The organism is Streptomyces noursei ATCC 11455 (assembly GCF_001704275.1).
In the GTDB taxonomy this organism is placed as follows: domain Bacteria; phylum Actinomycetota; class Actinomycetes; order Streptomycetales; family Streptomycetaceae; genus Streptomyces; species Streptomyces noursei.
This window is the reverse complement of the sequence record NZ_CP011533.1, coordinates 856,812-972,154: the sequence shown is the minus strand read 5'-3', so window position 1 is coordinate 972,154 and position 115,343 is coordinate 856,812. Positions and strand designations below refer to the sequence as shown.

At 72.6% G+C, this 115,343-nt stretch carries 83 protein-coding genes and 1 pseudogene (2 of these 84 cut by a window edge); 40 read left to right on the top strand and 44 right to left on the bottom strand.

What is annotated here, in order from left to right; translation table 11 throughout:
* Nucleotides 1–460 carry the 3' end of a radical SAM protein gene (locus SNOUR_RS03845; RefSeq protein WP_067343873.1) on the top strand. Its footprint begins 653 nt before the window's first position, so 460 of the gene's 1,113 nt are visible here — the last part of the coding sequence; its start codon lies off the left edge, out of view; it ends in the stop codon at nt 458–460.
* A gap of 23 nt (nt 461–483) precedes the next feature.
* Here SNOUR_RS03845 and SNOUR_RS03840 read toward each other — a convergent pair whose 3' ends face one another.
* From SNOUR_RS03840 to SNOUR_RS03830, 3 genes are read right to left on the bottom strand one after another with little or no spacing between them, the layout of a single operon-like run.
* Nucleotides 484–1,536, bottom strand: coding sequence for a mevalonate kinase family protein (locus SNOUR_RS03840; RefSeq protein WP_067343872.1), 1,053 nt, complete (start codon nt 1,534–1,536; stop codon nt 484–486).
* Nucleotides 1,533–2,027, bottom strand: coding sequence for an NUDIX domain-containing protein (locus SNOUR_RS03835; RefSeq protein ID WP_067343870.1), 495 nt, complete (start codon nt 2,025–2,027; stop codon nt 1,533–1,535). Before SNOUR_RS03835 ends, SNOUR_RS03840 begins: the two co-directional genes overlap by 4 nt.
* A gap of 50 nt (nt 2,028–2,077) precedes the next feature.
* Nucleotides 2,078–3,109 carry an NAD-dependent epimerase/dehydratase family protein gene (locus SNOUR_RS03830; RefSeq protein ID WP_067343868.1) on the bottom strand — a complete coding sequence of 344 codons (1,032 nt, stop codon included), beginning with the start codon at nt 3,107–3,109 and terminating at the stop codon, nt 2,078–2,080.
* Nucleotides 3,110–3,429: 320 nt separating this feature from the next.
* Here SNOUR_RS03830 and SNOUR_RS03825 point away from each other — a divergent pair, with 320 nt between their 5' ends.
* Nucleotides 3,430–5,286, top strand: a complete 1,857-nt coding sequence (locus SNOUR_RS03825; protein ID WP_159425789.1) for an NAD-dependent epimerase/dehydratase family protein — start codon at nt 3,430–3,432, stop codon at nt 5,284–5,286.
* Between the two features lie 97 nt (nt 5,287–5,383).
* Here SNOUR_RS03825 and SNOUR_RS03820 read toward each other — a convergent pair whose 3' ends face one another.
* From SNOUR_RS03820 to SNOUR_RS47045, 7 genes are all read right to left on the bottom strand, one after another.
* Entirely contained in the window at nt 5,384–5,980 is a 597-nt protein-coding gene (locus tag SNOUR_RS03820) for a Type-2Aa cytolytic delta-endotoxin (protein WP_067343865.1), read from the bottom strand.
* A 169-nt stretch (nt 5,981–6,149) separates the two neighbouring features.
* On the bottom strand, nt 6,150–7,418 hold the full coding sequence (locus SNOUR_RS03815) for an MFS transporter (RefSeq protein ID WP_312635815.1): 1,269 nt from the start codon (nt 7,416–7,418) through the stop codon (nt 6,150–6,152).
* Nucleotides 7,403–7,858: a MarR family winged helix-turn-helix transcriptional regulator gene (locus SNOUR_RS03810; RefSeq protein ID WP_312631844.1), complete on the bottom strand. Its 456-nt coding sequence runs from the start codon at nt 7,856–7,858 to the stop codon at nt 7,403–7,405. The genes SNOUR_RS03815 and SNOUR_RS03810 overlap by 16 nt, the downstream gene beginning before the upstream one ends.
* Before the next feature lie 162 nt (nt 7,859–8,020).
* The gene (locus tag SNOUR_RS49150; RefSeq protein ID WP_376738497.1) at nt 8,021–8,284 is read right to left on the bottom strand and encodes a hypothetical protein; all 264 of its coding nucleotides are present in this window, start codon (nt 8,282–8,284) and stop codon (nt 8,021–8,023) included.
* 237 nt (nt 8,285–8,521) lie between these two features.
* Nucleotides 8,522–9,271 (bottom strand): HAD-IA family hydrolase, encoded by a 750-nt coding sequence (locus SNOUR_RS03800; protein ID WP_067343860.1) that lies wholly within the window; start codon nt 9,269–9,271, stop codon nt 8,522–8,524.
* Nucleotides 9,272–9,368: 97 nt separating this feature from the next.
* The gene (locus SNOUR_RS03795) at nt 9,369–9,716 is read right to left on the bottom strand and encodes an Ig domain-containing protein (RefSeq protein ID WP_067343858.1); all 348 of its coding nucleotides are present in this window, start codon (nt 9,714–9,716) and stop codon (nt 9,369–9,371) included.
* 138 nt (nt 9,717–9,854) lie between these two features.
* The gene (locus SNOUR_RS47045) at nt 9,855–10,010 is read right to left on the bottom strand and encodes a DUF6131 family protein (protein ID WP_099055647.1); all 156 of its coding nucleotides are present in this window, start codon (nt 10,008–10,010) and stop codon (nt 9,855–9,857) included.
* A 509-nt stretch (nt 10,011–10,519) separates the two neighbouring features.
* Between SNOUR_RS47045 and SNOUR_RS03790 the strand changes: the two genes are divergently transcribed.
* The 3 genes from SNOUR_RS03790 (at nt 10,520) to SNOUR_RS44475 (ending at nt 12,055) form a co-directional block, all read left to right on the top strand.
* Entirely contained in the window at nt 10,520–11,536 is a 1,017-nt protein-coding gene (locus SNOUR_RS03790) for an AI-2E family transporter (RefSeq protein WP_067343856.1), read from the top strand.
* Between the two features lie 80 nt (nt 11,537–11,616).
* Entirely contained in the window at nt 11,617–11,757 is a 141-nt protein-coding gene (locus tag SNOUR_RS47450; RefSeq protein ID WP_174717836.1) for a hypothetical protein, read from the top strand.
* Nucleotides 11,738–12,055 (top strand): hypothetical protein, encoded by a 318-nt coding sequence (locus SNOUR_RS44475; protein ID WP_174717835.1) that lies wholly within the window; start codon nt 11,738–11,740, stop codon nt 12,053–12,055. Before SNOUR_RS47450 ends, SNOUR_RS44475 begins: the two co-directional genes overlap by 20 nt.
* A gap of 202 nt (nt 12,056–12,257) precedes the next feature.
* Here the strand turns inward: SNOUR_RS44475 and SNOUR_RS03780 are convergent, their stop codons facing one another.
* From SNOUR_RS03780 to SNOUR_RS03770, 3 genes are all read right to left on the bottom strand, one after another.
* Nucleotides 12,258–13,436 (bottom strand): DUF2306 domain-containing protein, encoded by a 1,179-nt coding sequence (locus SNOUR_RS03780; RefSeq protein ID WP_067343853.1) that lies wholly within the window; start codon nt 13,434–13,436, stop codon nt 12,258–12,260.
* A 236-nt stretch (nt 13,437–13,672) separates the two neighbouring features.
* Nucleotides 13,673–14,215: a PadR family transcriptional regulator gene (locus SNOUR_RS03775; protein ID WP_067343851.1), complete on the bottom strand. Its 543-nt coding sequence runs from the start codon at nt 14,213–14,215 to the stop codon at nt 13,673–13,675.
* Nucleotides 14,216–14,281: 66 nt separating this feature from the next.
* Nucleotides 14,282–15,097, bottom strand: a complete 816-nt coding sequence (locus SNOUR_RS03770) for a DMT family transporter (protein ID WP_312631838.1) — start codon at nt 15,095–15,097, stop codon at nt 14,282–14,284.
* On the opposite strand from SNOUR_RS03770, the gene SNOUR_RS46950 reads away from it, so the two are divergent.
* A complete protein-coding gene (locus SNOUR_RS46950) occupies nt 15,096–15,401 on the top strand; it encodes a hypothetical protein (protein ID WP_162494984.1) in 306 nt (101 codons plus the stop codon). The genes SNOUR_RS03770 and SNOUR_RS46950 overlap by 2 nt on opposite strands.
* Before the next feature lie 10 nt (nt 15,402–15,411).
* Nucleotides 15,412–16,362 carry a LysR family transcriptional regulator gene (locus SNOUR_RS03765; RefSeq protein ID WP_067343847.1) on the top strand — a complete coding sequence of 317 codons (951 nt, stop codon included), beginning with the start codon at nt 15,412–15,414 and terminating at the stop codon, nt 16,360–16,362.
* 64 nt (nt 16,363–16,426) lie between these two features.
* Here SNOUR_RS03765 and SNOUR_RS03760 read toward each other — a convergent pair whose 3' ends face one another.
* Nucleotides 16,427–17,647: an FAD-dependent monooxygenase gene (locus tag SNOUR_RS03760; protein ID WP_067343846.1), complete on the bottom strand. Its 1,221-nt coding sequence runs from the start codon at nt 17,645–17,647 to the stop codon at nt 16,427–16,429.
* A gap of 162 nt (nt 17,648–17,809) precedes the next feature.
* On the opposite strand from SNOUR_RS03760, the gene SNOUR_RS03755 reads away from it, so the two are divergent.
* Complete coding sequence (locus tag SNOUR_RS03755) at nt 17,810–18,460, top strand: PadR family transcriptional regulator (RefSeq protein ID WP_067343844.1); 651 nt, start codon at nt 17,810–17,812, stop codon at nt 18,458–18,460.
* A 109-nt stretch (nt 18,461–18,569) separates the two neighbouring features.
* Here SNOUR_RS03755 and SNOUR_RS03750 read toward each other — a convergent pair whose 3' ends face one another.
* Complete coding sequence (locus SNOUR_RS03750) at nt 18,570–19,178, bottom strand: N-acetylmuramoyl-L-alanine amidase (RefSeq protein WP_067343842.1); 609 nt, start codon at nt 19,176–19,178, stop codon at nt 18,570–18,572.
* A gap of 326 nt (nt 19,179–19,504) precedes the next feature.
* Here SNOUR_RS03750 and SNOUR_RS03745 point away from each other — a divergent pair, with 326 nt between their 5' ends.
* A complete protein-coding gene (locus SNOUR_RS03745) occupies nt 19,505–19,690 on the top strand; it encodes a hypothetical protein (protein ID WP_067343841.1) in 186 nt (61 codons plus the stop codon).
* 81 nt (nt 19,691–19,771) lie between these two features.
* Here the strand turns inward: SNOUR_RS03745 and SNOUR_RS03740 are convergent, their stop codons facing one another.
* Nucleotides 19,772–20,986 carry a sensor histidine kinase gene (locus SNOUR_RS03740; protein WP_312631830.1) on the bottom strand — a complete coding sequence of 405 codons (1,215 nt, stop codon included), beginning with the start codon at nt 20,984–20,986 and terminating at the stop codon, nt 19,772–19,774.
* A 345-nt stretch (nt 20,987–21,331) separates the two neighbouring features.
* Here SNOUR_RS03740 and SNOUR_RS03735 point away from each other — a divergent pair, with 345 nt between their 5' ends.
* Nucleotides 21,332–22,237, top strand: coding sequence for an SCO4651 family lipoprotein (locus SNOUR_RS03735; RefSeq protein ID WP_067343837.1), 906 nt, complete (start codon nt 21,332–21,334; stop codon nt 22,235–22,237).
* 51 nt (nt 22,238–22,288) lie between these two features.
* Here SNOUR_RS03735 and SNOUR_RS03730 read toward each other — a convergent pair whose 3' ends face one another.
* Complete coding sequence (locus SNOUR_RS03730; protein WP_067343835.1) at nt 22,289–22,828, bottom strand: TetR family transcriptional regulator; 540 nt, start codon at nt 22,826–22,828, stop codon at nt 22,289–22,291.
* A gap of 287 nt (nt 22,829–23,115) precedes the next feature.
* Between SNOUR_RS03730 and SNOUR_RS03725 the strand changes: the two genes are divergently transcribed.
* The 3 genes from SNOUR_RS03725 (at nt 23,116) to SNOUR_RS03715 (ending at nt 25,944) form a co-directional block, all read left to right on the top strand.
* Complete coding sequence (locus SNOUR_RS03725) at nt 23,116–23,514, top strand: PPOX class F420-dependent oxidoreductase (RefSeq protein ID WP_067343833.1); 399 nt, start codon at nt 23,116–23,118, stop codon at nt 23,512–23,514.
* Nucleotides 23,515–23,578: 64 nt separating this feature from the next.
* Nucleotides 23,579–24,403, top strand: a complete 825-nt coding sequence (locus SNOUR_RS03720) for an SDR family NAD(P)-dependent oxidoreductase (RefSeq protein ID WP_067343831.1) — start codon at nt 23,579–23,581, stop codon at nt 24,401–24,403.
* Nucleotides 24,404–24,585: 182 nt separating this feature from the next.
* Nucleotides 24,586–25,944, top strand: a complete 1,359-nt coding sequence (locus tag SNOUR_RS03715; RefSeq protein ID WP_067343830.1) for an alkaline phosphatase — start codon at nt 24,586–24,588, stop codon at nt 25,942–25,944.
* A gap of 129 nt (nt 25,945–26,073) precedes the next feature.
* On the opposite strand, the gene SNOUR_RS03710 is transcribed toward SNOUR_RS03715, so the two are convergent.
* From SNOUR_RS03710 to SNOUR_RS03695, 4 genes are all read right to left on the bottom strand, one after another.
* Entirely contained in the window at nt 26,074–26,931 is an 858-nt protein-coding gene (locus SNOUR_RS03710; protein WP_067343828.1) for a DUF2127 domain-containing protein, read from the bottom strand.
* A gap of 223 nt (nt 26,932–27,154) precedes the next feature.
* Nucleotides 27,155–27,955 (bottom strand): alpha/beta fold hydrolase, encoded by an 801-nt coding sequence (locus tag SNOUR_RS03705; protein WP_067357642.1) that lies wholly within the window; start codon nt 27,953–27,955, stop codon nt 27,155–27,157.
* 195 nt (nt 27,956–28,150) lie between these two features.
* On the bottom strand, nt 28,151–28,810 hold the full coding sequence (locus SNOUR_RS03700) for a hypothetical protein (protein WP_312631825.1): 660 nt from the start codon (nt 28,808–28,810) through the stop codon (nt 28,151–28,153).
* Nucleotides 28,811–29,110: 300 nt separating this feature from the next.
* A complete protein-coding gene (locus SNOUR_RS03695; RefSeq protein ID WP_067343825.1) occupies nt 29,111–29,521 on the bottom strand; it encodes a hypothetical protein in 411 nt (136 codons plus the stop codon).
* Nucleotides 29,522–29,675: 154 nt separating this feature from the next.
* Here SNOUR_RS03695 and SNOUR_RS03690 point away from each other — a divergent pair, with 154 nt between their 5' ends.
* Nucleotides 29,676–30,638, top strand: a complete 963-nt coding sequence (locus SNOUR_RS03690; protein ID WP_067343823.1) for an ALF repeat-containing protein — start codon at nt 29,676–29,678, stop codon at nt 30,636–30,638.
* A 69-nt stretch (nt 30,639–30,707) separates the two neighbouring features.
* Here SNOUR_RS03690 and SNOUR_RS03685 read toward each other — a convergent pair whose 3' ends face one another.
* The 3 genes from SNOUR_RS03685 to SNOUR_RS03675 all read right to left on the bottom strand — a co-directional run bounded on the left by SNOUR_RS03685 (nt 30,708) and on the right by SNOUR_RS03675 (nt 35,649).
* The gene (locus SNOUR_RS03685) at nt 30,708–32,930 is read right to left on the bottom strand and encodes a HelD family protein (RefSeq protein WP_067343821.1); all 2,223 of its coding nucleotides are present in this window, start codon (nt 32,928–32,930) and stop codon (nt 30,708–30,710) included.
* A gap of 239 nt (nt 32,931–33,169) precedes the next feature.
* A complete protein-coding gene (locus SNOUR_RS03680; RefSeq protein WP_067343820.1) occupies nt 33,170–35,161 on the bottom strand; it encodes an elongation factor G in 1,992 nt (663 codons plus the stop codon).
* A gap of 218 nt (nt 35,162–35,379) precedes the next feature.
* Complete coding sequence (locus tag SNOUR_RS03675) at nt 35,380–35,649, bottom strand: GlsB/YeaQ/YmgE family stress response membrane protein (protein WP_067343818.1); 270 nt, start codon at nt 35,647–35,649, stop codon at nt 35,380–35,382.
* A 183-nt stretch (nt 35,650–35,832) separates the two neighbouring features.
* On the opposite strand from SNOUR_RS03675, the gene SNOUR_RS03670 reads away from it, so the two are divergent.
* Nucleotides 35,833–36,270 (top strand): MarR family winged helix-turn-helix transcriptional regulator, encoded by a 438-nt coding sequence (locus SNOUR_RS03670; RefSeq protein ID WP_067343816.1) that lies wholly within the window; start codon nt 35,833–35,835, stop codon nt 36,268–36,270.
* Between the two features lie 34 nt (nt 36,271–36,304).
* Here SNOUR_RS03670 and SNOUR_RS03665 read toward each other — a convergent pair whose 3' ends face one another.
* Complete coding sequence (locus SNOUR_RS03665) at nt 36,305–36,904, bottom strand: TetR/AcrR family transcriptional regulator (protein WP_067343815.1); 600 nt, start codon at nt 36,902–36,904, stop codon at nt 36,305–36,307.
* A gap of 109 nt (nt 36,905–37,013) precedes the next feature.
* Between SNOUR_RS03665 and SNOUR_RS03660 the strand changes: the two genes are divergently transcribed.
* The 3 genes from SNOUR_RS03660 to SNOUR_RS03650 all read left to right on the top strand — a co-directional run bounded on the left by SNOUR_RS03660 (nt 37,014) and on the right by SNOUR_RS03650 (nt 39,310).
* On the top strand, nt 37,014–37,943 hold the full coding sequence (locus tag SNOUR_RS03660; RefSeq protein ID WP_079142158.1) for an NAD(P)-dependent oxidoreductase: 930 nt from the start codon (nt 37,014–37,016) through the stop codon (nt 37,941–37,943).
* 182 nt (nt 37,944–38,125) lie between these two features.
* Entirely contained in the window at nt 38,126–38,830 is a 705-nt protein-coding gene (locus SNOUR_RS03655) for a VC0807 family protein (RefSeq protein WP_312631818.1), read from the top strand.
* A 135-nt stretch (nt 38,831–38,965) separates the two neighbouring features.
* A complete protein-coding gene (locus SNOUR_RS03650) occupies nt 38,966–39,310 on the top strand; it encodes a hypothetical protein (RefSeq protein ID WP_067343812.1) in 345 nt (114 codons plus the stop codon).
* Nucleotides 39,311–39,486: 176 nt separating this feature from the next.
* Here SNOUR_RS03650 and SNOUR_RS03645 read toward each other — a convergent pair whose 3' ends face one another.
* Nucleotides 39,487–40,050 (bottom strand): glycoside hydrolase family 25 protein, encoded by a 564-nt coding sequence (locus SNOUR_RS03645; protein ID WP_067343810.1) that lies wholly within the window; start codon nt 40,048–40,050, stop codon nt 39,487–39,489.
* 606 nt (nt 40,051–40,656) lie between these two features.
* Here SNOUR_RS03645 and SNOUR_RS03640 point away from each other — a divergent pair.
* The 3 genes from SNOUR_RS03640 to SNOUR_RS03630 all read left to right on the top strand — a co-directional run bounded on the left by SNOUR_RS03640 (nt 40,657) and on the right by SNOUR_RS03630 (nt 43,233).
* Nucleotides 40,657–41,559 (top strand): AfsR/SARP family transcriptional regulator, encoded by a 903-nt coding sequence (locus SNOUR_RS03640; protein ID WP_312631815.1) that lies wholly within the window; start codon nt 40,657–40,659, stop codon nt 41,557–41,559.
* A 257-nt stretch (nt 41,560–41,816) separates the two neighbouring features.
* Nucleotides 41,817–42,149, top strand: coding sequence for a hypothetical protein (locus tag SNOUR_RS03635; RefSeq protein WP_039629430.1), 333 nt, complete (start codon nt 41,817–41,819; stop codon nt 42,147–42,149).
* Between the two features lies 1 nt (nt 42,150).
* The gene (locus SNOUR_RS03630; RefSeq protein ID WP_067343809.1) at nt 42,151–43,233 is read left to right on the top strand and encodes a M14 family metallopeptidase; all 1,083 of its coding nucleotides are present in this window, start codon (nt 42,151–42,153) and stop codon (nt 43,231–43,233) included.
* A 53-nt stretch (nt 43,234–43,286) separates the two neighbouring features.
* Here SNOUR_RS03630 and SNOUR_RS03625 read toward each other — a convergent pair whose 3' ends face one another.
* Both SNOUR_RS03625 and SNOUR_RS03620 read right to left on the bottom strand, forming a co-directional pair.
* Nucleotides 43,287–44,123 carry a DUF6424 family protein gene (locus SNOUR_RS03625; protein WP_067343807.1) on the bottom strand — a complete coding sequence of 279 codons (837 nt, stop codon included), beginning with the start codon at nt 44,121–44,123 and terminating at the stop codon, nt 43,287–43,289.
* A 486-nt stretch (nt 44,124–44,609) separates the two neighbouring features.
* The gene (locus SNOUR_RS03620) at nt 44,610–45,188 is read right to left on the bottom strand and encodes a PadR family transcriptional regulator (RefSeq protein WP_067343805.1); all 579 of its coding nucleotides are present in this window, start codon (nt 45,186–45,188) and stop codon (nt 44,610–44,612) included.
* Between the two features lie 212 nt (nt 45,189–45,400).
* Here SNOUR_RS03620 and SNOUR_RS03615 point away from each other — a divergent pair, with 212 nt between their 5' ends.
* The 3 genes from SNOUR_RS03615 to SNOUR_RS03605 all read left to right on the top strand — a co-directional run bounded on the left by SNOUR_RS03615 (nt 45,401) and on the right by SNOUR_RS03605 (nt 48,514).
* Nucleotides 45,401–46,396, top strand: coding sequence for an alpha/beta hydrolase (locus SNOUR_RS03615; protein WP_067343803.1), 996 nt, complete (start codon nt 45,401–45,403; stop codon nt 46,394–46,396).
* 133 nt (nt 46,397–46,529) lie between these two features.
* Entirely contained in the window at nt 46,530–47,819 is a 1,290-nt protein-coding gene (locus SNOUR_RS03610) for an aspartate aminotransferase type Ic (protein WP_312635812.1), read from the top strand.
* 293 nt (nt 47,820–48,112) lie between these two features.
* Nucleotides 48,113–48,514 (top strand): hypothetical protein, encoded by a 402-nt coding sequence (locus SNOUR_RS03605; protein WP_312631808.1) that lies wholly within the window; start codon nt 48,113–48,115, stop codon nt 48,512–48,514.
* A 66-nt stretch (nt 48,515–48,580) separates the two neighbouring features.
* Here the strand turns inward: SNOUR_RS03605 and SNOUR_RS03600 are convergent, their stop codons facing one another.
* The gene (locus SNOUR_RS03600; protein WP_312635810.1) at nt 48,581–49,675 is read right to left on the bottom strand and encodes an ABC transporter substrate-binding protein; all 1,095 of its coding nucleotides are present in this window, start codon (nt 49,673–49,675) and stop codon (nt 48,581–48,583) included.
* Nucleotides 49,676–49,795: 120 nt separating this feature from the next.
* The gene (locus SNOUR_RS47940) at nt 49,796–49,999 is read right to left on the bottom strand and encodes a hypothetical protein (RefSeq protein WP_312631806.1); all 204 of its coding nucleotides are present in this window, start codon (nt 49,997–49,999) and stop codon (nt 49,796–49,798) included.
* A 241-nt stretch (nt 50,000–50,240) separates the two neighbouring features.
* Between SNOUR_RS47940 and SNOUR_RS03595 the strand changes: the two are divergent.
* The 5 genes and pseudogenes from SNOUR_RS03595 to SNOUR_RS03575 all read left to right on the top strand — a co-directional run.
* Nucleotides 50,241–50,795 (top strand): annotated as a pseudogene (locus SNOUR_RS03595) (ABC transporter permease); the annotation flags it as partial.
* 360 nt (nt 50,796–51,155) lie between these two features.
* Nucleotides 51,156–52,085, top strand: coding sequence for a MetQ/NlpA family ABC transporter substrate-binding protein (locus SNOUR_RS03590; protein ID WP_079143339.1), 930 nt, complete (start codon nt 51,156–51,158; stop codon nt 52,083–52,085).
* Nucleotides 52,082–52,942 carry a methionine ABC transporter ATP-binding protein gene (locus SNOUR_RS03585; RefSeq protein ID WP_067343798.1) on the top strand — a complete coding sequence of 287 codons (861 nt, stop codon included), beginning with the start codon at nt 52,082–52,084 and terminating at the stop codon, nt 52,940–52,942. The genes SNOUR_RS03590 and SNOUR_RS03585 overlap by 4 nt, the downstream gene beginning before the upstream one ends.
* On the top strand, nt 52,939–53,604 hold the full coding sequence (locus SNOUR_RS03580) for a methionine ABC transporter permease (RefSeq protein ID WP_067343797.1): 666 nt from the start codon (nt 52,939–52,941) through the stop codon (nt 53,602–53,604). Before SNOUR_RS03585 ends, SNOUR_RS03580 begins: the two co-directional genes overlap by 4 nt.
* 124 nt (nt 53,605–53,728) lie before the next feature.
* Nucleotides 53,729–54,250: a hypothetical protein gene (locus SNOUR_RS03575; RefSeq protein WP_067343795.1), complete on the top strand. Its 522-nt coding sequence runs from the start codon at nt 53,729–53,731 to the stop codon at nt 54,248–54,250.
* A gap of 3 nt (nt 54,251–54,253) precedes the next feature.
* Here SNOUR_RS03575 and SNOUR_RS03570 read toward each other — a convergent pair whose 3' ends face one another.
* The 6 genes from SNOUR_RS03570 to SNOUR_RS03545 form a co-directional block, all read right to left on the bottom strand.
* The gene (locus tag SNOUR_RS03570; protein WP_067343793.1) at nt 54,254–55,009 is read right to left on the bottom strand and encodes a dienelactone hydrolase family protein; all 756 of its coding nucleotides are present in this window, start codon (nt 55,007–55,009) and stop codon (nt 54,254–54,256) included.
* 200 nt (nt 55,010–55,209) lie between these two features.
* The gene (locus tag SNOUR_RS03565; RefSeq protein WP_067343792.1) at nt 55,210–55,989 is read right to left on the bottom strand and encodes an NUDIX hydrolase; all 780 of its coding nucleotides are present in this window, start codon (nt 55,987–55,989) and stop codon (nt 55,210–55,212) included.
* On the bottom strand, nt 55,986–56,204 hold the full coding sequence (locus SNOUR_RS03560) for a hypothetical protein (protein WP_067343790.1): 219 nt from the start codon (nt 56,202–56,204) through the stop codon (nt 55,986–55,988). Before SNOUR_RS03560 ends, SNOUR_RS03565 begins: the two co-directional genes overlap by 4 nt.
* 479 nt (nt 56,205–56,683) lie before the next feature.
* Complete coding sequence (locus tag SNOUR_RS03555; RefSeq protein WP_067343789.1) at nt 56,684–57,373, bottom strand: Rok-like winged helix domain-containing protein; 690 nt, start codon at nt 57,371–57,373, stop codon at nt 56,684–56,686.
* A 470-nt stretch (nt 57,374–57,843) separates the two neighbouring features.
* On the bottom strand, nt 57,844–58,509 hold the full coding sequence (locus SNOUR_RS03550) for a TrmH family RNA methyltransferase (protein ID WP_067343787.1): 666 nt from the start codon (nt 58,507–58,509) through the stop codon (nt 57,844–57,846).
* An 86-nt stretch (nt 58,510–58,595) separates the two neighbouring features.
* Nucleotides 58,596–59,495: a LysR family transcriptional regulator gene (locus tag SNOUR_RS03545; protein WP_067343785.1), complete on the bottom strand. Its 900-nt coding sequence runs from the start codon at nt 59,493–59,495 to the stop codon at nt 58,596–58,598.
* A 94-nt stretch (nt 59,496–59,589) separates the two neighbouring features.
* Here SNOUR_RS03545 and SNOUR_RS03540 point away from each other — a divergent pair, with 94 nt between their 5' ends.
* Nucleotides 59,590–60,363, top strand: a complete 774-nt coding sequence (locus tag SNOUR_RS03540; protein ID WP_079142152.1) for a CTP synthase C-terminal region-related (seleno)protein — start codon at nt 59,590–59,592, stop codon at nt 60,361–60,363.
* Between the two features lie 304 nt (nt 60,364–60,667).
* Here the strand turns inward: SNOUR_RS03540 and SNOUR_RS03535 are convergent, their stop codons facing one another.
* Nucleotides 60,668–61,066: a 5-carboxymethyl-2-hydroxymuconate Delta-isomerase gene (locus tag SNOUR_RS03535; RefSeq protein ID WP_067343784.1), complete on the bottom strand. Its 399-nt coding sequence runs from the start codon at nt 61,064–61,066 to the stop codon at nt 60,668–60,670.
* A gap of 305 nt (nt 61,067–61,371) precedes the next feature.
* Here SNOUR_RS03535 and SNOUR_RS03530 point away from each other — a divergent pair, with 305 nt between their 5' ends.
* Together SNOUR_RS03530 and SNOUR_RS03525 are read left to right on the top strand one after the other, a co-directional pair.
* Nucleotides 61,372–63,258 (top strand): hypothetical protein, encoded by a 1,887-nt coding sequence (locus SNOUR_RS03530; RefSeq protein WP_067343782.1) that lies wholly within the window; start codon nt 61,372–61,374, stop codon nt 63,256–63,258.
* A gap of 50 nt (nt 63,259–63,308) precedes the next feature.
* Complete coding sequence (locus tag SNOUR_RS03525; RefSeq protein ID WP_159425788.1) at nt 63,309–63,587, top strand: hypothetical protein; 279 nt, start codon at nt 63,309–63,311, stop codon at nt 63,585–63,587.
* Nucleotides 63,588–63,678: 91 nt separating this feature from the next.
* Here the strand turns inward: SNOUR_RS03525 and SNOUR_RS03520 are convergent, their stop codons facing one another.
* Nucleotides 63,679–64,257 carry an LppU/SCO3897 family protein gene (locus SNOUR_RS03520; protein WP_067343778.1) on the bottom strand — a complete coding sequence of 193 codons (579 nt, stop codon included), beginning with the start codon at nt 64,255–64,257 and terminating at the stop codon, nt 63,679–63,681.
* A 232-nt stretch (nt 64,258–64,489) separates the two neighbouring features.
* Between SNOUR_RS03520 and SNOUR_RS03515 the strand changes: the two genes are divergently transcribed.
* From SNOUR_RS03515 to SNOUR_RS03505, 3 genes are all read left to right on the top strand, one after another.
* Entirely contained in the window at nt 64,490–64,882 is a 393-nt protein-coding gene (locus SNOUR_RS03515) for a MerR family transcriptional regulator (protein WP_067343776.1), read from the top strand.
* Nucleotides 64,879–65,241, top strand: coding sequence for a thioredoxin family protein (locus tag SNOUR_RS03510; RefSeq protein ID WP_079142150.1), 363 nt, complete (start codon nt 64,879–64,881; stop codon nt 65,239–65,241). Before SNOUR_RS03515 ends, SNOUR_RS03510 begins: the two co-directional genes overlap by 4 nt.
* Before the next feature lie 224 nt (nt 65,242–65,465).
* Nucleotides 65,466–65,846 (top strand): peptidase inhibitor family I36 protein, encoded by a 381-nt coding sequence (locus SNOUR_RS03505; RefSeq protein ID WP_067343771.1) that lies wholly within the window; start codon nt 65,466–65,468, stop codon nt 65,844–65,846.
* Nucleotides 65,847–66,078: 232 nt separating this feature from the next.
* On the opposite strand, the gene SNOUR_RS03500 is transcribed toward SNOUR_RS03505, so the two are convergent.
* Together SNOUR_RS03500 and SNOUR_RS03495 are read right to left on the bottom strand one after the other, a co-directional pair.
* Nucleotides 66,079–68,250 (bottom strand): TerD family protein, encoded by a 2,172-nt coding sequence (locus tag SNOUR_RS03500; protein WP_067343769.1) that lies wholly within the window; start codon nt 68,248–68,250, stop codon nt 66,079–66,081.
* 133 nt (nt 68,251–68,383) lie between these two features.
* Nucleotides 68,384–71,644, bottom strand: coding sequence for a lantibiotic dehydratase (locus tag SNOUR_RS03495; protein WP_079142147.1), 3,261 nt, complete (start codon nt 71,642–71,644; stop codon nt 68,384–68,386).
* A gap of 258 nt (nt 71,645–71,902) precedes the next feature.
* Between SNOUR_RS03495 and lspA the strand changes: the two genes are divergently transcribed.
* Both lspA and SNOUR_RS03485 read left to right on the top strand, forming a co-directional pair.
* On the top strand, nt 71,903–72,511 hold the full coding sequence (lspA, locus tag SNOUR_RS03490; protein ID WP_079143335.1) for a signal peptidase II: 609 nt from the start codon (nt 71,903–71,905) through the stop codon (nt 72,509–72,511).
* A 109-nt stretch (nt 72,512–72,620) separates the two neighbouring features.
* On the top strand, nt 72,621–73,487 hold the full coding sequence (locus tag SNOUR_RS03485; RefSeq protein ID WP_067343764.1) for a dienelactone hydrolase family protein: 867 nt from the start codon (nt 72,621–72,623) through the stop codon (nt 73,485–73,487).
* 409 nt (nt 73,488–73,896) lie between these two features.
* On the opposite strand, the gene SNOUR_RS03480 is transcribed toward SNOUR_RS03485, so the two are convergent.
* From SNOUR_RS03480 to SNOUR_RS03465, 4 genes are all read right to left on the bottom strand, one after another.
* On the bottom strand, nt 73,897–74,163 hold the full coding sequence (locus SNOUR_RS03480) for a DUF6207 family protein (RefSeq protein ID WP_229922323.1): 267 nt from the start codon (nt 74,161–74,163) through the stop codon (nt 73,897–73,899).
* A 51-nt stretch (nt 74,164–74,214) separates the two neighbouring features.
* The gene (locus SNOUR_RS03475; RefSeq protein WP_079142145.1) at nt 74,215–74,952 is read right to left on the bottom strand and encodes a 4'-phosphopantetheinyl transferase family protein; all 738 of its coding nucleotides are present in this window, start codon (nt 74,950–74,952) and stop codon (nt 74,215–74,217) included.
* Between the two features lie 83 nt (nt 74,953–75,035).
* A complete protein-coding gene (locus SNOUR_RS03470) occupies nt 75,036–76,853 on the bottom strand; it encodes an ABC transporter ATP-binding protein (protein WP_067343761.1) in 1,818 nt (605 codons plus the stop codon).
* The gene (locus SNOUR_RS03465) at nt 76,831–78,585 is read right to left on the bottom strand and encodes an ABC transporter ATP-binding protein (protein WP_067343757.1); all 1,755 of its coding nucleotides are present in this window, start codon (nt 78,583–78,585) and stop codon (nt 76,831–76,833) included. Before SNOUR_RS03465 ends, SNOUR_RS03470 begins: the two co-directional genes overlap by 23 nt.
* 297 nt (nt 78,586–78,882) lie before the next feature.
* On the opposite strand from SNOUR_RS03465, the gene SNOUR_RS03460 reads away from it, so the two are divergent.
* The 3 genes from SNOUR_RS03460 to SNOUR_RS03450 all read left to right on the top strand — a co-directional run.
* On the top strand, nt 78,883–79,917 hold the full coding sequence (locus SNOUR_RS03460; protein ID WP_067343755.1) for a GDP-mannose 4,6-dehydratase: 1,035 nt from the start codon (nt 78,883–78,885) through the stop codon (nt 79,915–79,917).
* Between the two features lie 181 nt (nt 79,918–80,098).
* Nucleotides 80,099–108,532 (top strand): type I polyketide synthase, encoded by a 28,434-nt coding sequence (locus tag SNOUR_RS03455; RefSeq protein ID WP_067343753.1) that lies wholly within the window; start codon nt 80,099–80,101, stop codon nt 108,530–108,532.
* Between the two features lie 20 nt (nt 108,533–108,552).
* A protein-coding gene (locus SNOUR_RS03450; RefSeq protein WP_067343751.1) for a type I polyketide synthase crosses the window boundary here: on the top strand, nt 108,553–115,343 show its 5' end (the start). 9,514 nt of this gene lie beyond the right edge of the window; only the first 6,791 of its 16,305 coding nucleotides appear in the window; it begins with the start codon at nt 108,553–108,555; the stop codon falls past the right edge of the window.

Sequence of the window (115,343 nt, the reverse complement as noted above, 5' to 3'; positions counted from 1 at the left end):
GATGTTCGACGACGGACACCACGTCATCCAGGTGCCGGACGAGGTTCTCGCCTCCGTGGAGGAGCAGCTCGCCAAGGCCGCCGTCCTGACCGGCGACGCCTTCGAGATCGTCAACTCCTCGACCCTGACGTCGCTGCGCAACCGGGTCGGGCCCGTCCAGGACAAGGACTACCACCGCTGCCGGGTCGCCGAACTGCGGACCCTGGTGACCCCGTCCGGCGTCTACGTCTGCTCCTACCACCGGGGGAACGCCGGGGCCCGGATCGGGGACGCGGTGACCGAGCGCCTCCCCGAGATCTGGCGGACCTCGGACCGCGGCATCGTCGACCCCAGCCGGGACTGCCGCTTCCACTGCGCCCGCCACCGCTCCAACCTCGAACTCGACCGGATCGGGACCGGAACGGCGGCGGGAACGCTGGCCGCACCGGAACCCGGCACGGACTACGACCCGTTCATCTAGCGGAGGGGCACCGGCAGCCCCGGCTACGGGGCCGGCGCCGCGGCGATCTCCGGCGCGAGGCCCGCCGCGGCGCGGGCCGGGATGACCCGCGCCCGGGGGTGCGCCGGGCCGAGTGCCCTCCGCAGCCGCGCCACCACCTCCGCCTGGTCGGCCGCCGGACAGACGCCGACCAGCGCCCCGCCACCGCCGGCCCCGCTGAGCTTGAGCGGCAGGTCGGCGGCGTGCAGGGCCAGCGACCGCAGCTCCTCCAACAGCGGCGTGGACATGCCCTGGAGGTCCCGCATCGCCCGGTGCGCCCGGCTCATCGCCGCACCGAGGGCGGACAGGTCACGGCCCCGCACGGCCTCCCACACCGCGGCCGAGGCGGCGTCGGTCCGCTCGCGGTACGCGGCGAGCCGGGTGTCCCCGGCGGCGAGCTGCGCGCGGACCGAGTGGATGTGGTCGCTGGTGTCCTTCCGGGTCGCCGAGTCGAGCACGACCACCGCCCACTCGTCGGGGAAGTCGGCCCGGTGCGTGATCTCCGGCAGGCCGGTGGTCCGCCCGTCGAGCAGCAACAGCCCGCCGGCGATGACCGCGAGATGGTCCATACCACCGCCGTTGAAGATCGCGAACTCGAACTCGTACGCCCACTGCGCCAAGGTCCGCGCCGGCACCGACCAGCCCCCGGCGCCCCCGGCCACCGGCACCGCGGCCTCGGTGAACGCCCGGAACAGCGCCACGATCAGCGCCGTCGACGACGACAGACCGCTGGCCGCCGGTGCCTCGCTGCGCGCGGTCACGGCCGGCGGACGGGGGCCGAGGCCGGGCAGCCGCCGACGCAGGAACGTCCACACCTCGCCCGCCCAGGCGCCGGCGCCGCCGTCCGGCGCCGCGCCGGCGGGCGGCCGGGCGCCCGGCGGCCGCACCGTGACCGAGGTCGTCAGGTCCAGCGCCAGGCTGACCGACCGGCCGCCCAGCCAGTCCAGGTCCTCCCCGGACAGGCAGGCCCGACAGGGCACCACGGCGTGTCCCGCCGGGCCGCCGCGCGGCGCCGCCGTCCCGTCCTCCGCTCCGGACGCCCTGGTCGGTGCGTTCATCGGGCCTGGAACCTTCCGGTCGAGCTGAACTCCCGGAACATCTCCAGGACCACAGCGGTGGGTGGGTGCAACGGCCGCGGCGGATCCCCGAGCGCCCGGAAACCGGCCCGGGTCACCTCGTCCGGTCCGGGGGAGAGCTCCCCGGACCAGCGGCGGGCGACGAAACACAGCGCGAAGCAGTGGGTGATGTCGCCGTTGGGATAGGTCAGGGTGTGGACCGCGGGGTCGGACAGCGTGCCGAACGCCTCCAGATCGTCCCGCTCGACATGCAGCCCGGTCTCCTCCGCCAGTTCCCGCCGGGCCGTCCCGACGAAGTCGTCGCCCTCCTCGCACGCCCCGGCCGGCAGTTCCCAGACGCCGGTGTCCGCGCGCTGCTGGAACAGCCCCCGACCGGCCGCGTCCAGCAACAGGACCTGGGCGCCGGGCACGAGCAGCGGCCGGCTGCCGACCTTCTGCCGCAGCTCCCACAGGTACGAGCCGACATAACTCACCTGAGTGTCACCTTTCGTCGCGCTTTATCCGCATATCCGGGGGCAGATTGTCATGCGGCGGCCTCGGCGGCCAGCCACCTCGGCACCGCGTGCGGGGTGGCGGACAGCCAGCGGACATACCGTTCCACGCCCGCCCGGACGTCGATCCGAGGCCGCCAGCGCAGCAGTTCACGGCAGTGCTCGGTGGCCGCGTACCCGCCCAGCGGGTCGCCCTCGGGCAGGGGAGTGGTGACGAAGTGCGCCCGCGGGAAGTGCGGCGCGATCAGTTCGCCGACCTCGCGGACCGAAGTCGGCACGCCCGTACCGACGTTGACGGTCGCCCCGGCCATCCCGTCCTCCACCAGGGCCAGCGCGGTGGCCGCCGCCACGTCCTCGACGTGGACGAGGTCCCGCACCTGCACCCCGCCCCCGTTGAGCCGCATCGGGCGGCCCAGCCGGGCCTGCATGGACAGCCAGGCGACCATCCAGGAGTGGCTGCCGGGCTTGGGAACCTGCGGATCGCCGTAGACGGAGAAGTACCGCAGCACCGCGTACTCGGGGGTGTCCGGACCGCTCAGCAGCAGTCGGGCCTGGTGCTCCGCCCAGAGCTTGGAGTTGGCGTACACCGACACCGGCAGCAGCCGCTGGTCCTCGCGGAAGACCTGCGGCCCCCGTATGGACGGATCGCCGTTCCCGTACACCGCCGCCGACGACACCAGCACCAGTCGCCGCACATCGGACGCCGCGACCTCCTCCAGCACCACCTGGGTGCCCTGGACGTTCGCGCGGAACGCGATATCGGGCCGACGGGTGCAGGCGGCCACATCGGCATAGGCCGCGGCGTGCACCACATAGTCGGCACCGGCCAGCACCCGGCGCACCACTTCGCGGTCGCAGACGTCCCCGACCACCAACTTCGCCCCGAGGCTGTCGACCCCGAACAGTGAGGAGTGCACCGCGTCCGGATAGGCGTCGAGCCGGTCCAGCATCGTCACCTCGGCCTCCGCCCGGCGTAACAGCCGGACCAGCCGACTGCCCACCAGACCGGCACCGCCCGTCACCACCACCCGGGAATCCCGGAGTTTCTCCAGCCGGGTCTCCACCGATTCTCCGTGGACATCGGGCGCCGGACTCCCCGTTCCGGCACCGCCATTACCCCGCGCATTGCCGTTCATCCCGACGTTCCCGTTTCCGTTCACCGTTCCGGGCATGGAACCCCCTCTTCCCACATAACAGCGCACGAGTCGGCCCGGCGTGGGCCAGCGGTCAGCATGTCCGCCGTGGATTCCGATGGCCAGAGCGCCATTTCGGCAGTCTTGCGGCGCGTGCGCGGACCGCCGTACTGTCCGGATTCACGTGCCGGATCCATCCGATGCGATGCAAAAGCCCGACGGGCCGGGAAAACGGAGAACCGGAGGAATTGATGACCCGTTATCGATTGAGCGGGGCCGTGATGACACATCCCCAACGCCAGGCCGCCGCCGAAAGGTTGGCGCGGTCCGTTCCGCCCGGAGCCCTGCGCGTCGTCATGGACCCGGACCCGGCCGGGAAACCGTCCGTATTGCGGACCGCGTTGTGCGCCTGGGAGGCGATCGAGGACGGCGCCACCCACCAGCTCGTCGTCCAGGACGACATGATCCTTTCCGATACGTTTTTCGAACGGGCGCGGATGGCGATTGCCGAGATGCCCGACGCCGCGCTGGCGCTTTTCGCACTCTGGGACTCCCGGAACGGCGCCGCGGTGCGTTTTGGTGCCATGGCCGGCGCCCGGTGGGTGGGCTCCGTCAACGAGTACTTTCCCTGTGTCGCCATCATTCTCCCCAGGGAAGTCGCCTCCGGATTCGCGGCTTTTGGGCGACGCCATCTTGACAGCTGGCCCGACGACATCCTGATGAACCGCTACTTACGCGCGCATGGAATCCCGTCCTACGTTTCGGTGCCCAGCCTCGCCGAACACGAGGACCACGGCAGTATCTCCGGCAATGCGTTCCGCGGACCGCGCCGTTCGGTGTGCTTTCTGCCCCAGGATGTTCCCGGGCGCGAAGGCGCCCGACTGACCGGTCTGCGGGTGCTCCCGTTCTTCAAACAGGGCGTCGCGCAGTGCGCGGTACGCACAGTGCCCGCCGACGCACGCGCCCCGCACGCGCTCCAGGCCCCGGACGCCGGCCGCTGGCTCCACCTCGACTGCGAGCAGTACCTGGAGGGCTCCGGCGTCCGGATCGGAAGGCAGCAACCGGCCATCGTGCGAATGGCCGAAGCCACCACCCCCGAGGCGGCGCGAGGAGCCTGGCTCACCGCCTTCACGATGGGATTCGTCCACCAGAAGGACGGACTCCGCTGCGATCCGACGACGGGCGATCCCGGCGACGCCCCTGGCCCGGATGCCGTACCGGACCCCGCCGTGCTCGCCGAGGCGCTCGCCACCGTGGGCCCCGGCGGAATCAGCTACGCCCAGGCGGAGGAGCGAATCGCGCAGCAGCGCGACGAACTGGCGCGGATCACCCGGGCTGGCCTCGACGCCGGCCGCGACGCCGCCGAACGGACCCGACCGCCCCGCCGGTCCCACTCCACGCCAACCGACGCCCACCGCGTCGACGCCCACCGCGCCGACGTCCACCGCGTCGCGATAGTCGACGGCGCCGGAACCCCCCTCGGCGAACACCTCGTCCGCGGACTCACGGACGCCGGACACCACGTCACCACCCTGACCCGACGACCGACCGGTCACCCCCCGCACGCTCTCCTGGACCTGACCCCCCTGGCCCTCCCGCCGACAACATCCCCCAACCCCAACTCCAACCCCACCCGCACCCTCACCCTCACCCTCGAACTCCCCGCTCCCGCAACGGAGTTCACCCTCCACCTGGGCGACCTCTACGGCCCCGGCTGCCCCCATGACTCGCGCATCGGTCGCCTGGTCTGGGACGCCCTGCGCAGCTACCCCCTGACCCTCGACGACCCCGCCGAGACGCTGCGTCCGCTGCACACCCGGGACCTGGTCACCGCCCTGTCGCTGCTGCTCCGCACACCGCCCCCGGAGCCGGTGATCGGCCTGGCGGACGCCCCGATCACCGCCGCCGAGTTGGCGGAGGCCATCCGCACCGCCGTCCGTCCCGTCCCCCTCGCCCCGCCCGCGGAAGCCGCGCGCGCCACCCCCGAGACCACCGCCTGGCCCCCCTCCCCACCCGGCTGGAAGCCCGTCACGGAGCTCCGCTACGGGCTCCACACCCACGCCCAATGGCTCGCCTACGAGGGCATCCACCTCGTCCTGGAGGTCTGACCCGGGCCCGTCGACCACGGCGAGCTGCCGCGCCCGGACGGGCGTCGGCCCTCGCCGCGGTCGCGGTCGTGGTGGGGAGCGCTCCCCACCACCGTCATCAGGCCGCCGCGCGCACCGGCTGACGCACCGTGATCGCGTTGACCCGGATAGCGCACTGCGCGACGTCGTCCACCGCGAGCGCACCGGCCTTGTCCGCACTCAGACCGATCGTCACGTTCACACAGAACGCGAGGGCGTAGACGAAGCCCTCGGTCTCCTCGTCGTGGAGCGCGAACAGCAGGTTGTAGTAGTAGCCGGTGCTGTCGGGCGCGTCACCGTAGAAGGACAGGTGGGTGCCCTCCTGGCGGTCCAGGCCGACGAAGACCTCGGTGAGCGCGGCCTCGGCCCGCTCCCAGAACGCGGAGTTGCCGAACGGCTGGCCCAGCGCCTGGCGGACGGCCTCCCGGAGCGACATCACCATGACGCCGACGGGCGCGGTCTCCTGGAGCCCCCAGCCGCGGACGATCTTCACGGTGGCACCGTCGGGAACGGCGCTCGCGGCCCGGCTGATCTCGCCGAAGTCGAAGTCGACGGTGGCCGGCGCGATCGCGTACTGGAACTTCTCGGCAAGGGCCCGCGCCTGCTCCAGGACGTCCGGGCGCACCTCGAAGACGGCCTTGAAGGTCGTCTTCCCGGTGGCGGGCTGATCGGACATGACTGCTCCTCACATACGGGAAATCGCGTCGCGCCGACGGGCAGTATGCACCCGCCGCATCCGGGGGGCGGCCACCACCCTCGCCCCGAACCGACCCCGACCGCTCCCGAACCGACCTCGACACCTCCTGAGCTGACGTCGACCGGTCCCGCGGGGGGACCCGGCAGCTTCACGAACCGGCCGCTGTCGCGCGCCGTCCCCCCGTCGCATCCGCGGAGTCCCGGGAGCGCCACCCCAACCCCGGCGTCACGACCCCCACCAACACCACGGCGCCCACGCACAACACCCCACCGCTCACCAACGCCGCCGCACCCGACGTCGCATCCGCCACCAACCCGCCCCGCATGTTGCCGAGGTCCGGGCCGGCCTGGCCCACGATCTGCTCGGCCGCGCCGACCCGCCCGAGCATCTCGTTCGGGGTGTGCGACTGGACGAGCGTGCTCCGGGACACCACGGAGACCGTGTCGGCCGCGCCCGCCAGGACCAGACAGGCCAACCCCAGCCACCTGTTGGGCGCGAGGCCGCAGAGCGCCAGCGCCAATCCCCAGGTCGCCGAGCCGCCGAGCATCACCAGACCGGGTCGCGCACTCCGGGTGAACGTCCCGGAGAAGAGCGACGCACCGACCCCGCCGACCGCGATCGCGGACAGGAACAGGCCGAGCGTGCGCGGACTGTCCCCGAACCGCTCGGCATTGATCAGCGGAAACAGGCTGATCGGCATGGACAGCACGGTGGCCGCCAGATCCGTCAGCAACGCCCCGCGGACGACCCGCGTGCGGACGAGGAAGGCCAGCCCGTCCCGAACGCCCCGCAGCCCCGAACGGGCACTCGCCTCCCCCTCCGCGACCCGCTTCGGCAACCCCAGCGCCCCGTACAACGCCGCGACAAAACTCACCGCGTCGATCGTGTAGCAGGCACCGGCGCCCAACGTGCCCAGCACCAGTCCGGCCACCGCCGGCCCGACCAACATCGCACCCTGGAAGGAGATCCGCCGCAACGCCAGACCGGCCGCCAACTGCTCCCGCGGCAACAGGGCCGGAACGAACGTCTTCGACGCCGGCCCGCCCCCGGCCACACAACAGGACTGCACGGCCACCAGCAGCACCACCGCCCCGACCGGCACGCCGCCGACGTACGCCTGCACCGCCAGCACCACCGAACAGGCGGTTTGCCCCGCCGTCATCGCCACGTAGAACCTCCGCCGGTCCACGCGGTCGACGAGCGTCCCGGCGAAGAGCCCGAGTGCGATGAGCGGTACGGCCTGAGCCAGCGCGACCGCACCCGTCCACGTCGTACTGTGCGTCAGCTGCCACACCTGGAACATCACGGCGACGACCGTCATCTGGCCGCCGAAGCCGGACAGCGTCTGCCCGACCCATAGCCGCCGGAAGGCCGGCGACGCGCGCAGCGGCGTGACGTCGATCAGCGCGTGCCGCATTCCCACGCGGGATCCTCCGCCAGCTTCTCCGCGATCCGGTCGTGGAAGCTCTTGCGCTCCAGCGCCCGCTCGATGTCGGTGACGACCCGGCTGAGCGGATACGGAACCTCGGCCTCGATCTCGGCGACCGCGGCCTCGGTGGCCCGCCACTCCGCCGCCAGCCGCCCGATGACCCCCCGGGCCTGCTCCGTCAGCGTCACTTCCTTGCTCCGCGCATCGGCACCGGCAACGGTCTCGACCCAACCGGCCGCCCGCATCGCGGCCACCTTCTGACTGAGCGCCGAATGCGTCCGGCCGACCGACTCCGCCAACGCGCCGATCGTCATCGGCCCACAGGCGTGCAGCCGCAGCAGTTCCATCACGAAACTCGGCTTCAGTCCCTCGATCCGCCGCTCCGCGTAGATGCGCGCGATCTCCGCATCCATCGCCTCCTGCAGCACCCGCAACGGCCGCCACAGACTCTCCCGACTGGGATCACCCACGCCGGCGCCGGGATCTTCTTTCCGCGTCTCGCCCGTCTCTGCCATCCCGCCACAGTAACAGCACTTATGTAAGTGCCGTTATGTCCTCAAGGTCGTGAGGTACCCACGGCTTGGAGACACCTACGACGTGAGGGGGGAGTCGTGGCCGTCCGGCGCGATCCCGGACGGCCGGCGGCCCACCGCGTGCTGCGCGGCGGCGGCCGCCAGCACCGCGTCGGCGAGCTCCTGGGGCGTCCGGCCGTCCCCGGCGTCGAGGTGATCGAGGCCGAGGCGGTGGACCACGGACAGCATCAGCGTCTGATAGCGCTCGGTCCGGGCCAGGAACTTGTCCATGAGGTGCCGTTCCGCGGCCGTTGCCGCCGCGTAGCGGCCGGCGGTGCGCACACGGGCGCGGACGACGGACGGGCGCCGTCCGCATGGGCCGTGACCAGTTCCTCGATGCGGGGCCACAGCCGCGCGTAGTGGTCGAGCACGGAGGTGATCAAATCGTCGACCGGCAGGCGAACCCCAGCCGTTCGGCGACCACTTGGGCCACCGTCGACTTGCCGACATTCGACGTCCCGCCGATGAGCACCACTCGTACGCCGCGCACGAGCTCGGTCCTAGGGTCTGTCCCCCGGGTCAGGACGCGAGTCGCGCGAGGCGCAGTACGGCCGCCAGCCCACGGTGCGAGCCGGGCACGGCGCCCGCCGGCAGGACGTAGGAACGCAGCCCCGCACCGGCGGCGCCGCCGTCCTTCGCCGGGTGGTCGCCCACCATCAGCGCGGCGGCCGGCTCGACGCCGAGTTCCTCGCACGCACGGTGGAACAGCAGCGGATCCGGCTTCTCGGTGCCGTGTTCGTAGGAGTGCACCCAGGAGGAGAAGAAGTGGTCCAGCCGGTGGTGGGCGAAGGTGGGGCGCAGCTCCCATCCGATATCGCTGACCACGCCCAACGCCAGCCCGCCGTCCGTGAGTTGCCGCACCGTGGAAGCGGTGTCGGCGTACGGCTGCCAGTACTCGGGGGTCCTGAGCTGCCGGTACAGCGCCTCGGCGACCGGCGCCAGCTCGGGCACCGAGGAGTACCAGGTGGTGAAGGCGTGCCGGTGGGCCTCCGCCGAGACGTCGCGGGCGCGCTGCGCCTCCCGCACGCCGGGGTCCGCGAGGCCCGCCTCAAGTCCGTTGAGGATGTGGTCCATTGCCGCGTCGTCCACCGGTGGTGGCAGCACCGCACGAATTCTTTCCGCGTACGAGCGGATCTGGAACAAGGTCCCGGAGAAGTCGAACAGGACGGCCCGGAGCGGGGGTTCGGAGCCGGCGTGCGGCGCCGGGGGAGCGGTGGTCGCGGTGACGCGCAGGGGGCCCTCGGGGCCACAGACGGGGAGGCGAGGCATGCGGACTTTCTACCGCATGCCCCTGTCGGCGCTGGGGGTGCTGCCGGTGGTCGGGCGCCACGCCGCTCGGGGGCGGAGGGGCGCCGTCGGACGTCGGTCAGTGGTCGACCATGATCTCCACATGGGCCGGCGGGGCGCCCGCCGCCGTGATGGTGAAGGTCGCGGTGCCGGCGGCGTCGCCGGCCGTGAGCCGCGGGCTCTCCGCGTAACCCTGAGGGTCGGTGAGGACGGTCACGGAGATCTCGCCGCCTTCGAACAGCGCCTGCTGGCTCATCGAATCCCAGACGAAGGTCACCGGCAGCTCGGCCACCGGTGCCTGGTCCTGGATGTCCACGACCCGGGCCTTCAGCGTGTGGGGGAAGGTCTGGTGGTGGGCGGCGTGCTGGCCGATTCCGCCGGCCGGCTGGATGGCGTACGTCCGGCCGTAGCCCGCTTCCGTGCTCATAGCGTCTCCTACTGGCTACTGGCGCTACTGGCTTCCTGGACGACTGGCGACTGACCGTTCCTCTAGGCCCGTGAGCCGCTGCGGCCCCGGGCCGTGTTCCCGCCGTGCCCCGTTCCCTCGGCCGCCGTCCGTGGGCCGCTACCAGTAGTGACGCCGTCCGCCGACCGCGTGCCCCATCACACCGAGCAGCCACAGGACCGCCCCGATGAGGAGCAGGATGCCGCCGATCGTCACCAGAATGGAAAGGCCGGCGACCAGGCCGATGACGAGCAAGATGATGCCGAGAACGACCACGATGTGCTCCGATCTCGTGAGAGCGTCCTCTTTCACTGTGTGCCCCGGTTGTGGTAACGGCAACTTCTGCTGACCGAGGGGTGCGGCAGGCATAAAGGACCAGGTCAGGGCCCGAATCAGGGCCGGCGGTCGCGGTCGGCGACCGCCGGCCGTGATCGTCGCCCGTGGCCGTCGTCCGGCGACCGCCCACCGGCGCCCCGGGTGGCCCGGCCGGGTGCCTTCGGGGGAATACCGGCCGGTCGTGTTCGATCCCCTCCCGGCGGTGATACCGCTCTCTTCGGGGCCCCGTGGCAGGAGGGTCCCCGTGAAGGCCCGCGGGCGGGAGGAGGTGGCGGCGCAACGTGCCGAACCGACCCCGCAGGGCCGGTCCCACCCGCAGACCGCGGGATGCCGCGTCCGCCGCACAGCGAGCCGTCCCGCATCGGCGTCGATGGCTCGTCGTGCGGCGGACCGGTGGGACGTCGGCCCCACGACCGCGCGAGGCCGTCGCCGTACCCAGGTCGCTGCGCATGGCCGCCGCGTACGGCTGGCGGCTGCTGGTCGTGGGCGCCGCCGTCTATGTGGTGTTCGTGGTGCTGGGGCGGTTCCACCTCGTCACCCTGGCGGTGTTCCTGGGGCTGGTGCTCACCGCCTTGCTCGAACCGCTGACGAACCTGCTGGGCCGGTGGCTGCCGCGGGCCGCGGCGGTCACCGTCGGGGTGCTGTTCGGGATCCTGCTCCTGGTCGGTGTGCTGAGCCTGATCGGGGCCAACGTGGCCGATGAGTGGCCCGGTCTGCGCCTGGTGTTCACCGGGGGCGTGGCGAGGATCGAGCGATGGCTCGAAGGCCCGCCGTTCCGCCTCCAGCCCGGCTCGCTCTCCCACCTCCAGGAGTGGATCTCCCACTTCGTGTCCACCAACCGCGCCAACCTCATCAACACCGCGGTGAGCGGCGTGGGCCGGCTGGCGGAGGTGCTGACGGTCGGCGTGCTGGCTCTGTTCTGCTCGGTCTTCTTCCTGCATTCGGGCGCCCGGATGTGGCTCTGGTTCGGCGGTCAGCTCCCGGAGCGCGGACGCCGGCCGGTCGGTACCGCGGGACGCGCGGCGTGGACCACGTTCACCGGCTACACCCGCGGCATCGTGCTGATCGCCGCCACCAACGCCGTCCTCGTGGGCGTGGTCCTCTTCGTACTGGGCGTGCCGCTGGTCCTGCCGCTCGCGGTGCTGGAGTTCTTCGCCGCCTTCGTCCCGCTCATCGGCTCACCGGTGGCGCTGGCGGTGGCCGCGGTGGTGGCCCTGGCGGCCAAGGGGCCCCTGGTGGCGCTGCTCGTCATCCTGCTCATCGTGCTCGTCGGACAGCTCGAAGGGCATGTACTGCACCCCGTGGTGATGAGCCGCGCGGTGAGCCTGCACCCGATGGTGGTGGCGCTGGCGGTGGTCTGCGGGGGCGTCACGGCGGGTGTTCTCGGGGCGGTGGTCGCGGTGCCGCTGGTGTCGGTGGCCTGGTCGGTGTACGGGGCGCTGCGGAGCCCGCGGCGGTCCGGCTGACCCGCGCCCGTACCGGCGGCACCCTCGCCCCGACCGCGGCCCCGGCCCTGACCCGTCGGACTTGACCTAGGCATGCCGCCATGCGGTGCGCATCGGATCGCCAGGCGCTCGTGCTCTTCTGGCGGCTCGACCTGTCCGTACGGGCGGAGTCCGTCGCCGCCGACGAGGATTACGACCGGGGCGACCCCCGGGCGCGCGCCCGTGAGGGGGAGTGGTCGTGAGGGGGAGTGGTCGCGGCCGGCCAGTGCGCTGGCCAATGCCACCGGCGCGGTGAAGGCCCTGGCCCGGCACCGCCCCGACGAAGCCCGCGGCCTGCTCGACCGTGGATTCGCCCGCATCGGTGAGGAGCCCGCAGCGCTGGAAGCGGCCGAAGGGAGTGCGGCGGGCCGGGCGGACGCGAGGTGGTCCGCGGCGATCGCCCGCCTGGCACGGGCCGCGGCGCGCCAGGAACCGCAGTTGGAGCCGTTGGCCGGAGAGGTCGTCCGGCTGTCCGAGCGATACCGCGAAGTGGGTCGTTGAGGCCCGGCACGCAGGTCGCCCCGCCCGCTCCCCGCCCGCTCTTCCGGCCTCGCAACAAGCCCCGGTCCCAGCGCCGGTCCCAGCCCCAGCCACCGGTCAGTCGAAGTGGATGTGAGGGCCCCGGTATCGTCCGCTGCCCCGGTCATCTCTCCTCCGCCTCCGGTGTCGTCGCCGGCACCGTGCGTCCGACGGGCAACGGGTTTCACCCCACCGGCGCCGGATCCCGGTCCGGCCGGGGGGCGGCGGCCAGTCGCTCCCGTTTGAGCACCTCGCGTCCGACCATCACCCGCAGGCTCACCGCCGCGGTCGCCGCGAAGGCCAACATCCCGCAGCCGATGGCGATCCCCGCGGCCAGTGCCGTCGGCCGGTCGAGCCCCGCATAGTGCTCGAACAGCAGCCCCGCCGCGGCGGAGAACGGCGGAGCCAGGCACAGCGCGACCAGATGCAGCCGCCACTCCTCGCGCGCCCAGCTCCTGCCGTCCCGGCCCGCCCGCCGCTGGCAGACGAACATGGTGGCGTAGGCCGCGGCGAAGGGGATCAGGTAGGCGGCCATCAGACGGGAACCGCCGCTGCCCCACCCCAGGGCGGACTTGACGAGCCAGCCGAGCGCCGACGCGCCGGCCACGTGCGCCGTGACCAGCACCGGCGTCGGCACCCAGGTGCCGCGGACCCCGGGGGATGCGTCCCGCTTGTCCATCGCGCGCGAGGCGACCAGGGCTCCGAAGGCGACGACGGCCCCGAGATGCATGATCGCGACGCGGTTGACGTCCGCCATGGAGAGACCGGGGAGGAACGCCGGGAGTGCGCCCCATTCCAGGCGCAGCAGCGGCGCGGTCATCAGGTAGGCGTAGCACAGCAGCATCCAACGCTGGTGCAGGTCGGGGAAGTTGCCGACCGCCGCGAGGATGCCGAAGGTGACGCTCATGACGGTGCCGACCAGGATGGTGGCGAGCACGATCCAGAACGCCGGCCCGCTGAACGCGTCGCGCGGCGCGGTCCGCGCCAGGTAGATCGCCGCGCCCGCCATCGAGGCGTACACCGTCAGCGCGAACACCACGCCCAGGACGCGGTGCAGCCGCCTGCGCCGTCGGATCGCCGAGATCAACTGCGCGGGCCCGAGCAGCATCAGCACGCCGCCCAGCACCGAATGGAAGATCATCGCGGCCAGGCTGCGGCCGTACGGTCCGATGCGGGTGGCCAGGGCATCCGCGACATAGCGCGGGGACATCGCCCGGCCCAGCAGCCATTCACCGAAGGCGGGGGCGCCCCGGTGCGCGTACGGCCACAGCTCGGTCATCGCGATCGGCGCGTACCCCACGCAGACGACGACCACCGTGATGGTGGCCGCGCGGCGCCAAGTGGCCCTCCTCGGACGGTTCATGGCGACTCCCTGGATCGCGGCCCGGTCTCCGACGGGCCCGGTGCCCGGTGCCCGGCAATAGTCAAAAATGGATGGTCCTAACTGGACTGTCGAGAAGGTAGGGGTGATCCGGTCCGCGGTCAATGGCCGGCGCGGCTTCCGCGCCGCGTGCCGGTGCGATGCGCGCATCCTTGGTGGGAAATGGGCGGATGTGCGCAGGGGAAGGGTGTGTGTGGGTGTCGTGTGCCCGGCGCGGCCTACTCGCCCCGCTGGTCGCCCCGTTGCTCCACCCACTGCCAGAAATCGATCATCATCCGCTCGTAGCGGATGCCGAACTCCAGCGCCTCGCGCTGCCCCCGCGTCAGCAACTCCCCCACGCTCTCGGCGAGTTCCTCGTACTCCGCCAGTGTGCGGTGGTGTTCGCTGATCTGGACGGGGGAGTGGACCTCCGGCCGGCCGCCGAACCACAGCTTGAGGATGCCGCGCTCCCGCGCCTCGACCGGGACGAAGGTCGAGTCGGCGAGCCACTCCGCCAAGGCCGCCTTGCCTGCCGGAGTCAGTTTGAGCAACCGCCGGTTGCGACCGCCCGACTGCCGGGATTCGGACAGCAGTCCCGCCGCGACGAGCCGGTCGCACTGCGCGTAGACCTGCGCATGCGGCATCGACCAGAACGGGGCCACCGTGCGGCCGGCCTCGACCTTCACGTCGTAGGGGGTGGCCTCGCCCAACTGGTCGATGAAGCCGAGCACGAGGAAGGACGGCGTGGTCAGACGGGGATCGGCGCTGTGGGAATCAGCCATGCGGTGACGGTATCGCGGCGGGGCGCCCGCGCGGGCCGCCCCCGATGCGGCCGGGCGCCCGCCGCCTCACCCGGCCCCCCTCCGGCGCTCCCGCGGCGTCCGGCCCGTGTGCCAGACCGCTGCGACCACCAGGGCGCAGCCCACGGCCTGGGTCGGAGTGGGCCGCTCGCCGATCGCGACCCCCAACCCGAAGGCCATCACCGGCTGGAGCAGCAACAGGGCGGCACCGACGTTCGGCGCCAGCCTCGGCAGTGCGGCCGTGATCAGGAGCCAGGCGAGCACCTGCCCGACGAAGGCGAGCGTGATCAGCCAGCCCCACGCGGGCCAGCCCGGATCCAGATCGATCCCCGTCCACAGGCCGCCCAGCACGGCGGCCGTCGCGGCGGCCGCCGCGGTCGAGACGCACACCGGAGTGACGGTGTGCTCGCGTCCGCCGCCCAGTCGCATCAGGAACAGGTATCCCGCGTACGTCACCCCCGCCGCCGTCCCGAACGTCACCCCGGCGACCGGATCGCTGCCGGCCTGCGGGCGCCCGAGCGCCCCGCTCGCCAGCGCCACCCCGGCCAACATCAGCGGGACCATCAGCAGGAACCGTCCCGTCAGCCGAGTCCCCGACACCAGCCGGGCGAGCAACGGGAACACCACGACCTGGACGTTGAGCAACACCGTGGCGACCGAAGCGCCGACGTCGAGGACGCCGGCCGCCCAGAACACCATGTCCACGCCGAGCAGCACACCGGCGCCGATGTCCATCAGCTGATAGCGCAACGGCCGGGCGCCGACCCGTCGCACCTCCCCCCAGGCGAGCGGAACCAGCAGGAACAGCGCCAACGCGCAGCGCAGAAAGGCCGCCGTGCCCGCGTTCGTCCCGGAGAGCTTCATGAAGACGGCCGAGGCGGAGATGCACGCCGATCCCGCGATGGCCAGTACGACGGGACGCCCTGCCCATCCGAACGGCGAAGACCGCCACCTCGGTGCGCCAACGACGCACGCCCGCACGCCTGTTGACGTCTCTCCCGATGTCGACCTCGACGACGCCGACTTTCCCGGTGGCGACTTTCCCGAAGCTGACGTCCCCGAAGCCGACTTGCCCGATGTCAACGACTCGTTTGCACGCGTCATGCCATCCACTGTGCCTGGCCGCACCATAAACAAAAAGCAATGGTTCAAGCCCAATAATCGGTAGCATCCCTAACGTGTTCAGCATTGATCGGCTCCGCGCGCTCGCCGCCGTCGCCACCCACGGATCGATCGCCCGGGCCGCCCGCACCCTGCACATGACGCCTTCCGCGGTCTCCCAGCAACTGGCGAAACTGGAACGCGAAGCGGGTCACCCCCTCCTCCAACCGCACGGCCGCAGCGTCCGCCTGACCCACGCCGGCCGCGTCCTGGCCGGCCACGCCGATCGACTGATCAAGCAACTCGCCGCCGCACAAGCGGACTTGGCCGACCTCGGGAGCGAGGTACTGGGCCCCCTCCGCATCGGCGGTGTCGGAAGCGCGGTGCGCACCCTGCTGCCCGACGCGCTCGCCGCCCTCGCCGCCGAGCACCCTCGCCTCACCCCCACGGTCCTCGACGGCGAGGCCGTCGACCTGCTGCCCCGCCTCGTCGACGGTGAGCTGGACCTCCTCCTCGTCGAGAGTTGGACCACCCGCCCCCTCGCCGTCCCGGAAGGTGTCGCGCTCCGCACCCTGATCAGCGAGGAGGTCTATGTCGCACTCTCCGCGCACCACCCGCTCGCCGGGCGCTCGACCATCGACCTCGCCGCCCACGCCGATCTCGGTGCGCTCACGGACACCGCCTGGGCCTGCTGCCCGCCCGGTACGGAGCCGCACGACACCCTCGTCCAGACGCTCCGCACCCGCGGCGTCGAGCCCGACATCCGCTACCTCCTCGCCGACCACCTCACCCAACTCGCCCTGGTCTCCCGCAACGTGGCCGCCAGTCTCACCCCGGCCATGTCGCGCCGCCCCGCCCCACCCGACGTACGCTTCCTCTCCACCCGCCCGGCCCTCCGCCGCGACATCCGGGCCGCCTGGCTCGCCCGCGCGCAGAGCCCGCCGGTCCGCGCCTGCCTGAGCGCGATCGCGGCCGCGGTCGCGACCGCGGTGCCGGAGGTGCCGGACGGCGACGGCGAGGACGGGTGACCGGCCGCTGCCGCTGCCGCCGGTACCGCGCACCCCTCACCCGCCGCCGCTCACCCTCCGCTCGTCACCTGCCGTCCGTCGTCACCGTCTCCTCCCAGGCGATCCGATGGAAGTGCAGCGCGCGGAACATCTCCTCGGGCGCCCCGATCGCCGGCGCGGGCGCGGCGCTCTTGCCCGCCTTGACCTTGTTGACGGCCGCGGCGTTCTGCCCGATCGCCTCCACACGCGGGCGCCGTAGTGCTTCGTAGGCGGCGAACGCCTCGCGGTGGGTGGGGAGATCGCGCAGACAGCGGGCCAGTTCGACCGCGCTCTCCATGGCGAGTGAGGCGCCCTGCCCGGAACTGGAGGAGGGCGCGTGCACCGCGTCGCCCACCAGCACCATCCGCCCCCGGTGCCAGTGCGGTACGGACGGCATCCGCTCCATCTGGCCCACGACCATCAGCGCATCGGGGGCGCTGTGCCGCAGCAGCAGCTCACCGGGCACGTGGCCGGTGTACAGGTCGCGCAGCCTGCTCATCCACTCGGTGGCGGGCACCCGCGCCAGCTCGTCCTGGCTCGGCGGGGTGTCCGTGGGCAGTCCGGCGAACCAGATCAGTCGGCCGTCCGCACCCCGCCAGTAGCCCATGAAGGCGCGGCCGAACGCGAAGTACATGGTGCCTGGTGCGACCTCGACCTCGGCGTCGATGCCGCAGTCCGCCGCCGCGTAGCCGCCGAAGCTCAGCACTCCGCCGTACTCGGGCGCGGGTGCCTGGGGATCGATCACCGTGCGGACCGTGGAACGTATGCCGTCCGCCCCGATCAGCAGGTCAGCGGTGGCGGAGGTGCCGTCCGCGAAGTAGGCCGTGACGCCCTCGGGCGTCTCCTTGGCGTCGACCAACCGCTTGCCGTACTCGAACCGGATGCCCTCGCCGGCCGCATGATCGGCCAGTGCCCGGAACAGCCGGTCGCGCGGCATCGTCATCGTGGGGGGCAGCTCGGGGAAGCCGTCGAAACGGGTGAAGTGATTGCCGGCACCGTCCGCCATCACCATCCCCGGGACCGGCTCGCCCACCGCGCGCACCGCCGCGTCGGCACCGACCGTCGTCAGCGCCGCCAGCCCGTTCGGCGCCAGGCCCAGCCAGGCGCCGACCCCGTCCGCGGCGGTCGGGTACGCCTCGTAGACCATCGCCGCGATGCCTGCCCTGCGCAGCGCGAGTGCCGTCACCGGCCCCGCCACCCCACCCCCGATGACCAGTGCCGTCCGCGTCCGGGCGCCGTGGCCGCCGAGCCCGCCGTTGAGGTCCATAACCGCTCCAAGTCGAAGTGCGTGGATCGTTGTGAAGTGCATGGATCGTTCGCGTCGCACCGGCGACGGCGGTGCGTGTACGCCGCCGCGCCGACGTCCTACATAGTTGCAAAGTAACTAGTCTCAATGCAACTAGTTACGTCGTTGACTACGATGACCTGCATGACCGCCGCCGTGAAGAGCTCGCCACTCGGCCTCACCGTGCTGACGCTGCTGCACCACCGCCCGCTGCACCCCTACGGCATCCAGCAACTGCTCAAGCTGTGGGGCAAGGAGCAGGTGGTCAACGTCGGCCAGCGGGCCGGGCTCTACCGCACCATCGAGCGGCTGCAGACCGGCGGCCTGATCACCGTCCGGCACACCGAGCGCGATCAGCAGTACCCGGAGCGGACGGTCTACGAGGTCACCGACGAGGGGCGGGCGGTCACTCGCCAGTGGCTGGAGCAGATGCTGGCGGTCCCCAAGGCGGAGTTCCCGGTGTTCCCGGCCGCGCTGTCGAACATGCTGATGCTCAGCCCGGACGAGGTGGCACCGATCCTGGAGCGGCGCCGGAAACGGATCGCGGCCCAGCGCGCCGAACTGGAGCGCCAGAACGCCGCGGCCCCGGCCGGACTCCCACGGATCACGCTGATCGAGAACGAATACCTCCTCGCCGTCGTCGGCGCGGAGGAGCGCTGGCTCCAAGGGGTGCTTGACGACCTGCGGGACGGCAGCCTGACCTGGTCCCCGGAGCTGCTGGAGGCGTTCCAGGAGGCTGCGGAGCCCGGCGCGGACGCCCTCGCAGCACACGAATCCACCGAGGCCGCCGAATAGGGCTGGGAGAACGGCGAGTTGGGCGGACCGCGCCGGACACCGCTCCTCACCACCGCACGACCCGGGACTGCTCGCGGTCACCGCGCCCGCGGTGTCCGCCGTGCAGTGGTCAGAACGCAGCGGCCACCAACCGCATATAGCGGGGCCAGTCCCACAGCGGGCCGGGGTCGATGTGGTCGGCGCCGGGCACCTCGTTGTGGCCGATGATGTGGTGGCGGTCGATCGGGATGCCGTAGCGGTGGCAGATCGCGGCGGTCAGCGCGGCCGATCGCTCGTAGAGCACATCGGTGAACCAGCGGGGTTCGTCGACCCGACCCTCGTGCTCCACCCCGATGCTGCGCCAGTTGTACGTGGTGTTGCCGGCGTGCCAGGCGACGTCGTGTTCCTGCACGGACTGGGCGAGGTAACCGTCCTGGGACCGCAGGGTGTAGTGGGCGGAGGCGCGGTAGCCGGGACGGCCGAACAGCATCAGGGTGTCGGGGAACGTCTCCTGCGTGATGTGCACGATCACCATCTGTACGGGATGACTGGCCGGCCGGTCGGCGGGGGTGAAGTTGGTGATGTTGGCGGGAACCCACTGCGCCTGCGGATAGCCCGGTGCCGCGCCGCCGGCGCCGGGCTCCGGGGTGCCCGAGCCCGAACACGCCGAGGTGGCGGCGAGTGCGGCCAGCCCCGTCACGAGATGCCGACGGCCGAGCGCCCGCTCGTCGCGGTTCACCGGGGCCTCCACGGCGATGAGAAGAAGCGCGGACGCATGGTGGGTCGCTCCCTCCGGCCGCAATGCCTGAGCATGTGGAACGAGTGACTGGACGAGGACTGGATGAGTGACTGGACGAGTGACTGTCCCCCCCGAAAACTACCTGCGGGCCGCCGCACGTCCCGGCTTCGACACGGGGAACCGGTGAGCGGGGACGGTGGCAGGGCGGCGTGGGACGCGGTGGCGTAAGGGTGTTGACAGGGCGCGTAGGGTGGAAGCGCAGCGCGCACCCCGGTCCGTTGGCCGGCCGGGCGTACCCGAGTGGGGGGAAGAAAGGTGCGTGCCCGATGAGTATCGGGCTCCTGTCTGCTGTTGGTGTTGCCCTGTATGCGGCGACGGTCTCGGTTCTCGCCTTCACCTCCGCCTTCGCGCGGCGCGAGGAACTGCGGCGTGAGGCCCGGAGCACACTGTCCATCCTCGTCGCGTCCCGCGACGCGGAACGGGCGCTGCCGGCGGTGCCGGACGATCAGTGAGGCAGGGCGGGCGTGAGCCGGCGAGTCGGTGGCAGGGGACGTTCGCCCCTGCCACCGACCAGCCGAGGGAGCCCGCGAACATCACGGTGCATGTGGGAGGACGACGCGCATGTCGAGTCCGCCGCCTTCGCGGGGTTCGGCGGTGATGGTGCCGTCGTGGGCGCGGACCACGGACCGGACGATGGACAGGCCAAGGCCCACGCCCTTGTCGCTGCCGGTCCGCTCCGTACGCAGCCGCCGGAACGGCTCGAAGAGGTTCTCCACCTCGTACGCCGGCACCACCGGCCCCGTATTGGAGACCACCAGCACCGCGCACCCCGGCTGCGGCTCCGTGGTCACCTCCACCCAACCGCCCTCGGGCACGTTGTACCGCACCGCGTTCTGCACCAGATTCAACGCGATCCGCTCCAGCAGCACCCCGTTGCCCTGCACGAACACCTGCTGCCGCACCCCGCGCAGCTGCACCCCCTTGGCCTGCGCCTCCTCACGCGTCTGATCCACCGCCTGCGAGGCCACCTCCGACAGATCCACCGGACGCTTGTCCACGATCTTGTTCTCACTACGCGCCAGCAGCAGCAACCCCTCCACCAACTGCTCACTGCGCTCATTCGTCGCCAACAGCGTCTTCCCCAGCTGCTGCACCTCCGGCGACGCCTGCGGATCCGCCAGCTGCACCTCCAACAACGTCCGATTGATCGCCAACGGCGTCCGCAACTCATGCGACGCGTTCGACACGAACCGCCGCTGCGACTCAAACGCCCGGTCCAACCGGTCCAACATCTCGTCGAAGGTGTCCGCCAACTCCTTCAGCTCGTCATCCGGACCACCCAACTCGATCCGCCGATGCAGATCCGACCCCGCCACCCGCTGCGCGGTCCGCGTGATCCGCCCCAACGGCGACAACACCCGCCCCGCCATCGCATAACCGAACGCGAACGCCACGATCGTCAACCCCAACAACGCCAACAACGAACGGTTGAGGAACTGGCCCAGCGCCAGGGTGCGTTGGTCCTGGATGCAGGCGCTGATCGCCGCGTTGATCTCATCGACGCTGCCGGACGTCGGCAGGATGGGGCAGTTGACGTTACTGACCCTCAGGTTGGTGCCGAAGACCCTGAAGTCCGGAGTGCCTTCTTTGAGGGTTTGGGCCGCGAAGAAGAAGATGATCGTGAGCAGTACGACGCCGGCCATCAGGAACATGCCGCCGTACAGCAGCGTGAGCCGTATCCGGATGGTGGGGCGTAGCCATGGCGCGGAGCGGTGGCGCGGATCGGGAAGCGGGCTTCGGGCGGGCATCGAGGGGAGGGGCACCAGTGTCGCGGTGGATTGCGGGGAGTTCGCCATGGTCGTCAGCTCCGATGCTCCGCCGGGCTGGGTGCGGAGGCTGACATCGGGATGACGGGTGGGCGCACTGGTGGTCCTTTGATTCTTCCTCAGGTGCCCTGAGGCACACGAAAGTTGCCAAGACATACCCATAGTGCTCAAAGGAACCGTAAATCGGCAGTAAGGAAAGTGGTGATAAAGACGCTGGGGAGGTGGCGGGGGCGCGCGGTACGGCCGGATCATCTCTTTCGATAAATGTCAGGCCAATGCATTACGGTGTGTGCGTATTTCCCGGAGGCGGACAAAAAGGGGTGGGGCATGCGGAAGGGGATCGCGCGGCGCACCGGCGTCTCGCTCATGGCGGTGGCCGTACTGGCAGGTGTGGCGGGCTGCCAGCAAGGCGCGAAGAAGGCCGCGGGGGACGGCTCCGGCGGGGACTCCGGGCGCACCCCGATCCAGGCGCTCACGGTCGCCTACAAGAAGACCGCGGCGGCGAAGTCGGCGAAGGTCACGATGAGCATGTCGATGCCGGCGGGGCTGCCGGACGGCGGCGAGACGAAGATGTCGGGCGTCATGGGATGGGACCCGATGGTCATGGACGTGACCATGAGCGAGAGCCCGCTCGGGGGCTGGGCGGGCGGCGCCGAGAAGTCGCACATGGTGTGGCTCGACAATGCCGTCTACGTGGACATGGGCAAGCGGACCGAGGCGTTCGACGGCAAGCGGTGGGGCAAGTTCGACCTCCGGGACGCCGCTGCCCAGTCAGGCGACAACGCCCTCATGCGGCAGGTCACCGCCGGCCTGGACGACATGAACCAGGACCCGTCGCAGCAACTCGCGATGCTGCTCGGCTCGCCGGACGTCAAGCACCTGGGCGGCGGCGAGGTCGACGGCGAGCACGCCGAGCACTACCGGGGCTCGCTGGCCGTCGAGGCGGGGCTCGGGTCGCTCAAGTCCGTCACCGACCTCACGGCCGAGCAGCGGGAGAAGCTCTTCGCGAACATCAAGAAGTCGGGTGTCAAGAGCTACGACTACGACGTCTGGGTCAACGGCCAGGACTACCCCGTGAAGATGGACGTGGACATCAGGACTCCGCAGGGCACGATCAAGACCAGCGCGCGCTACTCCGACTACGGCGCCAAGGCGGCGGTGCAGGCCCCGCCCGCCGACGACACCGCCGACGTGCTGAAGGTCCTCCGGGACCTCATGGCGCAGCGCGACTGACCGGCGGGAACCGAACGCGGGCGGGGTCGATCGGGTCGGTGCGGACCGGCGTCAGTTCGGCCCCAGCCCGGTGAGCAGGGACCGGGTCACGAGGTCGGCTCCCTGCGCGGGGGTCAGTTCGGGCATCTCGTGGGACACCATGTTGGTGAGATGCGTCAGCAGGGTGCGCGCCCAGCGGTCCGGGAGGCCCGGGCGGAGGACGCCCTCGCGGACGGCCCGCGCCATGAACGCGTCGAGGTGCTGGAGCAGTCGCTGAAGGCGTGCGGTTGCGGCTTCGTCCCGCGCCTGTTGGAGATCCACCGGCCATTTCCTGCTCACGGTGATGATGCCCTCGGCGTACCGGTGCAGTGCCACGGTCACGGGCGCCTCGGTCAACCGGGCCTGCGCGAGGACGTCTTCGCAGGCGTCGAGTTTGGCGGTGTGGACGGCGGCCATCAGCGCCTCGCGGGTGCTGAAGCGACGGTAGACGGTGCGCCGGTCCACGCCCGCGGCGGTCGCGATCGCCGCGATGCTCGTCGCGGGATCGTGCGCCAGCAGGCGTGCTCCGGTCTGCAGGACCGCGTCCAGGTTGCGTGCGGCATCAGCTCTCATCGTGACGGGATCTTAGGCGTGTGCGAGGCCGATTGGCCAGAAAGAACCACTAGGGGATTGCGGTTCTCTCGATAACTGTCACATAGTTGTGTCAACTGCTGCGGCCGCCGATCGGTCGTGCCGGTCCGCCCGGCGTCGAGACCCCTCGGCGAGGTGCCTGGCTTCCCTCCTCACCTCTGGAGCGCTACGTGAGCCCAACCCGCATGCCCGCGAACGAGACCGCGAACGAGTCCGCAAAGGAGACCGTGAACGAGACTGCGAAGGATTCCGGGAGGAAGTCCGCGACCATGTCGGAGAAGTTGACGGGCGTCCTCGACTCCCCGGTCTTCGTGACGGTGGCGACCCTCCAACCGGACGGCAGTCCGCACCAGTCGGTGGTCTGGGTGGGGCGGAACGGCGGCGACCTGTTCTTCGTCACCGGCGTCGACAAGCGCAAGATCCGCAATCTGCGCCGCGATCCACGGCTGAGCGTGACGGTCAATCCGCCGGACGAGCCCTACGGTTACGCCGTGCTCAGCGGCACCGCGCGGTTGGAGAGCGCGGGAAGTCGACAGCGGATGGATGAACTGTCCCTGAAATACACCGGGTTGACCTATGCCGAGCACAACCCGGAGACGTACGCCCGGCTGCCGGAGCTGGTCACCGTGCACCTCACTCCCGAGAAGATCGCGGCGCGGTTCCTGTGAGCCGGTTGCCGAGGGGTGGGCGAGGCGAAGCGTTGATCGACGGCGTCGGAGAGCGAGGACGAGGATGAAGACATACGTCATCACGGGCGGCACGGACGGCATCGGCAAGGCGCTCGCCTTCCGGTATCTGGGGCAGGGGGAGGAGGTGGTGGTCGTCGGCCGCAGCCTGGAGAAGGGGACGGCCTGGCTCGCCGCGGCGCGGGAGCAAGGGGCCGCCGAGCGGGCGCACTTCGTGCCCGCGGACCTCGGTTCGGTGGCCGAGAACCGGGCGGTGATCGACGCCCTGCGCGCGTCCTTCGGCAAACTCGACGCCCTGGTGCTCTGCGCCAGGCACTTTCGGACCACGCGGCTGGTCACCGACGAGGGGTTCGAGAACACCTTCGCGCACTTCTACCTGAGCCGCTTTCTGCTGAGCCACGGGCTGGTCGAACTGCTCGAAGCCGCCGACGCCCCGGTGATCCTCAATGTCGCCGGTCCCGGCGGCACCGGGGAGATCGCCTGGGAAGACCTCCAACTCGCCCGGGCGTACGACGGGCAGCGGGCCCTGGCACAGGGCGGGCGGCTCAACGACCTGCTCGGCGTCGGCTTCGCGGATGCCTGGCCGGCGGCACGGACCCGGTACGTACTGGTCAACCCCGGTACGGTCGACACCAGTTTTTCCGGGCAGTACACCCCGGCCGTGCAGGCCCAGGTCGACGCCATCCGACGCGCCGCGCAGCCGGTCGAGGAAGCCGTACGGCCGCTCGCCGCGGTGTTGGACAACCCACCCCAGGCGCCCCTGAGCGCCGTGGTGCAGGGGGCGCCGCTCCGGGTCGACGGCCCCGGTTTCGAGGTCGCTCAGGCACGGCGGCTCCGGCGCGAGACCGAACTGCTGCTGGGCGGCGCCTGAGCGAGCGGCGGCGGGCGAGGGGAAGGCCCCGGCCCCGTGTCCCTCCCCGCCTCCGCGCCGTCCCGTTACGCGGCGGCTGCGGTGCTGCTGGCATGACGTCACCTTTGGTTCACCAACGACTGGTGGGCTGGGGCGCGTTGGACCGGACGTCCACGTCCCACGGATCTTCAAGGAGACGTTTCATGCACAGACCCTCCCGCCGTCACGTCATGGCCGCCACCGCCCTGGTCGCCGCCACCGCGGCCGCCGTGGCCGTGACCACCGCGGCCGGCGCCTCCGACACCGTGCAGCAGGCCCAGCACGCCATCAAGGGCGGCAAGGCGAAGAACGTCATCCTGCTCATCGGTGACGGCATGGGGGACTCCGAGATCACGCTCGCCCGCGACTACGTGGTCGGCGCGGGCGGCCGGCTGAACATGGACGGGTTCCCGCTCACGGGCGCCTACACGACCTACGCGGTCCACGCCGACGGCACCCCGGACTACGTGACCGACTCCGCCGCGAGCGGGTCCGGCTGGGCGACCGGCCGCAAGACGGTCAACGGCCGTATCTCCAAGACCCCGGACACCGACAAGGCCGTCCCCACCATCCTCGAACTGGCGCAGCGGGGCGGCTACGCGACCGGCAGCGTCACCACCGCCGAACTCACCGACGCCACCCCGGCGGTGCTCGCCGCGCACGCCACGGACCGCTCCTGCCAGGGCCCCGGCGACATGGCCAAGTGCCCCACCGACACCCTCGCCAAGGGCGGTCCGGGCTCCATCGCCGAGCAGTCCGTCAACCACAAGGTCGACGTCCTGTTCGGCGGCGGGAAGCAGCGGTTCGACCAGAAGGTCACCGAGGGCAGGTACAAGGGCCTGACGGTCACCGAGCAGGCCCGGAAGCTGGGCTACCAGGTCGTCACCGACGGCGCCGGTCTGAAGGGCGTCAAGGCGGGCAAGCCGGTCCTCGGCCTGTTCGCGTCGGGCAATGTGCCGACCGAGTGGACCGGTAGGCCGGCGGCGGTCGGCGGGACCGCCCCGCAGCGGTGCGTGACCTCCAACCCCAACCGCCCGTCGTCCACCCCGAGCCTCGCCGATTCGGCGACCAGGGCGATCCAGCTCCTGGAGGCCAAGCAGAAGCACGCCAAGAAGGGCTTCTTCCTCCAGATCGAGGGCGCGTCGATCGACAAGCAGGACCACGCGGCCGACCCGTGCGGTCAGATCGGCGAGACCGCCGCGTTCGACCGCGCGGTGAAGGTGGCCCGCGACTACGCGGCCAAGCACCCCGACACGCTCGTGGTGACCACCGCCGACCACGGCCACACCAGCCAGATCGTGCCGCTGGAGGCCACCCCGCCCGGCCTGAGCTCCACTCTTGTCACCAACGAGGGCCAGCAGCTCAAGGTCAACTACTCGACCAACACCCCGGGCCAGTCGCAGGAGCACACCGGTACCCAGGTGCGGATCGCCGCCCAGGGCCCGCAGGCGTACCGGGTCCTCGGCATCACGAACCAGACCGACCTGTTCACCACGATCCGCAGGGCGCTCGGCCTGAAGTAAGGGTGCACCAGGCGCGGAGGGGGAGGCCGGCGATCGGTCTCCCCCTCACGTTCGGCGTGATCAGCCGGCTCACCGCGGCCGGGAGGCCGGCGGTCGACGAGGGCACCGAGACGCCGGCGCCGGTGGCGTTCAGTCGGCGGTCCGGGCGGGCGGCACCCGCTCCAGTGCTTCCCAACTGACGTCCCGTGCGCGCTCGGCGGCCTCGGCACGGCCGCCGCCGCGCACGCCGAACAGCCGCTTGGCGAAGAGCAGGTAGATCACCACCGCGAGGTTGACGAGCAGGGTGAGGACCTTGGTGACGGTCACCCGGGAGAGCAGCTCGTAGACCTCGGGGGCCAGCAGGACGGTGGTGGCGACGAACGTGAGGTACTCCGCCCACCGTCTGCCGAACCACAGTCCGACCGCCTCGACACCCTCCAACAGCGCATAGGCGGCGATCACCAGACCGATCAGCCACAACGTCGACGAGCGCACCGCGAACGCCTTGGCCACCTCGCCGAGCAGCCCGCGGTCGGAGACGCCCCCGGCCCCGCCCACGCCGTTCTGCAGCAGGTCCATGAACCGGTAGAACGGTGCCTGGAGGCTCGCGCGCTTGTCTGCGAAGACCAGGATGCCGGTGGCCAACGCCCCGAGCACCACGAAGTGCAGCAGCCGGTCCAGCGCGATCAGCCGCAGGACATAGCGGTCGCGCAGGGGCTTGCCGCGCAGCGGGAGGGCGATCTCGTCCCGGTCGGGTGGGTGCGGACGGTCGGGCTGTGGTCGGGGTGTCACCGGAACCCAGGCATCGCACCGCAGGCACCGGTGCCAGCGCAGTCCCTCCGGGTCCTCGCGGACCAGCAGGCCGTCGGTCGGCCGCACCCGTTCCGCGCCCACGCCTTCGAGGTGGTGACCGTGCAGCGCGCAGCTCAGCAGTTCGTAGCGCAACCGCCGCCGGTCGTCGCCCGTTCCGGGCACCGGAGCCGGTGCGTCGCCGTCCTCCTCCGCCATACGTTCCTCCGTCGCGACCCGGTCCTGGTTCCGCGGGTGCCTGTGCGGCGGTACCGGGGCGGTACCGCGCGGGCGTCCGGGGTCAGTCTGGGTCACGCGGGCCGGCGATCCCGGGAAATGCGGTGGGGCGGCGCGTACGGCAGGGGCGGCGGGCGGTGCGGCGCCCGTCCGCGCGGGATGCCTCACCCCTCGGGCAAGGCGCCCGCCGCCCCCATCTCCGGCGCTACAGCGTGGCCAGGAAGTCCCGGACCGCGGCGGCGAAAGCTTCCGGGACACCGGTGGGCAGCAGATGGTCGCCGTCCAGCTGGACCGCCACGGTGCCGGGGCGGCGGTCGACCATTCCGCGGACCTCGGCGGGCGGCACATACCCCTTGGTGCCGTGGATCAGCAGGGCGGGGCAGCTGCTGGACGTCCAGTCGTCCCAGTAGTCGCCGTGCACCTCCTCCTCGGACCGGAACATGTCGTCGGGGTGGAACGGCAGCCGCCAACTGCCGTCCGGGCTCTGCCGCAGCCGGTCGGAGAACTGGGAGCCGGCCGGGCCCAGACCCGCGGCGAGTTCCTCGCGGGTGGCCGCCCGGCGGGGCAGGTCGAGCAGGAACGCGAGCGGGTTGGGACCGTCCAGTTCGAGCTCCACCGGCCCTTCGACGTTGATCAGCGCGCTGACGCGCTCGGGGTGGCGGGCCGTGAACTGGTAGGCGTTGACGGCGCCCATGGAGTGGCCGAGCAGCACCACCCGGTCCAGCGCCAGATGGTCCAGGAGGGCTCGGACGTCGGCCAGATATCCCTCGCGGGTGTAGTCGTCGGCGCGTTCGGACTCGCCCTGGCCGCGCTGGTCAGGGGCGATCAGCCGCCACTCGGGACCCAGTGCCCCGGCGAGGCGGGTGAACATGACGCCCTCGGATATGTGGCCGTGCAGCGCGACCAAGGGACGGCCGTCCCCGCCGAAGTCGAGGTACGACAACCGGCGCCCACCAATGGAGAGTTCGGACCGAACGGTGTGGTTGCCCAAGGTCGAGTCGGACATCGCCATCCCCTCATCTGACTGGCCTCTGCCGAGGCCGGCGCAACGGGACCGTCCCGAGCACCGGGTAACTGCTACCCGATATTCGATCATCGGTACCCAGTAGCCGGACATCGCATCGGGCCCGTGCCGGTCTGTCCGTCCTCACCGGCGGGGAACGCCCCGGCCGACCGTCGCTCGTCAGGCACCCTGCGTCGCTCAGGCATCCAACGCCAGGCGGTATTCGACCGCCCGCCGGGTCGTCGGCGCGAAGCCGAGCGAGACCAGGGCCGCCTCGAAGACCTCGTCCCCAGGCGCCACACATGTCTCGACCGCCGGGATGCCCGGGGCTTCCGCCGTCACCCGGCGCACCGCCAACGACACGAGCGCCGCGAGCGATGCGGCCGTCCCTTCCTCCTGCCGCTCGTGCACCAGCACCGCCCGGCCGTCGTCCGCCTCGACGTCGCACCAGGCATCGCCCACCCCGACCCGGAAGGGGGCGCCCTCCGCAGTCGGTGACCCGGGGCCCCGGTCGCCGGGCGTGGCGGCCGGTTCCGCCGCCAACTCCCTGCGCCACCAGCGATGGACCTCGTCCCCGGCGACCGCCCCCAACTGCTCCAGGGCGGCGGCAGCGGACAGGGACAGCTCGCCCGTCTCCTCGACCCATCGAAGCGTCCGACCCCCGGCGTCCCGCACCACCGGCACCGCCGCCTCCACCAGCGGCACCCGGACGTCCCCCGGGCCCGCCACGACTCCCACGAAGCGGAGGCCGGGGTCCGCCGCCCCCAGGTCGAGCACCGCGAACGACCCGACGGCCGTCCCGGCCTCGCGCGCCACCACCACCGCGAACGTCCGGTCGTCGCACCAGAGGTCGGGCACCGCCCCACGCTCCCGAAAAACCCGCACAGAAACCGACATACCGCGATCATTGCACGCCCCGATACACCGAAGCGAACTACTGTTCGGTTCGGTGGGGTGTGCCGTGCACGTGACTGGGGCGGTGGGTGCATGATGTCGGCCGGTGCCGTCCCCGTCGGGGAACGTGTCGCGGATCGCCTGCAAACCTGGCCGGAATGACGAGGGTGGGCACCCGGGAAACCCGGCTCGTGGTCCCGCGCGACACCGGTCTGCCCCAACTCCCCGCCCTCGGCGGCTTGAGGCGGACCGCCGGGCGGCGCCTCAGTGGACCGTGACGGTGATCGGGCGGGAGGTCGAGCGGGTCCTGGGGTGCTGGTCCTGGGCGGAGCGGCCTTCGAAGAGGGCCGCGCGCAGCTGGAGATGGCCGCGCTGCTTCACGCGCAGGGTGGCGTTGACGGCGCCTCCGGCGTGCCGCGCGGGCTTGGAGCACGCGACGTTGTGCCAGGCGGTGGCCGACCAGCGCTGCTGTACGCAGACCTTGTTGAACGTGGCGTTGTCGTCGCTCGCCTTGGCGGCGGCGCGGACGAGGCCGCCCAGGCCGACCGAGCGGGGGCCGGCGGTGAAGGAGAGCGAGGACTTGGCCGAAGCCGGCCCAGCGGTGACCCCCAGCGAGGTGACTGCTACGGCGCCGATGAGCGCGCAGTGGAGGGTGCGGCGGTGGTGAGGGGTCATCCTTTTCTCCTCCATGGCCTGTCCGAATGTGAGGGCGTCCGGGGCGGGACGGCTGCCGCACCACGGGACCACCCGGCTGATCACATCACCTTACGTCTGCTTTACCCTGTCGATGACAGTTTTTGGGTAGTTCTTAGCGAAGCAGGTGTACTGCGTGAAGTTGGCCCGCGTTTCCGCCGTGGTCGCCGCTGCGGCGATAGCCCCGGCCGTGTTGTTCTCCTCGCCGGCGATGGCCGCCGACCGTGGCGCGTCGCAGGCCCACTCGGCCCCGGACGCCACGCCGGATACGAAGCCGGCGGAGTCGGCAGGGGAGGGCGATGCGGCCACTGCCGAGCGGGACCGGATGGCGATCCTGCGGATGCTCGCGGACAAGAACATCGGCAAGGGACTGGAGCGGGAGGCCCAGCGGGCGCTCGACGGCGGACCGGAGGCCATGCGGCACTTCCTCGACGTCGGCCAGTACGCCGCACGCGACGAGGACAACCGCGTCGCCATCCTGAAGATCCTCGCGGACAAGAACATCGGCCGGGGCGTCGACGAAGCGGCACAGGACGCGATGAACGGCACCCCCGAAGACCGCGTGCGTTTCCTGGAGTCCGGTTGGCGCGCGGCCCGGGACGACGACGACCGCGTACGTGTCGCGCAGCTCCTCAACTCCGGCCCCGAGGTGCGGGCGGCGGCCGGCAAGGCGTTGGACGGCACGATGGAGGACATCCGCCGCTTCCTCGACGTCGGCCAGTACGAAGCCCGCGCCAAGGACGAGGCGAACGCCGCGGCAGAGGCCAAGCGCAAGGCCGAGGAGGAAGCGGCCAAGAAGAAGCCGACCCCCACCACCGGTAACGGTGGCGAGGACGGCGAGCGCGGCGACGGGACGGCCACCACCGCCAAGCCCGGCAGCGGCACCGGCGGCACCGGCGGCGACAGCACCGGCGGCGTCCGGCCCGCGGTCGCGTCCTCGCTCGGCACCGGCTCCGCCCCCTCGGCCGGCGACCGCCGACTGGCCGCCACCGGAGTCGGCCCGGCCACCCCGTGGGCGCTCGGCGGCTCGGCGCTCGCCCTCACCGCCGGCGCCGGGCTGGTGGTCGCCGCACGCCGCCGCACCTCCGCAGGTCACTGACACACCGTCGGGCCCTCGTCGTGCCACCCGTACGACGAGGGCCCGCGCGGCTGTCCGCGCCGCTGCCGGTCAGTCCGCCAGCGCGGTCAGCCCGCGCGGCAGCGTCTGCGTGTGGAGCACACCCAGCCGCTGGGTCGCCCGGGTGAGCGCGACATAGAGATCGCTCGTCCCGAACTCCGCCGGCTCCACGACCAGAACGGAGTCGAACTCCAGCCCCTTGGCCTGGCGCGGGTGCAGGATCACCACCGGGCTGGTCAGGTCGGGCGTGGGGCCGACGGAGGCCGTCGGCAGGGCGGCCGCCAGGGCGGCGCAGCGCTCGCGCGGGGCGATCACGGCGAGACGGCCCTGACCGTCGTCCGCCGTCTCGCGGGCCACCGCCTCCGCGACGGCCCGCGGCAGGTCGTCGGTGCGCCGGGCCCACGGGGGGACGCCGGTGGAGCGGATCGACTTCGGCGGCACGAAGGACGCGTCGACGGTCCGCGGGATCTCCGCCGCGGCCTCCATGATCTCGGTCGGCGTACGGTAGTTGACGCCGAGCCGGACGTGTTCCCAACGATCCTCGACGTACGGCGCGAGGATGGTCTCCCAGGCACCACAGCCACCCGGTTCGGAGGTCTGCGCGGGATCGCCGACCAGCGTCATGGAACGGGTCGGGCAGCGCCGCATCAGCAGTCGCCACAGCATCGGCGAGAGCTCCTGCGCCTCGTCGACGATGATGTGGCCGAAGGCCCAGGTGCGGTCCGCCGCGGCGCGTTCGGCGGCGGTGCGGTGGTCGGCCTCCTCCTGGCGTTCGGCGAGCCGGTCCGCGTCGATCAGGTCGTGTGCGGCCAGCACCTCCGAGTCCTCGTCCTCCCGGTCCTCGAACTCCTGGGTGCGCGAACCGTAGGAGAGGTCCAGCACGCCCTGCGCGTAGGTGATGAGTTCCTGGCGTTCGGCCTCGGCGGCGGCCCGGGCGGCCGAATCGTCCTCGCCGAGGAGTTCGGCCGCCTCGTCCAGCAGCGCGACGTCCGCCGGGGTCCAGTCGCCGCCGGTGCGGCGGATCGCCGCGGCGTCGGCGTCCGGCAGATGCACCGGCTCGGAGAGGAAGTCGGCGACCAGCTGCTGCGGGGTGAGCGACGGCCACAGTTCCTCGATGGCGCGGTGCACCTCGCCGCTGGTGGCGATGGCCTTGCCCAGCTGGGCGATGTCGTCCGGACCCAGGAGGTTGGGGCCGCCGTAGGGGTCGGCGCCGATCCGCTCGGTGAGTTGGGCGGTGAGCGCGTCGATCACATGGAACGCGAAGTGCGGGCGCGCCAGGTTGTGCGGCAGCAGGGTGGCCCGGGCCTGCCGGCGGGCCTCGTCCGCGATTGCCGCGTCCAGGCGCAGCTCGCCGTCCTCGTGGTCGATGACGAGCTCGGGGTCGGGAAGCAGCTGCTGGTCGGCCACGAAGCGCGCGAGGGCGCCTGCCATGGTCGCGCTGCCCTTGACCTCGGCGGCGCGCGGCGTGTCGGTGCCGGACGCGGTCACCCCGGGGAACAGCTCGCCGGGCGTCGCCAGCAGCACGCCGGTCTCGCCGAGCGAAGGCAGGACCTGGCCGATGTAGCCGAGGAACGCGGGGTTGGGCCCGACGATCAGCACTGCGCGGCGGGCGAGTTGCTCGCGGTGCGCGTACAGCAGATACGCGGCCCGGTGCAGGGCCACGACGGTCTTGCCGGTGCCCGGACCGCCCTCCACGACGAGGACGCCGTGGTGCGGGGCGCGGATGATGCGGTCCTGGTCGGCCTGGATGGTCTGGACGATGTCGTGCATCCGCCCGGTGCGGGCGGCGTCCAGCGACGCCAGCAGGATGGCGTCCGCGTCGGCCCCTTCGTGGCCGCTGCGTTCGGAGTCGGTGAGGTCCAGGATCTCGTCGTGCAGTGCGGTCACCCGGCGGCCCTTGGAGGTCAGGTGGCGCCGGCGCCGCAGTCCCATCGGGGTGTGCCCGGTGGCGAGGTAGAAGGGGCGGGCGACGTCGGCTCGCCAGTCGATGACCAGCGGAGTGCGGTCGGCGTCGTCGCGCCGGATGCCGATCCGGCCGATGTGGTGGTCGCGGCCGTCCCGGAACGCCAGGCGGCCGAAGCACAGTCCGTGTTCCCCGGCCTCGAAACCGGCCAGCAGCTCGGCCTGTTCGGCGACCATCACATCCCGTTCCAGGCGTGCCTGGAACGTTCCCCCGGCCTGCGGCAGGGCCTGTTCCATGGTCGTACGTGCCCCGGATCGCAGGGCGTCGAGGCGATCGTGCAGCAGGTCGCTGAATTCCTGCTCCCTACGCAATTCCTCGTTTGACAATTCAGCTCCGCTCGAATATGCTGTGCAGCAGTGAGATTCTCTGGGTTGAATTCTTCGCGATATTCAAACGCTCAATATACGTGGAGAAATACCCCGGTTGTCAAACCCCGTTCGCATCACGATGCGTCGGGGTTTTTTCATTTCCCGGCTCCTGCCCGACCGTCGGTCGGAGCCGGCGGCCGGGCAGGTATTCCCACCGTTGGGCAGTGCCCCGTGGCCGACGATCAGCGCCCCGGTGCCTCGGCGGCCGAGCGGCTGATCGGCCGGTCTCCGCTGGGCCGGGACCACCACAGGGCCTCGCCGCGGGTCAGCCCCGGCAGCCGATGCTCCGCCGACCGCACCCGACTGGCCGGGATCACGCCCTTGACCAGCCACGAAGTCGTACCGCCCGCGGTCTCCTCCAGGTCCGCCCCCAGGGCGGCGAGACAAGAGGTGACGGCCGGCAGCGCGTCGAGCGGGATGTCCACGTCGAAGATGTGGCAGGGCTCGTAGAGCTGCGTCCCGGCCCGCTCCAGGGCCTGCCCGAGCACCTGCGGTGTCAGGCCCCGGAAGTCGCCGGCGGTGCTGACCGGGCCCACGAAGCCCGAGCGGGTCAGGGTCACGGTGCAGTCGGTGACCGCCCAGCCGCGCGGGCCGCTGCGGAGGGCGGAGTGCACGGTCTCCTCGATGGCGGTGTGGAAGGCGTGGGGAAGGGCGCCCAGTTCTGTTTCGTACCGGAAGGCGACGCCGGAGTTCCGTGGCGCGGGCTCGACGCGCAGCCCGACGGTGGCCCAGAAGCCGCTCGGACTCGGCGCCCGCCGCCCGAGCGACTGGTGCGCCTCGCCGACGCCCACCGGGCGCTCCAGGTAGACCGTCCGGCTGGGGGCGAAGACGGCCTCGATGCCGAAGTCGTCGGCGAGGGTCGCCGCGAGGATCTCCTTTTGGATCTCGCCGTACAGCAGGACCGATGTGCTGCCTTCGGGGCCGGGAGCGGCATGGATGAGCGGATCCTGTTCGGAGAGGTGCTGCAGCGCCGCGTACAGGCGGGCCGCGGCGCCCGGTGCCTGGCCCCGGGGACGGACGAGGGTCCGCAGCGTGGGCGCGGGGAAGTGCGGCGGGCGCGGGCCGTCGTCCCGGCCGGCGGGGTCGGTCAGCCGGTCACCGACCCGGACCTCCGTGAGCCCGCTCACCTTCCCGATGGTCCCGGGCGTCAACTGCCGGATGCCCTGACCGCCGGCGCGCCCCGCGCTGCCGTTGCCGGGCCGGCCGACGACCTGGAGCGCGGTGATCTGGCCGGGGTACGTCAGGCGGCTGCCGTCCGGGCCGTTCCGGTGCAGGGCCACCCGTTGGCGCGCGGTCAGCGTTCCGGAGAACAGCCGCAGATAGGCGGTCTTCTTCCCGGAGGGTTCGCGCTCGACGGCGAAGACCGTGCCCCGTGGGTGCGCCGCGCCGGCCGGGTCCGTGCTGCGGCCGACGGGCGCCGGCCGGAGCAGGCCGGTGATCCCGTCGATGAGCGCTCCGATGCCTTCGCCGCTGCGCGCCGAGCCGAAGTGGACGGGGTGCGTCCGGCCCTGTCGGGTGTGCGCGGCGAGTGCCGCGTGCAACTCGTCGGGGGAGGGGAACGGGCCGTCCACGACGCGGGCGAGCAGCGCGTCGTCGAGCTCGGCGAGCGCTTCGGCGACCTGGGTGCGGAATTCCGGCTCGTCGTCGAGGGCGTGCGGGAGCGCGCGGGCGGACGGCGTGCCGAGTTCCCGCACCGACGTCATCGGGACGATGTGCGGTGCCAGCTTGCGTCGGATGTCGGCCAGCAGCGCCTCCCCGCGGGCGCCCGCCCGGTCGATCTTGTTGACGAAGAGCAGGGTCGGGAGCCGCATCTCGCGCAGCGTCCGCATCAGGACGCGGGTGTGTGCCTGGACCCCCTCGACGGCGGAGAGCACCAGCACGGCGCCGTCCAGGACGCCGAGGACGCGTTCCACCTCGGCGACGAAGTCGGAGTGCCCGGGGGTGTCGATCACGTTGACCTGCGTCGCGCCGACCGTGAAGGGGGCGACCGCGGAGCGCACGGTGATACCGCGCTGCCGCTCGATGGCGCCGGTGTCGGTCTGGGTGTCGCCAGTGTCGACGCTGCCGAGCCGGTCGATGGCGCCGGTGTCGAACAGCAGGCGCTCGGTCAGGCTGGTCTTACCCGCGTCGACGTGTGCCAGGATGCCGATGTTCAGGGTGTGCTGGATGTGCATGGGTGCCGAAGTCCTCGAAATTCACCGTCGGGTAGGGGCGCTGGGGGTTTTCGAGGAATCGGCGCATGGCAGGCTCCCGCTCTGTTGATGGTTCGGCCGGCGCCCAGCCTGGTGGCTGCCGGCAGGCGTCGGCAACTGATTATTTCGCTGCGCGGAAAGGGGCCGGCGGAAATGGCCGCCGGCCCCTACCCGTCGATGCGCGCCCGATCGGGGCGCGGTCAGTGCTCGCGGTTCCGCCCCAGGGTGAGGCGGTAGAGGAGCAGGACGATGACGGAACCGACGATGGCGGCGATCCACGTCGACAGGTGGAAGAAGCCCTTGATCGAGTGCACGCCGAAGATGACTTTGCCCAGCCAGCCGCCCAACAGGCCGCCCGCGATGCCGATCAGCATGGTGATCAGGCAGCCACCGGGGTCCTTGCCGGGCATCAGGGCCTTTGCGATGGCACCAGCGAGTAGACCGATCAAGGCCCAGGCGAGAATTCCCATGTCTGTGCACCCTCTCCGCAAGATCCTCCGATGGGTAAAGACTCGTTCCCGCACCGGGGTCTTTCACGCGGGCCTGCTGCAAACGTGTGACGGGTGCCGCCCGGGGGCGGCGTCAGACAGGGGAACGGCGGCGGAGACCGACCTCGGTTGATTGCCCGGATTGGTCAACCTAGGCTTATCACCATGACTCGGAGTGCGGACGTCGACGACGTGGCCGGTGCGCTGTACGACAGCATGGGCCTGCTGGCGCGTCGGCTGCGCCAGATGCGGGCACCGGGCGACCTCTCGTTGCCCGAGCGTGCCGCGTTGGCGCGATTGGACCGGGGCGGCCCGGCCACGGCGGCGGAGTTGGCGCGGGCCGAGCAGATCACGTCCCAGGCCATGGGGACCACGCTGGGCCTGTTGGAGGAGCGCGGCCTCGTCGAGCGCCGTCGCGATCCCCACGACGGCCGACGGATCATCCTGTCGTTGACCGAGGCCGGCATCGAGATGCAGCGCCACAAGCGCGACACCCGTGGCCGGCAGCTGGCGAAGGCCCTCGGCGAACACTTCACGGATGCCGAACTGGCGACGCTCAAGGCGGCGGCGCCGCTGATCGAGCGGCTGGGCGACAGCCTCTGAAACCGGCGGCCGCCGGGCCTTCGCGCCCGGTTCGTCAGCCCGTCCCGCCCGCGGACTGAGCGGACCCCTCGTACGAGCGGACCAGGCGGGCCAGTTGGCGGCCCACCGTGCGCAGAGGCTCCTCGCTGCGGGTGACCTGCGCGGTGACCTCGGCGCCCTCCAGGGCGCTGATGACGGTGGTCGCCAGCTCCCGGGCGTCCTGCGCGTCGAAGCCGCCGCGCAGCAGCTTGTCACGGACCAGCTCCTCCCAGTCGCGCAGTGCCGCCGCGCACGCCTGTTGGATCGGGGAGTCGGTCCCGAGCGTCTCCAGGGCCGCCGCGGTGACCGGGCAGCCGTCGATCCAGCCCGACTCGCGGAGTTCTTCGGCGAGTTGGCCGGCGCAGGAGTCCACCGCCGTCGCCGGATCGGCCTCGGCGTCCAGTGCCGTCCGTAGCAATGCGGCGAACTCCCGGCTGCTGTGCTCGATCGCGGCGACCGCGACGGTTTCCTTGCCGCCGGGGAAGAAGTGGTAGACGGAGCCGAGGGTGGCCTGGGCCTCCTGGGCGATCTGTTTGATGCCTGTGCCGACGTAGCCCTGCCGCTGGAGGAGGCGGGCTGCGGTGATGACGATCCGGTCCCGGGTGCTGGTCTGCATGGTGCCACCGTACCGACTGTTGAGTAGAGCGTTCGTTCTAGTGCTGTGGTACGTTCTCGGCATGCTCTAAATAGAGCGCTCGTTTTAGTGACGGACGGAAGGATTTCTCATGGGCACCAACGCACACCCCGGCACGGCCACCGAGACCGCGGGCACGGTCGCGGAGCGACGGTCGGTCACCGTCATCGGGCTCGGTCCGATGGGCCGGGCCATGGCCGACGCCTACCTGGACCGGGGATACGAGGTCACCGTCTGGAACCGCACGGCCTCCCGCGCGGACGCCCTGGTGGCCCGCGGCGCGACGCTCGCCCCCGACGTCGCCCGGGCGCTGACCGCCAACGATCTGGTGATCCTCAGCCTCACGGACTACGAGGCGATGTACGCCGTACTGGAGCCCGCCACCTCCGCACTGGCCGGCCGGGTCCTGGTCAACCTCAGTTCGGACACGCCGGACAAGGCCCGGGCCGCCGCCCGCTGGGCCGCCGACCACGGGGCCGTCCAACTCACCGGAGGCGTCACCGTCCCGCCGTCGGGCATCGGCCGGCCGGAGTCGTCCACCTTCTACAGCGGCCCGCGCGAGGTGTTCGACGCCCACCGCCCGGTGCTGGAAGTGGTGACCGGCAAGGCCGACTACCGGGGCGAGGACCCGGGGCTCGCCGCGCTGTACTACCAGATGGGCATGGTCATGTTCTGGACGTCCATGCTCGGCTACTGGCAGGCCATCGCCCTCGCCGACGCCAACGGCCTGGCCGCGTCCGACATCCTGGGGCACGCCGTGGAGACCGCGAACTCCCTGCCGGGCTTCTTCACCTTCTACGCCGAGCGCATCGACGCCGGCGCGCACCAGGGCGACGTGGACCGTCTGGCCATGGGTCTGGCCAGCGTCGAACACGTTCTGCACACCAACGCCGACGCGGGCGTCGACACCGCACTGCCCGCCGCGGTCGTCGAAATCTTCCGACGCGGCATCAAGGCCGGACACGGCGCCGACAGCTTCTCCAGCCTGTTGGAGCTGATGAAGAAGGGCGGTGAGAGCTGACCGCGGCGGACGTGACGGTGGTACGGCCGGCGGCTCTCCACCCGGCGGTGGAGCGGGCGGGTGGAGGAGCGGCCCGACGGGTCCGGCCCGGGGGCCGATGCTTCTCCACCCGCCCGGCTCCTAACGTCGTTGCAGGTCATCGTGGTGCCGGAGCGTCCGGCGCCGGACCGTTGGAGGCCGTCGTGGAAACCGCCGGAACGCGTGGTGCGCAGCGGTGGCGCGCCGTGGCCGTACCGCTGACCGTCAACATCCTTCTGCCGCTGGTTTTGTACTACGTGTTGCGGGCGCAGGGCGTCGTCGAATGGCAAGCCCTGTTGCTGAGCGGCGTGGTACCGGCCGCACACGCGTTGGGCACCGCGCTGGTGCGCCGGCGGATCGACCTCTTCGACCTCCTCGTGGTCGTGCTGCTGGCGGTGTCCGCAGGGCTGTCCGCGATCAGCGGCAGCCCGCGGGTGCTGCTGTTGAAGGACGCGGGCATCCCCGCCGCCCTGGGCCTGTGGATGCTGGGCACCCTGTTCGGGGCCCGGCCCTTCGCGTTCCACTTCGGGCGCCGGCTGCGCGGGTCGGCGGGGGAGGCGGATGCGGAGCGTGCCTGGCGCGAACTGCCGCAATTCCGGGGCGCGTTGCGGGGAATGACGGCGCTGTGGGGCGGCGCGCAGTTGCTCGATGCCGCGCTGAGCACGGTGTGGGCCTGGGAACTGCCCGTGGATCTGGTGCCGGTGGTCGGCAGGATCCAGTCCTTCGCGATTCTCGGCGCGATGGCGGTGCTGACCGTGCGCCGCAGCCGTGCCTTCCGCGCCGACCACGGCACCCCGCTCTTCGGCCTGCGCACGCAGAACGCCGCGGACGCCCCGGCCCGGACGGTGGACGAGGCGCTGCGCACGTGACACCGCGACGAGGCTCCGATGTCGGCCGTCGTTCAGCAGGGTCGGGGCGGGTGAGTTGGCACGGTCGCCGTCACGGTGCGGCCGGTCCGTCGTTGGACCGGACGACAATTCGCCCCCTCCCCTCTGGAGACCCCGATGAACTCCGTTGTGCGTGACCGCCGTCGTGGTCGTGGACGTGTGCCGGCGGCCGTGCTGCTCGCCGTCGGCGCGGTCCTGACGTCGACGGCCGCCGCCGGTGCGGCCGACCTCGGCATGATCACCTACACCACCCCGCACGGTAAGAGCGCCACCCTGAACCAACCTGAGCCCGGCCGTTGTTACACCATCGCCGGTGCCGGCACCGCCTCCAACCTCTCGCTGGTCGGCAAGACCGCCCACTTCTACGCCCACCCGGGCTGCAAGGGCGCCCCGGTCGCCCATCTCGGTCGCGGCGAGCGGAAGAACCTGCGCTTCGCATCCCTGCGCGTCGACGCCGACTGAGCCGCGGACGTGGCGATACGGGGGTCCGCCGGCGCGACTCGGGCGCGCCGGCGGCGGTCGCGGGCCGGATCCTTCCGGCGCGCTCAGTGCCCCCGCTCCGCGCGGGGCGCGAACCGGTCCTGGGCCGGCAGACACGCAAGGGCGTCGTCGCCGAACATCAGGCGCAGCCCGTCGGGTCACGCGGGGATGGCGACATGGCCGGACCAGGTGTGCAGTGCCGCCTTGTCCTCGAACTTGCCGATGCTGGTGTCGATGGGCCGGTCGGTGTGCTGGTGGAACAGCCACGGGCTGTGGATGTCGGGCTGGCCCGGCTTGTTGTTGTACTGGGCGATCCAGAGGCCGTCCCCGGCGAAGGACGTGGTGTCGCGGTGCAGCCAGAAGTCCCGATTGCAGTACAGGAGCGTCTTGTGGCCGGGGGTGCGCTGCTGCACCTGTTTGAGCCAGCTGTCCTTCCATGAATTCGGGACGCGGGCGTCCTCCCAGTCGAGGATGAGAATGTCCCCCTCGATCAGATTGATTTTCGAGAGGAAGTAGTCGACCTGGGAGGTTACCGGTCCCGGTCGGGCGAAATGATAGAAGCCGGTCACCAGTCCGGCATTTCGTGCGGTCTTGCGCTGGGCCACCCATTTGGGATTCGTGTAGGTGGTGCCTTCGGTGACTTTGATGAAGACGAAATCGCTGCCGGCCGTCGGGTACTTCTCCGACTGGGCTGACGACACGTCGATCCCTGTGACGGTCATGGTCGGCTCAATTCTTGATGCCTTGCGTCTTTCTTTCCTGTTTCTTTGTGCCTCGGCGTCTTCGTGTCTTGAATTCTGGATGTCGTGACGGCTGGTTTCGCTGTCCTGCCGAAGGCGCGCGAGGGGCTGTGAGCCCGGCGCCGGCCGGTCGACGGCGGCACGGCGGCGCGGGCGTAGCGGTCAGGGGGCGTCGCGGCGCCGAGCGGGAGTAGCTGCCGAACGGCCTCTCGGAGCCGTACCGTCGGTGCTGTCGGCACCGGCAGTACAGGCAGCGACGGTACCCCTCCGGCCTTGCGCAGGGGTCGTTTTCATCGTCTCGCCGTGGCGTGGTCGCGGCATCTGGATCATCTCGGATCGTTCCGTTTGATGTGGGAAATCATTGCCCGTTCGACTTCTTGGGCTGCTCGGGTTCTCGGGGTTCTTCGGGTGCCGCGGGATTGCGGGGGATCCCATGGGGGAGGGTGGGGCTTGCGCCGATGTGGGATTGCCGCGGAGCACTCGACAGCGGTCGGAGGTGCGGCGCAGGATGGAAGCAGGGAAGTCGGCGGCATATGACGCCGTGCCCCGATCGGAGTGTGTGGCTGGCCGTCAGGAGATGCGGAGGCGATGAGTCGCAGCACCGGGACGGAACTCGGCGTCGTGCGCGACACCCCGGCGGCTCATCCGCCCGAGGCAGGGGGAATGCGGCATCGTCCGCCCGCACCCCGCAGCGGCGGCGCGCGCGTTGAACTGCTCGGCGGCTTCCGACTGGTCACGGATGACGACCCGGCGCGGATCCCCGCGGGATCGGAACGCCTGCTCGCCTTTGTCGCGCTGCGCTACGGCGCGGTGCCGCGGGGCCTTGTCGCGGAGAGCCTCTGGCCGGACGTCTCCGAGTGCCGGGCGTACGCGTCGTTGCGTTCGGCGCTGAGCCGGCTGCGCTGCGCGGGGTGCCGGATGCTCGACGTGGGCCCTGGCGCGTTGGCGCTCGCCGGCGGTGTGGGAGTCGACTTCCGGGAGTTGAAGCCGCTCGCCCATCTGCTCGTCGATTGCTCGGTGACGTCCCCGGGCACGTCCGTGTGCCTGGAGTTGGGGGCCTCGGAGATCGACGCGCTGTCCCAGGACCTGTTGCCCGGCTGGTGCGACGAATGGGCGCTGCGCGAGGCCGAGGAATGGCGGCAACTGCGGATGCACGCGCTCGAAGCGCTCGCCACCCGCTTCATCGGCGCCCAGCACTTCGGCCACGCCGTGTGGGCCGCCGGGGCCGCGGTGCGCGCCGAGCCGCTGCGCGAGACCGCCCGGGCCGTCCTGATCAAGGCGCATCTCGCCGAGGGTAACCAGTCCGAGGCGCTGCGCGAGTTCCAGCGCTACCGGTTCCTGCTCCAGGCCGAACTGGGGTTGCGTCCGACGTCCCGGCTGCTCGGTCTCGTCGCCGATCTGCGGTCGGCCGCGTCGCGGTGTGCCGCCTGTCCGGCGATCTACCGCGAACCGGTCGCCAGCGGGTATGACGCCCCGGTCACGCCGCGGTGACGGCGCAGTGGCCATGATGACGTCAAGGGAGCGGGCACGCGTGCCGGTCGTCCGTTCGGCAGCCGGTACGCCGGGGACGGACGGCCCTCTATGGGGTGACTGGTGAGGGGCGGAGCCGCCGGTCCCGAGCGTCGGCCGTGCCGGCCGCGCGGGCCGTCAAGCGGCGATGCCCCGCGACGCGGCGGACGCCGAGGACGGCGCGCCGACGTCACGAGGGGTGGCCGCCATCGGATGCCGGACACCACGAAGGGGTTGAGATGTCGGAGCGCGAGAACATCCTGCATGTGCGGGTGACCGCCGACGACGCGGAGACGCTGCGGACCCTGCTGCGGGAGGAGCCGCTGGACATCGGCGGACGTCCCCGCGGGACCACGGGGCCCGGGAACGAGATGACCATCGAGGCGTTCGTACCGCGTGGGAAGGCCGATCGGCTGGCGCGCGAGGGCGTTTCGGTGGACGTCCTCAGGGACGCGACCGAGACCGGGCGGGCCCGCCAGGCAGAGGTCGGACGCGGCAACCGGTTCGCCGATCCGCAGGAAGTGCCGTACGGACTGGGCGAGATGCTCAAGGACAAGGGGCCAGGAGGCTGAGATGCCGTATCTCAACACCACCGAGGTCGACTCGGCGTTGCTGAACCTGTCGAGGGCCTACCCGGCGCTCTGCGAGTTGATCGACCTTCCCGAGCCCTCGATCGAGGGCGTCGACTGCCACGCCGTCCGCCTGGGCGCGGGACCCCCCGGCAGTCGGGACTGCGTGATGCTCATCGGGGGTGTGCACGCCCGCGAATGGGGCAGTTGCGAGATCCTCGTCTACTTCGCCGCCGACCTGTTGCGGGCCTATCACACGCACTCCGGGCTGGCCTACGGCGGCAAGTCGTACTCCGCGGCCCAGGTGAAGGCGCTCCTGGACGACCTGGAGATCGTGGCCTTTCCCCTGGTCAACCCGGATGGCCGGAAGTACAGCCAGACCGTCGAACCGATGTGGCGGAAGAACCGCAACCCCGCCTACGGGAACGGCGAGGGTGACTGTGTGGGCGTGGACATCAACCGCAACTACGACTTCCTCTTCGACGCCGCGACGGCCTTCGCACCCACCGCGGGCGTGCGGGTGTCGGCGAATCCGTGCGATCCGCAGCTGTACCACGGGCCCGGTCCGTTCTCCGAGCCGGAGACGCGCAACGTGCGGTGGCTGCTGGACGCCTACCCCCGGACCCGCTGGTTCATCGACGTGCACAGCTTCTCGGAGGACATGCTGTATGTCTGGGGCGACGACCAGGACCAGTCCACCGACCCGTCGATGAACTTCCTCAACCACACCTTCGACGGCGTGCGGGGCGACGCGGGGGACGCCCAGTACCGCGAGTTCATCCCCAAGATCGACTTCGATCACGAGATCGAACTGGCCCGGGACTTCCGGGACGGACTGCAGGGCGTGCGCGGTAGGAAGTACACCGCCAAGTCGGCCTTCGACCTGTATCCGACCTGTGGGACCAGCGACGACTACGCGTTCGGCAGGCACTTCGTCGACCCGGCCAAGGGGAAGGTCCTCGCCTACACCATCGAGTGGGGCACGGAGTTCCAGCCGCCGTGGAACGAGATGGAGAACATCATCAAGGACGTCAGTGCGGGGCTCGTGCAGTTCTGCATCAACGCACCGTCCACCGTGGCGGCCTGAACGCGGGCCCGGTCCGGCCGGATAGCCGGACCGGGCCCGGACAGCGGCCGGCCCTATGCGGGCATCGGTTGCTGGAGGCGGAACGCCCGTTCGGCCAGGGGGTCGCGGGCGGGCAGCACGGCGCCTGCCGGCTCCGTGGCCAGGGTCTCGGTGTCCCGGGCCGTCTCGGGGCGGGCCCCGCCGCTGGGGGGAACGAGGTGCTTGGCGTAGCGCGAGCTGGGGTGGGCGGCGAGTACGCGCACCCGGCCGTCGCCGGAGCCGCGCGGTGCGACCGGGACGACCGCGACCGACAGTCCCTGGTCGTCCTCGACGAACAGGTTGAAGTCGTCGAAGCGGAAGTGGTCGATGTCCACGATCGGCTTGGGGTAGTGGTGGTAGCCGGCCGCCGTCGGGAGCACCCCGGAGTGAATACCGGCGGGTAGCGGTACCGACGCGTTGAATATCGAGTCCGTCCACTCGGACACCTGCTCGGCGGTCTCGATCCGCGTGTTCAGCAGCCGCTCGCCGTCCTGGTAGCCGAGCTCCGCGTAGCCGGGCAGCGTGTCCGGGAACGCGGCGATCACTCGGGCCGCGAGCAGGCGGATCTGGTCCACCTTGGCCGGGTCCGCGCAGAACTGCGCCGACCACTCGATGCCCAGCGGCAGGAACAGGCATATCCAGCCGCCCTGGTCCTTGACCCAGACTCCGCCGCCGTGGTGGTCCTGATACGGCCCGGGGGCGAACGTCCAGTCATCGGTCGTGTCGACGAGCTTCAGCATCAGCGCGCGGCTCTCCTTGTACTGCGGGCTGTCGACGCGCTTGGGGTGGTCCGCGACGGAGATCGTCCATGGGTGGTTCTCGTGCTCGGTGTGCGTGTCTGCCGCGGATTGGTTCCCTGCCGTGGTGTTCATGGTGTTCTCCCTCTGAGGGCCGGAAGCAGGGGGGTCCCGAGGGCCGGAAGAAGCGCCCTGACTCGATCTGGCTCAATCCGACTCGATCTGACGCGTGAGGCATCCGACGCGTGAGGCGGAGAGAAAACGCAAGCGGATCATTCGACCGCTCCGTGCCAACTCCCGGAATGTGGCGACGGTATGAGTCGCCCTCTGTGAGCGATCCTACGCCTGTTCGCCCTGCTGGGACCCGGCAACTTCCCCCAATCCCGGCGGCGATTGCGCTGTCACTGGGGGTAGTTGTCGCCTCGGCGCCGGTGCCCGGGCTGCCGTGTCCGTGAAATCGCCGAGGTGACGGCGGGGTGCGAGGCGATGTCGTGCGTGTGCGGCGCGAGGTGGGGTGGGGGAAATCAAGGGGGCTTTTTCCGTGGCGCATTCGGGACGGGATCGTCCGAAATTCAAGAGCGGTCCGTGCGGTTCGCCCGGAATTCGATGCGCGAGTGGAAGTCAGGGAGAAGGGCGGGAAGCGGGTCGGGAAACGGGGTCGTCCAGTTGGTCCGGGTCGGCGGCGATCGATTCCCAGAACTCCGCGTGGGCCCGTTCGTGGAGCACCCCGAGTCGGAGCAGTCGGGCCCGGGACCGCTGTCGGGAATCCTCGGCGGGAGCGAGGTCGGCGCGCAGTGAGGTGTAGTGCGCGAGCCAGGTGCGGTGCCGTGCGGCCTGGCGGTTGGCGAGCGCGACGATGTCCGACGGGTCGCCGAGGTCGGCGAAGAAGAGCTTGAGCTGTGCCGGGTCGCGGGTTTCCGCCTCGGGGGTGTCCGGGTTGGCCAGCCAGCGTGCCAGTGCGGCGCGGCCGGCGGCGGTGAGATGGAAGATCCGGCGGCGCCGACCGGTGGTCTCGGCCTCCTCCCGCAGCAGGCCGGCCTGGGCCAACTCCGGCGGAATCCGGTAGAGCTGCGCATGCAGGATCGGCCAGAAGGGCTGGATGTCGTCCTCGACGCGGGCCTTGAGCTCGTACGGCGTCATGGCGCCGTGCCGGGCGATCAGACCCAGTACGACGTACCTCGCCGGGCTGTACTCCGCCATGTTCCCCTCGCCTGTTCCGCTCACTTGACACGGTCTCATTGAGACCATACCTTCCATCCCGTTGGGACCATATCAATGAGATGGTTTGTGTCGCGGCGGTCATGGCGGTCATGGCGGTCATGGCGGCCTCGACGGGCGACGGCAGTGGCCGCTGGCCGCCGCAGTGACCGCCGCCATGCCGTGGCACGCCGTAGAACGGGGACAGATACCGCATGCACGCCCATTCCCATGCCCACGACCAGGGCGAAACCCGCTCGTCGCACCTCGCCGCGCATCCCGAACTGGCCGACGTCTTCGCCGCGTTGCCCGAGCGGCCCGACAACCCCTACGTCGATGTCGCGGCGCTCCGGGCCGGCTTCCGGGCGCTCATGGCGCCGTTGATGTCCGCCGACGACGGCCGCGTCGTCATCCGGCGGATGTCCCTGACCGGCCCGGACGGCAACACCATCGACGTCCAGGTGCTCCGCCCGGCCGGCGCGGAGGGCGTACTGCCGGGCGTGCTCTATCTCCACGGGGGTGGCTTCGTCTACGGGGAGTTGGACGGGCCCAGCCCCATGGCGCGTGAGGCGTGCGTCGCGGCCGGCGCGGTCGTGGTCAACGTCCACTACCGGCTGGCCCCCGAACACCGCTATCCGGCCGGTGTCGAGGACTGCTACGCCGTCTTGGAATGGATGGCCGCCCACGCCGGCGAACTCGGCCTGGACGCCGACCGGATCGCCGTCACCGGGGCCTCCGCGGGCGGCGGCCTCAGCGCCGCCGTCTGCCTCATGGCCCGCGACCGCCGAGGCCCCCGCATCATCTGGCAAGGGCTTCTCATCCCCTGCCTGGACGACCGTCTCCACACCGCCTCCGTGCGGCGCGTCACCGACCGCCGGATCATCAACGGCGTCGGCCTGGGGCACACATGGGACACCTACCTCGGCCCCGACCGCGGTCCGGACACCCCCGCCTACGCGGCTCCCGCCCGCGCCACCGACCTCTCGGGCCTGCCGCCCGCCTACGTCCTCACCTGCGGACTCGACCCGCTGCGCGACGAGGGGCGGGACTACGCGCGCCGCCTGACGGAGGCCGATGTGCCCGTCGAGACCAAGGACGTGCCCGGTGCCTGGCACTTCTTCGAGGCGTACGCGCCGCACACAGGGGTGGCCCGCCGCACCACCGCGCACTGGCTGGCAGCCCTGCGCGCCGCCCTGACGTCCGCGCCGTGAGGGTCCGCGCCAGGCATCCGGCCGGCATCGAACGGGCGGAAATGGGCAGGTGCGCATGGTCCCCTCCGGGTTACGGTGGCGCCGTCCCGCGCCTGCTGTGGCCGGCGGGGCGTACGAGGAAAGGATGAGGGAATTGGAACTGCCCGCACTCACGCACTCCGAGCTGTCCGACCGGCTCATCGCGCTCCGCGACGAGCACCGGCGCCTCAAGGGCCGGGGGCTGCGTCTGGCCCTGACCCGCGGTAAGCCTTCCCCCGAGCAACTCACACTTTCTCGGCCCCTGTTGGGGATGCCGGGCGCCGACGGTCACACCGCGCAGGACGGTACCGACTGCCGTAACTACGGCGGTCTGCAGGGCCTGCCCGAACTGCGGGCGACGTTCTCCGGGCCGCTCCAGGTCCCGGCCGAGCAGCTGGTCGCCTTCGGCAACTCCAGCCTGGAGCTGATGTACGAGTGCCTGGTGGACGCCGTGCTGTTCGGCGTGCCCGGCTCGTCCGCGCCCTGGCCCCGGGAGGGGCGGACCGCCGTGCTGTGCCCGGTGCCCGGCTACGACCGGCACTTCGCGATCTGCGAGAAGCTGGGCCTCGACATGATTCCGGTGCCGATGACCGAGACCGGCCCGGACATGGACGAGGTCGAACGCCTCGTCGCCGACGAACGGGTCAAGGCGATCTGGTGCGTGCCGAAGTACAGCAACCCCACGGCCGTCACTTTCTCCGCCGAGACGGTGCGCCGGCTGGCCGCGATGGAGACCGCGGCCCCCGACTTCCGCGTTTTCTGGGACAACGCCTATGCCGTGCACGGCGTGGCGGAGGCGGACGAGTCCCTGCCGGACATCCTCGGCCTGAGCGCGGAGCACGGCCATCCCGACCGGGTGTTCGTCTTCGGCTCGACCTCGAAGATCACCGCGGCCGGCAGCGGCGTCGCCTTCTTCGGGTCCTCGCCTGCCAACGTGTCCTGGCTGCTCGGCCACTTCTCGAAGCGGACGATCGGACCCGACAAGGTCAACCAGCTGCGGCACGCCCGCTTCCTGCCCGACGCGTCGGCCGTGGCGGCCCACATGGAACGCCATGCCGCCCTGCTGCGACCCAAGTTCGAACTGATCGAGACCGTGTTGGAGAAGCGGCTCGGGGGCACGGGTGTCGCCTCCTGGACCCGTCCCCGAGGCGGCTACTTCGTGAGCCTGGACGTGTTGGACGGCTGCGCGGCGCGCGTGGTCGAGCTGGCCGGGGACGCGGGCATCGCGCTGACCCCTGCCGGAGCCACCTTCCCCTACGGCAAGGACCCCCGGGACCGCAATATCCGTCTCGCCCCCAGCTACCCCGACCTCGACGAGCTGCGCGACGCACTGGAGGGCCTGGCCCTGTGCGTCGAACTCGCCGCGGTGGAGCGCCTGTTGGCGGCGTCCGACGGGACGGTCTGAGCGGCGGACCGACGGCCGGCCCGCGCCGGGGCGCCCAGGGTACGCTGCGTGCTCCCCGCCCCACGCTGAGGAACCTCCGCAGGTCCGACCGGTCCGGGTGGCGCCGACCGGGGCCGCGGTCGTAGCCTGCTCCGCAGAGGGGCAGCGACGGCCCCGCGGGGACGTGTATCGGCCCGTGACGACGACCGCACCCTGCGTCGCAGCCGGTGTCCGAGGTGTCCACCCGTGCGAGCGGCTGAGGAGCGGATATGCGAGTTCACAGGGCAACGGCAGCACTCATGGTCTGTGCCGGTGTGGCACTGGCGACGGCCACCGCGCCGGCCTCCGCCTCCGCCGTCTCCGCGCCGTCCAGCGGTCAGCGGGTGGCGGTCGTCGACTGCGCCGGCAAGACACTGGAGCGTCCCGGCAGCTTCATCCTGGCCTGCGGTGACGGCAACAACGTCCTGAAGTCGCTGCGCTGGTCGCACTGGACCTCCCCGTCCGCGGTGGCGGTGGGGATGGACATGGTCAACGACTGCCGCCCTTACTGCGCGGCGGGCCACTTCCACGGCTACCCCGTCCGGGTGCGCTTCGACAACCCGCAACCCCGGTCCGGTCACTCCGGTCAACAGCACTACACGCGGGTGACGTTGACCTACCCGGCCGACCGTCCGGCGAACACGCCGCGCGTGGTCACCACACGGCTCTGGAGCTGACGGCACGTCCGGCGGGTGGGGCGCTGCCACCCCACCCGCCCCCGCCCCTCGTCGTCCGCCGCTCGCCTACTTCAACCAGCCCGCGTCGGCGAGCTGTTCGCTCCCGAGGCCGGTCGGACCGAAGTTGGCGAGCCCCTTGCGCACCGCGAAGATCTGCGGACGCTGGTACAGGGGGAGCGAGTGGCCCAGCCGCCAGACCGCGGCATCGGCCTTGTTGTAGAGGGCGATCTGCCGGGCCGCGTCCGTGGTCCGGGACGCCTCCAGCAGCAGCGCGTCGACCTCGGGGGACGACACCCCGCCGTGGTTCGTGAAGGTGTTGTCGCCCTGAGGCGTGCGGTAGCCGCCGTACGCCTCGGAGCGGAAGACCTGGTCGACCTGGCGGAACTGGCTCAGGTCGTAGTTGCTCCGGTGGATGTACTTGTCGAAGTAGTCGTTGGACGGCACCTTGCGCAGTTCGACCGAGACGCCGATCTCGCCGAGCATCTGCTGGGTGAGCTTGGCCTGGTCCATCGCCAGTCCCGCGGTGTCCGAGGGCAGTACATAGTCCAGGGTCAGCTGCCTGCCGTCCTTGGTGCGCGGCTTGCCGGGCCCGTTGTCCCGCCAGCCGGCGGCATCCAGCAGCTGCTCGGCGCGTGCGGTGTCCCGCTGGCCGAACCCGCCGGAATTGTCCTGGTAGCCCTCCTGGTCGGGCATGAAGAAGTGGTTGCCGAGGACCTTGGGCTGGAACGGCAGGTCCTTGCCGGCCACCTTCGCCAGCGCCGAGCGGTCGACCCCGAGCATCACCGCCTGCCGGACCCGGACGTCCTTGAGCGGGCCGCACCGGCCGTTGAGGCTGAGGGTCACCTGGTCCCAGCGGGCGCCGATCCGGATGTCGGTGCCCTTGTCGCCCTTCAGCCGCTGGTACGACTCGGGGCTGGCGGCGCTGGTGTAGTCGATCTCCTTGTTGAGGTAGGCGTCGACTTGGCCGGAGCCGTCCAGGGCCCAGTGGATGATCCGCTCCAGCTTGGGCTTCCGGCCCCACCAGTTGGGGTCGGGCACGGTCGTGATGGTCTGTGCGGTCCGGTCGTAGGAACCGATCCTGATGGCGTTGGCGGTCACCGGGACAGTTCCGGCCCACGCTTTGGCGAAGCTCTCCGGGGTGGCGTTGAGCGAGGCCGGCAGCAGCGGGTCGAACAGGCGCTTGGCGTCGAGGAGGAACAGGTCCGGCTCGACCAGCTCGGTGATGGAGGAGGCGTCGCCCTGGGTGCCGTCGACCTGGTTGGGGTTGTACTGGCCGATCCACTATTGGATCGCCATCTTGAGGGTGCCGCCCTGCCGGAGGTCCGCCGCCGGGTGCGCATTGAGGTCCCGGGTGCCGACGGCCGGCGCCGAACCGCCCCGCGACGCGTCGGCCGAAGCACCCCCGGACCCACCACAGGCAGTGAGCACCACGGCGGTGGAAAGGGTCACGACGGCCAGCGCCATGGTTCTGCGGGCCCGGTTCATGCTGCTCTTCCTCTCGGTGGACGGGCGCCGCACGACCACGGCGCACAGGCACCGTAAGCCGGTCAAGACCTTTTAAAAGGACCAGGTCAGAGCATTTATCAAGGCTGCAATGAAGGGTTTACGCAACAGCCTGGCGACGGCCGATCGGTGCGATAGCGTCTGGCCGCACCGCCTCCCCGTGAAGGATTCCCACCGGTGATCGCCCACCTCGCCAAACGCCTCGGCCATTACGCTCTGTTGCGCGTTCCTGCTGCTCTCCACCCCCACGTTCCTGCTCGCCGTCCTGCTCAAGGTCGGCGCCATCCGCACCAACCAGGCAGTCGGCCACGAGCGCATCACCTTCACCGGCGAGAAGACCCCGGGCCTGACCGGGAGCCTGCCCACGCTGTTCGGCGACCGCGCGGTGCACCTGCTGCTGCCGACCCTCGCCATCGCGCTCGGCACCGCCGCGGCATACAGCCGCTACCAGCGCGGCACCATGCTCGACGTGCTCGGCTCGGACTTCCTGCGGACCGCCCGCGCCAAGGGCCTGCGCCGCCGCACCGCCGTCCTCAGGCACGGTCTGCGCACCGCCCTCGTACCGATGTCGACGTTCTTCGCCTACGGGTTCCTGGCCCTGTTCACCGGCGCCGCGTTCACCGAGAAGGTCTTCGGCTGGCACGGCATGGGTGCCTGGTTCGTCGACGCGGTCGGCAAGGGCGACATCAACTCCGTCGTCGCCGTCAACGCGTTCGCCGCCGTCATGGTGCTGCTCGCCGGGTTCCTGGCCGACGTCCTGCACGCCGCGCTCGACCCACCCGCGCACTGCTCTGTCGGCGGTACCGCTGCCGGACCCGGTGCGCGAGCGCGGACGCGAACGGATCCTGCTCGCCGGCGACCCGCCGAGCCCCACCCGACCGACCACCGGCTGCGGCTTCCGCGGACGCTGCCCGCGCTACGCGGCGATGTCCCCCACGCACGACGCCGACCGGCGCGGCCGCTGCGAACGGGAGCCCCCGGCGCTGACCGCACCCGGTCCCGGCCGCGCCGCGGCCGCCTGCCACTTCGCCGGACCGCCGTGACCGGCCTGGCCCACAGCCACCCGACCCGGGGCACGTCCGCTCCACAAGAGCCCGGCGCCCCGCACCCACACCCACCACCCGAGGGAACGAGCACCATGCACCACACCACCCCGTACACCGCCACCCGGCGCCCGGCACCGAGACGCCCCCGCGCACCGCGCCGCCGGGCCCTCCTCGCGGCCACCGCCGCGACCGCCCTCACCCTCCTCGTCGCCGGCTGCGGCACGTCCGGATCCGCGGCCCACCGCATCCGGGTCGGCGTGAGCGGCGACTCCACCGAGTGGGACGTGCTGGCCAAGGAGGCGAAGAAGCAGGGCCTCGACGTCGAGGTGGTGCCCTTCGACGACTACTCCCTGCCCAACAAGGCACTGGCCGCCGGCGACATCGAACTCAACGCCTTCCAACACCTGGTGTTCCTGGCCCAGTCCAACACCGAGAACGGCACCGACATCGTGCCGCTGGCCCCCACCACCGTCGTCCCGATGGGCCTGTACTCCAAGAAGGTCAAGAAGCTCGCCGACCTCCCGGACGGCGCACGCATCGCCCACCCCAACGACCCCGCCAACGAAGGCCGGGCCCTGCGGCTGCTGGCCCGGGCCAAGCTGATCGAGCTGAAGAAGGGCACCGGGCTGTACGCCACCGCCGACGACATCGCGGCCAACCCCCACCACCTGCGCCTCACCCCCGTCAACGCCCAGCAGACACCCCGGCTGCTCGCCGACGTGGACGCGGCGGTCATCAACGACGGCGTCGCCTCGCTGTCCGGCATCCGCGCGGAGACCGCACTGTTCAAGGACGATCCGCACAGCCCCGACGTCCGCCCCTACATCAACGTCATCGCGGCCCGCGCCGAGGACCGGAACAACCCGGACTACGCCAAGGTGATCAAGCTCTACGCCGGCAGACCGGTCCAGGACGAGGCCCGGCGGACGTCCAACGGCACCGCCGTCCACCTCGACCTCTCCGCCGCCGAGCTGGCCAAGGAACTGGCCCGCGTCGACAGGCAGCTCAAGGGGGCGTCGTGACCACCTCGCACCAACCCGACACACCCCGACCGCTGATCCAACTCCGCGACCTCAGCAAGGAGTTCGCCGGTGGAACGCGCGCCGTCGACCGGGTGACGCTCGACATCGCACCCGGCGGCGTCTTCGGCATCGTCGGCCACAGCGGCGCCGGCAAGTCCACCCTGCTGCGCCTGATCAACCTGCTGGAGACACCCACCTCCGGCACCGTCACGGTCGACGGGCAGGAACTCACCGCACTCGGCGGCCGCCAACTCCGCGCCGCCCGCCGGGACATCGGAATGATCTTCCAACAGTTCAACCTCTTCCGCTCCCGCACCGTCCTCGGCAACGTCGCCTACCCGCTGCGGCAGGCCGGTACCCCCCGGGCACAGGCCCGCGACCGGGCCCACGAGGCACTGCGCTTCGTCGGACTCGCCGACCAGGCCCGCCGCTACCCCGAACAACTCTCCGGCGGCCAGCGCCAGCGCGTCGGCATCGCCCGCGCACTGGCCACCCAACCCCCCGTCCTCCTCTGCGACGAGGCCACCTCGGCCCTCGACCCGCAGACCACCGGGGAGGTACTCGCCCTGCTGCGGCGGGTCAACGACGAACTGGGCGTGACGATCGTGCTCATCACCCACGAGATGGAGGTGGTGCGGGCGCTCTGCGACCGGATGGCCGTGCTGGACGCCGGACGGATCGTGGAGACGGGTCCGGTGCGTGAGGTCTTCGCCGCGCCGCAACACCCCACCACCCGGGCGTTCGTCCGCAGCGCCGTCCAGGCGTCGCCGCTCCTCGACCTGCTCCCCGCGGCACTGCGCAAGCACGGCGTGGACGAGGCCGTCGCCGCGTCGGTACTGGCGGAGGTGAGCGCATGATCCAGCAGGATTGGAGCCTGCTCTGGCCCAAGATCGCCGAAGCCACCGGCGAAACGCTGTACATGGTGCTGGCCACCCTCGCCCTCTCCGGCCTCCTCGGCCTGGTCGTCGGGCTGGCCCTCTATGCCACCCGCAAGGGCGGGATCCTCCAACAGCGGGCCGTCTTCGTCGTCCTGAGCACCCTGGTCAACGTCGTCCGACCGGTGCCCGCCCTGATCGCGATCGTCGTACTGTCTCCGATGACACGGGAGTTGATCGGCACGGCGGTCGGCACCGACGCGGTGATCTTCCCCATGACGGTGATCGCGACGTTCGGCGTGGCCCGCATCGTGGAGAGCAATCTGCTCGCCGTCGAGCCGGGCGTCATCGAGGCGGCCCGCGCGATGGGCACCGGCCCGGTCCGGATCCTGCTGACGGTACTGGTGCCCGAGGCACTGGGACCGCTGATCCTCGGCATGACGTTCATGCTGGTCGCGCTGATCGACTTCTCGGTGATCGCCGGCACGGTGGGCGGCGGGGGAGTCGGCAACCTCGCCATCACCCACGGCTATCTGCGGTTCGACACCCGGGTGATGGTGGTGACCGTCGTCATCCTCATCGTGCTGGTGCAGGCCGCGCAGTTGCTCGGCAACGTCCTGTCGCGGAAGGTGCTCAGACGCTGACACCCACCGGACGGCGACCGCCGGACGCCCCGGCCCCGGCCGCGACCAGGGGCTCGGATACCCTGACCGCTGCCGTGGGGCCGGGGCGGGCCCGACGGCCGGCCCACAGACCGCAGAGGGAGACATGCGCAACAAGCAGCGACTGGTACGCACGGGACTGGTGGCGCTCCTCACGGCTTGCCTGGGCGCGTGCGGCGGCGGGAACGGCGCCGCGGGTCCGCACGGTGACGGTCGCGGCGCCGGCCAGAGCGGTCAGGACACCCCGCCGCAGCAGAGCGCGGTCTCCGGCCTGCGGGCCGACGTCCGCCACCTCACCCGGCTGACGACCACCGGCGCCCGCCCGCACATGGTCACCACCTGCACACCCGCCACCAGGCAGGTCAAACACACCAAGCGCAGCGGCCGGACCAAGAAGACCTGGTACTCCACCGAGCACTACCAGGACTGCCGGAAGACCGCCAAGGGCACCGAGACCTACCGCCGGGTGATCCGGCCGGAGCGCTGGTGCGTGCAACTCGACGACGTCAACGGCAACCCGCGCAAGGACGGCGTCTGGTACCGCGTCACCTCCGCCACCTACCAGCAGGCACGCGGCGCGGACGCCCGCGCCCGCCTGCAGTTCACGCCGACCGGAAGCGGTTGCTGAACCTCACAGGGCCCGCCCGAAGAGGTCCAGCAGCGCCTGCCAATGCCGTTCCGCCGCTTCGGCGTTGTACACGGCGGTGTCGGTCTGGGTGTACCCGTGGTGGGCACCCTCGTACAGTTCGCTGCGGTACCGCACCCCCGCGGCGTCCAGCGCCTGCTCCAACGCCTTGATGTGCTCGGCCGACATCGACTGGTCCTCGTCGGCGTGGCCGAAGTACAGCTCAGCCGTGATCCGGTCCACCAGCCGGTGCGGGCTGTCCTCGGCGTCGGTGACCAACCGGCCGGCATGGAAGGCGCCGGCGGCCGCGACCCGGTCCGGGTACGCCGCGGCGGTACGGACCGCGAGGACACCGCCCATGCAGTAACCGGCCGTCCCCACGGGACCGTCCGCGACCAGGGGTGAGGCCGCCAGCCAGTCGAGGTAGACGCCGGCGTCCCGCATCGCCATCTCGGGGGTGAGAGCCTGCAGATGGGGACCGAGCTGGGCGAAGAGCTCGGGACGCTCACCAGGGTCGATGAACTCCGGCAGCTCCACCACCGGGGCGCGCCCGGAACGGTGGAACACGTTGGGCACCAGCACCGTGTACCCGTGCCCGGCCAGTCGCCGGGCCATCGCCTCCAACGCCGGACGCAGCCCGAAGGCGTCCATGTAGAGCAGCACACCGGGGTGCGGCGCGCCGTCGTCGGGGTGGGCGAGATAGGCGTCGGCGGTCCCGTCCGGAGTGGTCAGGTCGATCGATTCACCGCGCACGTTGGTCATCTCTCCGTACCTTTCGTCGAGCGTCCGGACGGCACGCGTCGAGCGGCCGCCCACCCGCCGACCGCACCCTGCGGCCGGCGGAACCTCACACGGTAACCCCCTGCCCCGTACACCTTCCGACAGGGACCGGGGCAGGGACCCGGACCGGGAAAGGGCGTTGGGGTGAATCGGGAGTCGGCACGCCTCCTGACAGGCGGTCCTCACGACCTGTCGGGCTTCCGCTCCGCCCCATCAGGCGCCATCCCCGCGTACCGCCGGACGACGGGCTCCAAATGGTCCACGCACGGCCCGCCCAGGTCCGACAGTTCCTCGGGCGCGCGCACCAGGCGAACCCGCTCCAGTTCCGGTTCGCGTCCCTTGGCCCGCTCCGACGCCCCGAGCGCCGCATGGCGTTCGAGCAGCCAGTCCGCCGGCTGACTGGGGGCGCGGAACACCACGCCGACGCTCGCGCGCGCACCGCGGGTGACCAGCCACAGGGCCAGGTCGTCCGGAGCCGCGTCGTTCCCGGTCTCCTCAGCCAGCTCCCGGACGGCATTCCGACGCAGTGCGGCGATGTCGAGGGGCGCGTGGGGAGCGGGCGGCTCGATCGACCCACCGGGCAGCTGCCAACGACCAGGCGCGGCCGTCCACGAGGACTGCCGCCCCACCAGCATCCGCCCGTCGTCCGAGGGCTGCACCACGGTGACGAACAGGGCCGGGAGCCAAGCCGTCACACCCGGGACCCGACGCAGCGCGAAGTGCCGGTAGGTCGTTCGCATCCAGGAGAGGAGCACACCGTCCGGTTCGTCCCGCACCAGCCCCGCGCTCGCCGCCACCGGCCCGTCGAACAGGCTCGGGTTGGCCCGCACCGCCGCGCTCCAGGCGCGGTCCATGACCAGCCGCTCGTCCTCCGACAGCTCCGGCGCGGCCACCTCGACCAGACGCACCCGACGAACCTCCAGGACCTCCACGTCGGAGGACGACGAGCGTGGCGCGGTCATGGCCTCACCTGTGTGCGAGACGGCCGGTAGGCGTCGGCGTACGCCGGACCGGCAGCACCACGGGACCGGAATCGGCGGACCTGCCGGGCCGGGTCCTCCTCCCAGAGCGCGACCGGACCCCCGTTCAGCGCCGGTGCCGTGAGATGACTGGTGGGATCGGTGATCCGGACGGCCTCGACACGTTCGGTCGTGCGGTGGATCGTGGGCAGCAGCATGCTCCCAGGATCGCTCACCGCACCGCCACGACGACCCTCTTGCGGGCCGCGGCGTGGCGCCGGAACGCCCGGAGCCGGGGTGATGGGACGGGGCAAGTGCGCTCGACGGAGTCGCTCGCGCGTCGTGTGCCCGACTGCCCCACCCACTCCCGTCTGTTTCCGTTTGGCGCCTGACGAGGTGTCATGTGAGGGCGGATGCCAGCTGCTCGCGACGGCCCAATCGCAGCCCGTACCCATCCCTCACGGATCACCAACTACGCGGATGCGTAAGGAAATTGGCGGGGGATGGGGAGGGGGAGAGGAGGGGGTGCTGTGCGAAGCGTGGGGAACTCGCCCCAGGCGACGGTGCCTTGCTTCTTGCTTCTTGCTTCTTGTCTCTTGGTTTGTGGCTCTTGTTCTTGGCGCTCGGCGTTTGGTGTGCGGGCCCGCCGGTGGTTTGTCCACTCGGCGGGCCCGCACCCACACCGTTTCCGGAGGTGTCAGGCCGCCGCGTAGGTGCCCCGGCCCGGGCGCGTGACCAGGTCCGTCTTCTTCACGGCCCGGTCGAGGGTGTTGCGCACCGACTCGATCTGGCCCGGGGTGGATTCCCGGCCCAGTGCCTCGTTGATGTCCCGCGGACGCATCGGTGCGCCGTAGTTCTTCAACACATCGAGCGCGGCGTCCAACAGGCTGCCGGATTCCTTTTCCTGGGCGACCGGCTGCTTCTCGGCCACGGTCCGCTTCGCGGCCGCCTTCTTCGCCTTGGGCTTCGCGGCCGCAGGCTTCTTGGCCGCCGCCTTCTTCGCCGGACGGCGCTTGGTGCGCGGCGACGTCGCAGTCCGCGGCTGCGGAACGACGGACGCCTCCACCGCAGGCTCCGCCTCCGGCTCTGCCGCGACCGGTGCCGCCGCGACGGCGTCCGCAGCCTGGTTGTCGCCGGCCGCCTCCTGCACCGCGGTGCCGGCCGCATCGGCCGGCACCGCGGCGGCGACCGAACCGGCCGCCACGGGCTGCCTGTCGGCGAGTTCCGCGCCGGTCAGCACACGGAGGTGCTCCAGGGCGCTGCGGGCGGAAGTCGCCCGCTGGACCACGTCGTCGAGTTGGTTGCGCAGGTGCCGCTCCTGCTCTTCGAGCGTCGGCAGCACGCCTTCGAGATTCTGGATCGTCTGATGGAGAACTGAGTCAGTCATGTCTTTCCTAACCTCACGGGGGAATGAGATTCCAGTCACCATACGCCCAACGACCGTGAGGCGGGAGAGGGGACGGCCTTGGAACCACGAACTGACGCATCCGCGACCTGCGGTCCACGGCCGATTCCTGACTGTGGGACGTGCTTCGGGCATAGGACTGTGCACTGTCTGAAAACGCTCGGGCCAGGGCAGATGCCGGCGGGGACGGGTTGCCGGCCGGTGCCTTGGTGTGCGGCGCGGTCAACGTGCCGCCGACGCACGGCTCAGGCGCCAGGCGCCAGGCGGCCCCCGCACCACAGGCGCTCAGGCGTGCGACGCGTACGTCTACGGTGTTCGGGGGCGCCGCCGGCTCAGTCGCCCGCGCGCCGAGCCAAGCGCAGTGCGTTGTCCTGCACCCGTCGCAACAGCCCCTGCAACTGGTCGCGTTCGGTCGCGTTGAAGCCCGCGTACAGGGCTTCCTCCGTGCGTTCCTACACGGCCCACAGGGCGGCGATGGCTTGCTTGCCCTCCGCGGTGATGATGAGGTCGGCTGCGTCGTCCGCGGCGACGGCCACATGGCCGCGGCTGATGCCGGTGGCCACTCCGACGTTCAGGGACTCCACGGCGCCGGCCATCGGAATCTGTACGACCAGGTCGGCCAGTGCCTGGACGGTGTCACTGACGCCCTCGGTCTCGTTGCCGACAAGGTCGGTCGTCCCGTCGGTGAGGACGACGTCCTGTACACCGAGGGCGCGTGCGGTCCGCACGATGGTGTCCAGGTTCCCCGGGCCGGCGACCCATTCGCACACCACGGCGAAGTCCCCGTAGGGATCGGTTTGCCGCAGCGGTGTCGGCAGGTGGGCGACCGCCAGCCAGTCGACCGGCCTCGCCCCACCGGTGATCTTGCGCAGCAAGCCCTCGCGCACGGTGTGGACCGGCACCCGCGCATCGCGCAGTTCCTCATCCAGGGACGGGTCGTCGCCGGCGGCGTCCACCGAGGTCAGTACGTACGCCAGGCGTGCGCCGGCGGCCTGCGCCTGGCGGATCAGGCTCGGCCCTTCGACCAGACAGAGGCCGGCGGCGTCCCGACCGGCCCGGGTGGCCGGCGAACGGGCCGTGGCGATCCGCGGGTCCTTGATCGCGTCGATGGGCGTCATGACCGGTCAGGGTAGTGCGACGACCGCGCCGGGGCGCTGGATTTGCCGGCCGGTGATCGTCGAGTACGGCGGTCAGGCGCCGGCGATCAGGCGTCGGCGCCCGACCGGCCGGCGATCAGGTCCGCCAACTGCCGTGCGGGAACAGTGGGGTTGACGGGGTGGACGAGCTCGACGCGGTGGACCAGGCGGGGTTCGGAAACAGGGACGGCCGCGATACCGGGGAGGGGCGCGGCAACCGACAGGGGGAGGGCGGCCAGGCCGTGGCCGGCGGCGGCCAGCGCGGCCAGCCCGTGCAGGTCGGTTCCGCGATGGCGGATCCACGGTCGGAACCCGTCGGTGCGGCAGACGGTTCGCAGCCGGTCGAGGGGGACGGCGGTGTCGGGGGCGTCGATCCACTGTGCCTGGGCCAGGTCGGTCAGCCGCACCGCGCGGCACCCCGCCAGCGGATGGCCGTGCGGGAACAGCACCGCCAGGGTCTCCTCGGCCGCCGCGAGGGTGGTGGTGGGACCGAGGTCCGGCATCGGGAGCGGATCGCTGGGCGCGGCGGCACCGTCGACGAAACCGAGGTCGGCGCGCCCGCCGACCACGTCGGACAGCACCGCCTCCCGCCCCAGGACCCGCACTTCCACGTCCAGCGCCTGGACGGTGGCGCGCAGTTCGGCGAGAGCCCGGGCCACGGTGGGCCCGAGGGCGGCCGGCGAGGAGGCGAGCGTGAGGTGGCTGGGGCGGGCCTGATGCAGGCGGGCGATGTCCGCGCGGGCGGCGTCCAGGCGCAGCAACAGGGCCGGGGCGTGTTCCAGCAACCGCGCTCCGGCGGGAGTGGGAGCCACCGGACGGCGCTCGACCAGGCGGCTGCCCAGGTCGGCTTCCAGGGCGGCGATGTGCTGGGAGACCGCGGACTGGGTGTAGCCGAGCGACGCCGCGGCACCGGAGAAGGAACGGTGGTCGAGGACCGCGACGAAGGTGCGCAGCAGATGCGGATCCATGCGCCGCAGTATCGCACGCGCATCAGCAATGCTTATCCATAATGCACGAATCATCGTTGGACCTGATCCTGGGGCGCGCAGCAGGATGACTGCCATGAACGACACCACGTCTCCGGCGTACTCCGCGCGGCCCGCCCGTTCCCCGCATGCCGGCCCCACCGCACCCCTCGCCCGTATCGCCCTGATCGGCGACCGTTCCGAAGCCGTCCGTTCGCACGCCCGCATCCCCACCCTCCTCGACGCCCTGCGGGTGCGGGACGGACTCGACCTGGACGCCTACTGGATACCCACCGACGAAGCGGACGAGGACCTCGCCGGATTCGACGCTGTCTGGGTGCTGCCCGGCAGCCCCTACCGCAGCGAGGCCGGCGTCCTGTCCGCGATCCGCTCCGCCCGCGAGTCCGGCATCCCCTTCCTGGGCACCTGCGGCGGCTTCCAGCACGCGCTGCTGGAGTTCGCCCGCAACGTCTGCGGGCTGGCCCACGCCGGTCACGCCGAGAACACCCCGGGTCTCGCCGACGAGGACGCATTGCTCGTCCCGCTGGCCTGCTCACTGGTCGGCCACGAGGGAACCGTCGACGTCGCCCCCGGCTCCCGCGCGGCGAGCCTGCTCGGCGCCGAGCGCACCCGGGCCCGCTACCACTGCAACTACGCCCCCAACCCCCGGCACCTGGACGTGCTGCGCGCACACGGTCTGGCCTTCACCGGTACCGACCCCGCCGGCGAGGTCCGCCTCGCCGAACTGCCCGGCCACCCCTTCTTCCTGGCCACCCTCTTCCAGCCGGAACTGGACGGCGACGGCACCCGTGCCCACCCCCTGATCACCGGCCTGGCCACCGCCGCCGTCGACCACGCCCGAACCCGATGAACCCGGCCCGCATCCGCGCCTGGTCGAGCGCCCTGCTGCACGCCTGGCTGCGCGCATGCACCGTGCCTGATGCCCACGCCGCCAGCCCGCTGGCCACCGCCCCGGATGCCGCGCTCGCCGCCCTACGCGTCCACGCATGCGCCGGCACGCGCGTGGACGCCTCCGTTGATACACGCGGCGATACGCACAGCGTTTCGCGCGGCGATATAGACGGTGTTTGGCGCGGCGATACACACGGCGCTTCGCGCGGCGATCCAGAAGGTGATACACACCTTGACGGTGCCCGTCGGCCCCTGCCGGGCCTCTACCGCGGGGGGTGGTGCAGGCGATAGGACCCGGCCAGATCCCGCACCTCCACCGAGGAGATCACCTCTCGCGCGGTGCCCCCGGGAAGGCCGGGAAGGCCGGGAAGGCCGGGTACACCGGGCAGATGCTTGCCGAGCAGGGCCAGTACGTCCTCCGACAGCCGGCTCTTCAGCTCGTCGGAGCGCCCCGGCAGCAGTCCCACTGCCACATGGACGAAGGCCACCTGCCCCTCCTCCTGGTCGCCCACGTAGGTGTCCGAGGCCGGCCGGAAGAAGGTCTTGCACACGCCTGCCGAGCCGCTGACGTCGAGCACCATGGGGTGCAGCTCGCGCACGAAGGCATGCCGGTCGAAGACACCGGCCAGCTCTGCGGAGTAGTCGACGGTGATGTGGGGCATGAGGGACCTCTCGCGTGCGTTTGCTCTATGCAGCTAGTTTCCGGCATGCACCGGACAGGACGGCGCGGGCCCCGGTCGTCACCCGCGCCGGGCGGGCTGCTACACGGGCGGTGTTCCCGACTTCTGGCCCGCGGTCCGGCGCCGCGGCACGCTGGCACGGATCCGGGGCGTGGCGCGGTCCGGCTGGAAGGCCCCTGCCGGCGAGGGACATGGAGAGGGACATGGGGACGTCGTCCGAGCTGCGGCCCGGCAAATATCCGACAGCCGATCCGTCGTCCGGGCCATCGCATGAGTAGGGTGCATCCATGCAGACCAGCGGGGAGGAACAGCGCGGCCACGTGCTGTTGATCGCGGGGGCCAGGGCCACGCACCGACGCACCGTCCAGGTGATACCCAGCGCCAATTTGGCCGCGCTGACCGCCGTTCCCGTGTCCGCGCTGCTCGGCAGCACCCTGCCGGCCGACCTCGTCCACCTCGACGGCGCGCGTGACCAGAACACCATGCTCATCAGGTTGCGCACGGCCGCCGCGGCCTCCGGCCCCCTGCTCGTCTATCTCGCCGGCCAGTTGACCGTGGACCGCAAGCACCACCGGCTCCACCTCGCCTCCGCCGGTTCGACCGCCGCCACCACGCGCTACACGGCGCTGCCCTGGGAATGGGTGAGGAACGAGCTGCGCCAGCGGAGCGGCCCCACGACCGTGCTGGTCGACATGGCCGCCGACAAGGGTGCCTGGGCCGTTCTCCACGAAGTCGGCGGCCTGCCGGAAGTGAACGCCGAGGTGTACGGGGTCATCACACCGCCCGGCCTCTCCGGTACGGCCGACGGCATCAGCGTCTACACCCAGCATCTGATCGATGTGCTGCGCACCCAGCCCGACCGGCCGGCGGACGCCCGGCTGCACGCGCTGGCCGTGGCCGCCGCGGCCATACCGCCCGGCACCCTCGTTCTGCCGAACACGCCACAACTCGCGCCCTCTTATCCGCACCACACCGCAGAAACCCAGCCAAAAGCACCGATCAAGCGTCTGCTGTCCGGTGACCGCGCCTTCCTGCCCGCGCTCCGCCGCCGAGAGCCCGAGCCGTCGCCCGGCCAGGTCGGCCCGGAGCCCTTCCCGCCGTTCCCGCCGGCCGTGACGTACGGGGCGCCCCCGTACGTCGGCGACCATCCTCAACCTCACGCGCAACAGCCCGCAGCGCCGGGCCCGTTCCCCGTGCAGGCGTCGCAGCCGGCCCCGCTCCCCGGTCCTGGTGCACCCGCCACTCCGGACCAGGGGCAGATGTCTCCAGAGCCCGCAGTGTCTCCAGAGCCCCCGGTGTCTCCAGAGCCCCCGGTGTCTCCCGCTTCTCTCGCGTCTCCTGCGCCTCCTGCAGATCCTGTGCTTCCTGCGGCTCCGATGCCTCCTGCGCCTCCGGCATCCGCGGTGGCACCGGCGCCGCAGATGTTCCCGCAGTACCAGCCCATCCCTGAAGCGCACCAGGTCCCTGGGGAACAGCCGACCTCATTGCTGCAACCCGCACTTCCGCACCAGCCGGCTCCCACGCCGCCGGCGTCGACGCTGGCTCCCGTGCCGGCTCCGGCTCCGGAACAGGCCCCGGCCCGGGACGCGGACCGGGACCCTGCCTCGGCCTCGGCCTCAATCCCCACCCTCACTCCTCCGTCCATTCCCGCTCCCGCTCCCACTTCCATTCCCGCTCCCACCTCACCCCCGGCCCCTGCCGCCCCGCAGGCGCCCGCCCCTTCCGTCCCGGCTGCCAACGAGCCGGACCCCAAGCCGCTCATCTGGCAGGCGGCGCAGGCCGGTCGACACGACCAGGCCGCGGAGATGGCGGCGTCATGGGAGCAGCAGGCATTGCAGCGCTATGGGTATGACTCGCCGCAAGCCACGCAATGGGCTGAAATCCGGGCCGATCTCGCCCGAATCGCAGGCCGTTGGCCACTCGCCACACAGCTATGGGTGGCCGCTGCGCGTACCCGGCTGGCCCACCAGTCGCCGGACTCCGCCGAAGTTCTCAACGCGGCCCGCGGGGCGCACTATTGCTGGAACCAGATCACCGAGACCGGCCAGGCGATCGAGAACGGTCCCGAGCTGATCAACCTGCTGCGTCAGCTGCCCGCGCTCGATCCCCGCCATGTGTCCACGGCGCAGAGCCGTCTCCAGTATCTGCACCAGCAACCGACCGGGCGCGACTGACCCGCCCCGCCGACATCCGAAGTGCCCCTTGCCGCAAGGGCTTCCCACGCATGTCCGCATACAATGTCCGACCGCCGGTGCTGGTGCCGGTGCCGCTGTCTGCTGAGCGCTTCGCGCTGTTCCGTGGTGAGCCGATCACGATTGCCGGTTACGGAGTAGGCGCCGGATTCGAGGGTCCGCAACGTGACGGGGTCGCCGATTTCCGGGTAACTCCCCGCATTGCGCAGGGAGTCGGCGACCCGGTCCGGATCCCATTCCAAGGCGGCGGCGAGTTGTTCGACAGTGAGCGGCTCGCCGGCATGCACGAGTGCCGCGAGCACGGTGATTAGGTCGCTGACGCTGCCGTGCGGCGCCGAGGCATGGGGCATGGGCGGTGCGATCTTCGGCTCGTGGTCCTACGCAGCCGGGGAGCAGGCCGGATCAGACCTTGGTGAAGCACATCGTGTAGTCGGCCATGCGCCGGCCGGTCACGCTGATGCTGTAGTCGTAGGACGCGCGGTCGCACTGCTTGTCGGCGCCGATGAGCCGTTCGCCCATCTTGTACTGCGCGCTGGGGGACGTGCAGTCGACGATCGTCGGCAGCGGTTCGCCGTTCGGATGGTCGACCTTGACGCAGTCGCCGACGTGCGGATCGTGTGTCTTGGCCTCCGCGTTCCGCTCGGTCCGCGCGGCCTCCTTCTTGGCCTTGCCGCCGTTGGGGTTGGTGTTGTAGTCCCAGACGTACCAGGCGCCGCCGCCGAAGATCGCCAGGATGATCACGGCGCTGATCAGGCCGCGCAGCGGACTCCGCTGGGGCTGCCGTGGCTGCCCGGGCGCGGGCTGCTGGTGGGGTGGACCGTAGGGCTGCTGGGGAGCCCCGGCGTAGGGCTGCTGGGGCGGACCGCCGTAGGGCTGTTGCGGTTGTCCGTACGGCTGCTGCGGGGGCCCGGCATACGGCTGTTGAGGCTGCCCGTACGGCTGCTGCGGAGGGTGGTTCTGATACGGCGGCGGTGCGGACATGGTGCGAATCCCCCGGGAACGACGGTAGAAGCGGAGGTCAGCGGCTGCTGACCGGTGAAGCAGGCTACCTGTTGGGCGGCCCTTCCTCGGCCCGCACCCCGCTCCTGCCTCTTCTCGTCCCTCTCCTCGTCCCTCCTTTCCTCCCGCTTTCCTGTCGCTCCTCTCTTCCGCTTCCCTTGTTGCTTCCCCTTCTCCTTTCCTTCGCGTCGGCGTCAACGTTTAGCGTCTCCGTATGCGCATCGGCGAACTTGCGGAACGGGCCGGGGTCAGCACGCGGACGCTGCGGTACTACGAGTCCCGCGGACTGCTGCCGGCCCGGCGGGCGGTCAACGGATACCGGGTGTACGACGAAGAGGACCTGTGCCTGGTGACCCAGATCCGCGCCCTTCAGGAGTTCGGGTTCGGGCTCGACGAGACCCGGCCGTTCGTGGAGTGCCTGCAGGCCGGGTACCCGAGCGGGGACTCCTGTCCTGCCTCGCTCGACGGGTACCGCCAGAAGATCGCCGAACTCGACGCGCTGATCGGCCAGTTGCAGTCGGTGCGCGACCAAGTGAACACGCAGTTGGTACGGGCCGAGGCGGAGCTGCCTGGTGGGCCCGAACCGCGGTGCGAGATGAGGGGATGACGATGAGCGGGACGACGGCGCCACACGGAGCGGCGGAGATATCGGAGATCACGGACGACACGTTCGCGGCCGAGGTGCTGACGGCGGAGCTTCCGGTACTGGTGGAGTTCACCGCCGACTGGTGTCCGCCGTGCCGACAGCTGGCCCCGGTACTGGCCGCGATCGCCGACGAGGAACGCGGCCGGCTCAAGGTCGTCCAGCTCGACGTGGACCGCAACCCGCGGACGATGATCGCCTACGGGGTGCGGTCGGCGCCCACGCTCATCGTGTTCCGTGATGGGGAGCCGGTGCGGTCGATGGTTGGCGCGCGGTCCAAGCGGCGGCTGCTCCAGGAACTCGCGCCGGTGCTGGAGGCGTAGAACGCGCCGCGGCGGGGCGTCGGTGGGCGTGCGGGAGCGCATTGCGGTGTGAGCGCCGGAGCGCGCCCGGTACGCACGCCGCCGTGCCTCCAACGCCAGGCGTCGAGTTCGGGAAACCGCCCCATGGCGTCCCTGGCGCCGACTGATACTGGCGGCGGTTCGATGACTGGCCGCCGGTATCGCCGGCGGCAGTGGCCTTCCCGCCTACACCGAGGAGCATTGCCATGCGTCGTATGCGTTCGTTCGCCGTCGCTTCGGCCGCCCTGGCGGTCGTGTTCGGCCTCGCGCCCACTGCAACCGGCGCCTCCGCGGCGCCCGCCCACCGGGCGTCCTATCGCTGCAGCCCCGGCTACTTCTGCATCTACAGCAACTGGAACGGCGGGGGAACCCGTTGCCAGTGGTCGCAGCGGAGCAAGGCGAACACCGCTGATGACTGTTCCTTCATCCGACGGGGCCAGAAGGTCCGTTCCCTGTGGAACGGCACCGGTCACCGGGTGCAGTACTACACCCAGACCAACTACCACGGCCGCGTCGGCTCCACCCCGGCCGGTGCGGGCGGCAACCTCCAGGGCAGCTACCAGATCCGTTCCTTCAAGCCGCAGTAGGGGAGAGGGAGAGCGAGAGGAACTGCTGGAGACGATCCTGCCGGCACCCCGACGGCCGCAGGGGCGACGACAGGCGCCCAACGCCCCGCGTCATGCGGGGTGTTGGGCGCCTGTCATCGTGCGAACGCTTCGCACGGAGCCGAAGTCGAGGGCGAGGAAAGCGAGGGGACTAGATTCAAGGAAGGAGGAGAAGGAAGTCCCGTCATGGCCTCGCCGTGGCCAACGATAACAGTCAGGCGGGGATCAGGTCGCGGAGATTTCCCGGCGTGATGACCAGGGAATCCGGGTGCAGCCCCTCGGGGCGTTCCAGGCCGAGGTAGGTGACCGGTTCGTCGGGGAGCGCCCCGCCCTCCCACCGCGTGACGGTCGTGGCGGAGTCCGCCATCAGGTCGGCGAGGTAGCGCACGGTGAGGTAGTCGCGGGCGACGATGCCGCGCAGCAGGGTGGCGACGGACACCCGGTTCCCCTCGACCTGGTTGGAGGTCGGTGTGCCCGTCAGGTAGAGGTGCAGCCACTTGGCGTGCCACCGGCCGTCGGTGCCGCGTTGGAACGCCAGCGGCAGCGCGACCCGCCCCGGGCCGCGCAGTTCCGACTTCATGCGCACGGTGCGGGGCTCGAACGGGCGGCCCCGCTGTTCGGCGTCGCGCAGCATGAAGCCGAAGAACGACTCCTCGACCTCGTCGAAGCCCTCGCCGGAGAAGACGTTGACCTGCGGGACGATGAACGTGCCGGGGACGGCGTCCAGGCGCAGGTTGATGAACTCCGAGGCGCCGTCGGGTGCGTCGGTGATGTCGCCGGAGTGCTCGCCGCCGACGCCGGTGAGGGCGGTGTAGGAAAGCCAGGAGTGGGTGGAGTAGTCGGCGTTGAGCATCAGTGCCGACAGGTCGAAGTCCGTGGTGCGGGAGGTCTGCTTCCAGTAGACAAAGAAGCGGAGCAGTTCGCCCTCGACGGGGGATATCGAGCCGCGCGGGAGAACGCCCAGGCCGGAGGTGGTCGCCTTGCCGCTGAGCGGCAGCGCGACGTCCAGCACGGCGGGGTCGATGAGCAGATGACGCGGGGTCGGCAGGCGCCGGCGGAGCTCGGCGTCCAGCACGGCGGTCAGCCGCTTGCGCTCCGCCGGCAGCACGGGCGGGCGGGTGTCGGCGGTGACCCAGGCACGGCCCCGGCGGTTGACGAACACCCGGCGTTCGGCGGTTTCCTCGGCGCGATTCTGGAGGTGCTCGCGGACCGCGAGCAGCACACGCCCGGAGACCTGCGGTGCGACCCGTTCGGCGGCGGCCACGACGGCGTCGCGCTCCGCCTGGGTGTGGGCGTCGCGCAGCAGCCGGTCCAGGGCGCGGAACAGCTTGCCCGGCGCGGACGTCAACAACTCCAGTGCGCCGGCGATGTCGTGCATGGCCAGGCACTCCTCGGCGCGGCCGTCGAGGGAGCGGGCCTGCTGCTCGCCGCGGGCGACGGCGAACACCTCGGCGGCGTGCGGCCAGCGCGGGTACTCGTGCGGGTGGAGGCGTTCGCCGAGGCGCTTCCACGGCTCGCGGTGGGCCGGCACGTCGGCGAGCTTGGCCGGGGACGCGGCGACCACCCGGTCCAGCCCCGCGAGGAGGGCGCGGCGGACCGGCCGGGACAGTGCCCGGAACCGGGTCGGCTCCAGCAGCGTCACATCGCCGTCGGACAGGGCGCAGGCCAGCCGGAGGACATCCGTGACGGTGTCCAGGAGGAGGTCGGCGCCCTTCTCCAGGCGGACCTGGTTGATCAGGGCGCGGTTCTCGCGGACCGGGATGGCCTCGGGCTGGGGGCCGGACGCACCGTGCTCGGCGAGGAGCCGCAGGTCGTTGCGGTCGTCGTCCCCGAGGGGCGTGCTGCTGCCGGCCAACGCGAGGTACGCCGCGGTGGTCTCGTCGGCCAGGCTGCCGCCCAGGTGCAGCACCGTCATACGGTCGCCGGCCGCCGCGATCAGCTCGTCGTGGGCGGCGAGCATCTCGGCGTAGGTGTGCCGGTAGTTGCCGTAGGACGGGAGAGTGAGCAGGTCCAGTACGCCGGAGCGGAGCTGGGCGAGGGTACCGGCGCGGGCGGTGTCGTCGGCCAGCGCCTCGGTGATGCACCGCATCCAGAAGTCGAGGGTGGCGGGCACATGGGCCGGGAAATCGCGGAAGTAGACGTTGTGCTCGACGTGGTCGCCGAGCCTCGTGCGGACGGCGCGCAGGGTGTGCGCCGCGGTGTCCACGACCGTGCCCTCGGACAGCTCCGACAGGTGTGCCAGCAACTCCGCGGAGAGTTTGAAGCCCACCGACATCAGCGCGGCGTCGAGCTGCCGCGCCGCGACGGCACCGTCCCCGGCGGGTCCCGTGGGGGCGGGGAGGCGGTGGGTGTGGCGGATGACCAGTGATGCGAGACCGTGTCCCATTCCCGCATGATCCCAGGCGGGTGTGCGGTGACGCATGCGGATTTCGGCACGGCGGCCGTTCCCCGCCGCCGAACCGGCCGGCCGGGCGGGCGGACAGGCGGGTGGGCGGGCAGGCGGGTGGGCACGGTCCCGGTCAGCGGCTCTGCCTCCTGCGGTCGGTGTGCGCCTGGGCCGCGCCACGGGCCACGGCGCGGGCCAGGCGCTCGGAGTCCCCGTCGATGCCGATCAGCCGGTTGTGATGCATGTGGAGCAGCGCGTGCAGTACCCGGTCCGGGTGGCTCCAGGCGCGTTCGCCCAGCTTGCGCAGGAGATGCCGGTAGGCGGACACCTGCCGTGCGCGGCGGGCCCAGGCGGTGCGCAGTACGTGCCCGCCGGCGGCCGGCCCCGGATCGTCGCGGTACGGATCGACCAGGGACAGGACGTGGCGCCGTCGCTCGCGGAAGGCCCGGTACGCCCCGTCGTCCCTGGGCACGGACCGCAGCAGCCAGTCCGCACCGGCGCGGTCCTCGCGGCCCGGCGCGGGGGCCGCCGCGCCGTCGGCGTGGAAGGCGCGCGCGAGGTCCGCGAAGCCCGCGGCGGCCAACAGCGGCGGTTCGACGCCCTCCTGGCGTGCGTAGCCGCGGCGCAGATGCTCCAGCACGGTGACGCTGTCGGCGTGGAAGACCCGCTCCGCGGCCGCGATCGCCTCCGGCCCGCCGTACCGCTCCCACTCCGGGTCGTAGCCGTCGCAGACCACCCGCCCCAGCAGGCCGCCGTCGCGCAGCCGACCGGTGGTGTCGTGCAGCCGCGGCAGCAGCTTCCCCGCCAGCACCTCGGGCGGGGCGTGGAACCGGAGCACCAGGCGCGGGCCGTGCGCGTCACGGTGGCGCAGGAAGAACCACCGGTCGACCTCCGCGGGCAACTGGTCCACCAGCGCCGGCAGATGCACGGCGAGCAGTTCCTCGTGCCGTGCGGCCGGGGCGTACCAGGCGGTGGACAGCCATTCCCCGCCCGGCAGATGCACCCCGGGCCGGGGGCGCGGCGGGACGTGACGCCGGGACGCGGGCGGCTGCGGCTCCGGACGCTCCGCGGGACGGGTCAGCCGCAGTGGGAAGACCACCTCGGCGTGGTGGGCGCCGCCCGGACCGCGCAGCCAGCCGTCCGGGCGGCCGGCGGCATCGGCGGCCACCTCCCGCAGCTCGGCCTGCCCGGACCGCAGCAGCTCGTGCCGGAGCAGCGCCAGATGCCCCGGCAGCGACAGATCGAGCTGGACGCCGCGGTCGCGCTGTCCCACCCAGACCCGCTCCGGGACCCGCCACCCCTCTCGCCAGCGCTGCCAGGCATCCCGCCAGTCCGCGAACGGCAGCCTGACGTCCAGCAGTTCGGGGGCGGGGCGCCAGCGCGCCGGTGCCAGCACGGTCCGCCCGTAACGCACCCGCGGCAGGTACGGCAGCACCCCGGCCCCGCCCCAGTCCCAGGCGCGCCAGCGACGCACCCCGCTCTCGGCCAGCTCGCAGACGAACCGGGCCGCGTCGGGCAGGTCCCACTGCGGGGTGAGGACGTGGAACACGGCGGGGTCGATCCGCCGGCCGGTCGCGGAATCCACCAGGGACAGCCGATCCGGTTCGGCGCGGACGGCGAGACCGCGCAGGTCCAGCACCCCGGGATCGTCCGGGTCGGCGAAGCAGCCGACGGGGAGGAGGCGGTCCAGCCACTGGGGGACCTGCGCCATGTTGCCCAGCCGGGCGCGTCCGGGGCGCAGGGCGACCTGCGCGCGCCAGGGCTCCTCCGGTGCCGGCTCCTCCCGTACCAGCGCGGCCAGTTCGGCGGCCGTCCGGTCGTCCAGGAGGTGGCCGGACCGGCCGAGCAGCGCACCGGCCTGCCCGGTCCCGCCGACCACCACCAGGCCGAAGTCCCCGTCGGACAGCGCCTCGCAGGACGCGGCGAGCAGCTGCGCGTTCAATTCCAACGTCGCCGGCGGCCGGCCGTCGGCACGGGCCAGGCGGCGCACCGCAGGATGGTCGGGATCCAGTACCACCTCCGAGGCGCCGGACAGCAGGGCCTGCTGGGCCAACTCGGCCAGGGCCCGGTCGCGTTCCGGATCGCCCGGGGTGGCCTGGGCGTGCCCGGTACCGGCCGGACACCGATAGCCCGCCGGTGCGCCCAATCCCACGTCCGGGTCCAGCACCTCCGTCACCGGCACCACCCGGTCGGTCCCGTAGCGCGCCACGAACGCCTCGCGGTACTCCCGGAGATGATCGGGTGCGGACTCCGGGGGGCTCAGGCGCCACAGGAACTCCGCAGCCCGCGCGGCCTCCTCGACCACCGCGGCCGGCAGCCGCACCTCGACGTCCAGGGCGAGCTCCACATGGAGCGGGACGGGCCGGTCGCGCAACCTCCGCATCCGGTCGCCGACCTGCTCCAGCGAGGACGCCCCGGACCCCACTGGCCGAGTCGCGTAGGACGTCAACTCGGCCTGGATCAGGCGTAGTTCGGCAAGCTCCGGAAGGTGCGTGGGCGGCACATCCGCGCAGCTGCGCACCACGTGGCGCAACGGGTCGGCCGCCGTCGACGGCGGGCGCGCCTCGGTCAGCAGGATCTCCTTGGCGACCAGTTCGGACAGCGTCCCGTACACCGACTGCTCGGTGGCTCCCGGAATCCGCAACAACAGCGCCCCGACCAGCTCCGCACCACGCAGCGGGCGGCGCGCCAGCTGCCGCACCGCCTGCACCACCAGGGTGTTCCGCACGCTCACCTCCTGGAGCGCGCGCCGGCCGCCGGCACCGTCCGGGGCGTCGCCCGGGGGCCGGCCCTCGCGCGCCGACTGCGGCACGTACGGCAGCACCAGCCGACCGCCGCGTTCCGTGCACAGCCCGTTGACCACCACCCGCAGATGGGCCAGGACGCCCGGCCGCCGTTCCCAGGCCGAGACGAGTTCGATGAGCCACTCCACGTCCGGCCGGACCCGACGGGTGTGCGCGCCGCCCCAACGCACCTTCGCCGCATCCGCCGCATCCCGCTCCGTGTCGTACCGCACCGGCGCGACCCCGGCCATCAGCCCGAACGGTGTGGCGCGGGTGCTCATCCGCAACCGGTGGGACGCCAACGCCCGTACCGCTCGCCGGAGCCTGGCCGGGTTCACGTCCGGAGATCCGTCCAGCACCTGCCGCACCACCGCGGCCAGCGCCGGATGGGACGCCAGTACCGCCTCCCGCACCAACGGGTCGGTCGCCAGCGTGCGTAAGGAGGCGGCCGGGTCGGGCAGCCCGGCCGGTTCGGGCGGCCCAGGGCGGCCGGTGGCCTCCTCCGGATCCGTCCCGAGGTCCGCCGGGACCTCCGCCGCCCGGCACATCGGAAGGACCGGGGCGCGCACCACGCCGATGCCGACCCCGCGAAACAGGCACTCACCGGACACCAACGACTTCCCTCGCTTCCCCGGTACCCCGGACCTGTGCGTCCCAGTTCTTGGGGTCCGTCCGGGACCTTACGTGAAGCACCGTTTACCTGTATATGCAGAGAATTCCCTGAACCGGTGCGTGGCGGCCAAGGCGTCCCCGCAGCGTGGTGAACCGCCTGGTCAGCCACCATTCGTCGCCCATGGCTACGCCCTGACGCCCCGCCGAGTTCACCCTGATTAAGGTGGGCTGCCCAACCGACTTCGAGGTGAGTGAACTTGACGCATTCGAGGCGCACGACAGATGCGGAAGCCGCGGACCCGGGAGATTCCGGAGGCGGAGGAGAGAAGGCAGAGCCGGTGCGCGGCAGACGGCGTGTCCTCCTGCTGTTGGCGGTGGCGGGCTGCGCCTACCTGATCGACCTGTGCAGCAAGCTGGCAGTGGTGGAGAAGTTGGAGTACCGCGATCCCGTCCCGGTGCTCGGCGCCTGGCTGGAGCTGCGGGTGACGCGCAACTCCGGCGCGGCGTTCGGCATGGGCGGCGCGATGACCATCCTGTTCACCGTGATCGCGGTGGCCGTCGTCGTGGCGATCGTCCGCCTGGCACGCAAGCTCTACAGCGTCCCGTGGGCGATCGCGCTGGGCCTCCTGCTCGGTGGTGCGCTCGGGAATCTGACGGACCGCCTCTTCCGGTCCCCCGGGGGCCTGCAGGGCGCGGTCGTCGACTTCATCGCCGTCCGCGGCTTCAGCGTGATGAACCTCGCCGACTGGGCGATCGTCTGCGGCGGCGTCCTCATCGTGTTCTGTTCCTTCCGGGGCTGGGAATTGGGCGACCCCGGTGGCAAGGCGGACGACGCGACGGCCGGGGCACGGGTGACCGGCGGGTAATGTCGCGTGGCAGCGCACCGGATGAGGGCGAGGCGAGGCGTCCTGGCCCGGCAGGCACATCCGACCCGACCGGTCCCCGACCGGACATCAATCGCAACGGTGGTATTCGATGGCAGACCATGACCTGACCGGGTTCGACCGCGACCACTTCACCCACGACGGCGTCACGCGCCGGATCCTCCGACGTGGCACCGGGCCCGCGGTGGTGGTGCTGGCGGAGGTTCCCGGCATCACGCCGAAGGTGCTGGAGTTCGCGGAGCGCGTCGCCGCCATCGGCTGCACCGCCGTGCTCCCGGTACTGTTCGGCACCCCCGGTCGCGATGCCGACCCCCACCACGTCGGGTGGCTGAAGTCCACGCTGTACACCGTCTCGACGGCCCGGAAGGTCTGTGTGAGCCGGGAGTTCACGCTGCTCGCCACCGGGAAGTCCTCTGCGGTGGTGACCTGGCTGCGGGCCCTGGCCGCGCAGGAGCACGAGCGTTGTGGCGGGCCCGGCGTCGGGGCCGTCGGCATGTGCCTGACCGGCGGCTTCGCCCTGGCCATGGCCGTCGACGACCGGCTGATCGCCCCCGTGCTGTCCCAGCCCTCGCTGCCCCTGGCCCTGACCAGGAGCCGGGCCGGGGGCATCGACATCTCGCCCGAGGACCTCGCCACCGTCCGGGGCCGCTGCGAGCGCGAGGGCCTTTCGGTGATGGGCCTGCGATTCCAGGGCGACCGCCTGGTGCCGAGCGACCGGTTCGCGTTCCTGCGCCGCGAACTGGGCGACGCGTTCACCGCCGTGGAACTGCCCGATTCCGCCGCCAACCCGCAGTCCGCGTTGACGCCGCACTCCGTACTGACCGAACACCTCGTCGACGAACCCGGCCAGCCGACCCGCGAGGCCCTGGACGACGTGCTGGACCTCTTCCGCACGCGCCTGCTGGGGGAGTCGCACGACGCGGACGAGACGGTGCCGTCCACACAGACCGGGGAGTGACCGCAACGGGCCCCGACGCGCCCCTGGCGTGCGGGGTCCCGACCCCGTCGCGGCGAGGAGAGCACTCCGGGGAGACGCGGAGCGGGGAGTACGAGGGCACAGGGGTGAGCGGGTGCGGACGGCTCGTGGGTGACGATCCGGTTGCGATGCGGGGCGTTGCCGAGTCCGCGGTCGGATGTCCTCGTTGGCCGGATATGGGGTCTTCCGTCTTCGAGCCGGAGAGTGCCGGCACGCCGCGGTTGCGCGGCGCGTACTGGGTGGATCAGCAGCGGGTCAGAGCGGATCGCTGCTGCTCGTGGTGTGTGCCGCGGGAGGTGCCGACGGTGCCGTGCGTGAATCGGGGCGTGGTCGCCGTCGCGATCGCGGTGGTGTCGGTGCTGCTCGTGCTGACCGTGGTGGTGGCGACGGCCTACTTGCCGTGAGCCCGGTCCTTGCGCCGCGACCTGGGCAGCGGATGCACCTCTTCGGTCGACGCCAAGGGGCGGTGGCGCAGGTCGAGATAGGCGCGGACGGAGACGCCGGGCTGCCCCGGCGTCTGCCAGGGCGCGGAGGGGCCGCTGGAACGCCACAGACGGCCCAGCTCGGCCGCGGCAAGGGTGGCGGTGGCTTCGTCGGCGGCGGTGACGTCGATGACGACCATGCCGGGTTCGCTGACATGTTCCTCGTGGATATGCACAGTTCTGTATGACCTATTTCGCCCCGTGGCGTAAGGAGTAGCCGGCAGGTTTCATCCGAAGGTGGGGCGCGGGAGCGGCGAGTTGACCGTGAGGTGCGTGCGGTGTTCCCGGTCGCGCCGGGGGGTGGGGGCCGGCAGGTGGACCGCCGTGGTCAGCAGGGCGGGGGTGCTGTGCCAGCGGCCGGGGAAGACCGTGACCCGGCGACCGCCCAGCAGGGGGCCCGGGACCAGGAGTCGGGCGGTGAAGGCGCCCTGTGTCGGGTCGATGACGATCTCGGCCTCGGAGAAGTCCAGTTCGCGCTGGGTCAGGGGATACCACGCCTTGAAGACGCTCTCCTTGGCGCTGAAGAGCAGCCGGTCCCAGTGGACGTCCGGACGATGGGCCGCCAGGGCCACGAGGTGCGGCCGTTCCGAGGGCAGGGCGATGGCGTTCAGGACGCCGGCCGGCAGCGGACCGTTCGGTTCGGCGTCGATGCTCACCGCGGCCGACAGCTCCGCGGGGGAGACGGCGGCGGCGCGGTAGCCGGCGCAGTGCGTCATGCTGCCGACGATGCCCGGCGGCCACTGCGGGGCGCCGCGCCGATTGGGCAGTATGGCCCGGTCCGGGTGGCCGAGCCGGCGCAGGGCCCGGCGGGCGAGATGGCGGACGGTGGTGAACTCGCGCTGCCGGGACTCCACGGCCCGGGCGATGACCTCGCGTTCCGAGGAGAGCAGCCGGTCGCCGGGGCGCGGCCGGTCGTCGTACGCCGCCTCGGTGGCGACCGTGGCGGGCAGGATCAGTTCGATCACCGCATACCTCCGGCGAACGGTAAGAACAGGGGGTTGCTTCGGGGCACGGTTCCGTCCTTGACGGGGCGCCGTGGGCGGCCGGGTCAGCCGGCCGCGGCGCCCGCGGTGGGAGTGTGGGTGCGGGCTGCGTGCAGCCGGGCGTACAGGCCCTGCGCGCACAGGAGTTGATCGTGGGTGCCCTGCTCGACGATGCGGCCGGCGTCCATCACGACGATCAGGTCCGCGTCGCGGATCGTGGACAGGCGGTGCGCGATCACGAAGCTGGTCCGGCCCGCCCGCAGGGAGTTCATGGCGCGTTGGATCAGGACCTCGGTCCGGGTGTCCACGGAGCTGGTGGCCTCGTCCAGCACGAGGACGGCCGGTCTGGCGAGGAAGGCCCGGGCCACGGTCAGCAGCTGCTTCTCGCCGGCGCTGACGGTGCCCGACTCGTCGTCCAGCACGGTGTCGTAGCCCTGCGGCAGGGTGCGGATGAAGCGGTCGGCACAGGTCGCGCGGGCCGCCTCCTCGATGTCCGCACGGCAGGCACCGGGTGCGCCGTACGCGATGTTCTCCGCGATGGTGCCGCCGAACAGCCAGGTGTCCTGGAGCACCAGCCCGAAGCGGGACCGCAGGTCGTCGCGGGTCATCGTCGCGGTGTCGGTGCCGTCCAGGAGGATGCGGCCGGAGTCCGGTTCGTAGAAGCGCATCAGGAGGTTGCCGAGGGTGGTTTTGCCGGCGCCGGTGGGGCCGACGATCGCCACGGTGCTGCCCGGTTCCACGGTCAGCGAGAGGTTCTCGATGAGGGGCGTGTCGGGGGAGTAGCGGAAGGACACGTCGGTGAACTCGACGCGGCCCTCGGCGCGGGCGGGCGTGCCGGGCCGGAGCGGGTCCGGGGCCTGCTCGGGGGCGTCGAGCAGGGTGAAGACGCGCTGGGCGGAGGCGATGCCGGACTGGAGCCGGCCCGCCACCGAGGCGATCTCCACGATCGGCTGGCTGAACTGGCGGGCGTAGAGGATGAACGCCTGCACGTCACCGAGGGTCAGGGTGCCGTTTATGACCTTCCAGGCGCCGATGACGGCCACCAGCACATAGCCGAGGTTGGCGACGAACATCATGACCGGTTCCATGGCACCGGAGGCGAACTGCGCCTTGGCCGCAGCCCGGTAGACCGCGTCGTTGCAGGCGTCGAAGCGCTCCTCGGCCGCCGCGCGCCGGTCGAAGCCCTTGATCAGCGCATGACCGGTGCACACCTCCTCCACATGGGCGTTGAGGGTGCCGTTCGCGGACCACTGCGCGGCGTAGTGGGGCTGCGCGCGCTTGCTGATCCGGGCCGCGATCAACGCCGAGACCGGCACGCTGAGCAGCATCACCACGGCCAGCGACGGCGAGATCACCAGCATCAGCACCAGCATCGTCAACAGCGAGAAGATCGAGGTGATCAGCTCGGCGAGGGTCTGCTGGAGGGTCTGTTGGAGGTTGTCGATGTCGTTGGTGGTGCGGCTGAGCAGCTCACCGGCCGGCTGCCGGTCGAAGTGGCGCAGCGGCAGCCGGGTCAGCTTCTCCCGGGCGTCGCGGCGCAGTTCGTGGATGGTGCGCCACACCGCGGACGCCACCAGCCGGCCCTGCGCCAGCATGAACAGCGACGCCACGACGTAGAGCGCCAGCAGGACCAGCAGCAGCCGGCCGATCGCGGCGAAGTCGATCCCGGGCGCCGGGCCCGGGACGCCGCCGAGCACGCCGTCGGCGATCAGATCGGTGACCCGGCCGAGCAGCAGCGGGCCGAACGCGTTGAGCACGATCCCGCCGACGCCCATCGACACGGCGAGTGCCACGGAGCGGCGGTGCGGACGCAGCAGGCCGACGAGCCGACGTGCCGGCCGGGGCGCGGTCCGCTCCTCCTCAAGGTCGTCCGGCGAGGCCATGGGCGGCTTCCTCCTCGGTCAGCTGCGAGAGCGCGATCTCGCGGTAGGTCGGGCTGGTGCGCAGCAGCACGTCGTGGGTGCCCTGGGCGACCACGCGCCCGCGGTCCAGCACCACGATCCGGTCCGCGTCGCGGCCGGCGGAGATCCGCTGCGCCACGGTGATCACCGTGGCGCCCGCGGTGTACGGCACCAGCGCGGTCCGCAGCGCCGCATCGGTGGCCTGGTCGAGCGCCGAGAAACAGTCGTCGAAGAGATAGATCTCCGGCCGGCGCAGCAACGCCCGGGCGAGGGACAGGCGTTGGCGCTGGCCGCCGGAGACATTGCCGCCGCCCTGGGTGATCTCCGCGTCGAGGCCGTCCGGCATCCGCGCCACGAAGTCGGCCGCCTGGGCGACCCGCAGCGCCTCCCACAGCTCCTCGTCGGTGGCGTCCGGCCGCCCGAAGCGCAGATTGCTCGCCACGGTGCCGGAGAACAGGTACGGCCGCTGCGGCACGAACCCGACGGCGGCGGCGAGCGTGGCCGCGGTCAGCTCGCGGACGTCGGTGCCGCCGACCCGCACCGCGCCCTCGGTGGCGTCGGCCAGCCGCAGCACCAAGTTCAACAGGGTCGTCTTGCCGCTGCCGGTGCTGCCGAGCACGGCGATCCGCTCGCCCGGCTCGACGGTCAGGTCGACGTCCCGCAGCACGGGCTCCTCGGCGCCCGGGTAGCGGTACCCGGCCGCGCACAGTTCGATCCGGCCGGCGGGCCCGCGCACCGGCTGCGGCGCGGCCGGCGGCGCCACGCTCGACCCGGTGTCCAGGACCTCCGCGATCCGGCCGGCACAGACCCGGGCCCGCGGCACCGACAGGAACACGAAGGCGAGCATCACGACGGACATCAGGATCAGCGAGAGATAGCTCAGGAGGGCGCTGAGCGAGCCGATCGGCATCCGGCCCGCGTCGATCCGGTGGGAGCCGGTCCACAGCAGGGCTACGGTGAAACCGTTCATCAGCAGCAGCACGACCGGCAGCATCGTCGCGATCAGCCGACCCACCCGCCGCGACACCACGAGGAACGCGTCGTTGGTCTGCGCGAACCGCGCGCGCTCGTGGTCGTCGCGGACGAAGGACCGGACCACCCGCACCCCGGTGATCGCCTCGCGCAGCAGCCGCCCCAGCCGGTCCAGGGTCAGCTGCATCCGCGCGTACAGGGTGCCCATCCGGGCCAGCAGCAGGCCGAAGCAGACCGCCACCACCAGCACCAGCGCCACCAGCAGCAGTGCCAGCGGAACGTCCTGGCGCAGCGCCAGCAGCACGCTGCCCAGGCACATCAGCGGCGCGCAGACGACGATGCCGAAGCCGGTCTGGGCGAGGTTCTGCACCTGCTGCACGTCGTTCACCGACCGGGTCAGCAGGGAGGGGGTGCCGAACCGGCCGATCTCGCGGGCGGAGAAGTCCAGGATGCGGCGGAAGAGCGCGGACCGCAGATCGCGGCCCATCGCCGTCGCGGTCCGGGCGGCCAGCGCGGCCGCACCGAGCGCGGCGGCGATCTGCACCAGCGCCACCACGCCCATCACCACACCCAGCTCGGTGATGCGCCCGCCGTCGCCGCGCACCACCCCCTGGTCGATAAGTGCGGCGCCCAGCGTCGGCAGCAGCAAAGTGCCCAGGATCTGGACGAGTTGAAGGGCGACGAGAGCGGCGGTGGCCCAGGCGTAGGGGCGCAGCTGTGCCCGCAGAAGTCTCAACAGCACGGAGGAACACCCCGGTTGACGGCGGCGTGCGGCCGCGCGGTGGACGGAGTCGGCCGGCCCGCCGACCCGGTCATTGCACCGCAGTCCGCTCCGAAATTTCACTAGTGTTGGGGGTGGCAACGGACTTTTGACGGCCCGGTACTCGTGAATTCCCTAGAAAGCCCGGGATGCGTTGACAGCATCTTCCGCGGCTTGCGAGCGTGCGGGTGTCTATCGTCCGGACTGCGTATTCGACGCCAGGTCGTGGCCGAGCTCAAGCGTTTGGACGGTCTCTTTCGTGTTCGAGAAGGGTTTGCCATGTCCAAACGAGCGCTGATCACCGGAATCACCGGCCAGGACGGCTCCTATCTCGCGGAGCACCTGCTGTCCCAGGGCTACCAGGTGTGGGGTCTGATCCGCGGCCAGGCCAATCCCCGCAAGTCCCGGGTCAGCCGCCTCGCCTCCGAACTCGACTTCATCGACGGGGACCTGATGGACCAGGGCAGCCTGGTCTCCGCCGTCGACACCGTGCAGCCCGACGAGGTCTACAACCTCGGCGCCATCTCGTTCGTGCCGATGTCCTGGCAGCAGGCCGAGCTGGTCACCGAGGTCAACGGCATGGGCGTGCTGCGCATGCTGGAAGCCATCCGCATGGTCAGCGGACTGTCCACCTCCCGCACGGTCAGCCCGCGCGGCCAGATCCGCTTCTACCAGGCGTCCAGCTCGGAGATGTTCGGCAAGGCCGCCGAGACGCCGCAGCGCGAGACCACCCTCTTCCACCCGCGCAGCCCCTACGGCGCGGCAAAGGCGTACGGGCACTACATCACCCGCAACTACCGCGAGTCCTTCGGCATGTACGCGGTCTCCGGCATGCTCTTCAACCACGAATCCCCGCGCCGCGGCCAGGAATTCGTCACCCGCAAGATCAGCCTGGCGGTCGCCCGCATCAAGCAAGGCCTCCAGGACAAGCTGGCACTCGGCAACCTCGACGCGGTGCGCGACTGGGGCTATGCCGGCGACTACGTCCGCGCCATGCACCTGATGCTCCAGCAGGACGCCGGCGACGACTACGTCATCGGCACCGGGCAGATGCACTCGGTGCGCGACGCGGTCCGGATCGCGTTCGAACACGTCGGCCTGAACTGGGAGGACTACGTCGTCATCGACCCCGACCTGGTGCGGCCCGCCGAGGTCGAGGTGCTGTGCGCCGACAGCGCCAAGGCCCAGGACCGCCTCGGCTGGAAGCCGGACGTCGACTTCCCCACCCTCATGCGCATGATGGTCGATTCCGACCTGGCGCAGGTTTCCCGCGAAAACCAATACGGCGACGTGCTGCTCGCCGCCAACTGGTAGCAGTTCTCAAGCTTTCGAAAACTAGTGAATTCCTGCCGGAATTCCGACGACACTCGCCACATGGATTCCCCCGGTGAGTGGCGAATCCAGGTGGCGAATCCGAACGTACCGCCGAAACGGCGTGGAGAAGTCGGACGCCATTCACGTGCGGCCGTCGGCTGTCGAGATGGGTTGAGTTGAGATGGACAACGAACAAAAACTCCGGGATTACCTCAAGCTTGCGACGGCCGACCTTCGACGCACCCGGCGGCGCGTCCACAAGCTGGAGTCGGCGGCCCAGGAACCGGTGGCCATCATCGGCATGACCTGTCGCTACCCCGGCGGCGTCCGCAGCCCCGAAGACCTCTGGCGCATGGTCGAGGCCGGCGAGCACGGCGTCACCCCGTTCCCCACCGACCGCGGTTGGGACCTGGAGGCGCTGGCCGCCGCGCCGACCGCCTCCGGCGGATTCCTGCACGACGCACCCGACTTCGACGCGGACTTCTTCGGCATCTCGCCGCGCGAGGCGGTCGCCATGGACCCGCAACAGCGCGTCGTCCTGGAATCCGCCTGGGAGGCGTTCGAACGCGCCGGCATCGACCCGACGTCCGTGAAGGGCAGCCGCACCGGAGTCTTCATCGGCGCGATGGCCCAGGACTACCGGGTCGGCCCCGCCGACGGCGCCGAGGGCTTCCAACTCACCGGCAACACCGGCAGCGTGCTGTCCGGCCGCATCTCCTACACCTTCGGCACGGTCGGCCCCGCCGTCACCGTCGACACCGCCTGCTCCTCCTCCCTCGTCGCCGTCCACCTCGCCACCCAGGCGCTGCGGGCCGGCGAGTGCACCCTCGCCCTCGCCGGCGGCGTCACCATCATGTCCGGCCCCGGCACCTTCATCGAAATGGGCCGCCAGGGCGGGCTCTCCGCCGACGGCCGCTGCCGCTCCTTCGGCGACACCGCCGACGGCACCGGCTGGGCCGAAGGCGTCGGCATCCTCGTCCTGGAACGGCTGTCCGACGCCGTCCGCAACGGCCACGAGATCCTCGCCGTCGTCCGCGGCACCGCCGTCAACCAGGACGGCGCCTCCAACGGCCTGACCGCCCCCAACGGCCCCTCCCAGCAGCAGGTCATCCAGCAGGCCCTGGTCAACGCCCGACTCGCCGCCGGGGACATCGACGTCGTCGAGGCGCACGGCACCGGCACCACCCTCGGCGACCCCGTCGAGGCCCAGGCCCTGCTCGCCACCTACGGGCAGAACCGCCCGGCGGACCGGCCGCTGCTGCTGGGCTCGGTCAAGTCCAACCTCAGCCACACCCAGGCCGCCGCCGGCGTCGCCGGCGTGATCAAGATGGTCATGGCGATGCGGCACGGCACCCTGCCGCGCACCCTGCACGCCGAGGAGCCCACCCACCACGTCGACTGGTCGCAGGGCGCCGTGCGGCTGCTGACCGACACCACCGACTGGCCCGCCACCGGGGCGCCGCGCCGCGCCGCCGTCTCCTCCTTCGGCATCAGCGGCACCAACGCCCACACCATCATCGAGCAGGCCCCCGAACCGCAGCCCGAGGACGCCGCGACCGCGCAGGACGACGCCGCCGGCAGCACGCCGGCCACCGCCCCCGTAGTGCCCGGCGTCGTACCGGTCCTGCTCTCCGGCCGCACCCCGGACGCCCTGCGCGGCCAGGCCGCGGCCCTGCGCGCCGCCCTCGACACCGGCCGGCGGCCCGACCTGCTCGACCTCGCACACTCCCTCGCCACCACCCGCGCCGGGTTCGAGCACCGCGCCGTCCTCCTCGCCACCGACCACCCCGCCCTGACCGACGGCCTCACCGCCCTCGCCGACGCCGACGACCCGGCCGCCGCCCCCGCCTGGATCACCGGCACCACCCGGGCCGAGACCCGGCTCGCCGTCCTGTTCACCGGCCAGGGCGCCCAACGCCTCGGCGCGGGACGGGAACTCGCCGCCCGTTTCCCGGCGTTCGCCACCGCCCTCGACGCGGCGCTCGACGCCTTCACCCCGCACCTCGACCGCCCCCTGCGCGAGGTCCTGTGGGGCACCGACGCCGCCCTGCTCGACCGCACCGCATACGCCCAGCCGGCCCTCTTCGCCGTCGAAGTGGCGCTCTACCGGCTGATCGAATCGTTCGGCGTCCGCCCCGACCACCTCGCCGGCCACTCCGTCGGCGAGATCGTCGCCGCGCACCTCGCCGGGGTCCTCTCCCTGGCCGACGCCGCCACCCTCGTCGCCGCCCGCGGTCGCCTGATGCAGGCGCTGCCCGACGGCGGGGCGATGATCGCCGTCCAGGCGTCGGAAGCCGACGTCGCCCCGCTGCTCGCCGGGCACGAGGACCAGGTCGCGATCGCCGCCGTCAACGGCCCCTCCGCCGTCGTCCTGTCCGGCGCCGAAGCCACCGTCACCGCGCTCGCCGAACAGCTCGCCGCCGACGGCCGCAAGACCCGCCGGCTGCGCGTCTCGCACGCCTTCCACTCGCCGCTCATGGAGCCGATGCTCGACGCCTTCCGCGCCGTCGTCGAAGACCTCACGCTCCAGCCGCCGCTCCTGCCGGTCGTCTCCAACCTGACCGGCAAGCCCGCCACCGTCGCCCAACTCACCTCCGCCGACTACTGGGTCGACCACGTCCGGCACGCCGTCCGCTTCGCCGACGGCATCGACTGGCTCGCCCGGCACGACACCACCGCCTTCCTCGAACTCGGCCCCGACGGCGTGCTGTCCGCCATGGCCCAGGACTGCCTGGACGCCGCCGACGCAGACGCCGTCACCCTCCCCGCCCTGCGCGCCGGGCGCCCCGAGGAGCACACCCTCACCACCGCCCTCGCCGGTCTGCACGTCCACGGCGCCACCCTGGACTGGACCGGCTGCTTCGCCGGCACCGGCGCCCGCCGCACCGACCTGCCGACCTACGCCTTCCAGCGCCGCCGCTACTGGCCCAAGGCCCTCCAGAGCGGCACCGCCGACCTGCGCTCGGTCGGCCTCGGTGCCGCCCACCACCCGCTGCTCTCCGCCGCCGTCTCCCTCGCCGACGCAGGCGGCACCCTGCTCACCGGCCGCCTCTCCCGGCAGACCCACCCCTGGCTCGCCGACCACACCGTCCGCGGCACCACCCTGCTGCCCGGTACCGCCTTCCTCGAACTCGCCGTCCGCGCCGGCGACGAGGTCGGCTGCGACCGCGTCGAGGAACTCACCCTCGCCGCACCGCTCCTGCTGCCCGAACAGGGCGGCGTCCAGGTCCAGTTGTGGATCGGCAACCCCGACGTGTCCGGTCGCCGCACCGTCAACGTCCACGCCCGCCCCGACACCGGCGACGACACCCCCTGGACCGCCCACGCCACCGGCGTCCTCACCACCGCCGACGCCTCCCGCCAGCTCCCGGCTTCGTCCGAGCAGGGCGGCACCCCCCTCGCCGGCGACCCCCACCCCGCCCTCGACGCGGCCCAGTGGCCCCCGGCCGGCGCCGAACCGCTGCCGCTGGACGGCCACTACGACCGCCTCGCCGACGGCGGCTTCGGCTACGGCCCGGTCTTCCAGGGCCTGCGCGCCGCCTGGCGCGGCGGCGACGTCGTCTACGCCGAGGTCGAGCTGCCCGAGGCCGGCCGGTCCGACGCCGAGGCGTTCGGCCTCCACCCCGCCCTGCTCGACGCCGCCCTGCACGCCGCGCCCTTCACCGGCCTCGGCGAACGCGGCCGGGGCGGCCTGCCGTTCTCCTGGGAGGGCGTCTCCCTCCACGCCGGCGGCGCCACCACCCTCCGCGTCCGCCTGACCCCGGTCGCCGACGACGCGCTCGCCCTGACCGTCGCCGACGGCACCGGCGCGCCCGTGCTGTCCGTCGACTCGCTCGTCCTGCGCAGCGTGGCGACCCAACAGCTCGACACGGCCGCCGCCGTCGCCCGTGACGCCCTCTTCCGCCTCGACTGGACCCCCGTCCAGCCGACCGCCACCGACCCCGGGCCCGTCGCCCTCCTCGGCGCCGACCCCTTCGGCCTGCTCACCCACGCCGGATTCGCCGACGCCCCGGCATACCCGGACCTCGCCGCCCTCGCCGCGGCGGACGGCCCGGTCCCGACCACCGTCGTGCTGTCCCTCGCCGGCACCGGGGACGACGCGGCCGACCCGGCCCGGTCCGCACACCGCTGCGCCGCGGAGGCCCTCGCCGCCGTACAGACCTGGCTCGACCACCATGAGCGCTTCGCCGCCGCCCGCCTGGTCTTCGTGACCCGTGGTGCGACGGTCGGGCGTGATGTTGCTGCTGCTGCGGTGTGGGGTCTGGTGCGTTCGGCGCAGTCGGAGAATCCGGGGTGTTTTGCTCTGGTCGATCTGGATCCGGATGGTGCGGTGGGTGCGGCTGCGCTCGTCGCTGCGTTGGTCAGTGGTGAGCCGCAGCTTGCGGTGCGCGGTGATGTGTTGCGGGTCGCGCGTCTGGTGCGGCGGCCGCTCACCGAGGTCGGTGCGGGTGCTGATGGCACCGGGGATGGCGTCGGGGATGGCTCTGGTGTGTCGTTCTCGGGTGAGGGTGCGGTCCTGGTCACTGGTGGTACGGGTGGTCTGGGTGCGGTGTTGGCGCGTCATCTGGTGGCCGAGTATGGGGTGCGGGATCTGCTGTTGGTCAGTCGCAGTGGTGAACGTGCCGTGGGTGCTGGGGAGTTGGTGGCGGAGCTTGCGGGTGTGGGTGCGCGGGTGCGGGTGGTTGCGTGTGATGTGACCGATCGTGCCGCGGTGGTGGAGTTGGTTGGCGGGCATGCGGTGTCCGCGGTGGTTCATGCGGCTGGTGTGCTGGATGACGGCATGGTGGGTGCGTTGACCGGGGAGCGGTTGTCCGCGGTGCTGCGGCCGAAGGTGGATGCTGTCTGGCATCTACATGAGGCGACCCGCGGCCTGGACCTGGACGCGTTCGTCGTCTTCTCCTCCCTCGCCGGGGTCTTCGGCAGTCCCGGCCAGGCCAACTACGCGGCCGCGAACGCCTTCCTGGACGCGCTGATGACGCGGCGCCGGGCGGAGGGACTGCCCGGCCTGTCACTCGCATGGGGACCGTGGGAGCAGTCGGGCGGAATGACGGGCACCCTGACGGACGTCGACGCCGAACGGCTGGCCCGCTCCGGTGTCCCGCCGCTCTCCGTGGCGCAGGGCCTGGCCCTCTTCGACGCTGCCGTGGCCGGGACCGACGCCACCTGCGTTCCGGTCCGCCTGGACCTCCCCGTCCTCCGCGCACGGGGTGAAGTGCCGCCGCTGCTGAGGTCGTTGATCCGCGTCCGGGCGCGCCGAGCCGCCGTCGCCGGCTCCGCCACCGCGGGCAACCTCGCCCAGCGCCTGCGCCGCCTGGACGAGGACGGCCGCGACGAGATGGTCCTGGACCTCGTCCGCGGTCAGGTCGCCCTCGTCCTCGGCCACGCGACCGGTGGCGACGTCGACGCCGGCCGTGCCTTCCGCGACCTCGGCTTCGACTCGCTGACCGCCGTCGAACTGCGCAACCGCCTCAACACCGTCACCGGCCTGCGCCTGCCCGCCACCCTGGTCTTCGACTACCCGACCGTCCGGCACCTCGCCACGTACGTCCTGGACGAGTTGTTGGGCACGGATGCCGAGGTGGCGACCGTGCAGCCGGCCGCGGTTGCGGTGGCGGACGATCCGATCGTCATCGTGGGCATGGCCTGCCGCTACCCCGGTGGCGTCAGCTCCCCCGAGGACCTGTGGCGCGTGCTCACCGAAGGCACCGACGCCGTCTCGGGCTTCCCGACCAACCGTGGTTGGGACGTCGAATCCCTCTATCACCCGGACCCTGACCACCCGGGTACCTCCTACACGCGCTCGGGTGGGTTCCTGCATGAGGCGGGGGAGTTCGATCCGGGGTTCTTCGGGATGAGTCCGCGGGAGGCGTTGGCGACCGATTCCCAGCAGCGGTTGTTGTTGGAGTCGTCGTGGGAGGCGATCGAGCGGGCCGGTATTGATCCGGTGAGTTTGCGGGGTAGTCGGACGGGTGTGTTCGCGGGGGTGATGTACAGCGATTACAGCGCGATGTTGGCGAGTCCGGAGTTCGAGGGTTTCCAGGGCAGTGGGAGTTCGCCGAGTTTGGCGTCGGGTCGGGTGGCCTACACGTTGGGGTTGGAAGGCCCGGCGGTGACGGTGGATACGGCGTGTTCGTCGTCGTTGGTGGCGATGCACTGGGCGATGCAGGCGTTGCGTAGTGGTGAGTGTGGGTTGGCGTTGGCCGGTGGTGTGACGGTGATGTCGACGCCTGCGGTGTTTGTGGACTTTGCTCGGCAGCGGGGTTTGTCGCCGGATGGCCGGTGCAAGGCGTTTGCGGATGCGGCCGATGGTGTGGGCTGGTCCGAGGGCGTCGGCGTGTTGGTCCTGGAGCGGCAGTCGGACGCGGTGCGCAATGGTCACGAGATTTTGGCTGTGGTGCGGGGTTCGGCGGTCAACCAGGATGGTGCGTCCAATGGTTTGACGGCGCCCAATGGTCCGTCGCAGCAGCGGGTGATCCGGCAGGCGTTGGCCAGTGGTGGTCTGACGGCCGGTGACGTGGATGTGGTGGAGGCGCATGGTACGGGTACGACGCTCGGTGATCCGATCGAGGCGCAGGCGTTGTTGGCGACGTATGGGCGGGATCGTGAGCCTGAGCGGCCGTTGTTGTTGGGTTCGGTGAAGTCGAATCTGGGGCATACGCAGGCTGCTGCGGGTGTGGCGGGCGTTATCAAGATGGTGTTGGCGATGCGGCATGGTGTGGTGCCGCGGACGTTGCATGTGGATGCGCCTTCTTCGCATGTGGACTGGTCCGAGGGTGCGGTGGAGCTGCTCAGTGAGCAGGCGGCCTGGCCGGAGACGGGTCGGGTGCGGCGGGCGGGTGTCTCCTCCTTCGGCATCAGCGGTACCAATGTGCATGTCATCGTCGAGCAGGCGCCGGGCGCCAAGGCGATCGCCGCGGCCGGTGCGGCGCGGCGCACGCCGGGTGCCGTGCCGGTGCTGCTCTCGGGGCGTGGCCGGAGTGCCCTGCGGGGCCAGGCCGCCCGCCTGCTCGGACACCTCCAGGCCCGACCCGACGCCGAACTCGTCGATGTCGCACTGTCGTTGGCGACCACCCGGTCCCGCTTCGAGCAGCGGGCCGCCGTCGTGGCGCAGGACCGCGACCAGCTGATCGCCTCGCTGGGGGCGCTGGCCGCCGACCGCCCCGACCCCGCCGTCGTCGAGGGCGAGGCCGCCGGACGCGGCCGGACCGCGGTGCTGTTCACCGGACAGGGCAGCCAGCGGGCCGCCATGGGGCGTGAACTCCACGAGGTGCAGCCGGAGTTCGCCGCGGCGTTCGACGCGGTGTGTGCCGTTTTCGACCCGCTGTTGGACCGGCCGCTGCGCGAGGTGGTGTTCGCCGAGGACGGCAGCGACGAGGCCGCACTGCTGGACGAGACCGGTTGGACGCAGCCGGCTCTGTTCGCCGTCGAGGTGGCGCTGTTCCGGCTGGTGGAGAGTTGGGGTGTCCGTCCGGACTTCGTGGCCGGCCATTCCATCGGTGAGATCGCGGCGGCGCACGTCGCCGGGGTGCTGACGTTGGAGGACGCCTGCCGTCTGGTGGCCGCGCGGGCGACGCTGATGCAGGCGCTGCCGACCGGCGGCGCGATGATCGCGATCCAGGCCACCGAGGACGAGATCGCGGCGCACCTCGACGACACGGTGGCGATCGCCGCCGTCAACGGGCCGCAGTCCGTGGTGATCTCCGGTGACGAGGAGGCCGCCGAAACGATCGCCGCCACGTTCGCCGAACGCGGGCGCAAGACCAAGCGGCTGCGGGTGAGCCATGCCTTCCACTCGCCGCGGATGGACGGGATGCTGGACGCCTTCCGGATCGTCGCCGAGGGGCTGACCTACCGGGCGCCGCGCATCCCGCTCGTCTCCGACCTCACCGGCCGGCGCGCCGACGATGCGGAGGTGTGCACCGCGGAGTACTGGGTGCGGCACGTCCGAGAGGCCGTGCGGTTCGCCGACTGCGTGCGGACGCTGCGCGACGCCGGGGCCACCACCTTCCTGGAACTGGGCTCCGACGGCCTGCTGACCGCGATGGCCGAGGACACCCTCGGTGACGACCACGACGCCGAACTGGTGCCGATGCTGCGCGCCGGGCGCGCCGAGGAACTGGCCGCGGCCACCGCCCTGGCCCGCCTCCAGGTGCGCGGCGTGGACGTGGACTGGGCGGCGTACCTCGCCGGCACCGGCGCCCGACGCACCGACCTGCCGACCTACGCCTTCCAGCACGCGTACTACTGGCCGCAGCTGCCGACCCCGGCCGCCGCCCTCGCCGCCGCCGATCCCGCCGACCAGCAGCTGTGGGCCGCTGTGGAGCGCGGCGACGCCCGCGAACTCGCCGACATCCTCGGCCTGGGCGAACAGGACCTCACGCCGCTGGACTCCCTGCTGCCCGCCCTCACCTCGTGGCGGCGCGGCAACCAGGAGAAGCACCTCCTGGACACCCTGCGCTACCGCGTGGAGTGGACACGACTGAGCAAGCCGACCGCCCCGGTCCTCGACGGCACCTGGCTGCTGGTCGCCTCCGACGCCACCGCGGCCGACCAGCCAGCCCTCCTCGACGGCCTGGCCGACGCCCTCGGCTCGCACGGCGCGCGGGTGCGTCGCCTGCTTCTGGACGACTCCTGCGCGGACCGCGCGGTGCTCGCCGAACGACTGGCGCGGACCGCCGACGTGGACGCCGCGACCCAGGTGCTGTCCGTGCTGCCGCTCGACGAGCGGGACGCCGACGACTGCCCGCCGCTCACCCGCGGACTGGCGCTGACCGTCGCGCTCGTCCAGGCCCTCGCCGACACCGGCGCCCAGGGCCGGCTGTGGACCGCCACCCGCGGCGCCGTCTCCACCAACCCCGCCGACCCGGTCACCCACCCCGTCCAGGCCGCTGCCTGGGGCCTGGGCCGGGGCGTCGCCCTGGAGCACCCACGGCTGTGGGGCGGCCTGGTCGACCTGCCGCAGGTCTTCGACGAGCGGGCCGGACAGCGGCTCGCCGGGATCCTCGCCGTCAAGGACGCACCGGACGGCGAGGACCAGGTGGCGCTGCGGGCCACCGGAGTCTCCGGCCGCCGGCTCGTCCGCCACACCGTCGAAGCGCTGCCCACGGCCGCGGAGTTCACCGCCACCGGCACTGTCCTGATCACTGGTGGCACCGGTGGCCTGGGCGCCGAGGTCGCCCGGTGGCTGGCCCGCGCCGGCGCCCAGCACCTCGTCCTGACCAGCCGCCGCGGCCCGGACGCGCCGGGCGCCGCCGAACTCCGGGCCGAACTGGAGGGCTACGGGCCGTCGGTGTCCGTCGTCGCCTGCGACGTCGCCGACCGGGACGCGCTCGCCGCCGTCCTCACCGCACTGCCCGAGGAACTGCCGCTGACCGGTGTCGTGCACACCGCAGGCGTCGGCCACTACGGCCCGCTGGACACCCTGAGCACCGCCGAGTTCGCCGGCCTCACCGCCGCCAAGCTCGCCGGCGCCGCCCACCTCGACGCCCTGCTCGCCGACCGCGAACTGGACTTCTTCGTCCTCTTCGGCTCCATCGCCGGTGTCTGGGGCAGTGGCAACCAGAGCGCCTACGGCGCCGCCAACGCCTACCTCGACGCGCTCGCCCTGCACCGCCGCGCCCGCGGCCTCGCCGCGACCTCCGTCGCCTGGGGCCCGTGGGCCGAGGCCGGCATGGCCGCCGACGATGCCGTTTCCGAGACCCTGCGCCGCCAGGGCCTCGGCCTGCTCGACCCGGCCCCGGCCATGACCGAGCTGCGCCGCGCCGTCGTCCGGCAGGACGTCACCGTCACCGTCGCCGACGTGGACTGGCAGCGCTACGCACCGCTGTTCACCTCCGCCCGGCCCAGCGCCCTGATCGCCGGCCTGCCCGAGGTCCGCGCCCTCGCCGCCGACGAGCGCACCGAGCAGGACGCCACCGGCGCCTCCGAGGTCGTCACCCGCGTCCGCGCCCTGGCCGAACCCGAGCAACTGCGCCTGCTGACCGACCTCGTCCGCACCGAGTCCGCCACCGTCCTCGGCCACAGCTCCGCCGACGCCGTGCCCGAGGGCCGCGCCTTCCGCGACGTCGGCTTCGACTCGCTGACCGCGGTCGAGCTCCGCAAGCGCCTGGGCGCCGCGACCGGGCTGTCCCTGCCCAGCACCATGGTCTTCGACTACCCGACACCGCTGGAACTCGCCCAGTACCTGCGGGCGGAGATCCTCGGCGCGGTGCTGGAAGTCGCCGGCCCGGTCGCCACCGGCGGCGCCGACGACGAGCCGATCGCCATCATCGGCATGGCCTGCCGCTTCCCCGGCGGCGTCAGCTCCCCGGAACAGCTGTGGGACCTGGTCGCCTCCGGCACCGACGCGATCAGCGAGTTCCCCGTCAACCGCGGCTGGCAGACCGGGCACCTCTTCGACCCGGACCCCGACCGGCCCGGCACCACCTACTCCACCCAGGGCGGCTTCCTCCACGAGGCCGACGAGTTCGACCCCACCTTCTTCGGCATCTCGCCCCGCGAGGCGCTGGTCATGGACCCGCAGCAGCGGCTCCTGCTGGAGACCACCTGGGAGTCCTTCGAGCGCGCCGGGATCCGCCCGGAAACCCTCCGATCCACCCTGACCGGCACCTTCGTCGGCTCCAGCTACCAGGAGTACGGCCTGGGCGCGGGCGACGGCACCGAGGGCCACATGGTCACCGGCAGCAGCCCCAGTGTGCTCTCCGGCCGACTGTCGTACGTCTTCGGTCTGGAAGGCCCGGCGGTCACCGTCGACACCGCCTGCTCGTCCTCGCTCGTGGCGCTGCACCTGGCCTGCCAGTCGCTGCGCAACGGCGAGAGCAACCTGGCCGTCGCCGGCGGCGCCACGATCATGACGACGCCCAACCCGTTCATCGCGTTCAGCCGGCAGCGCGCCCTCGCCAAGGACGGCCGCTGCAAGGCGTTCTCCGACGACGCGGACGGCATGACGCTCGCCGAGGGCGTCGGCGTCGTCCTCGTCGAGCGGCTCTCCGACGCGCAGCGCAACGGCCACCCGGTCCTGGCCGTCCTCCGCGGCTCCGCCATCAACCAGGACGGCGCCTCCAACGGCCTGACCGCGCCCAACGGCCCGTCCCAGCAGAGGGTCATCCGCCAGGCCCTCGCCAACGCCCGCCTCGCGCCCGGGGACATCGACGCCCTGGAGGCGCACGGCACCGGCACACCGCTCGGCGACCCCATCGAGGCCCAGGCACTGTTCGCCACCTACGGCCGCGACCGCGACCCCGAGAGCGCGCTGCTGCTCGGCTCGGTGAAGTCCAACATCGGCCACACCCAGTCCGCCGCGGGCATCGCCAGCGTCATCAAGATGGTCATGGCGCTGCGCCACTCCGAACTGCCGCCGACCCTGCACGCCGACGCGCCGTCCTCGCACGTGGACTGGTCGGCCGGGACGGTCCGGCTGCTGACCCAGGCGCGCGCCTGGCCGGAGACCGGTCGCCCGCGCCGGGCCGCGGTGTCCTCGTTCGGCATCAGCGGTACCAACGCCCATGTCCTGCTGGAGCAGGCGCCCGTCGCGGACACCCCGGCCGAGGAGCGGCCCGCCGTGGCGCCGGTCCCGATCGCCGCCGGCGTCGTCCCGTGGGTGGTCACCGCCCGCAGCGCCGCCGCCCTGCGCGGCCAGGCCGAGCGCCTCCTCGCGCACGCCGAAACCGTCGGAACCGCCCTGCCGGCCGCCGGACCGCTCGACATCGGCCTGTCGCTGGTCTCCGCGCGCGCCCGTTTCGAGCACCGTGCCGTCGTCGTCCCGCCCGCGGGCACCGACCCGCTGGCCGCGCTGCGCGCCGTCGCGACGGACGGGCCCTCGCCCGTGGTCGCCCGTGGCGTGGCGGACGTCGAGGGTCGGACGGTGTTCGTGTTCCCCGGTCAGGGTTCGCAGTGGGTGGGGATGGGGTCCCAACTCCTTGATGAGTCGGCGGTGTTCGCGGAGCGGATTGCCGAGTGTGCGGCGGCACTCGCCGAGTTCACCGACTGGTCGCTGGTCGATGTGCTGCGGGGTGTGGTGGGTGCGCCGTCGTTGGAGCGGGTCGATGTGGTGCAGCCGGCGTCGTTCGCGGTGATGGTGTCGTTGGCTGCGTTGTGGCGTTCCCGTGGTGTGTTGCCGGATGCGGTGGTGGGGCATTCGCAGGGTGAGATCGCTGCTGCGGTGGTGTCGGGTGCGCTGTCGTTGCGGGACGGGGCGCGGGTGGTGGCGCTGCGGAGTCAGGCCATTGGTCGTGCGTTGGCGGGGCGGGGAGGGATGATGTCCGTCGCGCTGTCGGTGGACGTGCTCGAACCGCGGTTGGTCGAGTTCGAGGGGCGGGTGTCGGTGGCCGCCGTCAACGGCCCGCGCTCCGTCGTGGTCGCCGGCGAGCCCGAGGCGCTGGACGCGCTGCACGCCCGGCTGACCGCCGACGACATCCGGGCCCGCCGGATCGCGGTGGACTACGCCTCGCACTCGCACCAGGTCGAGGACCTGCACGAGGAACTGCTGGAGGTGCTGGCGGAGCTGGCGCCGCGCACGTCGGAGGTGCCGTTCTTCTCGACCGTGACCGGCGACTGGCTGGACACCGCGCGGATGGACGCCGGCTACTGGTTCCGCAACCTGCGCGGACGGGTGCGGTTCGCGGACGCGGTGGCGGACCTGCTGGCGGCGGAGTACCGCGCATTCGTCGAGGTCAGCTCGCACCCGGTGCTGTCGATGGCGGTGCAGGAGGCGATCGACGAGGCCGGCGTGCCGGCCGTCGCCGCCGGCACCCTGCGCCGCGACCAGGGCGGCACCGACCGCTTCCTGCTGTCGGCCGCCGAGGTCTTCGTGCGCGGTGTGGACGTGGACTGGGCGGGGCTGTTCGAGGGGACCGGTGCGTCCCGGATCGACCTGCCCACCTACGCCTTCCAACACGAACACCTGTGGGCCGTCCCGCCCGCCCCGGAGGCCGTCGCCGCCGCCGACCCGGACGACGCGGCCTTCTGGACCGCGGTCGAGGACGGTGACGTCTCCGCGCTGACCGCCGCGCTCGGCACCGACGAGGACTCCGTCGCCGCCGTGCTGCCCGCCCTGACCTCCTGGCGCCGGGCCCGCCGCGACCGCTCCACCGTGGACGCCTGGCGCTACCGCGTCGCCTGGAAACCCCTCGGCGGCACCCTGCCGCACCCGTCCCTGACCGGCACCTGGCTGCTGGTCACCGCCGACGGCATCGACGACACCGATGTGGCAGGGGCGTTGGAGACCTACGGCGCCGAGGTGCGCCGGCTGGTCCTGGACGAGGAGTGCGTCGACCGCGCCGTCCTGCGGGAGCGGCTGGCCGGCGCGGAGGACGTGACCGGCATCGTCTCCGTCCTCGCCGCCGCCGAGCGGACCGACGCGGTACCGGGCACCTCCCTGGTGCTCGGCACCGCCCTGACCGTGGCACTGATCCAGGCCCTCGGCGACGCCGAAATCGACGCTCCCGTATGGGCGTTGACCCGCGGCGCGGTCTCCACCGGCCGGGCCGACGAGCTGACCGCGCCCGTCCAGGCACAGGTCACCGGCATCGGCTGGACCGCGGCGCTGGAGCACCCGCAGCGCTGGGGCGGCACCCTCGACCTGCCCGCCGCCCTCGACGCCCGGGCCGCCCAGCGGCTCGCCGCCGTGCTGTCCGGCGCCCTCGGCAGCGACGACCAGCTGGCCATCCGGCCCTCCGGGGTCTTCACCCGCCGCATCGTGCGGGCCGAGGCCACCGCCGGGCGGCCCGCCGGCACCTGGACGCCGCGCGGCACCACACTGGTCACCGGCGGCTCCGGCACCCTCGCCCCGCACCTCGCCCGCTGGCTGGCCCAACGCGGCGCCGAGCACCTGGTCCTGATCAGCCGGCGCGGCACGGCCGCCCCGGGCGCCGCCGAACTCGTCGCGGAACTGGCCGAGTCGGGCACCGAGGCGACCGTCGCCGCCTGCGACATCACCGACCGCGACGCGGTCGCCGCGCTGCTGGCCGACCTCAAGGCCGACGGGCGCACCGTCCGCACCGTCGTGCACACCGCCGCCACCATCGAGCTGCACACCCTGGACGCCACCACCCTGGCGGACTTCGACCGGGTGCTGCACGCCAAGGTCACCGGCGCCCAGGTCCTCGCCGAACTGCTCGACGACGAAGAGCTGGACGACTTCGTCCTGTACTCCTCCACCGCCGGCATGTGGGGCAGCGGCGCCCACGCCGCCTACGTCGCCGGCAACGCCTACCTCGCCGCGCTCGCCGAGCACCGCCGGGCCAACGGACTGCCCGCCCTGTCGCTGTCCTGGGGCATCTGGGCCGACGACCTCAAACTGGGCCGGGTCGATCCCCAGATGATCCGGCGCAGCGGCCTGGAGTTCATGGACCCGCAGCTGGCCCTGAGCGGCCTGCAGCGGGCGCTGGACGACAACGAGAACGTGCTCGCGGTCGCCGACGTGGACTGGGAGACCTACCACCCCGTCTACACCTCCGGCCGACCCACCCCGCTCTTCGACGAGGTGCCGGAGGTCCGCCGGCTCACCGCGGCCGCCGAGCAGAGCGCCGGGACCGTCGCCGAGGGCGAGTTCGCCGCCGCGCTGCGCGCCCTGTCCGACGCCGAGCAGCAGCGCACCCTGCTGGAGACCGTCCGCACCGAGGCGGCGTCCGTCCTCGGGCTGTCCTCCGCCGAGGACCTCACCGACCAGCGGGCCTTCCGCGACGTCGGCTTCGACTCGCTGACCGCCGTCGGCCTGCGCAACCGGCTCGCCTCCGTCACCGGCCTGACGCTGCCCTCGACGATGGTCTTCGACTACCCCAACCCGGCCGCGCTCGCCGCCTATCTGCACGGCGAGCTGGCCGGCGCCCGGTCCGCCGCCGCCGGCGCCGCCGCCGTCCCGACCGGCGCCCCCGACGCCGACGACCCGATCGCGATCGTCGGCATGAGCTGCCGCTACCCCGGCGGGGTCGGCTCCGCCGAGGACCTGTGGCGGATCGCCCTGGACGAGGTCGACGCGATCTCCGGCTTCCCCGCCGACCGCGGCTGGGACGCCGAGGGCCTCTACGACCCGGACCCCGACCGGCCCGGCCGCACCTACTCCGTCCAGGGCGGATTCCTGCGCGACGTCGCCGAGTTCGACCCGGGCTTCTTCGGGATCTCGCCGCGCGAGGCGCTGTCGATGGACCCGCAGCAGCGGCTCCTGCTGGAGACCGCCTGGGAGGCGTTCGAGCACGCCGGCATCGACCCGGTCGGCCAGCGCGGCAGCCGCACCGGCACCTTCGTCGGCGCCAGCTACCAGGACTACGCCTCCGGCGTGCCCAACAGCGAGGGCTCCGAAGGCCACATGATCACCGGCACGCTCTCCAGTGTGCTGTCCGGCCGGGTGTCCTACCTCTTCGGCTTCGAGGGCCCCGCCGTCACGCTCGACACCGCCTGCTCCTCCTCCCTGGTCGCCATGCACCTGGCCTGCCAGTCCCTGCGCAACGGGGAGAGCTCGCTGGCCCTGGCCGGCGGCGTCAGCATCATGTCCACCCCGATGTCGTTCGTCGGCTTCAGCCGGCAGCGCGCCCTCGCCGAGGACGGCCGCTGCAAGGCGTACGCGGACGGCGCCGACGGGATGACCCTCGCCGAGGGCGTCGGCCTGGTGCTGCTGGAGCGGCTGTCCGACGCCCGCGCCAACGGGCACCAGGTGCTCGCCGTGATCCGCGGCTCCGCCGTCAACCAGGACGGCGCCTCCAACGGCCTGACCGCACCCAACGGCCCGTCCCAGCAGCGCGTCATCCGCCAGGCGCTGGCCAACTCCGCGGTGGCGCCCGGCGACATCGACGTCCTGGAGGGCCACGGCACCGGTACCGCCCTCGGCGACCCCATCGAGGCGCAGGCCCTGCTCGCCACCTACGGCCAGGACCGCGCCCCCGAACGGCCGCTGCTGCTCGGCTCGGTGAAGTCCAACATCGGCCACACCCAGATGGCATCCGGCGTCGCCAGCGTCATCAAGCTCGTCCGCGCCCTCCAGGAAGGCGTGGTGCCCAAGTCCCTGCACATCGACCGGCCCTCCACCCACGTCGACTGGTCCTCGGGCGCCATCGGGCTGCTCACCGAACGCACCCCGTGGCCCGAGACCGGCCGGCCGCGCCGCGCCGCCGTCTCCTCCTTCGGCATCAGCGGCACCAACGTCCACACCATCCTCGAACAGGCCCCCGCGGACGAGGCGCCCACGCCCGCCGACCCGCCGCGGGACGGCCTGGTGCCGGTCCTGCTCTCCGGCCGCGGCGAGGCCGCGCTGCGCGCCCAGGCCGCCCGCCTGCTCGCCTTCGTCGAGGAGCGGCCCGAGGCCCACCTCACCGACCTCGCCCACTCCCTCGCCACCTCGCGCGCCGCGCTGGAACGCCGCGCCGCCGTCATCGCCGCCGACCGCGACACCCTGACCCGCGGCCTGCGCGCCCTGTCCGACGGCCGGCCCGACCCCGGCCTGGTCCAGGGCACCGCGGGACGCGGCCGGACCGCCTTCCTGTTCACCGGACAGGGCAGCCAGCGCCCCGGCATGGGCCGCGAACTCCACGACCGCTACCCGGTGTTCGCCGACGCGCTGGACGAGGTGCTGGCCCGGCTCGACGACGGACCGGACCGGCCGCTGCGCGAGGTGCTGTTCGCCGCGCCCGACTCCGCCGAGGCCGCGCTCCTGGACCGGACCGGCTACGCCCAGCCCGCGCTGTTCGCCGTCGAGGTCGCGCTGTTCCGCCTGCTGACGTCCTGGGGCCTGACCCCGGACTACCTGGCCGGCCACTCCGTCGGCGAACTCGCCGCCGCGCACGTCGCCGGCGTGCTGTCGCTGGACGACGCCTGCACTCTGGTCGCCGCCCGCGGCCGGCTCATGCAGGCGCTGCCCGAGGGCGGCGCGATGGTCGCCCTGGAGGCCGCGGAGGACGAGGTCCTGCCGCTCCTGGAGGGGCTCACCGACCGGGTGTCCGTCGCCGCCGTCAACGGGCCGCGGTCCGTGGTCGTCGCCGGCGTCGAGGAGGACGTGCTCCTCCTCGCCGACCTCTTCGCCGCCGACGGGCGCCGGACCAAGCGGCTGCGGGTGAGCCATGCCTTCCACTCGCCGCTGATGGACGCCATGCTCGACGACTTCGCCGCCGTCGCCCGCGGGCTGACCTACCACCCGCCGACGATCCCGTTCGTGTCGAACGTCAGCGGCGGCCTGGCCACCGCCGAACAGGTCCGCACGCCCGACTACTGGGTCGGGCACGTCCGCGCCGCGGTCCGCTTCGCCGACGGCATCGACTGGCTCGCCACCCAGGGCGACGTCCACACCTTCCTGGAGCTCGGCCCGGACGGCGTGCTCAGCGCCATGGCCCGGGAGAGCCTCACCGACCCGTCCCGCACGGCACTGCTGCCGACCCTGCGCGGCGACCGGCCCGAGGAACCTGCCCTGGTCACCGCGGTCGCCGCGGCCCACGCGCACGGCGCCCGCGTCGACTGGAGCGGGTACTTCGCCGACCACGGCGCGCGCCGGACCACGCTGCCGACCTACGCGTTCCAACGCGAGCGGTACTGGCCCGACACCACCGCCGCCACGAGCGCCCACACGCCCGGATCCGCCCTCGACGCCGAGTTCTGGGCCGCCGTCGAGCGGGACGACGTCGCCGCCCTCGCCGCCTCCCTGGACCTGGACGACGCCACCGTCACCGCGATGGTCCCCGCGCTCACCGCCTGGCGCCGGCGCCGCGGCGAGCAGACCGAACTGGACTCCTGGCGCTACCGCGTCACCTGGAAGCCGCGCGGCGGCGCCACCGCACCCGCCGCCCTCACCGGCCGCTGGCTCGTGCTCGTCCCGCACGACCACCAGGACCGTCAGGACGACGCGACCGCGGCCTGGGCAGCCGACGTCGAGACCGCCCTGGGCACCACCACCGTCCGGCTGACGGTCACCACCACCGACCGCGCCGCGCTGGCCGCCCGGATCACCGAAGCCGCCGGCGACCAGGGCCCGTTCAGCGGTGTGCTGTCCCTGCTGCCGCTCGCCACCGGCGACGCCGGCCACCCCGGTGCGCCCGCCGCCCTCACCCTCACCACCACCGCCGTCCAGGCCCTCGGCGACGCCGGCATCGACGCGCCGCTGTGGAACGTCACCCGCGGGGCCGTGGCCGTCGGCCGCGCCGAACAGGTCACCGCGCCCGAACAGGCCGCCGTCTGGGGCCTGGGCCGCGCCGTCGCCCTGGAACTGCCGGCCCGGTTCGGCGGCACCCTCGACCTGCCCGCCACCCTGGACGGCCAGGCCGCCCGCCGGTTGCGCGCGGTGCTCGCGGCTACCGACGGCGAGGACGCGGTGGCCCTGCGGCCCTCCGGCGTCTTCCTCCGCCGCCTGGCCCACGCCCCGGCCGGCCCCGACACCGCCCGCACCGCCTTCGACCCGGCGGCCGGCACCGTCCTGATCACCGGCGGCACCGGCGGCATCGGCGGCCACGTCGCCCGCCGCCTGGCCCGCGACGGCGCCACCCACCTGCTGCTCACCAGCCGCCGCGGCCCGGCCGCCCCCGGCGCCGACGCGCTCCGCGCCGAACTGGAGGAACTGGGCGCCCGGGTCACCCTCGCCGCCTGCGACGCCGCCGACCGCGACGCGCTGGCCGCGCTCCTCGCCGAACTGCCCGACGACGCCCCGCTGTGCGCGGTGTTCCACACCGCCGGCGTCGTCGAGGACCACGTCGTGGACGCGCTCACACCGGAGAACTTCGCCGCGGTGCTGCGCGCCAAGACCGTCGCCGCCCACCACCTGCACGAGCTGACCGCCGACCTGGACCTCGCCGCTTTCGTGCTGTTCTCCTCCACGGCCGGCGTCCTCGGCGCCGCCGGACAGGGCAACTACGCCGCGGCCAACGCCCACCTGGACGCCCTCGCCGAACACCGCCGCTCCCACGGCCTGACCGCGCTGTCCGTCGCCTGGGGCCCGTGGGCCGGCTCCGGCATGGTCGCCGACGCCGCCGAACTCACCGACCGGGTACGGCGCGGCGGCTTCGAACCGCTCGCCCCCGAACCGGCCGTGCGCGCCCTGCTGCGCGCCATCGAGAACGACGACACCACCGTCGCGCTCGCCGACATCGACTGGGAGCGCTTCCAGCGCGCCTTCGCCGCGGTCCGCCCGCTGCCGTTCGTCGCCGACCTCCCCGAGACCGGCCGGGCCACCCCCGCGACCGCCACCGGCGCCGCCACCGGCCTGCGGCAGCAACTCGCCGAACTGCCGGAGCACGAGCGCCCGGCAGCGGTCCTGGACCTGCTGCGTACCCAGGTCGCCGCCGTCCTCGGCCACGCCGACCCGCGCACCGTCGAGGACGACCACGCCTTCCGCGACCTGGGCTTCGACTCGCTGACCATCCTGGAACTGCGCAACGCCCTCAACGCCGCCACCGGCCTGAGCCTGCCCGCCACCCTGGTCTACGACCTGCCCACCCCGCGCGAGATGGCGGACTTCCTGCTCGCCGAACTCCTCGGCACCCTGCCCACCGACACCGCCGCGACCGTCGCCAGCACGGCCTCCCCCAAGCTCTCAGCTTCGTTCGAGCAGGGCGGTACCCCCTTCGACGACCCGATCGCCGTCATCGGCATCGGCTGCCGCTTCCCCGGCGGCGTCACCACCCCGGAGGAGCTCTGGCAGCTCCTCGACGAGGGCCGCGACGGCATCAGCCGCTTCCCCGACGACCGCGGCTGGGACCTCGCCGCGCTGGGCGCCGGCGCCTCCGACACCCTGGAGGGCGGCTTCCTGACCGGCGTCGCCGACTTCGACGCCCGGTTCTTCGGCATCTCGCCCCGCGAGGCGCTGGCCATGGACCCCCAGCAGCGGCTGCTGCTGGAGACCACCTGGGAGGCGCTGGAGCGGGCCGGCATCGACCCGACCACGCTGCGCGGCTCCACCACCGGCGTCTTCGTCGGCACCAACGGCCAGGACTACCCGACGCTGTTGCGCCGCTCCGCCTCGGACGTGGCCGGCTACGTCGCCACCGGCAACACCGCCAGCGTGATGTCCGGCCGCCTGTCCTACGCGCTCGGCCTCGAAGGCCCGGCCGTCACCATCGACACCGCCTGCTCCTCCTCGCTCGTCGCCCTGCACTGGGCCGGCCGGGCGCTGCGCGCCGGCGAGTGCGACCTCGTGGTGGCCGGCGGCGTCTCGGTCATGGCCAGCCCGGACTCCTTCGTCGAGTTCTCCACCCAGGGCGGCCTGGCACCCGACGGGCGCTGCAAGGCGTTCTCCGACGCCGCCGACGGCACCGCCTGGTCCGAAGGCGTCGGCATCCTCGTCCTGGAACGCCTCTCCGCCGCCCGCCGCAACGGCCACCAGGTCCTCGGCCTGATCCGCGGCACCGCCGTCAACCAGGACGGCGCGTCCAACGGCCTGACCGCGCCCAACGGCCTCTCCCAGCAGCGCGTCATCGCCCAGGCACTCGCCGACGCCCGCCTGCGCCCCGCCGACATCGACGCGATCGAGGCGCACGGCACCGGCACCACCCTCGGCGACCCGATCGAGGCCCGCGCCCTGATCACCGCCTACGGCCGGGACCGGGACGCCGAACGGCCGCTGCTGCTGGGCACCGTCAAGTCCAACATCGGGCACACCCAGGCCGCCGCCGGTGCCGCCGGCGTCATCAAGATGCTGATGGCGATGCGCCACGGCACCCTGCCCAGGACGCTGCACGTGGGCACCCCGTCCAGCCACGTCGACTGGAGCGGCGGCACCGTCGCGCTCCTCGACGACGCGCGGCCCTGGCCACGGACCGGGCAGCCGCGGCGCGCCGGCGTCTCCGCCTTCGGCGTCAGCGGCACCAACGCCCACGTCGTCGTCGAGCAGGCCCCGGAAACCGAAGCCCCCGCCGCCCCGGCCGCCGAGCCGGCGCCGGAGGCCACGCCCACCGTCGTCCCCTGGGTCGTCTCCGGACGCAGCCGGGAAGCGCTCCAGGCGCAGCTGGACCGGCTCACCGCGCACACCGCCGCCCACCCCGCGCGCTCGGCGGCGGACGTCGGCCGCTCGCTGGCCACCGACCGCACGCTCTTCCCGCACCGCGCCGTGCTGCTCGCCGGCCCGGACGGGGTGCGCGAGGCCGCCCGCGCCGCCGCGCCCCGCACCCCCGGCCGCACCGCGTTCCTGTTCTCCGGACAGGGCGCCCAGCACGCCCTGATGGGCCACGACCTGTACCAGCGCTTCCCGGTCTACGCCGACGCACTGGACACCGTCCTCGCCCAGTTCGACACCGTGCTGGACGTCCCGCTGCGCGCCGCGCTGTTCGCCGCGCCGGGCACCCCCGAGGCCGCGCTCCTGGACCAGACCGGCTTCACCCAGCCCGCGCTGTTCGCCGTCGAGGTCGCACTGTTCCGGCTCGCCGAGTCCTGGCGGCTGACGCCGGACTTCGTCGCCGGCCACTCCATCGGCGAGATCGCCGCCGCGCACGTCGCCGGGGTGTTCTCCCTGGAGGACGCCTGCACGCTGGTCGCCGCCCGCGCCTCCCTCATGCAGCAACTGCCGCGGGACGGTGCGATGGTGGCCCTGGAAGCCACCGAGGACGAGGTCGCGCCGCTGCTCACCGACGGCGTCGCACTCGCCGCGGTCAACGGCCCCCGCTCGGTGGTCGTCGCGGGCGCCGAGGACGCCGTCCGCGCGGTCGCCGACCGGCTCGCCGCCGACGGCCGCCGCACCCGCCGGCTGACGGTCAGCCACGCCTTCCACTCGCCGCTGATGGACCCGATGCTCACCGACTTCGCCCGGGTCGCGGAGGGCCTGACCTACCACGAGCCGCGCATCCCCCTCGTCTCCACCCTCCTCGGCGCCCCGGCCGGCGCCGAACTGCGCACCCCCGACTACTGGGTGCGGCACGTCCGCGAGACCGTGCGGTTCGCCGACGGCGTGCGCGCCCTGCACGACGCCGGCGCCGGCACCTTCGTGGAGATCGGCCCGGACGGCGTGCTCACCGCCCTGACCCAGCAGACCCTCGACACCGTCGAGGCCGGCGCGCCCGCCGTCGTCGTGCCGCTCCAGCGCCGCGACCGCGCCGGCGACCTCGCCCTCCTGGAGGGCCTGGCCACCCTGCACACCCACGGCACCGGCCCGTCCTGGCCCGCCTACTTCGAGGCCACCGGCGGCCACCGGACCGATCTGCCCACCTACGCCTTCCAGCGGGAGCGGTACTGGCCCGAACTCGGCGCACCCGTCGCCACCGCCCCGCAGGACCCGGCGGCCTGGCGCTACCACGAGACCTGGGCCCCGCTGCCGGCACCCGAGGCGGCCGCGCCGGCCGGCCGCGCCCTGGTCCTCGTCCCGGCCGGGAACCGCGACACCGCGTGGATGACGGCCGTCGCCGACGCGCTCGGCGCCGACACCGTCACGGCCGAACCCGACGCCCTGGCCGAGCAGTTGACGGCCGCCGGCGACACACCCTGGCGCGTCGTGGTGTCGCTGCTCGCCGCCGCGTCCGAGGGGCTGCCCGCGGACGGCGCCTGGCCCGCCGCCCTCCTCGCCACCCTGGACGAGGCCGGCGTGCACGCGCCCCTGTGGTGCGTCACCCGCGGCGCCGTCGCGGTCGCGGGGGAGGCCCCGACCGCCGTCGGCCAGGCCGCCCTGTGGGGCCTGGGCCGGGTCGCCGCGCTGGACCACCCGGACCGCTTCGGCGGCCTGGCCGACCTGCCCGCCGACACCGACGCGCACGCCGCCGGGCTGCTCGCCGCGCACCTGGCCGCGCCGGGCACCGAGGCCGAGATCGCGGTCCGCGCCACCGGCGTCCACGCCCGTCGCCTGGTCCGTACGCCGGCCGCCGCCGACGGTGCCACCTGGCTGCCGACCGGCACCGTCCTGGTTGTCGGCGGCACCGGCGGCACCGGCACCATGGGCGGCCGGGCCGCCCGCTGGCTGGTCCGCGAGGGCGCCCGCCACCTCGTCCTGACCGCCCCCGACGGCACCACGACCGCCGCGGACACCGAGGCCCTGACGGCCGAACTGGCCGCGCTCGGCGCCCGGATCACCGTCGTGGACCACGACCCCACCGCCCCGGACGGCTTCGCCGCGCTCCTCGACGGACTGCCCGACGACACCCCGCTCACCGCGGTCGTGTACGCGCCGGAGGCCGACGCCGCCCCCGGCACCGCGGCCGAGCTGTCCGCCGCACTCGCCCCCGTCACCGCCCTAGGCGCCGCCCTCACCGGCCGGCCGCTGGACGCCTTCGTCCTCTTCGGCTCCATCGCCGGGCTCTGGGGCGTGCGCGGCCGGGCCGCCGAGGCCGCGTCCGGCGCCTACCTCGACGCCTTCGCCCGCGCCTGCCGCGACCGCGGCACCCCGGCACTGGCCGTCGCCTGGGGCGCCTGGGCCGACCTGGTCGGCCCGTCCCTCGCCGCGCACCTGCGGATGAACGGCCTGCCGGTGATGGACGCGGACACCGCACTGACCGCCCTCAGCCGGGCCGTCGCCGACGGGTCCGCCGCCGAGGCGGTCGCCGACGTCCGCTGGGAGACCTTCGCGCCCCTCCACCACGAGGCCCGCCGCACCGCCCTGTTCGACGCCCTGCCCGAGGCCCGCGGCGCGCTCGCGGAGGCCGCCCGGGACCGCGCCGACCGGAAGACCGCCGCCGGCGACTACGGCCGGTGGCTCGCCGAGCAGCCCGCCGCGGACCACGACGCCATCCTGCTGGCACTGGTCACCGAGAAGGCCGCGACCGTCCTCGGCCACGCCGACCACGACCTGCTCGAACCCGACCTGCCCTTCCGCGACCTGGGCTTCGACTCGCTGACCGCGGTCGACCTGCGCAACCAGCTCACCGCGGAAACCGGCCTCACCCTGCCCGCCACCCTCGTCTTCGACCACCCCAACCCGGCCGCCCTCGCCGCCCACCTGCGCGCCCAACTCCTCGGCGAGGCGAGCGACTCCGCCGCACCGGTGGCCGCCCCCGTCGCCCTCGGTGCCGACGACGACGCGATCGTCATCGTCGGCATGGCCTGCCGCTACCCCGGCGGGGTCACCTCGCCCGAGGACCTGTGGCAGCTGGTCGGCGACGAGGTCGACGCGGTCGGCGACTTCCCGACCGACCGCGGCTGGGACCTGGCCGCGCTCGCCGGCGACGGACCGGGCCGCAGTGCCACCGCCCAGGGCGGATTCCTCTACGACGCCACCGACTTCGACCCCGGCCTGTTCGGCATCTCGCCGCGCGAGGCCCTGGTGATGGACCCGCAGCAGCGGATCCTGCTCGAAACGTCCTGGGAGGCCCTGGAGCGGGCCGGCATCGACCCGGCGACGCTGCGCGGCAGCGGCACCACCGGCGTCTTCGTCGGCGGCGGCTCCGGCGACTACCGGCCGCCGGAGGAGGCCGGGCAGTGGCAGACCGCCCAGTCCGCCAGCCTGCTCTCCGGTCGCCTCGCCTACACCTTCGGCATCCAGGGCCCCACCGTGTCGGTCGACACCGCCTGCTCCTCGTCGCTGGTCGCGCTGCACCTGGCCGCGCAGGCCCTGCGCGCCGGCGAATGCTCGATCGCGCTGGCCGGCGGCGTCACCGTGATGGCCACCCCGGTGGGCTTCGTCGAGTTCAGCGCCCAGGGCGCCCTGTCGCCGGACGGCCGCTGCCGCGCCTTCTCCGACGACGCCAACGGCACCGGCTGGTCCGAAGGCGTGGGCATGCTCGTCGTCGAACGGCTCTCCGACGCCCGCCGCAACGGCCACCGCGTCCTCGCCGTGCTCCGCGGCTCCGCCATCAACCAGGACGGCGCGTCCAACGGCCTGACCGCCCCCAGCGGCCCCGCCCAGCAGCGCGTCATCCGCCAGGCCCTCGCCAACGCCCGACTGCGCCCCGCCGACATCGACGCCGTCGAGGCCCACGGCACCGGCACCAGGCTCGGCGACCCCATCGAGGCCCAGGCCCTGCTCGCCACCTACGGCCAGGACCGCGAGCGGCCCGTGCTGCTCGGCTCGCTCAAGTCCAACATCGGCCACACCCAGGCCGCCTCCGGCGTCGGCGGCGTCATCAAGATGGTCCTCGCCATGCAGCACGGCGAACTGCCGCGCTCCCTGTACGCCGAGAACCCCTCGTCGCACGTGGACTGGACCGCCGGCCGCGCCCACCTGCTCACCGCCAGGACCCCGTGGCCCGACTCCGGTCGGCCGCGCCGCGCCGCCGTCTCCTCCTTCGGCGCCAGCGGCACCAACGCCCACGCCATCCTGGAGCAGCCGCCGCGCGAGGAACTCCCCGCGCGCCCCGCGGACGACGGCGCCCCGCTGCCGTTCTTGCTCTCCGGCCGCTCGCAGAACGCCCTGCGCGCCCAGGCCCGCCGACTCCTGGCCCGCCTCACCGCCCACCCCGACACCCGGGCCGCCGACCTGGCGTACTCCCTGGCGACCACCCGGGCCGCCTTCGAGCACCGGGCCGCGATCACCGCCACCGACCACGACGGCCTCCGCACCGGCCTGACCGCCGTCGCCGAGGGCACCACCGCCCCGCACACCGCCGAACACCACCTCCAGGGCACCGGAAAGCGCGCCGTGCTCTTCTCCGGCCAGGGCTCCCAGCGCCTGGGCATGGGCCGCGAACTGCACGAGCGCCACCCGGTGTTCGCCGAGGCGTTCGACTCCGTACTGGCCCGCCTCGACGACCGGCTCGACACCCCCCTGCGGGACGTCGTCTGGGGCACCGACGAGGAGGCGCTGCACGCCACCGGGAACACCCAGCCCGCCCTGTTCGCCGTCGAAGTCGCGCTCTACCGCCTGATCGAATCCTGGGGCGTGCGGCCCGACTTCGTGGCCGGCCACTCCGTCGGCGAGCTCGCCGCGGCCCACGTCGCCGGGGTGCTCTCCCTGGACGACGCCTGCCGCCTGGTCGCCGCCCGCGCCGCCCTCATGCAGCGCCTCCCGGCCGGCGGCGCCATGATCGCCGTCGAGGCCACCGAGGACGAGGTCACCCCGCTCCTCACCGACGGCGTGTCCCTCGCCGCGGTCAACGGACCGACCGCCGTGGTCCTCTCCGGCGCGGGCGACGCCGTGACCGCCCTGGGCCAGGCGCTGGCCGAACGGGGCCACCGCACCACCCGGCTGCGGGTCAGCCACGCCTTCCACTCGCACCTCATGGACCCGATGCTGGCGGACTTCCGCACCGTCGCCGAGGGCCTGGAATACCACCCGCCGCGCATCCCCGTGGTCTCCAACCTCACCGGGGACGTCGCCGACGCGGCCGACCTGTGCTCCGCCGACTACTGGGTGCGCCACGTCCGCGGCACCGTACGGTTCGCCGACGGCGTGCGCACCATGGCCGACCGCGGCGTGCACCTCTTCCTCGAACTCGGCCCGGACGCCGTGCTGTCGGCCATGGCCCGCCAGTGCGCACCGGACGCCGTCGTCGTCCCGGCCCTGCGCCGCAACCGCGACGAGGACGAGACGCTGGTCGGCGCCGTCGCGCGACTGCACGTCCACGGCGCGGGTCCGCGCTGGGACGCGTACTTCGCCGGCCGCGGCGCCCAGTGGCTGGACCTTCCGACGTACCCCTTCCAGCGCGGCCGCTTCTGGCCGGAGTCCCTTCCGGGCGCCGCATCGGCCGCCCCGGCAGCCGGACAGCCGGCCGAGACCGACGCGGCCTTCTGGGACGCCGTCGCACAGGAGGACTTCACCGCATTGGAATCCGTACTCGACGTCGAGAGCGACGCACTGTCCAAGGTGCTGCCGGCCCTGATGGACTGGCGCAGCCGCCAGGCCGACGAGTCCCAACTGGCAGGCTGGCGCCACCGCATCGTCTGGAAGCGGCTCACCGGCGCCGCCCTGGCACACCGCAAGGCGCTCAGCGGCACCTGGCTCGCGGTGGTCCCCGAGGGCTTCGCCGACGACCCCTGGGTGACCACCACCCTGGACGGCCTCGGTACCCACCTCGTGCATCTGGAGGTCGCGGAGGCCGACCGGGCCGCGCTGGCCGACGCGATCGCGGCCCGCACCGCCGACGGCACCCGCTTCGGCGGCGTAATCTCCCTGCTGGCCCTGCGCGAGGAGCTCACCGGCGCGGTGCCCGAGGGGACCGCCCTGACCACCACCCTCCTCCAGGCCCTCGGCGACGCCGGCGTCGACGCACCGCTGTGGTGCGTCACCCGCAGCGCCGTCTCCGCCGGCCGCACCGACCGGCCGCACCGACCGCTCCAAGGCGCCGTCTGGGGCCTGGGCCGGGTCGCGGCCCTTGAGTACCCGCAGCGCTGGGGCGGCCTGGTGGACCTGCCGGAGGAGCCCGACGAGCGGTCCGCGGCCGGCCTCGCCGCCGTCCTGGCCGGTCTGGACGGCGAGGACCAGGTCGCCGTGCGCGGCACCGCGGTGCTCGCCCGCCGCCTGGTGCCGGCTCCCGGCCGCAAGCCGTCCCGGCCCTGGCACCCGTCCGGCACCGTCCTGGTCACCGGCGGCACCGGCGCCCTCGGCGCGCACGTCGCCCGCCGCCTGGCCAAGGACGGCGCCCAGCACCTCGTCCTGCTCAGCCGCCGCGGCCCGGACGCTCCCGGTGCGGCGGAACTGCGCGCGGAACTGGACGCGTTGGGCACCGACGTCACGGTCGCCGCCTGCGACGTCGCCGACCGCGACCAGCTGACGGCCGTCCTGGACGCGCTGCCCGCCGACCGGCCGCTGACCGGTGTGGTGCACACCGCCGGCGTCCTCGACGACGGCGTACTGGACCGGCTCACCCCCGAGCGGTTCCAGGAGGTGTTCCGCGCCAAGGTCACCTCGGCCCTGCTGCTGGACGAGCTGACCCGCGACCGCGAGCTGGCCGCGTTCGTCCTCTTCTCCTCCGCCTCCGCCGCGGTCGGCAACCCGGGCCAGGCCAACTACGCCGCTGCCAACGCCGTCCTGGACGCGCTCGCCGAACAGCGCCGGGTGCTCGGCCTGCCCGCCACCTCGGTCTCCTGGGGTGCCTGGGGAGGCGGCGGCATGGCCGACGCCGACGGCGCGGACGAGGCCGCCCGGCGCGCCGGCGTCGGCGCCATGGACCCGCACCTCGCCGTGGAAGCCCTGCTGCGCCTGGTCGCCGAGAAGGAGCCGACCGCGGTGGTCGCCGAGGTGGCCCTGGACCGGTTCGCCGGCGCCTTCGGCGGCAGCCGACCCAGCGCCCTGCTGCGGGAGTTCCCCGGCTACCGCGAGGCGCTCGCCGCCCAGGCGGAGCAGGCCGCGGACGGCGGCGGGCTGGCCGCCCGACTGGCCGCGCTGCCGCCCGCCCGCCGCCTGGACACCGTTGTGGACCTGGTGCGCACCCGCGCCGCGCAGGTGCTCGGCTACCCCGACACCGAAGCGGTCGCCGCCGAACGGTCCTTCCGCGACCTGGGTGTCGACTCGCTCGGCGCCGTCGAGCTGCGCAACCAACTGAGCGCGGCCACCGGCCTGAACCTGCCGGCGACGCTGGTGTTCGACCACCCGACCCCCCTGGTCCTGGGGGAGCACATCCTCGGCGGGCTCTTCCCGGACGAGCCCGCCGGGTCCGACGACGAGACGGAGATCCGGGCCCTGCTGGCCTCCGTCCCGCTCGACCAACTGCGGGAGATCGGGGTCCTGGAGCCCCTGCTCCAGCTCGCCGGACGCGGCGGCCGGGCCGCGGACGGCGACGACGGCGAGTCCGTCGACTCGATGACAGTGGCAGACCTGGTGCGGGCCGCGCTCAACGGCCAGTCCGACCTGTAGCGCGATTGATGGAGCAGACGATGAACGCGCCCGAGAACCCCGAGACCCCCGAGAACAACGTAGTCGCCGCACTCCGCGCCGCGGTCAAGGAGACCGACCGGCTCCGGCGGCAGAACCGGATGCTGGTCGCGGCGGCCAAGGAACCGATCGCCGTGGTCGGCATGGCCTGCCGCTTCCCCGGCGCCGTCGACTCCCCGGAAGCGCTGTGGGAGATGGTCGCCACCGGCACCGACGTGATCTCCGGATTCCCCGACGACCGCGGCTGGGACCTGGAGGCGCTGCGCAACAGCGGCACCGACGCCCGCGACACCGACGTCAGCCAGCGCGGCGGATTCCTGGACTGCATCGCCGACTTCGACCCCGGCTTCTTCGGGATCTCACCGCGCGAGGCGGTCACCATGGACCCGCAACAGCGGCTCCTGCTGACCACCGCCTGGGAGGCCGTCGAGCGGGCCGGCATCGACGCCACCACGCTGCGCGCCACCCGCACCGGCGCGTTCATCGGCACCAACGGCCAGGACTACGCCTACCTGCTCGTCCGCTCCCTGGACGACGCCACCGGCGACGTCGGCACCGGCATCGCCGCCAGCGCCGCCTCCGGTCGGCTCTCCTACACCCTCGGCCTCGAAGGCCCCGCGCTCACCGTCGACACCGCCTGCTCCTCGTCGCTGGTCGCCCTGCACCTGGCCGTGCAGGCGCTGCGCAACGGCGAGTGCGGCATGGCGCTGGCCGGCGGCGTCAACGTGATGGCCACACCGGGCTCGCTGGTCGAGTTCAGCCGCCAGGGCGGGCTGGCCCGGGACGGCCGCTGCAAGGCGTTCGCGGACGCCGCCGACGGCACCGGCTGGTCCGAGGGCGCCGGCGTGCTGCTGCTGGAACGGCTCTCCGACGCCCAGCGCAACGGCCACCCGGTGCTCGCCGTGGTCCGCGGCTCCGCCGTCAACCAGGACGGCGCCTCCAACGGCTTCACCGCCCCCAACGGCCCCTCCCAGCAGCGCGTCATCCGCCAGGCCCTCGCCAACGCCGGCCTGGCCACCGGCGACATCGACGCGGTCGAGGCGCACGGGACCGGCACCCCGCTCGGCGACCCCATCGAGGCGCAGAGCATCCTCGCCACCTACGGCCAGGACCGCGCCCACCCGGTGCTGCTCGGCTCGATCAAGTCGAACATGGGCCACACCCAGGCCGCGTCCGGCGTCGCCGGCGTGATCAAGATGATCATGGCGATGCGGCACGGCGTCCTCCCGCGGACCCTGCACGTCGACCGGCCCTCCACCCACGTCGACTGGACCACCGGCAGCGTCGAACTCCTCACCGACGCCCACCCGTGGCCCGAGACTGGCAGGCCGCGCCGCACCGGCATCTCCTCCTTCGGCGTCAGCGGCACCAACGCCCACGTCATCGTCGAACAGGCCCCCGACACCCCCGCCGAGGCGGCTGACGACACTCCGCCCCGCACCCCGCGGACCCTGCCGTGGCTGCTCTCCGCCCGCACCGGCGCCGCCCTGCGCGACCAGGCCACCGCGCTGCTCGACCACCTCGACCGCCCCGACGGCGACCGCGGGCCCACCGCCCTGGACACCGCGTTCTCCCTCGCCACCACCCGCGCCGCCCTGGAACACCGGCTCGCCGTCGTCACCGGCACCGACGGCACCGCCGGACGGGACGCCCTGACCGCCTGGCTGGCGCACGGCACCGCCCCCGACGCCCACGAAGGACACGCCGCCGGACGCACCCGCTGCGCGGCCCTCTTCTCCGGCCAGGGCGCCCAGCGCCTGGGCATGGGCCGCGAACTCCACGCCCGTTTCCCGGTGTTCGCACGGGCCCTCGACACCGCCGTGGACCTGCTCGACGCCGAACTGGGCGGCACCCTGCGGGAGGTGATCTGGGGCACCGACGACGCGCCGCTCAACGAGACCGGCTTCACCCAGCCCGCCCTGTTCGCCGTCGAGGTCGCCCTCTACCGCCTGATCGAATCCTGGGGCGTCGCCCCGGACTTCGTCGCCGGCCACTCCATCGGCGAGATCGCCGCCGCGCACGTCGCCGGGGTGTTCTCCCTGGAGGACGCCTGCACGCTGGTGGCCGCCCGCGCCGGGCTGATGCAGGCGCTGCCGCGCGGCGGGGCGATGGTCGCCGTCGAGGCCACCGAGGACGAGGTCAGCCCGCTGCTCACCGACGGCGTCGCGATCGCCGCGATCAACGGCCCCACCTCGCTCGTCGTCTCCGGCGACGAGACCGCCACCCTCGCCGTCGCCGCCCGACTCGCCGAACAGGGCCGCCGCACCACCCGGCTGCGGGTCAGCCACGCCTTCCACTCGCCGCTGATGGACCCGATGCTCGCGGAGTTCCGCGCGGTCGCCGAGGGCCTGTCCTACGGCGAACCGCAGATCCCGGTGGTCTCCAACCTCACCGGCGCGGTCGCCGACGGCACCCTGCTCGGCACTGCCGACTACTGGGTCCGGCACGTCCGCGAGGCGGTCCGCTTCGCCGACGGCATCCGCGCCCTCACCGACGCCGGCGTCGGCGCCTTCCTCGAACTCGGCCCGGACGGCACGCTCGCCGCCCTGGCCCAGCAGTCCGCCCCCGACGCCGTCTCCGTCCCCGTCCTGCGCAAGGACCGGGACGAGGAGCCCGCCGCGGTCGCCGCACTGGCCCGGCTGCACACCGCCGGCGTCCCGGTGGACTGGACGGCGTTCTACGCCGGCACCGGCGCCCACCGCACCGACCTGCCGACCTACGCCTTCCAGTACGAGCGCTACTGGCCCAAGGCCACCTACCGGCCCGCCGACGCCACCGGCCTCGGCCTGACCGCCGCCGACCACCCGCTGCTCGGCGCCGCCATGTCCGTCGCCGGGTCCGACGAGCTCCTGCTCACCGGCACCCTGTCGCTCGCCACCCACCCCTGGCTCGCCGACCACGTCGTCGGCGGCATGGTCTTCTTCCCCGGCACCGGCTTCCTGGAACTGGCGGTCCGCGCCGCCGACCAGGTCGGCTGCGACCGGGTCGAGGAACTCATGCTCGCCGCGCCGCTGATCCTGCCCGCCACCGGCACCGTCCAGATGCAGATCGCGGTCGGCGCCGCGGACGACGACGGCGGCCGCGACCTGCGCTTCTTCACCCGGCCCGGGGACGACCCGGACGCCGCCTGGGCCCAGCACGCCACCGGCCGGATCACCGAGGGCGAGCGCGTCCTCGCCCTCGACACCACCACCTGGCCGCCCCGCGACGCGGAACCCGTCGACATCGACGGCCTCTACGACCGCTACCGCGCCAACGGACTCGACTACGGGCCCGTCTTCCGCGGCCTGCGCGCCGTATGGCGCCGCGACACCGAGATCTACGCCGAGGTCGCCCTGCCCGAAGGCACCGCCGACGCCGACGCCTTCGGCCTGCACCCGGCCCTCTTCGACGCCGTCCTGCACAGCACCCTCTTCGCCTCCGCCGACGGCGACGACCGCAGCCTCCTGCCGTTCGCCTGGAACGGCGTGTCCCTGCACGCCGCGGGCGCGGACGCGCTGCGCGTCCGGATCACCAGCTGCGGCCCCGACGCCGTGGAGATCACCGCCGTCGACCCGCAGGGCCGCCCCGTCGTCTCCGTCGAATCGCTGACGCTGCGCGCCGCCGGCCCCGACGCCGGCACCGCCGACCACCGTGCCGACGCGGGCTCCCTCTTCCGCATGGACTGGACGCCCCGCACCGTCCACGCCCCGGCCACCCCCGCCACCTGGGCCGTCCTCGGTACCGACCCGATCGGCCTGACCGAGGCGCTCACCGCCGCCGGCCCCGACACCGTCACGGGACTCCGCGACGGTGTCGACGCCCTCGGCGAACTCACCGCCGGCGACGACCGGCCGGTGCCCGACGTGGTCGCGGTACCGCTGCGCGGCGCCACCGACCACGGGCCGGCCGGTGCCCACGACCTGACCCGCACCGTCCTGGCCCTGCTCCAGGAATGGCTGGCCGAGGAGCGCTTCGCCCGCTCCCGGCTGCTGCTCGTCACCCGCGGCGCGGTCGCCGACGGCGAGCGCGGCCCGCTCGACCTGGCCGCCGCCCCGGTCTGGGGCCTGGTGCGCTCCGCCCAGTCCGAGAACCCCGGCCGACTGCTGCTCGTCGACCTCGACGACACCGCCGAGTCCGCCGCCCAACTCCCGTTGCTGCCGGCCCTCCTGGACGCCGACGAGCCGCAGGCCGTGGTCCGCGAGGGCACCGTCCGGGTCGGCCGGCTCGCCCGCCTGGACTCCGGCCGCGGCCTCGTCCCGCCGCCCGGCACCCCCTGGCGCCTGGGCAGCCGGGCCAAGGGCAGCCTCGACGGCCTCGCCCTGCTGCCCCACCCCGAGGCCCGACGACCCCTCACCGGCCACGAGGTCCGCGTCGGCATCCGCGCCGCGGGCCTGAACTTCCGTGACGTGCTCAACGCGTTGGGGATGTATCCCGGGGATGCGGGGCTGTTCGGTTCGGAGGCGGCCGGTGTGGTCGTCGAGGTCGGACCGGAGGTCACCGGCCTGGCACCCGGCGACCGGGTCATGGGCATGCTCTTCGGCGGCTTCGGACCGCTCGGCATCGCCGACGCCCGGCTGCTCACCCCCGTCCCGGCCGACTGGTCCTGGGAGACGGGTGCGTCGGTGCCGTTGGTGTTCCTCACCGCGTACTACGCCCTGAAGGAGTTGGGTGGTCTGCGGGCGGGGGAGAAGGTGCTGGTGCATGCCGGTGCCGGTGGTGTCGGTATGGCGGCGATCCAGATCGCCCGGCATGTCGGTGCCGAGGTGTTCGCCACGGCCAGTGAGGGCAAGTGGGACGTGCTGCGCTCCCTGGGCGTGGCCGACGACCACATCGCCTCCTCCCGCACCCTCGACTTCGAGGCGGCCTTCGCCGAAGTCGCCGGCGACCGCGGCCTGGACGTCGTACTGAACGCGCTGTCCGGCGAGTTCGTCGACGCCTCGATGCGGCTGCTCGGCGACGGCGGCCGGTTCCTGGAGATGGGCAAGACCGACATCCGCGCCGCGGACTCCGTTCCCGACGGCCTCTCCTACCACTCCTTCGACCTCGGCATGGTCGATCCGGAACACATCCAGCGGATGCTGCTCGACCTCGTCGAGCTGTTCGACCGCGGCGCGCTGGCCGCGTTGCCGGTCCGCAGCTGGGACGTGCGCCGCGCCGGCGAGGCGTTCCGCTTCATGAGCCTGGCCCAGCACATCGGCAAGATCGTGCTCACCGTGCCGCAACCCCTCGACCCCGACGGCACCGTGCTCCTCACCGGCGGCACCGGCGGCCTGGCCGGCCTGCTCGCCCGCCACCTGGTCACCGAGCACGGCGCCCGCCACCTGCTGCTGGCCGGCCGGCGCGGCCCCGACGCGCCCGGCGCCGCCGCACTCCACGCCGAACTGACCGCCCTGGGCGCCGAGGTCACCGTCGCCGCCTGCGACGTCGCCGACCGCACCGCGCTCGCCGCGCTGCTCGCCACCGTGCCCGCCGAACACCCCCTCACCGCGGTCGTGCACACCGCCGGCGTCCTGGACGACGGCACCCTCACCGCCCTGAACCCCGACCGCCTCGCCACCGTCCTACGGCCCAAGGTGGACGCCGCCTGGCACCTGCACGACCTCACCCGCCACCTCGACCTGGCCGCGTTCGTGCTCTACTCCTCCACCGCCGGCGTCATGGGCGGACCGGGCCAGGCCAACTACGCGGCCGGCAACACCTTCCTCGACGCGCTCGCCGCCCACCGACACGCCCTCGGCCTGCCCGCCACCTCGCTGGCCTGGGGCGCCTGGGAGCAGGGCGCCGGCATGACCGGCGCACTGACCGACCACGACCTGCGCCGGGTCAGCGACGCCGGCGGCCAACCGCTGCTCACCGCCGAACGCGGCCTCGCCCTCTACGACGCCGCCACCGCCGCCGACGAACCCCTGATCGTCCCGCTCGGCCTCACCGGCGGTGCGCTGCCCGCCGGGGTCGGCGTCCCCGCCGTGCTGCGCGGCCTGGTCCGCACCGCGGGCCGCCGGGCCAGGGCCGGCACCGCCGGCGTCTCCCGCGCCGGCCTCGCCGAACGCCTCGCCGCCCTGCCCGAGGAGGAGCGCACCCCCTTCCTCGTCGAGCTGGTGCGCACCGAGGCCGCCACCGTCCTCGGCCACGGCTCCACCGACCCGGTGGACGCCCGCCGCGAGTTCCGCCAACTCGGCTTCGACTCGCTGACCGCCATCGAACTGCGCAACCGACTCGGCAAGGCCACCGGCCTCACCCTGCCCGCCACCCTCATCTTCGACTACCCGACCCCCGACCGCCTCGCCGTCCACCTCCACGACGAACTCCTCGGCGCGGACGCCCCGGTGACCGTCACCGCCGCCGCACAGGCCGCGGACCCGGAGCACGACCCGGTCGTCATCGTCGGCATGAGCTGCCGCTTCCCCGGCGGCGTCAGCTCCCCCGAGGAGCTGTGGGACCTGGTGGCATCCGGCACCGACGCGATCACCGGCTTCCCCGCCGACCGCGCATGGGACCGCCACCCGCAGCTCGCCGGCGCCCCCGGCGCCCGCACCGGCCAGGGCGGATTCCTCCGCGACATCGCCGACTTCGACGCCGCCTTCTTCGGCATCTCGCCGCGCGAGGCCCTGGCCATGGACCCGCAGCAGCGCATCCTCCTCGAAGTCGCCTGGGAGGCCGCCGAGCGCGCCGGCATCGACCCGCAGACCCTGCGCGGCAGCGACACCGGCGTGTTCATGGGCGTCAGCGGCCAGGACTACGCCGGCCTCGTGATGCGCTCCCGCGACGACATCGCCGGCCACGCCACCACCGGCCTCGCCGTCAGCGTCGT

What these genes read in the sequence shown, in the direction of transcription:
- SNOUR_RS03760 (WP_067343846.1), bottom strand. Translation starts at nt 17,647, where the DNA reads ATGGACCTCAACGGCGGGCTCGGCGGCCACGGCGCCCGGACGCGGACG.
- SNOUR_RS03565 (WP_067343792.1), bottom strand. Translation starts at nt 55,989, where the DNA reads ATGACCGCGCCACGCTCGTCGTCCTCCGACGTGGAGGTCCTGGAGGTT.
- SNOUR_RS46950 (WP_162494984.1), top strand. Translation starts at nt 15,096, where the DNA reads ATGAAGACGGCCGAGGCGGAGATGCACGCCGATCCCGCGATGGCCAGT.
- SNOUR_RS03770 (WP_312631838.1), bottom strand. Translation starts at nt 15,097, where the DNA reads ATGAAGCTCTCCGGGACGAACGCGGGCACGGCGGCCTTTCTGCGCTGC.
- SNOUR_RS03540 (WP_079142152.1), top strand. Translation starts at nt 59,590, where the DNA reads ATGAACGACACCACGTCTCCGGCGTACTCCGCGCGGCCCGCCCGTTCC.
- SNOUR_RS03675 (WP_067343818.1), bottom strand. Translation starts at nt 35,649, where the DNA reads ATGGGAATTCTCGCCTGGGCCTTGATCGGTCTACTCGCTGGTGCCATC.
- SNOUR_RS03580 (WP_067343797.1), top strand. Translation starts at nt 52,939, where the DNA reads ATGATCCAGCAGGATTGGAGCCTGCTCTGGCCCAAGATCGCCGAAGCC.
- SNOUR_RS03795 (WP_067343858.1), bottom strand. Translation starts at nt 9,716, where the DNA reads ATGAGCACGGAAGCGGGCTACGGCCGGACGTACGCCATCCAGCCGGCC.
- SNOUR_RS03820 (WP_067343865.1), bottom strand. Translation starts at nt 5,980, where the DNA reads ATGTCCGATCAGCCCGCCACCGGGAAGACGACCTTCAAGGCCGTCTTC.
- SNOUR_RS03640 (WP_312631815.1), top strand. Translation starts at nt 40,657, where the DNA reads ATGAGTCGCAGCACCGGGACGGAACTCGGCGTCGTGCGCGACACCCCG.
- SNOUR_RS03815 (WP_312635815.1), bottom strand. Translation starts at nt 7,418, where the DNA reads ATGCGGCACGCGCTGATCGACGTCACGCCGCTGCGCGCGTCGCCGGCC.
- SNOUR_RS03775 (WP_067343851.1), bottom strand. Translation starts at nt 14,215, where the DNA reads ATGGCTGATTCCCACAGCGCCGATCCCCGTCTGACCACGCCGTCCTTC.
- SNOUR_RS03730 (WP_067343835.1), bottom strand. Translation starts at nt 22,828, where the DNA reads ATGAGAGCTGATGCCGCACGCAACCTGGACGCGGTCCTGCAGACCGGA.
- SNOUR_RS03680 (WP_067343820.1), bottom strand. Translation starts at nt 35,161, where the DNA reads ATGCACATCCAGCACACCCTGAACATCGGCATCCTGGCACACGTCGAC.
- SNOUR_RS03735 (WP_067343837.1), top strand. Translation starts at nt 21,332, where the DNA reads ATGCGGAAGGGGATCGCGCGGCGCACCGGCGTCTCGCTCATGGCGGTG.
- SNOUR_RS03615 (WP_067343803.1), top strand. Translation starts at nt 45,401, where the DNA reads ATGCACGCCCATTCCCATGCCCACGACCAGGGCGAAACCCGCTCGTCG.
- SNOUR_RS03660 (WP_079142158.1), top strand. Translation starts at nt 37,014, where the DNA reads ATGGGCACCAACGCACACCCCGGCACGGCCACCGAGACCGCGGGCACG.
- SNOUR_RS03525 (WP_159425788.1), top strand. Translation starts at nt 63,309, where the DNA reads ATGTCCGCATACAATGTCCGACCGCCGGTGCTGGTGCCGGTGCCGCTG.
- SNOUR_RS03625 (WP_067343807.1), bottom strand. Translation starts at nt 44,123, where the DNA reads ATGAACACCACGGCAGGGAACCAATCCGCGGCAGACACGCACACCGAG.
- SNOUR_RS03635 (WP_039629430.1), top strand. Translation starts at nt 41,817, where the DNA reads ATGTCGGAGCGCGAGAACATCCTGCATGTGCGGGTGACCGCCGACGAC.
- SNOUR_RS47450 (WP_174717836.1), top strand. Translation starts at nt 11,617, where the DNA reads ATGCGGTGCGCATCGGATCGCCAGGCGCTCGTGCTCTTCTGGCGGCTC.
- SNOUR_RS03630 (WP_067343809.1), top strand. Translation starts at nt 42,151, where the DNA reads ATGCCGTATCTCAACACCACCGAGGTCGACTCGGCGTTGCTGAACCTG.
- SNOUR_RS03710 (WP_067343828.1), bottom strand. Translation starts at nt 26,931, where the DNA reads ATGGCGGAGGAGGACGGCGACGCACCGGCTCCGGTGCCCGGAACGGGC.
- SNOUR_RS03800 (WP_067343860.1), bottom strand. Translation starts at nt 9,271, where the DNA reads ATGCCTCGCCTCCCCGTCTGTGGCCCCGAGGGCCCCCTGCGCGTCACC.
- SNOUR_RS03460 (WP_067343755.1), top strand. Translation starts at nt 78,883, where the DNA reads ATGTCCAAACGAGCGCTGATCACCGGAATCACCGGCCAGGACGGCTCC.
- SNOUR_RS03670 (WP_067343816.1), top strand. Translation starts at nt 35,833, where the DNA reads ATGACTCGGAGTGCGGACGTCGACGACGTGGCCGGTGCGCTGTACGAC.
- SNOUR_RS03715 (WP_067343830.1), top strand. Translation starts at nt 24,586, where the DNA reads ATGCACAGACCCTCCCGCCGTCACGTCATGGCCGCCACCGCCCTGGTC.
- SNOUR_RS03725 (WP_067343833.1), top strand. Translation starts at nt 23,116, where the DNA reads ATGTCGGAGAAGTTGACGGGCGTCCTCGACTCCCCGGTCTTCGTGACG.
- SNOUR_RS03510 (WP_079142150.1), top strand. Translation starts at nt 64,879, where the DNA reads ATGACGATGAGCGGGACGACGGCGCCACACGGAGCGGCGGAGATATCG.
- SNOUR_RS03560 (WP_067343790.1), bottom strand. Translation starts at nt 56,204, where the DNA reads ATGCTGCTGCCCACGATCCACCGCACGACCGAACGTGTCGAGGCCGTC.
- SNOUR_RS03825 (WP_159425789.1), top strand. Translation starts at nt 3,430, where the DNA reads ATGACCCGTTATCGATTGAGCGGGGCCGTGATGACACATCCCCAACGC.
- SNOUR_RS03840 (WP_067343872.1), bottom strand. Translation starts at nt 1,536, where the DNA reads ATGAACGCACCGACCAGGGCGTCCGGAGCGGAGGACGGGACGGCGGCG.
- SNOUR_RS03555 (WP_067343789.1), bottom strand. Translation starts at nt 57,373, where the DNA reads ATGACTGACTCAGTTCTCCATCAGACGATCCAGAATCTCGAAGGCGTG.
- SNOUR_RS03570 (WP_067343793.1), bottom strand. Translation starts at nt 55,009, where the DNA reads ATGACCAACGTGCGCGGTGAATCGATCGACCTGACCACTCCGGACGGG.
- SNOUR_RS03535 (WP_067343784.1), bottom strand. Translation starts at nt 61,066, where the DNA reads ATGCCCCACATCACCGTCGACTACTCCGCAGAGCTGGCCGGTGTCTTC.
- SNOUR_RS03740 (WP_312631830.1), bottom strand. Translation starts at nt 20,986, where the DNA reads ATGCCCGCCCGAAGCCCGCTTCCCGATCCGCGCCACCGCTCCGCGCCA.
- SNOUR_RS03780 (WP_067343853.1), bottom strand. Translation starts at nt 13,436, where the DNA reads ATGAACCGTCCGAGGAGGGCCACTTGGCGCCGCGCGGCCACCATCACG.
- SNOUR_RS03545 (WP_067343785.1), bottom strand. Translation starts at nt 59,495, where the DNA reads ATGGATCCGCATCTGCTGCGCACCTTCGTCGCGGTCCTCGACCACCGT.
- SNOUR_RS03550 (WP_067343787.1), bottom strand. Translation starts at nt 58,509, where the DNA reads ATGACGCCCATCGACGCGATCAAGGACCCGCGGATCGCCACGGCCCGT.
- SNOUR_RS03755 (WP_067343844.1), top strand. Translation starts at nt 17,810, where the DNA reads ATGACCGCCGCCGTGAAGAGCTCGCCACTCGGCCTCACCGTGCTGACG.
- SNOUR_RS03455 (WP_067343753.1), top strand. Translation starts at nt 80,099, where the DNA reads ATGGACAACGAACAAAAACTCCGGGATTACCTCAAGCTTGCGACGGCC.
- SNOUR_RS03620 (WP_067343805.1), bottom strand. Translation starts at nt 45,188, where the DNA reads ATGGCGGAGTACAGCCCGGCGAGGTACGTCGTACTGGGTCTGATCGCC.
- SNOUR_RS03665 (WP_067343815.1), bottom strand. Translation starts at nt 36,904, where the DNA reads ATGCAGACCAGCACCCGGGACCGGATCGTCATCACCGCAGCCCGCCTC.
- SNOUR_RS03650 (WP_067343812.1), top strand. Translation starts at nt 38,966, where the DNA reads ATGAACTCCGTTGTGCGTGACCGCCGTCGTGGTCGTGGACGTGTGCCG.
- SNOUR_RS03530 (WP_067343782.1), top strand. Translation starts at nt 61,372, where the DNA reads ATGCAGACCAGCGGGGAGGAACAGCGCGGCCACGTGCTGTTGATCGCG.
- SNOUR_RS03645 (WP_067343810.1), bottom strand. Translation starts at nt 40,050, where the DNA reads ATGACCGTCACAGGGATCGACGTGTCGTCAGCCCAGTCGGAGAAGTAC.
- SNOUR_RS03485 (WP_067343764.1), top strand. Translation starts at nt 72,621, where the DNA reads ATGGCAGACCATGACCTGACCGGGTTCGACCGCGACCACTTCACCCAC.
- SNOUR_RS03720 (WP_067343831.1), top strand. Translation starts at nt 23,579, where the DNA reads ATGAAGACATACGTCATCACGGGCGGCACGGACGGCATCGGCAAGGCG.
- SNOUR_RS03470 (WP_067343761.1), bottom strand. Translation starts at nt 76,853, where the DNA reads ATGGCCTCGCCGGACGACCTTGAGGAGGAGCGGACCGCGCCCCGGCCG.
- SNOUR_RS03505 (WP_067343771.1), top strand. Translation starts at nt 65,466, where the DNA reads ATGCGTCGTATGCGTTCGTTCGCCGTCGCTTCGGCCGCCCTGGCGGTC.
- SNOUR_RS03590 (WP_079143339.1), top strand. Translation starts at nt 51,156, where the DNA reads ATGCACCACACCACCCCGTACACCGCCACCCGGCGCCCGGCACCGAGA.
- SNOUR_RS03745 (WP_067343841.1), top strand. Translation starts at nt 19,505, where the DNA reads ATGAGTATCGGGCTCCTGTCTGCTGTTGGTGTTGCCCTGTATGCGGCG.
- SNOUR_RS03790 (WP_067343856.1), top strand. Translation starts at nt 10,520, where the DNA reads ATGGCCGCCGCGTACGGCTGGCGGCTGCTGGTCGTGGGCGCCGCCGTC.
- SNOUR_RS03695 (WP_067343825.1), bottom strand. Translation starts at nt 29,521, where the DNA reads ATGACCCCTCACCACCGCCGCACCCTCCACTGCGCGCTCATCGGCGCC.
- SNOUR_RS03575 (WP_067343795.1), top strand. Translation starts at nt 53,729, where the DNA reads ATGCGCAACAAGCAGCGACTGGTACGCACGGGACTGGTGGCGCTCCTC.
- SNOUR_RS03515 (WP_067343776.1), top strand. Translation starts at nt 64,490, where the DNA reads ATGCGCATCGGCGAACTTGCGGAACGGGCCGGGGTCAGCACGCGGACG.
- SNOUR_RS03520 (WP_067343778.1), bottom strand. Translation starts at nt 64,257, where the DNA reads ATGTCCGCACCGCCGCCGTATCAGAACCACCCTCCGCAGCAGCCGTAC.
- SNOUR_RS03705 (WP_067357642.1), bottom strand. Translation starts at nt 27,955, where the DNA reads ATGTCCGACTCGACCTTGGGCAACCACACCGTTCGGTCCGAACTCTCC.
- SNOUR_RS03500 (WP_067343769.1), bottom strand. Translation starts at nt 68,250, where the DNA reads ATGGGACACGGTCTCGCATCACTGGTCATCCGCCACACCCACCGCCTC.
- SNOUR_RS47940 (WP_312631806.1), bottom strand. Translation starts at nt 49,999, where the DNA reads ATGAACCGGGCCCGCAGAACCATGGCGCTGGCCGTCGTGACCCTTTCC.